A 108,405-nucleotide genomic window follows, 5' to 3' on the forward strand; every position below is an offset into this window, starting at 1 on the left:
CCGAGGCCGGGGCCGGCACCACGGCCCAGGCGCCGATCGCCGCCAGCGTGAAGGAGAGCACGAGCCGTCGCATGGGGCCTCCTATCGACAAGCATCACTGAATGGCGAGGCTATCGAAGGGCATGAAAGTTGTCTACGAGTTCCGCATGCTCCGGTGAAGGATCTGTGCGTCGGGTTGATTCGCGGCTGGCCGGGTAGCTGAGCGGTATGCGAGTACCGACCCTGGTCAAGACCGCGGCAGCAGTCACCGCGACCGCCGCCGCGGGCGCCGCCGCCACCTCCACCGGCACCTCGTCGCGCTGGTACCGCCGTCTGCGAAAGCCCGCCTGGCAGCCGCCGTCGGCCGCGTTCCCCCTCGTCTGGACCCCGCTGTACGGGCTGATCGCGGTCGCCGGTGCGCGGGCGCTGGACCGCTCCGAGGGGCCCGAGCGCGCCGCGTTCGCCCGCGGCTACGCGCTCAACCTGGCGCTCAACGCCGGCTGGACCGCCCTGTTCTTCGGCGCCCGCAGGCCCGGCGCCGCGCTGGCCGAGATCGCCGCGCTCAACGCGTCCAACCTGGTGCTGCTGCGCCGCGCGGCGCGCACCGACCGTCCCGCCGGGGCGGCGCTCGCCCCGTACGTCGCGTGGACCCTCTTCGCCACCGCGCTCAACGGCGCGATCGTCGGCCTCAACCGGGGACGGTGACCGGCGTTCCGCTGATCAAGGTCGGCCGTCGGCGGCCGCCGGGCGGGTCGCGCGCCACGACGCCAGGAGCCGCAGCCGATCCGCGTCCGGGCTGCCCGGCTCGGCGGTGAAGACGAGCATGACCGGGCCGGGACTGCCCGGCAGCGGATAGGTGTCCCAGTCCAGGACGATGTCGCCCAGTCCTGGGACCCGGAACGTCTTCGTGCCGCTCACCGAGGCGCGGACGTCGTGCCGTGCCCACAGCCGCCGGAACTCCGCGCTGCGGATGCTCAGCTCGCCGACGATCGCGGTGGCGCGGGGATGGGTCGGGTCGTCGGCGACGGCGGCGCGGAGCATGCCGATGTAGTCGAGCGCCTGCCGCTCCCAGTCCGGGCAGCTCCGTCCCCCGGTCAGCGCGTCGTCGAACAGCAGCAGGAGCATGTTGAGCCGGCCGGGCGGGTGGTTCGCCGGGTCGCCGAGCAGCGCCTGCGCCATCGGGTTCCAGTCGAGCAGGTCCAGATGCCGGCCGAGGACGACAGCCGGCGTGTCCATCACCCGCAGCAGCCGCCGGGTGCCGTCCGGCACCCGCTCCGGCTCCCGGTCGACGCGGGCGGGCACCGGCCGCCGGGCGGCCCGGGCCAGCGTGAACAGGTGCCGGCGTTCGGTGTCGTCCAAGCCGAGGGCGCCTGCGAGCGCGTCCAGGACGTCGTCCGAGGGGCGTACCTCCCGGCCCTGCTCCATCCGCTGGTAGTAGTCGGTGCTCAGCCCGGCCAGCAGGGCCAGTTCCTCCCGCCGCAGGCCGGTCACCTTGCGCCGGCCGCCCGGCTCCAGGCCGACGTCGCGCGGGCGCAGCCGGCCGCGCCGGGCGCGCAGGAAGGCGCCCAGCTCGCGTGCGTACGGATGCGGGCTGCTCATGCCGCCAGTCTGCCGCGACGCCGCCCGCCCAGGGTAGGTCCCGCGGACCTAGGCAACCGCGAACGACCGAGCCGGGCCCGATCGCTCCTAGCGTCATCGCTCGACACGAACCGCCGTACCCGAGGAGCAGCAGATGACCGGATGGACCGCCGACCGCATCCCCGACCAGCGCGGCCGGGTCGCCGTCGTGACCGGAGCGAACTCGGGTCTCGGCCTGGTCACCGCCACCGAACTGGCCCGCCGCGGCGCCCACGTCGTGCTGGCCGTGCGGAACACCGCCGCCGGCCGGCAGGCCGCCGGCCGCATCGGCGGCGACACCGAGGTACGCGAGCTGGACCTGGCCCGCCTCGAATCGGTACGCGCGTTCGCCGCGAAGCTGACCGCCGACCACCCGACGATCGACCTGCTGGTGAACAACGCCGGTGTGGTGCTGCTCGGCCCGCGCCGTACCTCCGCCGACGGCTTCGAGCTCCAGTTCGCCACCAACATGCTGGGCCCGTATGCGCTGACCGGCCTGCTGCTGGACGCCCTCGCCGGGGCACGGGCGGCGCGGGTGGTGAGCCTCAGCTCGCTCACCCACCGCAACGCGCGGCTCGACTTCGGCGACCTGATGTCCGAGCGCGACTACCGGGCTTCCGCCGCGTACGGCCGCTCGAAGCTCGCCACCACCGTTTTCGGCGTCGAGCTGGACCGTCGCGTGCGCGCGGCCGGATTGCCGATCGTCAGCGCGCTGGCGCATCCCGGTCTCACCCGCAGCAACCTCACGCCGCGGGCCTGGGAACACCGGGGCCGGCTGGGACGAATGATCGGGCGGCTGGGCCTGCTCGCCACCCAGCCGGTCGAGCAGGGCGCCCTGCCGCAGTTGCGGGCGGCGACCGACCCGGAGGTACGCGGCGGCCAGTTCTTCGGCCCGTCCCGGCTCTTCGAGACCTGGGGCCCGGTGGCCGAGGCGCGGCTGAACCGGCAGGCCGCCGACCCGGCCGTCGGTCAGCGCCTCTGGGCTGCGGCGGCGGAGCTGACGGGTGTTCGTTACCTCTGAACCGGCCGCGCGCAACGATGCGGTCGAGTGGGATTTTGCACTCCCAGTGCACTTGTCTCCGGTTTTCCGGCTGCCTAGCGTCAGGCCATGGCTGACTCGTGGACGTTCGCTGTGGCCCGTGACGACCTCGCTCGCACCACACTCGTCGACGGCGCTGTGCCCGACCTCGCCGGCGGGGAGGCGCTGCTGCGCGTGGACCGCGTCGGCCTGACCGCCAACAACGTGACGTATGCGGTGCTCGGTGAGGCGATGCGCTACTGGGAGTTCTTCCCGCCGCAGCCCCGAGGACTCGACGACCGGTGGGGCCTCCCGCCGCTGTGGGGCTTCGCCGAGGTGGTCGCGTCCACAGTGTCCGGCGTCGAGCCGGGACACCGGGTCTACGGCTACCTGCCGCCCGCCGGCCACCTGGTGGTACGCCCGGACCGGGTGGACGCGTCCGGGTTCCGCGACGCGAGCGCGCACCGGGCCGGCCTGCCCTCGCCGTACAACTCCTACCGGTCGACCACCGGCGACCCCGCCTACCGGGCGGAGCAGGAGGACCTGCTGATCCTGTTCCGGCCGCTGTTCTTCACCTCGTTCATGCTCGCCGACCAGGTGATCGACGAGGACGCCTACGGCGCGCGGTCGCTGGTGCTGTCGTCCGCGTCGAGCAAGACGGCGTACGCCACCGCGTTCGAACTGCACGGCCGCGGCCCGCGCCTGATCGGGCTCACCTCGCGGGGCAACCTCGCCTTCACCAGGTCGCTGGGGTGCTACGACGAGGTCCTCTCCTACGACGAGATCGGCGTGCTCGACGCCGTACCGACCGTCTATCTCGACCTGTCCGGTTCACCCGCCACCCGCGCCGCCCTGCGCGCGCACCTCGGCGACCTGCTGGTCCGGGACATCGCCGTCGGACTCACCCAGCAGACGCCGAACGCGGGTGCCGCCGGGGAGGTCTTCTTCGCGCCGGTGCGCATCCGCAAGCGGAGCCAGGACTGGGGTCGCGACGGGCTCGACGGGCGGTTCGCCGACGCCTGGCAGCGGTTCTCCCGGGTGGTGAGCGGATGGCTCGACGTGCGGGTCGGCGCCGGTCCGGAGGCGCTGCGGGACGCGTGGCTCGACGTCCTCGCGGGCCGCACACCGCCCCGGGTGGGGCACGTCGTCCAGCTCTGAGTCGGTCGCCGATTCCGGCCGTGGCGCGCCCGCCCGGCCGATGCGCGCTAGGCTGACGACGCGGGGTACCGATGACTGATCGCCACCCCCTGCTTCTCCCACGGTTTCCCAGCCGCGATGACTGAGTCGAGCGCTGCCGTGCAGATTCCCTTGGAGCACTTCGTGCCCGACAACACGTTCGCCCTGAACCCCTTCCGTGTGGAGGGGGTCGGAGCCACCGACGACGAGCGCAGTCCGATCGCGGACGTCAGCGCCGAATCCATGACCCGCCTGCGGAGCCCGTTCGCCGCGGCGCAACCCGCTCGCGAGCCGGCCGGCGCGCCCGACGGGCGCTAGGCCGTCAGCCGGGCGTGACGGCCCCGGCCGCGCGCACCGGTCCCCTTGATGGTGTCGCCGGGCGCGGTCGAGTGGTCAGCGGTTCAGGTAGGCGGCCAGGCCGCCCAGTTCCTCGTTGGCGATGAAGACCGAACGCACGTTGATGATTGCCTCCTCGACGTGGAGCGGGCAGCCCCACGCCGAGTCACCCCACGAGTCAGCGATCTTGATCTCGGCGGGTGCCGTGCAGCCGTCGCCGCCGCCGAGCTGACACCGTTCGGGGCGCGGAGTGGCGGCCTGCGCGGCTGCGGCGGCGCGCAGCCGGGCGGTGAGTTCCGCCGCCGCGGCGGCACGCTGTTCCGCCTCGGCCCGTAGTTCCCGTTCCGCCCGCACCACCCGGGCCAGCTCGTCGTGGGCGGCCCGGGCGCGGGCGTCCGCTTCGGCCTTCGCCTGTTCGATGTGGTGGCGTTCGATGGCCAGGGCGGCGGTGCCGGTGAAGACCCGGGCGAGCGCCAGGTCGGCGTCGCGCGGGACGCGCGGGGTGCGGTGGTACATGGCGAAGGTGCCGAGCAGGCTGCCGTCGCGGGCGAGGATCGGCGTGGACCAGCAGGCGGCGAGCCCGGCCCGCTCGGCCAGGTCGCGGAAGTCGGCCCAGAACGGGTCGGTGGCGATGTCGGTGACGATGACCGGCTCGCGCCGGTGCGCGGCGGTGCCGCACGAGCCGACACCCTCGCCGGTGGCGATCCCGTCGATGGCCTGGTTGTAGAAGTCGGGCAGGCTGGGCGCGGCGCCGTGGCGCAGGTGCCGGCCGTCGGCGTCGGCGAGCAGGACGGAGACGAGCACCTCCTGCGGCGCGAGGTTCTCGATGCAGCGGGCCATCCCGTCGAGCACCTCGGCCAGCGGCGCCTGCCGGGCGATCTGCTCCAGCATCGCGCGGTGTTCGGCCATCAGCCGTTGCGCGTGCTTGACCTGCGTGGTCTCCACCCCGATCACGCGGATCCCGGTCACCGTGCCGTCGGCGTCGCGGCGTGCCTCGTAGGTGAAGTCGAAGAACGCTTCCCGCGCCTGCGATCCGGTGCCGAGCATGATCCGGGCGTCGTGGCCGGTGTAGGACTCGCCCGTGCGGTAGACCTCGTCCAGCAGGGCGATGAAGCCCTGGCCGTCCAGTTCCGGCATCAGCTCGGCGAGCGCGACCCCGGTGCGGGCGCGTTCCTCGCCGATGGCGGTGAAGAACGCCGGGTTCGCCGCCTCCACCACGTGTGTCGGCCCGGCGAGCGCCGCGAAGACGGCGATGGACTTGCCGAACAGCGTCCGCAGATCCTCGTCCGCGGGCCGCCCGGTGACCGACGGATCCGCCGTGGGCAGATGCTGGCCTGGTAGTGCCGTCATGCCTGGTCTTCCTCCCACGCCGGCTTCGTCGACCGTCGCCAGATTACGGGGCAGTGGCCGACGTTCACATCTTGGCATCGACGCCCGCCTCCGTTACCGTCGTGGGAACGCTCCCATGAACTTGGATACGTCTATGTGATCAGGAGGAAACACGACGTGGCTATCCTCTCGTCCCGCCGCAGATCAGCGGCCATCAGCGTGGCCGCCGTCGCGGGCCTCGCCGCGGCCGGCGTCGGTTTCGCCGTCGGTGGCGCATCCGCCGGCACGGTGTCCGGATCGCTCTACCGCGACCCGTCCTCGGCGGTCGTCCGCTGGGTCGCCGCCAACCCCGGCGACTCGCGCGCCGCCGTCATCCGCGACAAGATCGCCAGCCAGCCGCAGGCGCGCTGGTACGCCAACTTCAACCCGTCGACCATCCAGTCCGAGGTTTCCAGCTTCATCGGCGCCGCCAACGCGGCGCAGCAGATCCCGGTGCTGTCGGTGTACGAGATCACCAACCGGGACTGCGGCGGCGCCAGCGCCGGCGGGGCGCCGGACCTCAACCAGTACCAGACCTGGGTGTCCAACTTCGCCCGCGGACTCGGCAACCAGACCGTCCTGATCATCCTGGAGACCGACTCGCTCGCGCTCCAGACCTGCCTGAGCACCGGCGAGCTGAACGCCCGCAACCAGGCGCTCACCACGGCCACCCAGACCATCAAGTCGGCCAACCCCAACGCCAAGGTGTACCTCGACGGCGGCCACTCGACCTGGAACAGCGCCAACGACACTGCCAACCGGCTCCGCGCGGCCGGCGTGCAGTACGCCGACGGCTTCTTCACCAACGTGTCGAACTTCAACCCCACCTCCAGTGAGGCGAACTTCGGCCGGGCCGTCATCTCCGCGCTCAACGGCATGGGCATCTCCGGCAAGCGGCAGGTCATCGACACCAGCCGCAACGGGGGAGCCGCCGGGGACTGGTGCGCCGACGACAACACCGACCGGCGCATCGGGCAGTACCCGACGACGAACACCGGCGACGCCAACATCGACGCGTACCTCTGGGTGAAGCCGCCGGGTGAGGCGGACGGCTGCCGCTACACGGCCGGTTCGTTCCAGCCGGACCTGGCCTTCAGCCTCGCGAATGGCGCGCCGAACCCGCCGACCACCGCGCCGCCGACGACCAACCCGCCGACGACCGCGCCGCCGACCACGGCTCCGCCGACGACCGCGCCGCCCACCACGGCGCCGCCGACCACCCCGCCGCCGGCCGGTAACGGCTGCTCCGCGGCGGTCGCGATCAACCAGTGGAACGGCGGCTTCACCGCGAGCGTGAACGTCACTGCGGGCTCCGCGGCCATCAACGGCTGGACCGTGACCGTCGCGCTGCCCGGCGGCGCCGCGATCACCGGCACCTGGAACGCCCAGGCCAGCGGCACCAGCGGCACCGTCCGGTTCACGAACGTGGGCTACAACGGGCAGGTCGGCGCCGGCCAGACGACCAACTTCGGCTTCCAGGGCACCGGCACCGGCCAGGGCGCCACCGCCACCTGCGCCGCCTGACCGGAACCGACCCGGGGCCCGGCGCGGAGGATCGTTCTCCGCGCCGGGCCTCTCACTTCGCCGCTGCTGTCCGCAACGGATTCACGAACCGCCGTGCCCGCCTCAGGTTGCGGGCCAGCTCCTCGCAGTTCTGGTACGCGTGTCGGATCCACGCCGGCGCGAGCCGCGAGGACCTTCAGGCCTCCGTCGACGTCGCCATGCGAGCCGTGGCGGCACTCCACCCCGGTGCCGGAGGGTAACCGACTGGATTCACTCAGCTACTTCTCAGGTGGCGTTGGTAGCTTCCCCGCTCAACGGCTTCCATTATGGACGCCGTTGATCTCGTTGTGGCACAAGGGTTTCACGTGAAAGTTTCACGGTCCTCGTGTCGCGCGTACGGCGGTCGTCGAGGGAGAGGTTCGTGGTGTTCAAGAAGATGCTGGGCGCGTTCGGGGTGGGCGGCCCCAGCGTCGATACGGTCCTGTCCAATCCGAGCACCCGCCCGGGACTGATGCTGGGCGGGCAGGTGAACCTGACCGGCGGCAGTCACGACGTGGAGATCGACCACATCACCGTCGGGCTGGTCACCCGGGTGGAGATCGACGGCGCGGAGGAGGAGTACGACGCCCTCGTCGAGTTCCACCGCGTACAGGTCGCGGGTGGTCTGCACCTGCGCGAGGGTCAGCAGTTGTCGCTGCCGTTCCAGGTGGCGATGCCGTGGGAGACCCCGGTGACCGACCTGTACGGGCAGAATCTGCACGATATGACGATGGGCCTGCGCACCGAGGTGGCGATCCGCGGCGCGATCGACAAGGGCGACCTGGACCCGGTGTACGTGCACCCGCTGCCGGTGCAGGAGCGCATCCTCGAGGCGTTCGGCCGGCTCGGCTTCGGGTTCAAGGGCGCCGACCTGGAACGCGGGCACATCTCCGGGCTGCACCAGAGCCTGCCGTTTTACCAGGAGATCGAGTACTACGCCGCCCCGCAGTACGCCCACGGCGTCAACGAGGTCGAGCTGACCTTCGTCGCGAACGAGCACGGCGTCGACGTGGTGCTGGAGTTCGACAAGCGCGGTGACCTGTTCACCGGCGGCCACGACTCGTACGGCCGCTACCACGCCGCGCACGCCGACGCCGACCGCGTCGACTGGGCCGCGCAGGTCGACACCTGGGTCCGCCAGGCCCTCGACGGCTACCAGAGCCTGCACACCGGCCACGGCTACGCCCCGCCCGCCCAGGGCTACGGGCACGCCGCGTACGGCCACCCCGGCGGGCACTACAAGGAGGAGCACCACCAGGAGCGTCACGGTGGTCCCGGCATGGGCGCGGTCGCCGCGAGCGTGGTCGGCGGCGCCGCTCTCGGCTTCGCCGGCGGCATGGTCGCCGACGAGGTCTTCGACTCCTTCGGCGACGACGAGGGCGGCGACGAGGAGGCGTGAACCACTCCTCCTCACGGATGCCTTCCACCATCACCGCCGTCGGCGACCTGGGCCGTAACCCGTACTTCCGGACCGCCAACGCCCTGGCCGCCCTGACCGGCACCAAGTAGCCCACCGTCCGGCGGCCCGGAGACCTCTCCGGGCCGCCGGACGTCGGCTCCGGCCGGTGTGGTGTCACCGCGATCCACACCGAGCTGGTCTCCACCGGCGAGCGCCTGGGTGCCGACGGCAGTGAGCAGGGCCAGGCGGTCGGCATCCTCGGTGCCCGGCTCGGCCGTGTAGATCATGATGCGCAGGTCGCTGCCCGCCACGGTGAGCACGTCGCAGTCCAGGGTCAGCGGACTCACGTACGGATGATCGATTGTCTTGCGGGCGGCCTCGTGCCGGCCGACGGCGCCGGACTCCTACAGCTCGGCGAAGCGGTCACTGGTCGCCCGCGGCTCCGCGACCAGCCGCGGAGCCGTTCGTCGGCCGCCTGCCGCGCGCAGGTCCGCGACGAGCGCGGACCCGCCGGCAAGGGCCTCCGGAGGGCTGCGTCGTGAGCGGTGAACGCGACCAACGCGGCCGGCCCTGGTACGTCGTCGACCGCGCGGCGGTCTTCATCGGCCGGTAGGTGGCATCGGCGGTCGGGTCGTTGTCGCCATGGCGCGCGCCCTACTTGCTCGGCGGGCCAGTCATCCTGATGACCGTCGACCAGGAAATCTAGGTTGGAAAGGCTAGACATCTTCTGCGGTACGGCATACTCTTCTTCAAGTCGAGAGGAAAGATCCGTCAAGACGCAGACGGGCCGTCCGGCCGTGAGGACACGACGGGCGGATAGGAGAGGAACATGCTTCACCGTTCCTCTTGAGAGGCAGTAAGAGCACGTCAGTTCCGGCGTGACACACGCCGGGGTGCAGGTGGGGCCAAGGTTCGTTCAGGGCTCCGGCTGATGTTCGCTGCACGTGTCGGGGCTGTGAAGTCGCGTGGGCTCCGGCGCCGGCGGACCGTACGACAGCAAGGGAAACGTGTACGCAGAGGAAAGGGAGGGCCTTACACCGTTGGATCGCCCGCCGTTGGCCGTCATGTCAGGCCGGGCGGACACCGCAGTTTCCATCGAACGAGAGGTGGTCTCCGGTCACGCATATGCGATCCTCGCACCCGAAGCCGTCAATGACGGCTGGTGCGGATACGACAAGCCGACGTTCCGGTCGGTAGATGGTGTTCTGACCCGTAACCCTGGGCCCCGGCGCTTGTGCGCCGGGGCCCTCGACGTGGAGGTGACATGGGGCAAAACCCCGAAGACATGTTCGGCGATGAGAACTACCCGGCCTACACCATCGGGCAGGCCGCGGAGATGCTCGGCACCACGCAGGACTTCCTGCGTCGCCTGGACGAGACAAAATTGATCAATCCGCAGCGCTCCAGCGGCGGGCACCGCCGCTACTCCCGCTACCAACTGCGCCTGGCCGCCCGGGCCCGCGAAATGGTCGACGACGGCACCGCCCTGGAGGCCGCCTGCCGGATCATCATTTTGGAAGACCAACTCGAGGAAGCCCTCCGGCAGAACGAGAAGCAGTAGCGGGGGCCGCGGCGACAGGACTGACCAGCCCACCCTTCGTGCGAGGTCGTCGGCGGGCGATGAGCCGGCCGGCCCACCAGGCGAACGCCTGGGTTCCCGCCTCGGACCGGGCAGCCCCGCTCGTCGCACCTCTTCACATCCGGCCGGCGACCGCAATGCTGTGCGTGACCGGCGGTCCGAGGGGTCGCCGTCCTACGCCTGGCCGGCGTGCCCGGGCGCGGCGGATCAGCTGCGTGTAGCGTCCGATCATGGGCAGCGGCGGAACGGACGACGTGGGTGCCGGGTGGAGCACCGCTCGCGGCGCCGGCGACGTGGCGTTGTTGTCGGAAGAGATCACCGCTGCGCGGGTTACGGCGCTGCGTCACGCGGTCGCCGCGGCAGCCCGTTCGGCGGGTCTGGTCGGCGACGGGCTGGAGGACTTCGTATTGGCGGTGCACGAGTTGGTCACCAACGTGGTGCGCCACGGCGGGGGCAGCGGCGAGGTGCGTCTGTGGCAGCACCACGACCTGCTGACCTGCCAGGTCAGCGACAACGGGCCCGGGCTGGGTGAGATTGCCGTCGCCCTGCCGTCGCCCGGGGAGGTCGGCCACCGGGGACTGTGGCTGGCACAGCAGCTCACCGAAGGGCTGATGATCGACAACTCCGGACAGGGAACGACCGCCTCGGTGACAGCGCAGCTGCGCCCCCGATCGACCGTGTACGAGGAAGGGTGACAGTGGCCACGGAGCAGACCTGGCACTGGCATGTCGACGTCGGTGCTGATCGTCGTGTCCTGGCGCTGTCCGGTGAGATCGACATGTCGGGCGCCGATCGGCTCGATGACCTGCTGCACGAGACGGTCGCCCAGGCCGGGACGGTGGAGATCGACCTGGCAGGGTTGACCTTCATCGATTCGACCGTACTCAGCATCCTGGTCGGAGCGCACCACCACGCGGTCGACCGGGGAGTGGATCTCACCCTGCTCAACGCCACCGGGCAGGTCCGCCGGATCCTCGACCTGACCGGCATCATGCAGCTGTTCGGCCGGGTGGCAGATCCGCCACCCACCGCGGTCTGAGTGCGCGAGGCGGGGAATCTCGTCGCGGCGGGCGGCGGAACAGCCGTTGCGACGCTGGGACTGCGGGGCGGTCAGGCCCTGCCTGCCGTGGGCTCACGGAAGCGGACCATGAGTACGGTGGCGTCGTCCTGCAGCCGGTCATCCTGGTAGGCGAGGATCGCGTGAACGAGACGCCGCGCGGTCTCTGGTAGCGGCAGCCCGTCGGCCAGTGCCCGGACGGTGAAGTCGACCAGCCGCTCGGTGCCGAACCGTTCCCCGTCGGCCGAGCGGGCCTCGATGATGCCGTCGGTGTAGAAGAGCACGTCGTCGCCGGGTTCGAGGGCTTCCTCGACCACCATCGGAGGACGCCGGTCGCCCAGGGCCACCGGCAGGGCGGTGGGCGTGGGCAGGACGGCGGCGACCCTGCCGCGACGAAGCACCAGCCCGCCCGGGTGTCCGGCGGAGATGACCCGCAGCCGGCCGGTGCGCTGGTCGAGTTCGGCCAGCACCCCCGTGATCAGTCCGCGCCGGTCGTGGTCACGCGCCGCAGTGTCGATGTGATGGTAGGTCTCGACCAGGTCGAACCCGCCCCGACGGGCATTGCGGTACGCGGCCAGGGCCAGGCTGGCGAGCATCACGGCGCGCATCCCGCCACCGGAGCCGTGCCCGACGGCGTCGAACAGGGCGAGGTGGGCGATGTCGCCGTTGACCGCATAGTCGAAGGCGTCGCCACCCACGTCGTAGCAGGGCTCCAGGATCCCACTGATGATCACGCCGCCGGTGGAGAAGGTGAGCGGCGGAAGTTGGGCGCGCAGCATCTCGGCGGGCAGGCGCATCGGCTCGCGGCGGCGGACCGACTCGATCGTGTCGCTGTGGTGCGATCGGGTGATCACCAGCTCGGCGAGCAGGGAGGCCACCGCCTCGAACGCGGCCACCGCGGAGTCAGGCACGGCAGCTGCGGCGACCACCTCCGCGACGCCCACGCGCTCCAGACCGTTGAGCAGCGGCAACCACAACCGCGCACCGTCGTCCACCGGGCCGCCGAACGGGCGCAACATGCTGAACGCCCGGCCGGCCAGGGTTCCCTCGATGGCCAGCGAGACTCGACGCGGTGCGTCCGGACCGGGCAGCGCAAGCAGCTGACGCTGCTCGTGGTCGACCACATAAAGGATCATGTCGTCGGCGCCGAGCTGCCGGGCGGCCCGCCGTGCCATCCCCGGCAGGTCCTCGGGCCGGGCGTGGTGCGACTGCCGCAGCAGACCTCGCAGTGCGTCCCGCTCGCTCATGCCCACCGACCTTCGCCCCCGCCCACACGGGGCTGCCCGAGCGATCAGAGTACGCGGACGCTCCACCCATCACGCTCTGGTGCGCGACGGTGGCCTCGCCCGATAGGGCAGTGGCGGCGTGTGTGGAACGTGGCAAGCCTGTCAGCAGGTCGGCGCGGTCGGCGCCGGTTGCGGTGGACTGGATCCGGGCGCGCCTCCGCAGGGGAGCAAGCCCAGTGGCCAGGTCCACTCACCGCCATCGGATCATGTGCTACGGTAGCTAAGTTGCAGTTTTGATTTCCGTAGACGTTTTCCGGCGCCTGATGGGGCATCTGAAACCCATCCAGGCGCTTTTCGTTTTTCGTGTCGTTTCGACGCGGGTGATCAACGCGGCGGCGTAAGGGTCCGCACAGTGCGGTCTCTAACAGCCTGCGAAGGAGCAGACATGACTACAGGTACCGTGAAGTGGTTCAACGCCGACAAGGGCTTCGGCTTCATCAGCCCGGACGACGGCGGCGCCGACGTCTTCGCCCACTTCTCCGCGATCTCGGCGAGCGGCTTCCGCAGCCTCGACGAGAATCAGAAGGTGGAGTTCGACATCACCCAGGGCCAGAAGGGCCCGCAGGCGGAGAACATCCGCCCGCTCTGATCCACATTCTCTGAACGGCGGCCCGACTGGTTCAGCGGGCCGCCGTTCGGCGTTTCATGCGCTCATCACGCCATCGCGAAAATCATCTGATCGGCAGAAGGCCGGCCATCTCGGTCCGGAGCCGGCATTGCCTGCGTTCTTCCGCAGCAAGGACGACGCTTGACTGTCAGCCCAAGACACACCGTCCCGGTTGATGGGCAATCGACAGCGGCGGCGCCTCAGGCGGTTGGGCCGCCGTGGTGGTCGAGTTCGTCGCGGAGCGCGCGAGCGAAGCCTTCGGCCATGGCGAGTTGGTCGCGCAGTGCGATGACCCGCGTCGTAGCGGCGGTGTGGAACATGTCGAGCCGGTCGAGCAGAGCGGCGCGGTCGACGCCGGTGGCGGTGTCGAGGGCGTCGAGGACGGCGAGGAGGTCGCGCATCTCGTCGAGTGTGAACCCGAGCGGTTTCATGCGTTTGACGACGGCGAGGCGGTCGAGGTCGGGTTCTGTGTAGAGGCGGAAGCCGCCGTCACTGCGGGCGGAGGGGACGATCAGGCCGGCTTCCTCGTAGTGGCGGATGGTGCGGATGCTGAGCCCGACCCGTTCGGCGGCTTCGCCGATCTGCATGAGGCGACCGGTGGCCGGGCCGGAGGCGCGCTGCTCCGGCCCGGTGTCGCGGCTGGTGGGGGCCATCAGTGGCCGACACCGAGTCGGCCGGCGAGGGTGTCGTGGATGCGGGCGCTGGGCTGGTTCAGCTCGATGATCTCGACGGTCTTGCCGCGTGCGGCGTACTTGGTGGTGATGGCGTCGAGGGCGGCGACGGAGGAGGCGTCCCAGACGTGGGCGTGGGTCATGTCGATGACCACGGCGTCGGGGTCGTTCGTGTAGTCGAACTGGCCGACGAGGTCGTTGCTGGAGGCGAAGAACAGCTCACCGTGCACCGAGTAGATGCGGGTGCCGCCTTCGGGGTCGAGGACGCTGGTGACCTCGACCAGGTGGGCGACCCGGCGCGCGAAGATCACCATGGCGGTGAGCACGCCGACCACCACACCGATGGCCAGGTTGTGGGTGGCCAGGGTGGTGACCACGGTGGCGAGCATGACGATCGTCTCCCCGTACGGCATCCGCTTGAGGGTGGCCGGGGCGACGGAGTGCCAGTCGAACGTCGACACCGCCACGATGATCATCACGGCGACCAGGGCGGCCATCGGAATGACCGCGACCACGTCGCCGAGCGCGACGACCAGGATCAGCAGGAAGACGCCGGCCAGGAACGTCGACAGCCGGGTGCGGGCACCGGACGCCTTCACGTTGATCATCGTCTGGCCGATCATCGCGCAGCCGCCCATGCCGCCGAAGAACCCGGTGACGATGTTGGCGACCCCCTGGCCCCAGGACTCGCGAGTCTTGCTGGACGGGGTGTCGGTGATGTCATCGACGAGCTTGGCGGTCATCAGCGACTCCATCAGCCCGACCAACGCGATCCCCAGGGCGTAGGGGGCGATCAGGGTGAGGGTGTCCATGGTCCAGGGGATCTGCGGCAGGCCGAGGGTGGGCAGGCTGTCCGGCAGGGCACCTTCGTCACCGACGGTCGGCACCGCCACGCTGGCGACGACGGTGACCAGGGTCAGCACCACGATCGCGACCAGTGGCGCCGGAACCGCGCGGGTGAGGCGGGGCAGTCCAACCATGATCGCGAGGGCGACGGCGACCAGCGGGTAGACCAGCCACGGCACCCCGAGCAGGTGCGGAACCTGCGCGGCGAAGATCAGAATCGCCAGGGCGTTGACGAAGCCGACCATGACGCTGCGTGGGATGAACCGCATCAGCTTCGCCACCCCGAGCACCGCGAGCAGGACCTGGATCGCGCCGCCGAGAATCACCGCCGCGATCAGATAGTCCAGTCCGTGCTCCTTGGCCAGCGGCGCCACCACCAGCGCGATCGCGCCGGTCGCGGCGGAGATCATCGCCGGCCGGCCGCCGCAGATCGCGATCGTGACGGCCATCGTGAACGAGGCGAACAGCCCCACCCGCGGGTCGACCCCCGCCAGGATCGAGAAGGAGATCGCCTCTGGGATCAACGCCAGGGCGACGACCAGACCGGCGAGGACCTCGGTGCGGAACACCTTCGGCGACAGCCAGGACGGACGGGACAGACGCGGCCGGGAGCCCGCGGACAGCACAGAAGACATAAAGCCATTTCCACTCGGGCGCCTGACGGACGCGCACAGCTCCCGCCCCGAACCACGGGACGCAGCTACTCACAGATCAGCAACAGTCGGTCTGGACGGTCTGCGGGCCTCATCGCCCGGACTCGTCAGGACCGCCACAGGAGTCACCCGGCCACACCCGGGTTCACCGGTACCGAACCTACCCTTACGTAAGAGAAGAGTCGGCCGGACGTGTTGATCATCACGACGTCGCAGCCGCCAGGCCCTTGATCCAGTTTCTCGCACATCCTGTCCGGGGTGCCGGCCGGCGACGGCGGCGGGCTCGGGCTTGCCATGCCCGCGGGGCCGGGAGCGGGGATGGCTGACGTGTGTTCACCGGGATCGTGGCTGAGCTTCGAGGCGGACCTCGTCGGGCAGCGCGTCGCGACCCTGTTCCGGCTGCAGGAACTACTCACCGGCATCGGTCCGGCGTTGGATCGGGCTGTGGAACTCAACCGGATGGGACCGATGATGGTCCTGGCGTGCTGACAGGCGCCGGTGGCGATCCGGCACGCCGGCGTCGACCGGATCGCCGCCTTGCTCCGACGCGGCCACGTCAAGAACGCCGTCCACGTCGCCGAGGCGATGGTGGCAGCCGCGCGGCAGCAGACCGTAAACCTGCCCGGGCAACGCGCCGCCGCCGCCGTGGTCGTCGGGCAGATGGCTACCGAGATCCTCGCCCTGGAACAGCGCATCGCCGCTGTCGACGACCTCATCGCCGAGCAACTCGACCAGCACCCGCTGGCGCCGATCATCGAGAGACTCCACCCTCCCCGCCAAGATCAACCGGAGTCGTATGGAGACTCCTAAGACGACGCTCTATCTGTACCCGGAGGCTGACTACCTGCGGGTTCCTATTTTGTTTTCGTGTTAGTGGGTCGCACGCGCGCTTACTGTGCTCGCTTGCCGAAGATCAGCAGAGCGGGCGTAAGTCCTGCTCAGGCCGTGCTTCGGTCGGTTCGACGCGTCCTTATCAGATCCGGCGAAGTTGCCGCCCCGCATCAGTCTCCGGTGCTGCGACAGCGTCGGCCAGCAGCGTGGCGAGTTCGGCTGCGCGTGCCGGGTGGTGATGACCGACCCAGGGAACTCCGCCGACGAGGTATTGAGCGAAGTCGGGGTGGTCGGTCCGGTTCTGCGCGGCGAGGCCGGTGCGGGTGGCGTTGTGGAGGATGACGCGGAGCAGGTCGTACTCGTCGCGGGGTGCGGCGGGGTGGTGGTTGACGACGAGTCGGGCGAGGAGTTGCCGGTCGGCTCGGCCGCGGCCCTTGGCCACAGTGGACTTGGCACCGGCCACCGAGGGTTCGAGCTGCCCGCCGAGCCGCAGCGGCGTCGGGGAGCGCAACACGGCCGTTGCCTCGCCGAGGTCACGATCGGGTGTGACGTGATGTTTGATGACGGCCCGTGGTAAGTGCTGGGCCTGTCTTTCGGGTGCGCCACCAGATGATTGCGGTGATGACGACGACCGCAAAGGCGGGGACGAGCTGGTACGGCGTGCCGACTCCGGCTGAGCGGTCCTGCAGTGCACTACCGAGGTCCACCCGCAGGGACGTGGCCAGGATGAAGGAGAACGTGTTGAGGACGGCGTGCAGCATAACCGCGATCTCCAGCCCGCCGGTGCGCCAGGTGATGATGGCCAGTCCGGTCCAGAGCACGAAGTACCAGACGATGATGTACGGATCCGTCGCTCCGTGTGCGGCCGTGAACAGCACGCTCGAAACCAGCACCCCGGCGACCAGTCCCGCCCGTCGGCTGCGGGTCCAGCTTCCGATCACGCGGAAGATCAACCCACGTACGCCGTATTCCTCGCCCGCCGACTGGAGCGGGGTGAGGAGCATCGTGGCGATGAAGATGGCGACGAGGTCGGTCTGCGACCAGGGGGCCTCGTCGACGGGCGCGAGAGATCCGAGGGCGACGACCACCAGCCAGGCGGGACCGAAGACGAGCAGCGATCTGCCGAGCAGGTCGAAGCGGAACCGTGACGTCACGGAGTGCAGGGACGCACCGGGTGCGCCGTAGAGCCACCGCTGGATGAGCATGCTCCACGGAATGAGCAGGCCGAGGGAGAGCATCGTGCTGGCGTGGTAAAGCGGCGTGTAGTCGGTGCCGCCCAGGATCGGCGGGGTGTTGCCCTGCTGCACGTCGATGGCCGCAGCCGCCCTGCCGAGGACCGTCGGGAAGATGACGAACCCGGCCAGCAGGAGGATGATCGCAAGAATGCCGCGGCCGATCCGGCGTTCGTCGCCAGCGAGTACCCGGTGGTATTCGACCCCGGCGGGAGCTGACGGCCCGTTGCGGGGCTCGCCCGGAGTGAGTAGTGAGTTCGGCTTGGTTGCCGCGGTCATGCTGTCCTCCTGTGGATGGGGTTACTTCCCTGCGTGATCGAGCACGCTGTAACGCAGGCGGAGTGCCCGCTCGGCGCTCCCCAGTGCGGCCCCGACGGCGAGGGCGAAGTTGAGCCAGATCGGTAGGCGGACGGGCGATTCGAACGTTCCGACGTTCTCCGCGATCGGGGGGATCTGCGAAACCGGTCCGGCGAGTTGCAGCAGGTTCAGGCCCACGCCGATGACGAGCATCAGCACCGAGAGGAGGCTGATCGAGCGGCTCAGCGTCGGGTGCTCGCGTTCGACGCGGGCACGGCGTCCTTCGGCGGACCTCGGATCGGGAAAGAGGGGGTACTCGGCGCCCGCAGTGATGACGTAGTGGCAGCGTTTGAGCCCGAATGCGCTGTTCGCCACCTCGATGGTGCCGCCCTCCACGGGGAAGGCCGCCGGGAGCTTGGACTCGGCGTGGTGTCTGCCGTCGAGATACAGGTGCGCTCTCGCCTTGCCGCCCTCCGGGTTGGTCCGGCGTGGGATGTCGACGGCGTACACCGTCTGCCGGCCGTTCCCGTTGGGCAGCGCGAGGTAGAACAGTGTGCGGAAGGGTAGCTGCCACCAGCGGAGGCGTTTCAACGCCCGGCCTTCTCCGCTCTTGATGCGCTTGGCCGCCCGCTGTTGCCGCCAGTCCTCGATCACGTTTCCTCACTCACCGTCGATCGCCCGGGTCCCACTAACACGCCGTACTAGTGGCAACGCTAGCACGGCGTGCTAGTACGATGTGCCAGGAGGTGGCAGGTGACACGGGACGACGGGAGCACCAGCTCACGGGAACGGATCCTCGCGGCTGCGGCGGCGATGCTCGCCGAGGACCTGGCTGCGCGGTTGAGCGTGCGTGCGGTCGCGGCACGGGCCGGGGTGAGCACAGGCTCGCTCAGGTTCCACTTTCCGACCCAGCGGGCGCTGCAGGACGCGGTGCTCGCCAGGATCTATGACCACGTCTTCCCTGATGACCCGATCCACGACCGATCACTGTCCGCCCGGGATCGACTGGTCAACTGTCTCCGGCAGGTGCTCTCCCCCACCGGTGTCGGGGAGCAGGCACGTGAGGCGTGGAGCAGGGCGTACCAGATGTTCATCGCACCCGAACCGACCGAGGAGGTGCGCGCGGCCTATCTCGCCCTGGAGCGGGAAGGGTGGCGCCGTGTCGAGTACTGGCTGACGGTTCTCGCTGATGAAGGCGCGCTCCCCAGGGAGGACCACGCACGCCGAGTGAGATTCCTGCTCACCGTGCTCCAAGGGCTCTCCATCGAACGAGCCCTGCCCGCCGAGGACTCGATCCTGAAGTCCGAAACCGAAACCCTCTACACGGCCGTGGACTGCGTCCTCAACGCCCCGAACACATGAGGCATCCCGTGCCGATCCTCCGCATCCCGACAGCGACCCCGGCAACGCCCCCGAACTGGTCAGCTACGACGGCCACGGGACAGAGATCGACAGGCGCCCGCTGTTCCAGGCCGAAGACCAACTCGAGCACTGCTACACGGGCCCCGACGGGAAGCGGATCTACGGCAAACCGACCAGCGACTGCCGTCCTGCCGAGAGAAGTGGGGGCGATAGCCACGATCGGAGGCTGACCGCCGACCCGGGACGCGGGTCGTCACTCGCGGACCAGCCCCGGTGGCAGCGCGTCCTCGCCGAGTTGGACCTGGCGGGCGTTGGCCACGGGGTCGCGCTCCAGGGTGTGGATCAGTGGTGCGGGGCCGCCGACGCAGGTCCAGGTGTCGTCCCAGCGCGCGGAGACCAGCCATGACCGGTCGGCGGAGAAGACCAGGTCGGGTAGCGCGCCGTGCGGGTGGCGAATGTGACCGCCGGTGCGCCAGGCGAGGGCCTGTTCGGGGCCGGCCTGGACCAGCACATAGGGCCAGTTCCAGTAGAGCGACACCCTCGGGGCGTCCCGACGACGCGTCGACGTCCTCTGGGCACTCATCCGCGACCGCAAGACCTTCACCCGACCGGCACCGGCAATCCGCGCCGCGGCCTGAACCAGCACGCTCCTCGCCGACGCGACCCCGGTCCTGCCGGCCGCCCCGCCCTGCCCGTCAAGATCAACCGGCGTCACATGGAGATTCCGGGTGTGCTCCTGGGCTGCGACAACAGCGGTCCGGGGATCATGGGTGAACGCGGGCCACTCCCTGCCAGCCCAGGTGAACCCCAGGTCGCTAGACTAGGCGCTCGCGCCCTCGTAGCTCAGGGGATAGAGCATCGGTTTCCTAAACCGTGTGTCGCAGGTTCGAATCCTGCCGGGGGCACCAGGTCAGGCCCTTGATCACCGATCACTGTTCCGTCTTTCGGGGCGTGCGTGCCCGATCGCCTCGCCATCTTCGCCCTGCTCGCGTGCAGGTGCTGAGCGACTTCCGCGTCGCGGCCGTCAACGGCACGGGCGTAGTGGCGGGTCGTCACGCTGGCGTTGGCGTGCCCGAGCCGACGAGCGGCCACCAGGACGCCATGCGAGTCCGCGACCCAGCTCCCGTGCGTGGCCCGTAGGTCGTGAGGCGTCACGTCGACCAGCCCAGCCGACCGTACCGCGAGGTTGAAGCGGCGCCGCTTTTACGCCCTTCCATGTGACCTTCGAGGACCAACCCGAGCTGTACCGCCTAGCGGACTCGTACCGGTCCGCAGTGGCCGCAGCTCCTACCGCAACGCTGATCCCGGACCAGTGGCTACACCTCACCGTGCAGGGCATCGGCTTCACCGACGAAACAAGCGACGCGACACTGGGCGCAGTCATCGAGGAGGAGGGCAAGCAACTCGCGCAACTGCCCGCGGTCGCTGTCGAGTTCGGCGCGATCGTTGTGGCTGACGAGGTCATCGTCATGCCCGCCCTGCCCGTCCAACGGCTACGAGCCGCTACCCGGACCGCCATCCGGCGCGTCGTCGGTGAGGACCAGGTCTCCGAGGACCCCAGCCGATACCGACCTCACGTCAGCGTTGCCTACCTGACCGCCGACGGCCCATCCGAGCCTTACGTTCAGGCGGTGCAGTCCGTAGCTCCTGACCCCGCCACCGTGTCGATCAGCCCCGTCGATCTGATCGAGATCGAGACCGGCGCATGTATGAATGGCAAGTCGTCGCTCGGATGCCGCTCGGCTAGCCCTTGGCGGTCTTTGTCTAGTCCCACCACATGCTTGACGAATCCGTCCCACCAGATGCTTGACAGTCGACCTTGGTCTGCGACGAGACTTCGCAAGGCACGAAGACTGGGAGGGTGCCTTGATCTCGACGGAGCTGGAACTCTTCGCGGACTACTACCAGGTTCACCTGCTCGATGACGGGTCCGTAACCGATCTTGGCGACGCCTGGACCGAAGAGGCGGTGCTCGACAACCTTGCCGTCGACACGGACGCCATGGCGGTCGGCACCACCGTCAACGTCAACGTGGCCGTGACCGTGGAGGTGTTGAAGGCAGCGCCGGAGGACGACAGCGCGGAGTTCGACCACGTCGTGGAGGCAAGCCTGCAAGTTTCCTCGGGCCGACTCGTCGTCATGGGCTGCACCGACTACGAGCCGGAGGCCGCACGGTTCCGCGTAGCGGCGGGACCGGTTCGCGTACGAGCCGCGAGAAGCAACTTGGCCCAGGCAGAACTTCTCGGCATTGATTCCGACGACGATCCGGCGACCATGGAGCGGCTTCGACTGCAGGTATGGCCTGCCCCGCATGCTGACCCGGTTGTCATCAAGCGCTGGAAGCCGCTGGCTGCTTAGCTCACCCGCCGCCAACGCTGCCCACGGCGATCATGTCAAGCATCTGGTGGGACGCGCGGAGAGCGGGGAGCCCGGAGGGCCGCCGCAGAACGACAGACCGGTTGACGGGTGAGGGGTTGGGCCGGCAGCCGGCCGGGCCGCGCGGCCACGAGCCCGCGCGGCGTAGGGGAGCGGACGCCGGCCACATCGGCGAGCTGGCGGCGGTCGCGGGTTGCGGTTAGGGCGCCTCCGGCGGAGGGCTTCGGCTCGCGTCCGCCCGTCTAAGTTCCGCTTCAACGTCTGAGTCCGGCGGCTGCTCTTTGTCCGCAGGGTGGACACGCACTTGACGGCGCACCGCGCGCGGGTGTCTCACTTCTTCGGTGGCCACGGTGACGGGTTTTGGGAGATCCACCAGTAGCCGGCGTATCGCGGGTTGTGGTGCCAACGCGAGCGCCGCACCTCGTCTGTGCGGGGCGCCCAGTCCCGGTATGGCAGCAGCGCCATTCGAGATGCGATCACGCCCGCCATATACGGCCACGCGATCACAGCGATCAGTGCATCCCGACGTCGGTAGGAAACCCGAGGGGCGAGCCATAGGGTCACCGCCACCGGCATGGCGGAGCCCGCCAGATACCCGAGCCAGTAGCCGCCAGTCACATCCCAGACGAGGTAGCTGACCCCAATCGCTGGCAGCCCGAGGACGGTCCAGATGAGCACCGCACGCAGGCCCAGGGCTAGCCCGTCGCGCGGCCTGCCTGCATCAAGTGGATCATCTAGCACCCGCGGGACGGTAACCGCGTCGGTTGCCGACTTCAAGGGCGAGCGACAGCGGCGGGCGAGGTAGGAAGTCGTCCGGAACATACGCGGAACGATCAAGCACACCACGGCAGAGCCTTCACGCGAATCCTCTGGTGGGGCGGCAGGTGGCCCGGTAGCCGCTAAATCGTTCCTAAACCGTGTGTTGCAGGTTCGAATCCTGCCGGGGGCACCCGCCTACGGGCTGACCGTTCCCGACAGGTTGCTGACCCGACCCATCGCGTCGAACTCGACACGCAGGACCGACCCGCCCCGATCCTGCGCCGTCACCGACATCGGCGCCCGATCCAGCCGCCACCCCTGCTGGTGCAGGAACGACTCGACGGCGACGCGGTGCTCCACCGGGAAGGACTGAAGGACCTGCGTCAGGACGGTCAGCGCCCGCTCGGGCCGGACCGGCGCGGTGATCTGCGGTGGGGCGTCGTCGAGGTGGAAGAAGACGGCGCCGCCGTCGTACGGCCCGCGGTAGTAGCAGCGGCCGGTCAGGCCGGACGCCAGCAGGGCGAGGCGGTGTCCGTCGGCGCGCTGGAGCGGGAACGTGGGTTCGGTGAGTTCGGCGACCCCTTGGCGGTGCCCGTACTCGCGAAGCCAGCCGGCCAGATGCAGTAGCGCCGGCGGGAGGTTGCTGGCCTCGTTGGCCCAAGCCCACAGCCAGGTGCCGTCGTCGTGGCTCTCGGTGCCGAGGAGCTGGACGCGGTACCGCAGGTCGGTCCCGAACGTCGCGATGCCGTCGGGCACGTCGAGCTGCCAGTCGCGCTCGCCGAGCAGGTCGGCCAGCGCCATCTGGCGGGCCAGGCCGGTGCCGACATGTTCGGCGAAGAGTCGATCAAACGTCGGCATCGCCGCAGTGTGCCAGACCATTCAGCGCGGGACGGCCCCGCGTCCGGCCGGAGCCGGAGCGCGGGGCCGGCGGGTCAGCGGACCAGCGCTGCCACCAGCGTCCCGATGCAGGCGACGACGGCGGCGATGATCGGACTGAGCGTCTTGATGTACGCCAGGATGAGCCGGTGCCGGTCGGTCGGCTCGGCAACGGTTTCGTCCTCGTCCTCTGGTGTCTCGAAGTCTGACCCGTGAGGGATTACAGTCAACGTGACTCCTTCCGTTGCAGCGGTGGAGTCGAATGCGGCGTCCGGTGGCAGCCGGGCGCCGCCCTCTGTGTGAGGCGACGCAGTGCCGTTCGACCGTTCGAGCATCCTCCCGGCGGACAGCTAGCACAAGAGTGGGCAATTCACTGTCGGGTACCTGACAAGCAGATGCATCGCATCGAGAAAATTTCGGTGCCATCTCTTGCCAAATGCAATTTTCCGTGAAGCAGTTCAACCCAGCGTGACCACGCAAAAGCGCATGGTGAGCAGCGGTGTCGTCAGGCGCGCCAGGCCGCGGGCCCGACCCGCGGCGCGCCGGCTACGAGACGAGGAAGCTGGTGGAGGGGCGGGTCAGGACGCCGGTCATCGAGAAGCGGGTGGAGCCGTTCCACCAGTGCCACGCCACGGCCCAGGCGCCCGGGCCGGACGGCAGGGCGTCGTGCGAGGCACAGTCGACCATGCCGACGCTGTTGCCGGAGCCCTGGGTGAGGACCAGTACGTACAGCCTGCCGGTCGCGCCGCAGCGCGCGCCGGTCCCGGCGCCGACTCTGGTGCCGTACGTGATGTAGGAGCCGTCCTTCGCCAGCAGGTGTCCGGGTCGGCCAGCGGGAAGGTGGACGAACCCGCCGGCGTGGACATGTCGTCGGCGGGCGCGGCGGCGACCGGCACTCCTCCATCGATGAAGGTGTTTGTCGGCCGAACGCTATCGACGCCGACGATCCCGTCGACGGGGGGAGCGCTGACGCCGGGAGCGGGAAGCGGGGCTGCCCGGAGACCTGCCGGGTTACGCTCCGTCGAGGGGACGTGTCACCCGCCGGGCCCTCAGGCCGGTGCCAGGACCCGTCGGTACCCTGGCAGGTCCTGGCCTGTCCGCGACGACATGAGGTATTCGTGAACGATCTTCGAGTGGTGGCGTTCGATCTCGACGACACCCTGGCGATTTCCAAGTCCCAGATCGATCGTCGGATGGCGGAGTTGCTCGGCCACCTGCTCACCGAGGTGGACGTGCTGGTCATCTCCGGTGGCCGGTTCGAGCAGTTCCAGTCGCAGGTGCTCGCCCACCTCGACCTCACCGAGGAGCAGCGCGACCGGCTGCACCTGATGCCGACCTGCGGCACCCGCTACTACCGCTGGTCCGACGGGGACTGGCGGCAGGTCTACGCGGAGGACCTGACCGAGGCCGACAAGGCCCGTGTCGTCGCCGCGCTGACCGAGTCGGCGCAGGCGCTGGGCCTGTGGGAGGCGAAGACCTGGGGCGACATCATCGAGGACCGGGGCAGCCAGATCACGTTCTCCGCGCTGGGGCAGTCCGCCCCGCCGGCCGAGAAGTACGGCTGGGATCCGGACGGCGACAAGAAGCGGCGGCTGCGGGACGCGGTCGCGGCGAAGCTGCCCGACCTGGAGGTGCGTGGCGGCGGCTCGACCTCGATCGACGTCACCCGCAAGGGCGTCGACAAGGCGTACGGCATGCGGAAGCTGCTGGAACACCTGGACCTGAAGATCGACAACGTGCTCTTCGTGGGTGACCGCCTGGACGTGGGTGGCAACGACTACCCGGTCAAGGCGATGGGCATCCGCTGCGTCGCGGTCACCCGCTGGGAGGAGACCGCCGACTACGTCGAGAAGCTCGTCGACGACCTGGTGAAGCAGCGCGCCGAGCGCGCCTGAGCGCAGCCCGCAGCAGAGCCCGCCGGTTCCGGAACCGGCGGGCTCTGGCGGTATCGACGGTGATGAGGTAGGAACAGCCGAGAGAGCGCTCTCCCGTCCCATCACCGAACAGGCAGGCAGATGCGATCACCCGACCCCTCCCGCCGCCGTTTCCTCACGCTCACCGCCTCCGCGGCCTCGCTCACCGCCCTCGGCCTCCCGGCCGGCGCCGCGGCTGCGTCCCCGGCCGCATCGCCGGCCGCGCGCCCCGGTCGCGAGCCCGACTTCGGCCCGAACGTCTTCGTGTACGACCCCAGCACGCCGGTCGAGGAGATCCAGTCCACGCTGGACCGGCTGTTCACCGCCCAGGAACGCAACGAGATGGGCTTCGACAGGTACGCCGTGCTGTTCAAGCCCGGCCGCTACGAGGTGGACGCCCGGCTCGGCTACTACACGACTGTGGCCGGTCTCGGCGCCCACCCGGACGACGTGGAGATCCACGGCGCGGTCCGGGTGGTCGGGCAGCCGGACCCGAACTCGCCCGCCGGCATCTCCGCGCTCACCAACTTCTGGCGCTCGGCGGAGAACCTCGCTGTCACCCCGACCGACTGGTCGAACCAATGGGCCGTCTCGCAGGCGTCACCGATGCGGCGGGTGCACGTCAAGGGCGTGCTGTGGCTGGAACCCGGCAACGGCGGTTACTCCAGCGGCGGCTACATCGCCGACTCCAAGGTGGACGGCATCACCATCAACGGTTCCCAGCAGCAGTGGCTCACCCGGGACAGCGAACTCGGCGGCGAGTGGACGAACGGCGTGTGGAACCAGGTCTTCTCCGGCGTCATCGGCGCGCCCGCGCAGGGCTTCCCCGACCCGCCGTACACCACGCTGCCGACCAGCCCGGTCACCCGGGAGAAGCCGTACCTGTTCGTCGACGCCCGCGGGGCCTGGCGGGTCGCCGTACCGCGCCTGCGCCGCGACACCGCCGGCACCACCTGGGCCACCGGCGGCGCGCCGGTGCCGTCGCTGCCGCTGTCCGCGTTCTACCTGGCCCGGCCCACCGACTCGGCCAAGCGGATCAACGCCGAACTGGCCCGGGGCCGGCACCTGCTGCTCACCCCCGGCGTCTACCACCTGGACCGGGCCCTGCGGGTACGCCGTCCGGACACCGTCGTGCTCGGCCTCGGCATGCCCAGCCTGGTGCCGGACCGCGGGGACGCGGCGCTGCGGATCGAGGACGTGGACGGGGTCCGCATCGCCGGGGTGCTCGTGGACGCCGGGCCGGTCGAGTCGCCGGTGCTGGTCGAGGTCGGTACGCGGCACTGCCACCGGTCGCACGCCACGAACCCGATCTCGCTGCAGGACGTCTTCTTCCGCATCGGCGGCCCGTACGCCGGGCGGGCGGTGACGAGTCTGGTGGTGCACAGCCGGCACACGCTCATCGACAACATCTGGGCCTGGCGCGGCGACCACGGCCGGGCCGGCACGATCGGCTGGACCGTGAACACCGCTGCCACCGGCGTGATCGTCAACGGCGACGACGTGACCGCGTACGGGCTGTTCGTCGAGCACTACCAGCGCTGGCAGACGATCTGGAACGGCGAGCGCGGCCGGACCGTGTTCTACCAGAGCGAACTGCCCTACGATCCGCCGAGCCAGGCGGCCTGGCGCAGCCCGACCGGCAACGGCTGGGCGTCGTACAAGGTGGCCGACCACGTCCGCACGCACGAGGCGTGGGGACTGGGCGTGTACTCGTACTTCAACCAGGGCGTGGACATCCGCTGCGACCGGGGGATCGAGGCGCCGCGCCGGGCCGGGGTGCGGTTCCACGACGCGATCACCGTGTTCCTGGACGGCAGCGGCGGCATCGAGCGCACGATCAACGAGATCGGCACGCCTGTCGTCGGGTCGTACGGCACCAGCACGGTGGTCACCTACCCCTGACCGCGAGGGCGGCCCGGCCGGTGCGGGACCGGCCGGGCCGCGCCCGCTCACGCCGCGAGCTGGTCGACGCGGGTGAGCACCTGGTCGACGAGGCCGTACTCGCGGGCCTGCTCGGCGGTGAACCAGCGGTCGCGGTCCCAGTCGCGCTGGATCTCCTCCAGCGTCCGCCCGCTGTGCTGGGCGATCAGCTCCTGCATGGTGCGCTTCACGTGCAGCATGTTCTCGGCCTGGATGGTGATGTCCGCGGCGGTGCCGCCCATCCCGCCGGACGGCTGGTGCATCATGATCCGCGAGTGCGGCAGCGCGAACCGCTTGCCCGCCGCCCCGGCGCAGAGCAGGAACTGGCCCATCGAGCCGGCCATCCCGAGCGCCAGCGTCGCCACGTCGTTCTTGACGTACCGCATGGTGTCGTAGACGGCCATGCCGGCGCTGACCGAACCACCCGGCGAGTTGATGTAGAGGAAGATGTCGCGCTCCGCGTCCTCGGCCGCGAGGAGCAGGATCTGCGCGCAGATCTGGTTGGCCGACGCGTCGGTGACCTCGGTGCCGAGGAAGATGATCCGCTCCTTCAGCAGCCGCTCGAAGACCCGGTCGCCGAACGCCGGCTGTCCCTCGTCGAGCATCCAGATGCCACCCATCGCCGCCCACCTCCGTACGCCGGTGGGCGGGGGACCGCCCGGGAACCCGGCGGTCTCCAGCGTCCGCCGGGCGCACCCGTGCGGCCCAGGCTTTCTGCCGGCGGCAGATTCGCCCTGGGCAGAAGCTACGCGGCGACCGGCCGCCGCCGGCCCGCGCGGGCTCGCCGCCGGGCGACAGTGACGGAGGTACGCGGACGGGGGCGGACGGCCGGGGCGGAGGGAGTCGGCCAGATCCGGATGCTGCCGGCGAACCCGATCGGCGTGGCGGCGTCGAGAGGCGCACCGAGCGGCGCCGGCACCAGGCCGAAGGGCCGCAGCGCGCCGCCCAGCAGCGGCGTGGCGGTGACCGGGCGGCGGCCGACGTGCGGCCGGAGCGAGACGGCGGGCCGGCGGGTCACTGGTGGGCGGGGCGACACGGCCGGGCGGCGCGTGACGGACAGCCGCGGCGGGCCGACCCGCAGCTGTGGCCCGGTGCGGGCGGTCGGCACCCGGTCGAAGCGGGCCGCCGAGACCCCGGGGCCGACCGGGGCCGGACGCTCCCGGCGCAGCTCGTCGCGGGCCTCTTCGAGCAGGTCGGCGAGGTGGATGCCGAGCGCGCGGCAGATCGCGGCCAGCACCTCGGAGGAGGCCTCCTTGCGGCCGCGTTCGACCTCGGAGAGGTAGGGCAGGGAGACGCCGGCGGCCAGGGCCACCTCGCGCAGCGTGCGGCCCTGGCGTAGGCGGGTGCGCCGGAGCACCCCGCCGATCACGCGTCGCAGCAACGACATGCCGGCCTCCTCGCGGTCGCCGTCCCGGACGTCCCCATCATGCCCCGTCCACGCCCCCGGAAGCGCCCCGGCCGTTCCGTTCGGCACCCGGCGGGCCGAATCCCCACGTACCCGTTATCTTGTGGGCGTGCAGGCGACGGTGGCGGAGCAGGGCCGACGGTGATCCATTTTCCCGCGCAACGGCGGGGGCCGCTGAGCGCGCTGAGTCTGCGCCTGCTCGCCGCCCTCGGCCTGGTCTTCGCCACGGTGGCGGTGGTCTGGCTCGACCGCGACGGCTACCGCGACGTGGACGAGAGCGGCCTGAGCCTGCTCGACTGCTTCTACTACGTGGTGGTCTCGCTCTCCACCACCGGGTACGGCGACATCACCCCGGTCAGTTCGTCGGCGCGGCTGGCGAACGTCCTGTTCATCACCCCCGCCCGGGTGCTGTTCCTGATCATCCTGGTCGGCACCACCCTGGAAGTCCTGACCGAGCAGTACCGCACCGGCCGTCGCCTGTCGCGGTGGAGGAGAACCGTGAAGGACCACGTCATCATCTGCGGCTACGGCACCAAGGGCCGCAGCGCGGTCTCCGCCCTGCTGGAGAACGGCACGGACAAGTCCAAGATCGTGGTGGTCGAGCGGAGCGGGCCGGCGCTGCGGCAGGCCACCTCCAACGGGCTGGTGACGATCGAGGGTTCGGCGACCCGCTCGTCGGTGCTGGAGCAGGCGCACATCCGTACCGCGAAGTCGGTCATCATCGCGACGGACAGCGACGACGCGTCGGTGCTGGTGGCGCTCACGGTCCGGCAGCTCACCGCCGGTCAGGTACGCATCATCGCGGCGGTCCGGGAGGCGGAGAACGCGCCGCTGCTCAAGCAGAGCGGCGCGCACCACGTGATCGTCTCGTCGGCCACGGCCGGGCGGCTGCTCGGCCTGTCCACCTCGGCCCCGCCCCTGATCGACGTGGTGGAGGACCTGCTCACCCCGGGTCAGGGCATGGCGCTGGCCATGCGGTCGGCCGAGCGCGACGAGGTGGGGCGCTCCCCGCGTGAGCTGGAGTCGCTGGTCATCGCGCTGGTCCGCCGGGGCAAGGTGGTCACGCTCAACGACCGCGCCGGCGCGGTGATCGAGACCGGTGACATGCTCGTCCACGTCCGGGACGACCGGCCGCAGGCCACCACCGCGATCTGACCCTCGCCCCGCTGAGCGCCAGCGGTCAGCAGGCGCCCGGGCCGCCCTCCGCGATCACTTCGCCGCAGGTCGACGACCGGCCCTGGGTGGCCCGTCGCAGCAGGTCGTAGAGCAGGTCCCGCTCGCCCGGAGCCAGCGCGCCGAGGACCTCCTCCTCCGCCCCGGCGAGCGCGCACTCCGCCTCGCGCAGTCGCTTCGTGCCCGCCTCGGTGAGGCGTACCTCGTGCCGGCGGCGGTCCTCCGGGGAGCGGCGGCGCTCGGCCAGGCCGTCCGCCTCCAGGTCGTTGAGCAGGCCGACCACGTTCGTGCTGTCGATCTGGAGCGTGCCGGCGAGCGCCTGCTGGCTGATTCCGCCGGCGTCGCGCAGCACGGTGAGCGCCACCAGGTGGCGGGGGCGCAGGCCCAGCGGGGCGAGCACCGACTCCGAGCGCAGCCGCATCCGCCGGGCCAGGTGGTCGAGCAAAGGCCCGGAGCGGCGCTCGGACTCCTCGACCGGTGCGGCGGACATGTGACCCAGTTTACGCGGCCCGGGGAACATCGACCTGCTATAAATAGTTGGTCCTACACGAACGATCGATGGAGGAGGAAGAAATGGCTCACCTGTTGCACATCGACTCGAGCATCACCGGGGAGCGGTCGGTCAGCCGGCGGCTCACCGCCCGCGCCGCCGACGCGTGGCGCGCCGCCCATCCGGACGGCACCGTCACCTACCGCGACCTGGGTCAGAACCCGCTTCCGCACCTCGACACGGCGAGCGGCCTCGCGCGCATGGTGCCGCCGGATCAGCACACGCCCGAGCAGCAGGCGTCCTGGCGGCTGACCGAGGAGGTCGTGGCCGAGGTGAAGCGGGCCGACACGGTCCTGCTCGGGCTCCCGCTCTACAACTACGGCCCGCCCAGCAGCGTGAAGTCCTGGGTCGACCACCTGATCGCCCCCGGCATCGCGTACGACCCGGTCACGAACGCCGGGCTGCTCGGCGACCGCCAGTTCGTCGTCCTGGTCAGCCGCGGCGGCGGGTACGGCGCGGGCACCCCGCGGGAGGGCTGGGACCACGCCGAGCCGTGGCTGCCGCACGGCCTCTCCCTGACCGGGCTGGAGCCGCGGTTCATCTGCGCCGAGCTGACCCTGGCCCCGGTCAACCCGGCCATGGCCGAGCTGATCCCGCTGTTCGAGCAGAGCCTCGCCGCGGCCGAGCGGGCCGTCGACGAGCTGTGGGTGCCCGCCTCGGCGGCCGCCTGACCGGGCCGGCACACACGCGAAGGGCGGGCCGTTCCGCGGGGGAACGGCCCGCCCTTCGGCGTGACGGGTCAGCGGCGGATCAGAGGATCGTCCAGGTGTCGCCGCTGCCGAGCAGCGCGGAGAGCTGCTGCTCCGGGGTCTGGTCGACGGTGGCCTTGGCGGCCGCGACCTGCTCCTGCACCACGCTGTCGTAGGAGGGACGGTCCACCGACCGGAACACCCCGATCGGGGTGTTGCTCAGGTCCAGGCCGGGCAGGCGGGACAGCGCGAACGCGTACGCGGGGTCGGCCACGCCCGCGTCGTGCACGACGATCTCGTCGGCCGGGGTGTTCGTGGTCTCTCGGACCTCCAGCCCGAAGCCACCGGGCGGGTGGACGACGCAGAACTGCCCGTCCTTGCCGAACGTGATCGGCTGCCCGTGCTCCAGCCGGATCAGGAAGTCGTCCCGGGTGGCCGGCTCCTTCAGCGGGTCGAACGCGCCGTCGTTGAAGATGTTGCAGTTCTGGTAGATCTCCACGAACGCCGAACCCTCGTGCTGGGCGGCGGCCCGCAGCACCGACTGGAGGTGCTTGCGATCCGAGTCGATCGTCCGGGCCACGAACGTCGCCTCGGCGCCGAGCGCCAGCGACAGCGGGTTGAACGGGGCGTCCGCCGACCCGACCGGCGTCGACTTGGTGATCTTGCCGACCTCGGAGGTGGGCGAGTACTGGCCCTTGGTCAGCCCGTAGATCCGGTTGTTGAACAGCAGGATCTTCAGGTTCACGTTGCGGCGCAGCGCGTGGATCAGGTGGTTGCCGCCGATGGAGAGCGCGTCGCCGTCACCGGTGACCACCCAGACCGACAGGTCCGGCCGGGACACCGACAGGCCGGTGGCGATCGCCGGGGCGCGGCCGTGGATCGAGTGCATCCCGTACGTGTTCATGTAGTACGGGAAGCGCGACGAGCAGCCGATGCCCGAGACGAAGACGATGTTCTCCCGGGGGATGTTCAGCTCCGGCATGAAGCCCTGTACGGCCGCCAGGATGGCGTAGTCACCGCAACCGGGGCACCAGCGCACCTCCTGGTCGGACTTGAAGTCCTTGGCGGTGAGCTTGAGGGCGACGGGCTCAGGCATTCTTCAGGACCTCTTCCAGCATCGTCTCCAGCTCGGCGGCCGTGAACGGCAGGCCGCGGACCTGGTTGTAGCCGATCGCGTCGACCAGGTACTTCGCCCGGATCACGTGGGCGAGCTGGCCGAGGTTCATCTCCGGTACGACCACCTTGTCGTAGCGGCCCAGCACCTCGCCGAGGTTCGCCGGCATCGGGGCCAGGTGCCGCAGGTGGGCCTGGGCCACCGAGAGCCCGCGCTGGCGCAGGCCACGGCAGGCGGCGCCGATCGGCCCGTACGTCGAGCCCCAGCCCAGCACCAGCACCCGGGCGTCGCCGTCCGGGTCCTCCACCTCGACGTCCGGCACCGGGATGGTCTCGATGCGGGCCGCCCGGGTCCGCACCATGAAGTCGTGGTTCGCCGGGTCGTACGAGATGTCGCCGGTCTTGTCGGCCTTCTCCAGGCCGCCGATCCGGTGCTCCAGACCGGCTGTGCCGGGCACCGCCCACGGGCGGGCCAGCGTCTGCGGATCCCGCAGGTACGGCAGGAACGTGGTGCCGTCCTCGCCGTTGGGCTCGGTGGCGAACTCGACCCGCAGGTCGGGCAGCGACTCCACATCGGGCAGCAGCCACGGCTCGGAGCCGTTGGCGACGTAGTTGTCCGACAGCAGGATCACCGGGGTGCGGTAGGTCAGCGCGATCCGGGCCGCCTCCAGCGCCGCGTGGAAGCAGTCCGACGGCGACTTCGGCGCGATCACCGCGACCGGCGCCTCGCCGTGCCGGCCGTACAGGGCCATGTTCAGGTCGGCCTGCTCGGTCTTGGTGGGCATGCCGGTGGACGGCCCGGCCCGCTGCACGTCGACGATGACCAGCGGCAGTTCCAGCGCCACCGCCAGGGAGATCGTCTCGCTCTTGAGCGCCACACCCGGACCGCTCGTGGTGGTCACGCCGAGTGAGCCGCCGTACGACGCGCCGAGCGCCGCACCGACCGCGGCGATCTCGTCCTCGGCCTGCATGGTGACCACGCCGAACTTCTTGTGCTTGCTCAGCTCGTGCAGGATGTCCGAGGCCGGCGTGATCGGGTACGCGCCGAGGAACACCGGCAGCCCGGAGCGCACCCCGGCGGCCACCAGGCCCAGCGACAGCGCCGCGTTGCCGGTGATGTTCCGGTACGTGCCCGGCAGCATCTTGGCGGGCTTGACCTCGTACCGGACGGAGAAGTCCTCGGTGGTCTCGCCGAAGTTCCAGCCGGCCCGGAACGCTGCCACGTTCGCCGCCACCAGCTCGGGGCGGGCCGCGAACTTGCGCTCCAGGAAGCGCAGCGTGGACTCGTACGGACGGGAGTACATCCAGCTCAGCAACCCGAGCGCGAACATGTTCTTGGCCCGCTCGGCGTCCTTCTTGGACACGTCGTGCTCGGCCAGCGCGCCGATCGTCATCGAGGTGAGCGCCACCGGGTGCACCGCGTACCCGGCGAGCGAGTCGTCGTCGAGCGGGCTGGCCGCGTAGCCGACCTTCGCCAGGTTGCGCCGGGTGAACTCGTCGGTGTTGACGATGATGTCGGCCCCGCGCGGCAGGTCGGCCAGGTTGGCCTTCAGCGCGGCCGGGTTCATCGCCACCAGCACGTTCGGCGCGTCACCCGGGGTCAGGATGTCGTAGTCGGCGAAGTGCACCTGGAAGCTCGACACGCCGGGCAGAGTCCCGGCGGGAGCGCGGATCTCGGCGGGGAAGTTGGGCAACGTGGAGATGTCGTTGCCCAGTTGCGCCGTCTCCGAGGTGAACCGGTCGCCGGTGAGCTGCATGCCGTCGCCGGAGTCACCGGCGAACCGGATGACCACCCGGTCCAGCTGACGGATCTGCTTGGTCACACCCGCACCTCGCTTAACTGAGCGCCGTCGCCCTCGCCGGCCCGGCCCGCTCCGATTCTCACGTCAGAGCCTACGTCGCCACGTTAGGGCCACCTTGGTCGAGGTCCGACGTATGGGACTGGATCGGGCCGCTGTATGCCCTGCTTTGCAGCGTTTAGTACCTGGGCCCGTAACCCAGATCACCACATATCCATGATCACCGGTCGGTGATCGGACGCTCCGGCACGGTGATGTCGCTGCGGCGGCGCAGCGAACGGGTCGCCAGAGTCAGTGCGAGCACGACCAGGAGACCGGACACGGCGATCAACGCGACGGCGGTCCCCCGGACCGAGGTGTCGTCGCCGTCCCGTTCGCCGGCGGCGACGAGCACGCCCTGCGAGCCGGTCGGGGCCGGCGCCCCGCCGGGCGGGACGGCGTCCGCCGCCGCCGCGCTGATCCGGAAGCTCATCTGCACCTGCCGGTCGCGCCCGCTACGCGGGTCGAGCCGGCCGATCACCGCGCCGGACAGGGGCGCCCGTCGCTGCGCCTCCGCCGAGGCCGCCAGCGTCAGCCGTACGGTCGCGGTCCGCCCGGCCGCCAGCGTGCCCAGTTCGCAGCGGGTCCGGTCGGCCGACACCGGGGCGCAGCCGCTCTCGGTGCCGGCCACCGTCACCCCTTCGGGCAGGAGCACCTCGATCCGGCCCGCCGCGTCGACCTTGCCGGTGTTGCCCAGCCGGACGGTGAGCGTGCTGGGCGCGCCGCTGATGTCGAACAGCACCTCGTCGGCGCGCAGCGAGATGCCGGGCACCGGCGGCCCGGGCGGGAACAGCACCGCGAAGCCCTCGTCGTCGTACGCCGCGCCGCTCACACCGGGCGCGACGGCGGTGACCTGGACCGATCCGGCCAGCGGCATGGTCCGCCAGGCGTCGCCGTCGACCCGGACCCGGATGGTCGCGCTGAACCGGGCGCCCGGCTCCGCGTCCCACCCGACGCAGCGGTGGTTGCCGCCGCCGGCCGGCTCGCAGCCCGGGGTGCCCGCGTCGGTCAGGCCGGGCGGCAGCGTGTAGCCCAGGCTGATCCGCTCCGCCCGCCCGCCGGTGTTGGTCACCGTCACCCGCAGCGTGGCCACCGTGGCGTCGGCGTTCCAGTAGGCCGGCGGGAGGACCACGTCCTCGGTGCTCACGCGTACCCCCAGGGGCCCGCCGGCCGGCTGCGCCGGCGGTGGCGGCGGGGTCTTGACCGGCGGCACGACCGGCGGGGGTGCCGGTGCCGTGGTGGCCGGCGCGGCGGTGGTCGGCGCCGGTTCGGCGGGCGCGCTCGTCGGCGGGGCCGGCGAGGTGGTGACCGGCGCCGGGGGCGTGGTGGCCGGCGGCGGCGGCTCGGTGGGCGGCGGGGCCGTCGCCGTGGTCGTCGGCTCGCCGGTGGGCGCGGGCTCGGTCGGCTCGCCGCCGGGCTCACCGCCGGGCTCGCCGCCCGGCTCCACCGGCTCGATCAGCCGGAGCGCGGCGGCCGGCCCCGGGTGGGCGTCGGCCCCGGCCGGCGCCACCGCCACCAGCGCCGCGACGAGCGCGGGCGCCAGGAGCGCGAGGGTACGGCGGAGCGCTACCCGCCGAACGGGCGCAACGCGGGGGCGGGCCATCTGTCCTCCGGGACGATCAATGAGATCCCATTATTCGGTGATACTTGCCATCAAGCACTAGTCCTGCGAGGAAACGAATTCGTAACGTGTCCGGGACATCTGGACGGGACCGGTACGCTCCGGTCGTGACCGGATATCTCGGCTCGTACGCCACGCTCGGTCTGCTGCTGCTCGCCGCCGTGCTCTTCTTCGTGACGGCGTTCTCCGCGAACCGGGTGTTACGTCCGAGCCGTCCGGCCGAGCCGTGGGGCAAGCGGGCCTCGTACGAGTGCGGTCTCGACCCGGTCGGCGGCGACTGGGCCCAGATGCAGATCCGGTACTACGTCTACGCGTATCTCTACGTGCTCTTCGCGGTCGAGGCGGTGTTCCTGTTCCCGTGGGCCCTGGTCTTCGACCGGCCCGGCTTCGGCGCCGCCACCGTCGTGGAGATGGGCGTCTTCGTGGCGATCGTCGCGCTCGGCATCCTCTACGCCTGGCGGCGCGGCGTCCTGCGCTGGACCTGACGCGCCGGACCGGCCCGTCAGGCCAGCCCGCGGCGGGTCACCGCCGGCGGCCGGTCGCCCCGGATGGACGCCACCATGTCCAGCACCCGGCGGGTCTCGCGGACCTGGTGGGCGCGGAACACCCGGGCGCCGAGCCAGGCCGAGACCGCCGTGGCGGCGAGCGTCCCCTCCAGCCGCTCGGGCACCGGCAGGTCGAGCGTCTCGCCGATGAAGTCCTTGTTCGACAGGGCCACCAGCAGCGGCCAGCCGGTGTCGGTCAGCTCCGCCAGCCGCCTGGTGATCTCCAGCGAGTGCCGGGTGTTCTTGCCGAAGTCGTGCGCCGGGTCGATCAGGATGCCGTCCCGGCGCACACCCAGCCCGACCGCACGCTCGGCCAGCCCGGTCACGGTGCCGACCACGTCGGCCACCACGTCGTCGAAGGCGGCCCGGTGCGGCCGGGTACGCGGGGCGAGTCCTCCCGCGTGCGAGCAGACCAGGCCGGCGCCGGTCGCCGCGGCGACCCGGGCCAGCGCGGGGTCCGCCCCCGACCAGGTGTCGTTGAGCAGGTCCGCGCCGGCCGCGACCGCCTCCACGGCCACCTCGGCACGCCAGGTGTCGATGGAGACGACCACGTCGGGGAAGGCGGACCGGACCGCCGCGATGGTGTCCACCGTCCGGCGGATCTCCTCGGCCACGTCCACCTCGTCGCCCGGCCCGGCCTTCACCCCGCCGATGTCGATGATCTCGGCGCCCTCGTCCACCGCGCGTTCCACCGCGCGCAGCGCGCTGTCCTGGGCGAATGTGGCGCCGCGGTCGAAGAACGAGTCCGGGGTGCGGTTGACGATCGCCATCACCACCAGCTCACCGGGGCCGAACGCCCGTCCGCCCAGCCGCAACGCCCCGGTCATGCCCGCCTCCTCGCCGCCGGACCGCACCGGCCGGTCCGACGCTATCCGGTCCCGCCCGCGCCGCCCGTGCCGGTCCCGTGCGCCGGACGCATTTACCGACCGGACGTCCCGGAGGGCTCGCCCGATCCCGGCCCGCATGCCACGATCTGTGCATGGGTGAGGTTCTGCTCCTCTTGGTCGTCGCGCTGACCGTCGCGGCTGTGGTGTTCGGGGTGACGGTGCTCGTCTCCGGCAAGGATCCGGGCCTCACGCCGGCCGAGCCGGACGGGCGGGCCGTGCCCCTGCCCGGCAGCCGTCCGCTCGACGAGTCGGACGTGTCCGACGTCCGCTTCGACACGGCGCTGCGCGGCTACCGGATGAGCCAGGTCGACGCGGCGCTGCGCCGGGCGGCGTACGACATCGGCTACAAGACCGAGCTGATCGGCGTCCTGGAGGCGGAGAACGCGGCCCTGCGGGACGGGCGTACCGAGGACGCCGACGCGCTGCGCCGGGCGCGCGAGGAGGCCGCCGCGACCCGTCCCGAGACCGAGCAGGCACCCGACCCGTCCACCCCCGAGCCGGTGGTGATCGACCTGTCCGCGCCCGAGCCGCCGGCCCGGACCGACACCGACGGGCAGCCGGGCCGCACCGACGCCGACGGCCGGGCCGGACGCGCCCCGGCCGAGGCGGGCGTGGCGGAGGCCCCCGCCGCGGCGGCGACCGAGGACACCGTCTCCCCGGCGAACGGGATCGCGGCCGGTCCGGCCGACGACGACCGGGAGCGCGGTTCGGTGGTCCGCTCGGAGTCGGCGTGACCGGCGTCGGCCGGCCGGCCGACGACTTCACCGAGGCGTCCCGCCGGGGCGCCGCCGAGGTCACCGCCACGGTGATCGTCGAGGCCCCGGCCGACCGGGTGTTCGCCGCGCTCACCGCATGGGAGCGGCAGTCGGACTGGATCCCGCTGACCCGGGTGCGGGTGGTCGAGGGCGACGGCGGCGAGGGGAGCCTGGTCGAGGCGGTCACCGCGCTCGGCCCGGCCGTGCTCCGCGACGAGATGCGTGTGGTCCGGGTCGACGCGCCCTACGAGGTCGGCGTGGTGCACTGCGGCAAACTGCTGCGCGGCCCCGGCGTGCTGCGCTGCACCCCGATGGACCGCGACCGCACGCAGGTGGTCTGGCACGAGTGGTTCCACCTGCCGGGCGGGGCGGCCGGCCGGGTGGCGTGGCCGGTGCTCTGGCCCGGCTCGAAGTTCAGCCTCACCCAGGCGCTGAAGAAGTTCGCCCGGCTGGTCGAGCAGGGCCGCCTGCCCTGACGGGCGGTCGTTGGCGCGGCGGGGCTGTCGGTGGCCCGGCCTATCGTGGACGCCGTGACTGACCTGGTGACCGACGCCGACGGGCTGCCGCGCTGCGCGTGGGGGGCGAGCACCCCCGACTACGCCGTCTACCACGACGACGAGTGGGGCCGGCCGCTGCGCGGCGACGACGCGCTCTACGAGCGGCTGACGCTGGAGGCGTTCCAGTCCGGCCTGTCCTGGCTGACCATCCTGCGCAAACGGCAGGCGTTCCGGGACGCCTTCGCCGGCTTCCGGATCGAGTCGGTGGCCCGCTACGGCGAGGCCGACGTGACCCGGCTGATGGCCGACGCGGGGATCGTCCGCAACCGGGCCAAGATCGAGGCGGCGATCGCGAACGCCCGGGCCGCGTCCGGGCTGCCCGAGGGCCTCTCCGCGCTGCTCTGGTCCTTCGCGCCCCCGCCCCGGGCCGCGCGTCCCCGGTCCTTCGCCGAGGTGCCGGCCACCAGCCCGGAGTCCGTGGCGATGGCCAAGGCGCTCAAGAAGCGGGGCTTCCGGTTCGTCGGCCCCACGACCGCCTACGCGCTGATGCAGGCCACGGGCATGGTCGACGACCACCTGGCCGACTGCCACGTGAGCGGTGACCGGGCCGGGGTGTGACGGAGCGCGCCACCTCCGGCGTGATGGGATTGGGGCATGACCGACACCGAGCCGCGTACGAGCGGGACGACAGACGGTGCGACCACGACCGGAGCCTGGGCGGTGCTGCTGCCCGCCGAGCGCTTCGAGGCCGAGCGGCTGGTGCACCACGACGCGCTGGAGCTGACCGGGCTGTCCGAGGCGGCCCGCCCCCGGCCCGGTGACCGGGTGGCAGTGCTCGTCGACGAGCCGCTGCGCCTGGTCGCGCTCGGCCGGGTCGCGCTCGCATCGTCCGAGACCCGGGAGGACCCGGACGATCCGCAGTCCGACGCGGTGGCCGGGTCGCTCGTGGTCACGTACACCCGGCGGGTGCTCGACGAGCCGGTGCCGGTCGACGGCCCGGCGCCGGACGGACCGGTCGTGGCGCTCGACCCGGCCCGCTGGCGGTCGTTGGCCGACCGGCTCGGCCCGCCGCCCGCCCGCAGCACCTGGCTGGTCAGCCTGGACCTGCCGATCGAGGCCGCGTCGCGCGCCGAGGCGGTGCGGATCTTCTGGTCCTACGTGCAGGAGCTGGGCCCGCGGGAGCTGCCGGCGTTCGTCTCGCCGTACGGCGACGAGCTGGCCATGCAGGCGTTCGTGCTCGGCGTCGAGGCCAACCAGGATCCGGAAGAGGACGACTGACCTCCGGGGCCGACCGGGGCGGTCAGCGTCCCTCGAAGACCGGCTTCTGCTTGGCGACGAACGCCGTCGTGGCGGCCCGGTGGTCGGCGGTGGCGCCGCAGATCGCCTGGGCCTGCGCCTCGGCGGCCAGCGCGTCGGCGAGCGTGCCCGCGTCGGCGATGGAGAGCTGACGCTTGATCGCCCCGTACGCGACGGTCGGGCCGGCGGCGAGCCGGGCGGCCAGTTCCTGCGCGGTCGGGAGCACCTGCTCGTCGTCGTCCACCAGCTTGGTCAGCAGGCCCAGCCGGCAGGCCTCCTCGGCGCCGACCGGCTCGGCGAGCATCAGCAGCTCGACGGCCTTGGCGTGACCGACCAGGCGGGGCAGCGTCCAGGAGGCGCCGGTGTCGGCGGCGAGGCCCACCCCGGCGAACGCCATCAGGAACCGGGTCTTCGGGCCGCCGATGCGGAAGTCGGCCAGGAACGCCAGCGAGGCGCCGGCCCCGGCGGCCATCCCGCGCACCGCGGCGACCACCGGCTTGGGCAGGTTGGCCAGCCGGGCGGCGATCGGGTTGTAGTGCGCCCGGACCGTGGCCAGCGGGTCGGCGTCCGAGGTCTCCAGCGTCCGCACGTGCTCGCGCAGGTCCTGCCCGGCGCTGAACGAGCCGCCCGCGCCGGCGAGCACGACCGCCCGGCAGGACCGGTCGGTCTCCAGCTCGGCCAGCGTGTCCCGGAGCGCCTCCTTGAGCGCCACGTCGAGCGAGTTCATCGCCGTCGGGCGGTTCAGCGTCAGGGTGACGACGGCGTCGGTGCGGTCGACGAGCAGCGGCTCGGTCACGTTCTAACGACCCTTCTGTCGGGCGAGGCGGTTGCCGGTGTCGAGGCACTGCTCGACGTACCGGTCGGCGGCCGGCCGGAGCCGGGCCGCGTGCCGGTCGAAGAAGCTGGCCGCGCTGGTGCCCGGCCAGCGCTCGGGCAGCAGTGCCGGGGGCAGTTGCGGATCCCGGAACAGGAACGTACGCCATGCGTGCACGAGCCGGAATCGGGCCGCGTACGCGTCCTCGTCGCTGCTGCGCACGGTGACGCCGGAGAGCAGCGGCTTCTGCTCGGCGACGAACCGCTCGTACGCCCGCCCGATCTCGGCCAGGTCCCAGGCGCGGCGGACCACGCCCATCGCGCCGGGGGTGCCGGCCGCGTGCGCTGCGGTGAACCGCTCGTAGCGCACGCCCGCCTCGTCGAGCAGCAGGTCGACGTCCTCACCCGGGCGGGTGGCCACCCAGGTGCAGTCGTCGAGCGTGCCGTAGCCGAGGAAGGCGAGGTTCGCGGCGAGCCGCTGCCGGTCTCGGCGGGACGAGGGCGCGGTGAGCACCAGGAGATCGAACCGTCCGTCCCAGCTGTGCCGTCCGGTCCGGTAGATCCGGGACGCCGCCTCGTCGAGTCGACGTGCCGCCTTCGGGGTGATCGAATATCCCGGTCCGGACGCCAGACGGAGCGGTTCCAGCCAGCCCTGACGGACCATCCGGGAGACCGCGGTGCGTACCGCCGGTGGGGCGATCCCGAGCGGGGCGAGCAGCTTGACCAGGGCGGCAACCGGTGCGCGGCCACCCCGGGCCCGGAGGTGGTCGCCGTACAGGTCGAAGAGTGCCGACCGTGCCTGCATGACCGCACATTGTGACAGGCCTATCCAAGATAAGCTAGATGCTGTTACATCAATGCTGCTTCGGTTTGGGTCCGGCGGTGTTCATCAGGGAAAATCGTTGGTCGAGCCTTCCGCGATGGTTGCGGATGGCGATGGCGAAGTGGCTGTGGGGCAACTCACCGACCCTGGTGTAGGTCTGAGGGGAGACAACATGGCGGCGATGAAGCCGCGGACGGGCGACGGTCCGCTGGAAGTCACCAAGGAGGGCCGGGGCATCGTCATGCGAGTCCCGCTGGAGGGTGGTGGCCGGCTCGTCGTCGAGATGACTCCCGACGAGGCCACCGCGCTCGGTGACGCGCTGAAGGCGGCCGCGGGCTGATTCGAGGAGTGTCCCGCACGGCGTCCGCCGTGCGGGCGGTTCGTCCTACCCTGAGCCACCGGCATGCCCGGTGGCTCAGGGTCTTTCCTCGACGGCTGCGTGGGGGAATGTGCCCGTTCAACCCATTTCGGAGGTACGGTCCAGCGTGCTGGTCATTCGTCTGGTGAGTGGGCCCGCAGGGCCCGGCGCTCTCGTCCTGCCCGTCCGTCCCGGAGGGCCGGACTCCCCGGACTCCCTGGCCTCGCCGGACCCCACGGTCTCGCCGGCCTCCACGGCCCGCCTGGTCCCGACCGCCGTGCCGCTCGGCGACGACGTCCCTGCCGAGGCCGCAGCCGTCCTGCCCGCCACCCGGCTCACCGGCACGGCCGGCGAGGTACGCGAGCACCTGCGTCCCGGTGGCTCCCCGGCGCGGCTGTGGCTTCTGGGCGTCGGCGAGGGCGACGAGCGCGACTGGCGCACCGCCGGAGCGGCGCTGGCCCGCGCGGCGAAGGATGAGACGCAGATCACCATCGCACTTCCCGGCGAGGCGACGGCGGCGCTGCGTGGCCTCGCCGAAGGGCTGCTGCTCGGCTCGTACCGATTCCGTCTCACCGAGGCCGGCAAGCGTCCCGCCCTGGCCGAGGTGTCGGTGCTCGTCGACGACCCGGACGCTCTTGCCGGCACGCTCGACGCCGCCCGGGCCACCGCCGAGACGACCCGGCTCGCCCGGGACCTGACCAACATGCCCTCGTCCACCAAGAACCCGGAGTGGTTCGCCGCGCAGGTGGCCGAGGCCGCGTCCGGGCGCCCCGGCCTGCACCTGCGGGTACGCGGCCCGGAGGAACTGGCGGCCGAGGGCTTCGGCGGTCTCCTCGCCGTCGGCGGCGGCTCCGCGAGCGGCCCGCGCCTGGTGGAGCTGGACTGGCGGCCCGACGGCGCGCGTACCCACGTGGTGCTCGTCGGCAAGGGCATCACGTTCGACACCGGCGGCATCTCGATCAAGCCGGTGCCGGCCATGAAGCTCATGCGCAAGGACATGGCCGGTGCCGCCGCCGTGATCGCCGCGACGCTCGGCGCCGCCGAACTGCGCCTGCCGGTCCGGGTCACCACGCTCGCCCCGCTCGCCGAGAACATGGTCAGCGGCTCGGCGTTCCGCCCCGGCGACGTGATCCGGCACTACGGCGGGCTGACGAGCGAGAGCACCAACTCCGACGCCGAGGGCCGGCTGGTGCTCGCCGACGCGCTGGCGTACGCGGTCCGCGAGCTGAAGCCCGACCTGCTGATCGACCTGGCGACGCTGACCGGCGCGAACGCCGTCGCCCTGGGCAAGCGGCACGCCGCGCTCTACAGCGAGAACGACGCGCTCGCGGCCGGCCTGCTCGACGCGATCACCGCGGCCGGCGAGCGGGCCTGGCGGATGCCGCTGGCCGACGACTACGTGGAGTATCTGGCCAGCGAGATCGCCGACCTGCACAGCTCCCCGGCGCAGGGCGCCGGTTCGGTGGTCGCCGCGCTGTTCCTGCGGGAGTTCACCGGCGACCTGCGGGACCGGTGGGCGCACCTGGACATGTCCGCGCCGTCGTGGTCCGACGACACGCACGGCGAACTGGTCAAGGGCGCCACCGGCTGGGGAGTGCGCGGGCTGCTGCGCTGGCTGGCGACGCTGGGCTGACCAGGCGTGCAGGGCACGCCTGATCAGCCTGGTCAGGCCTTGACGGCGGCGAGCAGACCGTGGCCGACCGGCAGCAGCGCGGGCACCCAGTGCTCCGACTCGCGGATCGCCTTGATCGTCTCCCGTACGGTGACCGTCTCGGCGTCCCGCGCGGCCGGGTCGCCGATCCGGCCGGCCGCCAGCGCGCCGTTGAGCGCGAGCACGCCGCCGGGGCGCAGCAGCCGCAGCGCCGCGTCCACGTACGCGGCGAAGCCGGTCGCCACCGCGTCCACGAAGACCAGGTCGTAGGCACCGTCCGCGAGCCGCGGCAGCACGTCGAGCGCCCGGCCGGTGATGATCCGGGTACGCCCCGACGGAAAGCCCGCCTCCTGGAACAGCCGCCGGGCGATGCGCTGGTATTCGACCTCGACGTCGATCGTGGTGAGCACGCCGTCGGGGCGCATGCCGCGCAGCAGCCACACGCCGCTCACCCCGGTGCCGGTGCCGATCTCCACCACGGCCCGGGCGTTGCCGGCGGCGGCGAGCAGCCGCAGGGCGGCACCCGACCCGGGCGTGACCGCCTCCACCCCCACCTCGTGGGCGAGGGCGCGGGCCGTGCGCAGCACGAGATCCTCGGTGACGAAAGACTCGGCGAAGTGGAGCGCCTGGGCCGTCGAACTGCCGTGACCGGCGACCGTGGCGATGGGACACCTCCGAGGGGCGGACTGGTGCGAGGGGCGGTATGCACTGTGAGCGTAGAGGCGGGCCGGTACCGGCGCAGCCGCGAGTCCGCCGCGGAGTGCTCACGGACGGCAACCCCTGACTCCGTTCGCGTCATCCGTGTAATCCTGGATGCGTCCCGCGCGTCACTGTCGTCCGGCTCCGCCGGCCGTCGGCGCGGGGCCAGCGGGACGGAGTGGGAGGCACCGACGTGACCGACGGCTGGGACTGGCGGCGGCCCGGCGGATCGCCGGCACCGGGTGGGCCGGCGTCCGGACGACCGCCGCAGGACGCCCCGGGTCAGGTGACGTCGCCGTGGTGGTCCGACGCGCTGGCCGACCCGTGGCGGGATCCGTACGCGCCCGCCGCCGTGGTGATCCCGGCGGCCCCGGCGTCCGGTGCGGGGGAGCCGGAACCGGTCACCGACCCGGACCTGCCGACCCGGCCGGGGCTGCGCCAGGTGGTGCTGATCTCCCTGGTCACGGCGCTGCTGGCCGGTTCTCTCGGCAGCGCCCTGACGTACGCCTTCCTGCGCGGCGGTGACGTGCCGACGATCGGTGCGCAGACCGGGCAGGCCCCGGCGCTGGCCCAGCGCAAGCCCGAGTCGCTGGCCGGGGTGGCCGAGCGGGTCCTGCCCAGCGTGGTCACCATCCGGGTGGTCAGCCTCGGCGGCACCAGCGAGGGCTCCGGCTTCGTGGTGACCAGCGAGGGTCACATCGTCACCAACGACCATGTGGTCGCCGACGGCCCCGGCAAGGCCACTGTCGTGTTCAACGACGGCAGCACCGCCGCCGGCACCGTGGTCGGGCAGGATCCGGAGTCGGACCTCGCCGTGATCAAGGTCTCGCGCAGCGGGCTGACCCCGGTGCAGTTCGGCGACTCCGACGCGCTCGCCGTCGGTGACCCGGTGCTCGCCATCGGGTCACCGTTGTCGCTCGCCAACACCGTCACCGCCGGCATCGTGAGCGCGCTGGACCGGACGATGCAGGCCGGCGAGCCGGGCGGGCCGACCCGCTACTACGCGGCGATCCAGACCGACGCCGCCGTCAACCACGGCAACTCGGGCGGCCCGCTGGTGGACGGCGCCGGGCGGGTGGTCGGGGTGAACTCGACGATCAAGTCGCTGGTGGCCGACGGGCAGGAGGCCGGCAACATCGGCCTCGCCTTCGCCATCCCGATCAACCAGGCGAAGCGGATCACCGAGGACATCATCGGCACCGGCAAGGCCCGGCGTACGGTGATCGGCGCCCAGGTCGGCGGCACCGGCGCCACCGGCGGCGGCGTACGCCTCAACGCGGTCGAGCCGGCCGGCCCGGCGGCGGCGGCCGGACTGCGTACCGGGGACGTGGTGCTCCGGCTGGACGGCCATCCGATGACCGATCCGACCGACCTGGTGGCCCTCGTGCGCAAGTACGCGCCCGGTTCCGTGGTGACAGTCGAGTACCGGCGCGGGTCGGCGCGGCAGAACGCGTCGGTGACGCTCGCCGCGGATGCGAAGTGAGGACCCGTCACCCCCTCCCCGATGGTCACCTGACGTGCGTAGTCTTGCCCTCACACGGACGAGGAGGCCGCGGTGTTCGAGAACCTGAACTGGTGGGAGATCGGCGTCCTGCTGCTCCTGGCGCTGTTGATCTTCGGCGATCGGCTGCCCAACGTGATCAACGACGGCCTCCGGATGGTCCGCAACCTGCGCAACATGGCGCGCAACGCGACCGGTGACCTGAGCCGCGAGCTGGGTACGGACATCCAGCTGGAGGATCTGCACCCCAAGGCGTTCATCCGCAAGCACCTGCTCAGCGAGGACGACGAGCAGGCGATCCGCAAGCCGCTCCAGAGCATGTACGACAACCTGCGCTCGGACGTCACAGGCGTGCACGACGAGCTGAAGGACGTGGCAAAGGCCGCCGACCTGCGTACCCCGAGGGTCGCGACCAGCACCCCGACCCCCGCGCCCCCGGCCCCCCGCCCGTCCTACGACGACGCCACCTGACCGCGCCCCCTCCCGCGTGCGGCGGGAAGGGGCGGTGGGAAGGGAGCGGTGGGTGAGGGTCAGCGGCCTGCCGGCTTGAGGCCCAAGGGCTTGCCGAGCAGGGACTCGCGGCGGACGGCCAGGCGGTCGGCGACCTCGAACAGCGCCTTCGCGGCAGGGGCGTCCGGCTGCGCCAGCACGATCGGCTGACCGGCGTCGCCGCCCTCGCGTACCCGGGTGTCCAGCGGGATCTGCCCCAGCACCGGCACCTGCGCGCCGATCGTGCGGGTCAGCGACTCGGCCACCGCCGCGCCGCCACCGGCCCCGAAGACCTCCATCCGGGAGCCGTCCGGCATCTCCAGCCAGGACATGTTCTCGATCACGCCGACCACCCGCTGGTGGGTCTGCAGCGAGATCGCACCGGCCCGCTCGGCCACCTCGGCGGCCGCAGCCTGCGGGGTGGTGACCACAAGGATCTCCGCGTTCGGCAGCAGCTGGGCCACCGAGATCGCGATGTCGCCGGTGCCCGGCGGCAGGTCGAGCAGGAGGACGTCCAGGTCACCCCAGTAGACGTCGGCGAGGAACTGCTGAAGCGCCCGGTGCAGCATCGGCCCGCGCCAGACCACAGCGGCGTTGCCGGGGGTGAACATGCCGATCGAGATGACCTTCACGCCGTGCGACTGCGGCGGCATGATCATGTCCTCGACGCGGGTCGGCGCGCCGTCGGCGCCGAGCATCCGGGGCACCGAGTGGCCGTAGATGTCCGCGTCCACCACGCCCACCGACAGGCCCCGCGAGGCCAGCGCGGCGGCCAGGTTGACTGTGACGCTGGACTTGCCGACACCGCCCTTGCCGCTGGCGACCGCGTAGACGCGGGTCCGCGAGCCCGGCTGGGCGAACGGGATCACCGGCTCGGCGGTGGCACCACCACCGCGCAGCTTCGACTGGAGCTCCTGACGCTGCTCCGGGCTCATCACACCGAAGATGATCTCGACATCGCTCACGCCCGGTACCGCGCCGACGGCGGCGGTGATGTCACTGCGCAGCTTGTCCTTCAGCGGGCAGCCGGCCACGGTGAGCAGCAGCTCCACCCGGACCACGCCGTCCTCACCACGCTCGGCGGACTGGACCATGCCGAGTTCGGTGATCGGCCGGCGGATCTCCGGGTCGTTGACGGTGGCCAGGGCGGCCTGGATCGCGTCGGAGACGGTGCTGACGGGTGCTGACATGCCCGCAATGCTACGTCGCGGGTCATCGGCCACCGCCGCTGGCGGGGGCGGTGTGAGCGATTCGATGACCGCTCAGCCGTCGCGCCGGCCGTCCCGCGCGTAGTCGCTGTCCAGCTCGTCCCGGGGCTCGTCCAGCGGCTCGCCGCCGCCCGTCCGCCGGCCCTCCCGCTCCTGCTGCCGCCGCTCCCGCCTGCGCCGCCGCTCGGCCGCCTCGTCCAGCTCCTCACCCAGCCGGGTCAGCTCCGAGCGCAGGAAGTCCCGGGTCGCCACGTCACCCATCGCGATCCGCAGCGCGGCGATCTCCCGGGCCAGGTACTCCGTGTCGGCCTTCTGGAGCGTGGCCCGCCGCCGGTCCTCGTCCATCGCGATCCGGTCCCGGTCCGCCTGCCGGTTCTGCGCGAGCAGGATCAACGGCGCCGCGTACGACGCCTGCAGGGAGAGGATCAAGGTCAAGAACGTGAAGGTGTACGGGTCGAAGCGCAGACTCGCCGGCGCCAGCGTGTTCCACAGGAACCAGGCCACCAGGATCAGCGTCATGTAGACGAGGAAGTTCGCCGTACCCATGCCCCGGGCGATGCCCTCGGCCCAGCGGCCGAACGTCTCCGCGTCGATCCGCGGCAGGTGCAGGCTCCGCGGGGCGCGCGGCTGGTCGAGCCGGTCGCCGCGTCGCTGGTCACTCATCGTCGCCGTCCAGGGTGCCGTCGTCGGTGGCGGACGAGGTGGGGGCCGCGTCCCGGTCCCGCCAGTCCCGCGGCAGGGAGTGGTCCAGCACGTCGTCCACTGTCACCGCGCCGACCAGCCGGTTGTTCCGGTCCACCACCGGCATGCCGACCATGTCGTACGTGGCCATCCGCCGGGTGATCTCGGGCAGCGGGGTCGACGTGCGCAGCGGGTCGATGTCGTTCACCACGATGCCGCCGAGCAGGTCGGCCGGCGGTTCGCGGAGCAACCGCTGGAAGTGCACCATACCCAGGTAGCGGCCGGTCGGCGTGGTCAGCGGGGCACGGGCCACGAAGACCTGGGCCGCCACCGCGGGGGACAGCTGCGCCTCCCTGATCCGGGCCAGCGCCTCGGCCACCGTGGCGTCCGGCGGCAGGATCACCGGCTCCGAGGTCATCACGCTGCCGGCAGTGCCGGAGGCGTAGCGCAGCAGCTGGCGTACCGGGTCGGCCTCGTCCGGCTCCATGAGGTCCAGCAGCACGTCCTGCTCCGGCGGGGGCAGCTCGTTGAGCAGGTCGGCCGCGTCGTCCGGCTCCATCTCCTCCAGCACGTCGGCGGCGCGCTGGCGGTCCAGCGCGGCCAGGATCTCCACCTGGTCGCGCTCGGGCAGCTCGCTCAGCACGTCGGCCAGGCGTTCGTCGTCGAGCGCGGCGGCCACCTCGTTGCGCCGGGCGTCGGGCAGATCCTGGAGGGCGTTCGCCAGGTCGGCCGGGCGCATGTCCTCCAGGACGGCGAGCAGGTTCGCCGTACCCCGGTTGTCGCCGACCGCGCCCAGCCCGCGGACCCGGTCCCAGTCGACCTGGTGGAGGTGGCCGCGGCGGGTGAGCCGGCCGGTGTGCTCGCGCACGGCGACGCGGCTCAGCGCCCACTCGCCGCCGCGGCTGGACTCCATCGCCACGTCCACCACCGAGCCGGCCTGCCCGCTGTCGAGCTGGACCCGGCGGTCCAGCAGCTCCTGGAGCACCAGCAGTTCGTTCGGGCGCTTCTCGAACCGGCGCAGGTTGAGCGTGCCGCTGCCGAGCACCACCGCGTCCGTGTCGATGGAGGTGATCCGGTTGATGGACAGGAAGATGCGCCGCCGCATCGGCATCTCGGCGACCAGACCGACGACCTCCGGCGGTCGCTGGGTCGCCCGCATCCGGGCCACCGCGTCGCGGACGCGGCCGACCTGGTCGCCGTTCGGGTCGAAAACGGCGACTCCGGCGAGTCGAGCGAGGTAGACCCGGTTCGGCGTGCTCACGGGCACCAGCCTAAGGGCCTACTCTCTAACAACATGTCGACCTTGGGCTACGAGATCGTGGACGTCTTCACCGACCGCCCGTTCGCCGGCAACCCGCTGGCCGTGGTGTTCGGCGCGGAAGGGCTGGCCACCGAGCAGATGCAGGCGCTCGCGCTGGAGTTCAACCTGTCCGAGACGGTCTTCGTGCTGCCGCCGACGCAGGTGGGCGCCACCTACCGGGCCCGGATCTTCACCCCGGCCGACGAGCTGCCCTTCGCCGGGCACCCGAGCGTCGGCGCCGCGGTGACCGCGAGCCGGCGTGGCGTCATCGGCGCGGGCCGGGTCACCCAGGAGTGCGGCGCCGGCGTCCTGCCGATCGAGGTGACCGCCACCGGCGCGACGCTCACCGGCGGCACGCCCACGCTCGGCCCGGAACTCGACCCGGAGCCGCTGCTGGAGATGGTCGGCCTCACCGGCCCCGACCATGTCGGCCCGCCACCGCGGGTCGCCGGGTGCGGCCTCGAATTCCCCTATCTTCCGGTACGCCCGGACGCGGTGGCCCGGGCACGGTTGAACACGACGGCGGCGCAGCGGTACGGAGTGGAGCACGTCAGCCTCTTCTCCTGGGAGCCCGGTTCGCAAACCGCACACGCCCGGGTCTTCGTGCCGGGGCTCGGCGTACCGGAGGACCCGGCGACCGGCTCGGCCGCCCTGGGACTGGGCGTGTGGCTGGTCGCCAGCGGCCTGCTGCCCGGCGAGGGCCGCGCGGAGTACACCGTCCGGCAGGGCATCGAGATCAACCGTCCGTCGACGCTCGCCTGCACGGTGACCGCGTCCGGCGGGCTGGCGGTGGGCGCCACCGTCTCCGGCCAGGTCATGCCGGTGGCCCGAGGCGAGATCACCGTCCCCCCGTTCATCGGCTGATCGCCCGCCCGTGGCCCTCTCCGGGGTGGGGTGGGCGGGGGATGGGGCAGGATGGCGGGGTGAGTGACGAGGTGGACGAGCGGATGACGCCGCCGCTCGTGGACGAGGCGGTGAAGAAGGCCGCGGTCTGCTGGGTGAGCACCGCCGGCGGCCCGGCGTACGCGCTGTGGTGCCTGCCGCTGGAGGGCACCCTGCTGGTGGTCACCGGTCCCGGCGAGCAGGCCGCACCCGGGCTGGCCGACAGCGACACGGCCGACGTGACGCTGCGCGGCGACCACGGCGGGCGGATCGTCAGCTGGCCGGCGCGGGTGACCCGGCTGCAACCGGGCACCGAGGAGTGGGACACCGTCGCGCCGCTGGTCGCGGCGAAGCGGCTCAACGCCTCCGGCTCCGCCGCCGAGCTGGTGGAGCGGTGGGCGGCACAGGGGTGCGCGCTGAACCGGCTCGCGCCCGCCGGCACCGCGGTGTCCGGCGCCGACCTGCCGGACGGCTCGCTGAGCGAGCAGCCCCGACCGACCCCTGTGGTACGGGCCGTCCGCAAGCCGTTCCGCCTGCACCGCGTCCGCCGCCGCTGACCGTGCGAACCGTCGGCGGGCCGGGTCAGGCGACGGGGACCGGGTCGAGCAGGTCGAGCACGCCCCTCAGTGAGGTCAGCGACGGCCCGTCGAAACCGTGGTCGGCGTTGAGGACCACGTGGTCGGCGAGATCCGGTGCCGCCAACCGGGCGGCGCTCAGCCCTGCCCGCTCCGCGCCGGTCAGTTCCTGGCTGTCGCCGTCCCCGACGTAGAGGCAGTCGGCCGGAGCCTGGCCGAGCCGGTAACACGCGGCCAGGTAGAGCGCCGGGTCCGGCTTGCAGCGTCCGAGGCGTACCGAGAAGACCTGGGCGTCGAGCAGCGGCGCGACGGCGAGCTGCGGCAGGAACGCCGGTAGTTCGTGCGTGCAGTCGCTGACCAGCCCGGTACGGACGCCTTGGTGGCGCAACGCGGCCAGCACCGGCACCGCCTCGGCGCGTAGCCGGGTGTCCGCGCGTACTGCCCGGTGCCGGGTGGCGACGGCGGCGCGCACGGTCGCGTCGGACGGGCGGACGCCGAGCCGGGCGCACACCCAGCGCATCGTCGACTCGGCGTTCCCGAAGGAGCCGCTGGCCCGTTCGTAGAAGCTGCTGTCCAGCACCTCCACCAGGGCCTCGGTGGAGCAGCCGAGCATGTCGGCGGTGGCGCGGTGGGCGGCTCCGCGCCGCACACCATGGGTCAGGGTGCCGAAGAAGTCGAACAGCACCGCCTGGAATCCGGGCATGAGGGAACGCCTCCGGACGTCGAGGGGGGATCGCCGGGACGCGCATGATCGTAACGGAGTGCTGACTTTCCGTGTCGGTCGGGTGTCCGTGTGAGGATTACCGTTCGTGCCGACCGTTCCGCATCGCCCGCCGCTCGACGCGCTGACGGTGGGCGCGCTCGCCCTGGCCGTCGCCTCGGTCTCGTCCTCGGCGCCGCTCGTGGCGTTCGCCACCGCGTCGGCGCTGGCAGTGGCGTTCTGGCGTACCGCGTTGTCGGTGGCGGTCCTGGGCCCTGTCGCGTTGACCAGGAGGCGCGCCGAACTCCGGGCGCTGACAGTCGGGCCGGGCCGGCGCGAGGGGCTCTACTGCGTACTCTCCGGGGTCGCCCTGGCCGCCCACTTCGCCACCTGGATGCCGAGCGCGCAGCTCACCTCGGTGGCGGCCGCGACCGCGCTCGGGGCGACGCAGCCGGTGTGGCAGGGGCTGATCGCCCGCGGGCAGGGGCGGCGGCTGCCGACGGCGGTGTGGGCCGGAATCGCGGTGGCGGTGCTCGGCGCGGTGCTCGCCACCGGCGCCGACTTCGGCGCCTCCGGCCGGGCGTTCGCCGGCGACCTGCTCGCGGTGGTCGGCGGACTGTTTGCGGCCGTCTACACCGCGTTCGGCGAGCGGGCCCGGGCCAGCATCAGCACCACCACCTACACCACCGTCTGCTACGGCGTCTGCGCGGCGATCCTGCTCGTGGTGTGCCTGGTCGGCGGCGTACGCCTGCACGGCTTCGACGGCCCGACCTGGCTGGCGATCCTCGGCCTGGTGGCGGGCGCCCAGCTGCTCGGCCACTCGATGTTCAACTACGCCCTGCACCGGGTCTCCGCGACCACAGTCAGCGTGCTGATCCTGCTGGAGGCGCCCGGCGCGGCGCTGATCGGCTGGGTGTGGCTGGGGCAGTTGCCCCGGCCGCTGGCGCTGCCGGGCCTGGCGCTGCTGCTGGCCGGCGTGGCGGTGGTGGTGCTCGGCGGCGCGCGCGCCGGCCGTCGCGCCGCGCCGGTCGCGGCCCCCGCCGACCCGACGCCGCTCGGCGACTGAGCCGGTCGGGGCGAAGTCGCGCCGTTCCGGCCACCGGGCCATCCGGTTTGCACGAAAGTGCTCAGGGTGGGGGCGGACCGGGACGACGCGGCGGAGGCGGGCACCGTCGTCACGCCCTCGGCCGAGTTCCCGCCGCTCGGCGACGAGGAACGGGCGGCGCTCGGCCGGATCGGCGAGCGCTGGCGCGGCCCGCGCCGCGCCGACGACCTGCCGGTCGACCCGACGCTCGGGCGGCACGACCGGCACCCGGCGCCCACCCGGTTCGGCCGGCTGGCGCCGATCGACATGTTCACGGTGGCGCAGCCGGACGAACTGGTCGCCACCGGTGCGGCCGACCTGCCTGGCGACCGGGCCGGCCGGACCGCCGCCCGGGTGCGCCGGGCCCTGCTCGGGCCGCCGCTGTCCAGCGCGTCGGTGCTGTACGAGCGGATGCGCAAACTCGTCGCGCTGCCGGTGCTCTCCTCCGACCTGCTCAGTTCCGTGGCGTACGGGCCGGAGGCGATGCTCGCCGTGCTGGTGCTGGCCGGGAGCGCCGCGCTCGGACTGGCCCTGCCGCTCGCCGCCGTGCTCGTGGTGCTGATGGTCGCCGTCGGCCTCTCCTACCGCCAGACCATCCCGGCCTATCCGCACGGCGCCGGCTCCTACATCGTCGCGGGGGACAACCTCGGGCGTACGCCGGGACTCGCGGCCGCGGCCGGGCTGATGCTCGACTACGTGCTGACCGTGTCCGTCTCGGTGGCGGCCGGGGTGCACGCGGTCACCTCGGCGCTACCCGGGCTCAGCTCGTGGGCGGTGCCGCTCGGGGTGCTGGTGATCGCGGTGCTGCTCGCCGGCAACCTGCGCGGCGTACGCACCGCGGGGAACATCTTCGTGCTGCCCACGTACGCGTTCGTGGTGGTGCTGCTCGCGGTGCTGGCTGTGGGTTACGCGAAGGCCGCGGCGCGGGGTTTCGCACCGGTGCCGCCGCCGTCGGTGCCCGCCGCCGAGGGCCTGGGCCTACTGCTGGTGCTGCGGGCGTTCTCATCCGGCGCGGTGTCGATGACCGGCATCGAGGCGGTCTCCAACGCGGTGCCCGCGTTCCGCCCGACCGAGTGGCGCAACGCCCGCACCACGCTCGGCTGGATGGTCGCCATGCTCGTCACGCTGTTCGCCGGCCTGGTCGGGCTGATCCACCTCGACGGCCTGGTGCCCCGGGCGGACGAGACGCTGCTGTCCCAACTCGGCCGGGTGACGTTCCCGAGCGGGCCCGGGTACGCGATCCTCCAGGCCACCACCGCGCTGATCCTGCTGCTCGCCGCGAACACGGCGTTCAACGACTTCCCCCGGCTGCTGTTCTTCATGGCCCGCGACGGGCACGCGCCGCGCCGCTTCCTGCACATGGGTGACCGGCTGGCGTTCAGCAACGGGCTGGTGGCGCTGGCGCTGACCGCAGCGGCGGTGTTCGTCGCGTTCGGCGGGCACACCGAGCGGCTGATCCCGCTGTACGCGGTGGGCGTGTTCCTCGCCTTCACGCTGTCCCAGACCGGGATGGTGGTGCACTGGCGGCGCCACCGGGGGCCGGGATGGCGCCGCCGGCTCGCCGTCAACGCGGCCGGGGCGGCGCTGTCCGGGCTGGTGCTGCTGACCGCGGCGGTCGCCAAGTTCACCGAGGGCGCCTGGGTGGTGGTGCTCGCCGTGCCGCTGCTCGTGCTGCTGTTCCGCCGGATCCACAGGCACTACGACCGGCTGCACCACGCGCTGGCTCTGCATCCGCCGCCGTCCGCGCCGCCCGCCGAGGGCGACGAACTGCCCCAGCAGGTACGCCACCTGGTGGTCGTGCCGGTGGCCCGGCTGAACCGGGCGTCGCTGCGCGCGCTGGCGTACGCGACGTCACTCGGGCGGCCGACGCTCGCCGTGCACCTCGCTCCCGAGGAGGCCGAGGCGGACCGGTTCCGGGAACAGTGGCGGGCCTGGGGCGACCACCTGCGGCTGGAGACGATCGTGTCGCCGTACCGGTCGGTGATCGGGCCGCTGGCGCACTACCTGGAGGCGCTGCACGCGGCGAGCCCGGACCTGACGCTCACCGTGATCGTGCCGGAGGTGGTGCTGCGCCGGCGGCGGTACCGGCTGCTGCACAGCCGCGCCGATCAGCGGCTACGGGTCGCGTTGCGCGCGCTGCCCGGCGTGGTGGTCACGAGCGTCCCGGTGCACGTGTCGTGACCTCAGACGTCGTGGACCTCCAGCACCCGGGTGGCGGGGGCCGCGTCGCCCAGCTCGGCGCGCAGCGCGACGCGCTCCGGGTCGACCAGGAACGCGTCGAGCCCGGCGCGGGCGGCGAACCGGATCACGTGCACCTCGGTCTCCCCGTCCCCGGTGCGCAGCCGACGTTCCAACTCGCCGCCGTGCCGGCCGAGCAGCGCCAGCACCGCGTCCTCGTACCGCCGCCCGGCGTCCACGTCGGCGCTCAGGTCGACGAGCGCGACCAGCAGGACCGCTTGCTCCGTGGTCATGTGTTCCTCTCGGTTCCGTCAGGCGTCCAGCCCGAGCGCCTTCGCGCTGGCCGTCCAGAGCCGGGCGGCCAGCGCCGGGTCGGCGGCCTTGGGCCGGGGCCGGTGCGGCTTGCGGTCGGCGTAGTAGCCGCCGTCGATCAGCCGGGCCGGATCCTGGCAGGCGAGCCAGACGAGCGTCTCCGCGCCCTTCTCCGGGCTGCGGAACGGCAGCAGCCGCATGCCGAGCGCCACGATCCGGCTCTCGTTGCCGAAGCGGGTACGCACCACGCCGGGGTGGAACACGTGCGCCGGCACCTCCGGCCAGCGTCGCGCCGCCTCGGCGGTGAACAGGATGTTCGCCTGCTTGCTGGTGCCGTACGCGCGGAACGGGCGGTAGGAGCGCAACGCGGAGTTGAGGTCGTCCGGGTCCAGCACACCGCTGCGGTGCGCGTCCGATCCGGTGACCACCATCCGCCCGATCCGGTCCCGCAGCAGGTTGCTGAGCAGGAACGGGGCGAGGTGGTTGGCCTGCATGCTCAGCTCGAACCCGTCGACCGTGGTGATCGGTTCCAGCACGATCGCGCCGGCGTTGTTGGCGAGCACGTCGATCCGGTCGTACCGCTCGCGTAACCGCTCGGCGAGCCCGCGTACGTCGTCGAGCACCGCGAAGTCGGCGCGGAACAGCTCCGGCTGCTCGCCGCAGCACTCGCGGACCCGTTCGCCCGCGGCGCGCAGCCGGGCCGGGTCGCGGCCGACCAGCACCACCTGGTCACCGCGGCGCGCCAGTTCCTCCGCGGCGGCCAGCCCGATGCCGGAGCTGGCCCCGGTCAGCACCACGATCCGACGCTCAGTGAGATCTTCCACAGGTCCATTCACCCCGGTCACGGCACGAGGTTACCGTGGCGTCACCACGCCCTTTGGGATCGTTAAGTTCTCGAAATCCACCGCTGCGCCGGCACTCGCGCCGGACGCTGGAAGGAGCGCATCCATGACCGCTGTCGGTCGTCCCCGCCGATCCTGCCTGGCGGTACCCGGCTCCAGCGTCAAAATGCTCGGCAAGGCCCAGGGCCTCCCCGCCGACCAGGTCTTCCTGGACCTGGAGGACGCGGTCGCCCCGCTGGCCAAGCCGGACGCGCGCAAGAACATCGTGGCCGCGCTGAACGAGGGCGACTGGGCGGGCAAGACCCGCGTGGTCCGGGTCAACGACCTGACCACGCCGTGGACCTACCGGGACGTCATCGAGGTGGTCGAGGGCGCCGGGGCGAACCTGGACTGCATCATGCTGCCGAAGGTGCAGAACGCCGAGCAGGTGCACTGGCTGGACCTGCTGCTCACCCAGATCGAGAAGACGCTCGGCCTGGAGGTGGGCCGGATCGGCATCGAGGCGCAGATCGAGAACGCGGCCGGGCTGGTGAACGTGGACGCCATCGCCGGCGCCTCGCCCCGGGTCGAGACGATCATCTTCGGCCCGGCCGACTTCATGGCCTCGATCAACATGAAGTCGCTGGTGGTCGGCGCGCTGATCCCGGACTACCCGGGCGACCCGTACCACTACATCCTCATGCGCATCCTGATGGCCGCGCGGATGCACGACAAGCAGGCCATCGACGGTCCGTTCCTGCAGATCCGGGACGTGGACGCGTTCCGCGAGGTGGCGAAGCGCTCGGCGGCGCTGGGCTTCGACGGCAAGTGGGTGCTGCACCCCGGCCAGATCGACGCCGCGAACGAGGTCTACTCCCCGGCGCAGGCCGACTACGACCACGCCGAGCTGATCCTCGACGCGTACGACTACTACACCTCGGAGGCGGGCGGGAAGCTCGGCGCGGTGATGCTCGGCGACGAGATGATCGACGAGGCGTCCCGCAAGATGGCGCTGGTGATCGCCGCCAAGGGACGCGCCGCCGGCATGTCCCGTACCTCCTCGTTCACCCCGCCCTCGGAGTGACCGGCCCGGGCCGCCCCGAGTTCGCGGGGCGGCCCGCCGAGTTCAGTAGGTCGTGCTGTCGTAGCCGGACGAGTCCTGGTTGGCCGCCCAGACAATGAAGATCACGATGGCGGCGGTGGCCAGCACGGCCAGCACGGTGGCGATCCAGCCGACGATGATGCCTGCGGTGGCGAAGCCCTCGCCGCCCTCGCCGCGCTCCCTGATCTGCTTACGGGACACGTGGCCGAGGATCGCGCCCACCACGCCGATGTAGCCGCCGAGGCCGTAACCGCAGAGGCCGAGCGCGCCGACGATCGAAATGACCATCGCGGCGATGGCCAGGCCGTTCTGCTTCGGTCCGGAGGGGTACCCGTATCCGGGATAACCACCCGGGGGCGGGTACGCGCCCGGCTGCGGATAGGCGCCCGGCGGGTAACCGGCCGCCGCGTACGGGTCGGCGGACTTCATGCCGGCGTACGGGTCGGCGGACGCGTACGGGTCCGCCGAGGTGGGCTGGGCCGGGATGGGATTGCCGGCCATCGGATCGGCCGGTGGGCTCGACTGCGGCCCGGCCGCCGAGGGGTCCTGCCAGCCACCGGACGGTGGGGGATAGGTCATCTGATCATCTCCAGGTACGTGGTCGCGCTCAGGGTAGCCACCTTGCGCGCGACACGGACGTCCCCTTTCCGGCCACCGCGTTGCCCGTGGGGTCGGCACGGGGCAGGATCCTCGGCATGGCACTTGACGCGCGTGGGGGTCGGTCGCGACGGGACATGAGCCGGCCGGGGTCGGTGCGGCGCCCGCGCGCCGGCGAGCCGGCCGGCGCCGCCGACTCCGAACGGCCGGCGCCGCTGCCGGAACCGGCCACCATGCGCCTGGACGGCCGGGTCGCGCTGGTGACCGGCGCGGGCAGTCCGGACGGCATCGGGTACGCGACCGCGCGCCGGCTGTCCGACCTGGGCGCCCGGGTGGCGATCGTGTCCACCACGAGGCGCATCCACGAACGCGCGGGCGAGCTGGGCGTCACCGGTTTCGTCGCCGACCTCACCGACGAGTCGGAGGTGGGTGCGCTCGCCGACGCGGTGGCCGAGCAGCTCGGCGACGTCGAGGTGCTGGTGAACAACGCGGGCCTGGCGAGCCGGGCCAGCCCGGAGGTGCTGCGGCCGGTGGCCCAGCTGACGTACGACGAGTGGCGCGGCGAGATCGACCGCAACCTGACCACCGCATTCCTGTGCAGCCGCGCCTTCATCGGCGGCATGGCCGAGCGGGGCTGGGGCCGGATCGTCAACCTGGCCGCCACCGCCGGGCCGGTCAACGCGCTGCCCACCGAGGCGGCCTACGCGGCGGCCAAGGCCGGTGTGGTCGGGCTGACCCGGGCGCTGGCGATGGAGATGATCGCCGACGGGGTGACGGTGAACGCGGTGGCGCCCGGAATCATCCACACCGCGGCGTCCACCATGGCCGAGATCAAGCAGGGCCTGGGTACGCCGGTCGGGCGTCCCGGCACGCCGGACGAGGTGGCCGCGGCCATCGCGTTCCTCTGCTCGCCGGCCGCGTCGTACATCACCGGGCAGATGCTCGTGGTCGACGGCGGCAACAGCGTCCGGGAGGCGCAGTTCCGCTGACTGTCAGTAGGTGCCGTTGTCGGAGTTGGCCCAGATCGCCAGCCCGATCCAGCCGCAGCAGACCAGCAGGCCGATCGCGGTGAAGATGTAGCTGAGGATCAGCCCCCAGTTGGCGAGCTGGTCGCCGTCCTCGCCGGTCTGCCGGATCTGCCGCTTGGCCAGGTGGCCGCAGACGATGCCGGCGGGCGCGAAGACGAACGCGAAGACGAGCGACAGGATGGCGAGCACGTTCGTGCCACGGGGGCCTGGTCCCGGCCCCTGGCCGGGCGGGCCGTACTGGCCGTAGGGCGGCTGCGGTGCGTACGGGGGTTGCTGGCCCCACTGCGGGTGCTGCTGGCCGTACTGCGGCTGCCCGTACGGCTGGCCGTGCGACGGCGGCTCGTACGGCGACGGTGGCTGCTCGTCGGTCACGGGCGCCCCTTTCCCCAGGTCGACGGCCCTTTCTCTTGCGGACGCTACCCGCAGCGGTGAACCTTTTCACAGCGGTTGTGTGGACTGGTCACCTTGGCGCGGCCGGTCGCGGGACCGATACTGACCGAGCGTTCAGTTACCCATGAGTAAGGCGCCGACCCCGGAGGCTGAGATGGCCCGACTCGCCCAGACACCCGGACTGACCGACGTGCAGCGGTCGATCCTGGAAACCGTCCGGGAGTTCGCCGACAAGGAGATCATCCCGCACGCGCAGCGGCTGGAGCACGCCGACGAGTACCCGAGCGACATCCTCGACGGGATGCGCGAGATGGGGCTGTTCGGCCTCACCATCGACGAGGAGTACGGCGGCCTGGGAGAGTCCCTGCTGACCTACGCGCTCGTGGTCGAGGAGCTGTCCCGGGGCTGGATGTCGATCTCCGGCATCGTCAACACCCACTTCATCGTGGCGTACCTGATCTCGCAGCACGGCTCGGCCGACCAGAAGGCCCGGCTGCTGCCCCGGATGGCCACCGGCGAGGTGCGGGGCGCGTTCTCGATGTCGGAGCCCGAGTGCGGCTCGGACGTCTCGGCGATCAAGTCGAAGGCCGTCCGCGACGGCGACAACTACGTCCTCAACGGCCAGAAGATGTGGCTGACCAACGGGGCGTACTCGTCGGTGGTGGCCACCCTGGTCAAGACCGACACCGGGGCCGACTCGGTCTACGGCAACATGAGCACCTTCCTGCTGGAGAAGGAGCCCGGCTTCGGCGAGACCGCGCCCGGCCTCACCATCCCCGGCAAGATCGACAAGATGGGCTACAAGGGCGTCGAGACCACCGAGATGGTGCTCGACGGCGTCACGGTGCCCGCCTCCGCCGTGCTCGGCGGCGAGGAGAAGGTCGGCCGCGGCTTCTACCAGATGATGGACGGCATCGAGGTCGGCCGCGTCAACGTCGCGGCCCGCGCCTGCGGCATCTCGATCCGGGCGTTCGAGCTGGCGGTCGCGTACGCCCAGCAGCGCCACACCTTCGGCCAGCCGCTCGCCAGGCACCAGGCCGTCGCGTTCAAGCTCGCCGAGATGGGTACGAAGATCGAGGCCGCGCACGCGCTCATGGTCAACGCGGCCCGGCTCAAGGACGCCGGCCAGCGCAACGACGTCGAGGCGGGCATGGCGAAGCTGCTCGCGTCCGAGTACTGCGCCGAGGTGGTCCAGGAGGCGTTCCGGATCCACGGCGGCTACGGCTACTCCAAGGAGTACGAGATCGAGCGCCTGATGCGCGAGGCGCCGTTCCTGCTGATCGGCGAGGGCACCTCGGAGATCCAGAAGACGATCATCTCGCGCGGTCTGCTCAAGCAGTACAAGCAGTAAGGGCCCGGCTCACCGCTCGGGCCGGCGCGCTGCCTGCTCGGCGGCGGGCAGGTGCCGCCGCGCGTGCTCGGCCAGCGCCGTCGGGTCGTCGGCGTACAGCCGGATCTCCCGTACCGGCTCGCTCGGCCCCTTCGGTAGCCGTACCGACAGCGGCTCGCGCAGCACCACGTCGACCGCCGTCTGGCTGCCGACGCCGAGGTTGAGCACCGCCGGGTCGTCCGCGTCGTACTGGACGGCCCGGCTGGACGGCAGCGACCGGCGGCGGACCGCCACCCGGGCGACCGCGCTCCACGGGATCGTGACGTCGACCGAGGTGCCGTTGCGCACCCGCAGGCCGGCGTCGTCGACGACGTGCGGATGGATCCGGAGGGCGGCCAGCAGCCCGATCATCCACAGCACACCCCAGACGCCGAGCGCGATCGCCGCGTGCCGCACTGTCGGCTGGTCGACGGTGTGCCGCAGGATCACGTCGAGGATCGGGATCTCGATCGTGGACAGGGCGATGAAGGCCAGCAGGATCGGCTGCACGCCGCCGACGTAGGCGTACGTCCCCGCGCCCGGGGCGACCGGATACGGGCGGCGCAGGATCCACCGGGTGAGGCTGCGCCACATGCCCCACTCGTACGCCACCGCACGCCGCGCCAGCCGGATCGCCCGTCCCATGACCGCACCCCCTCTTTTTCAATACAACTGCAATGTAAAACGCGTGTCGGCGGGGTGTCAATGCAGTCGTATTGTGAAACCATGGGGACATGCCGAAGCGGGTCGACCACCGGGAGCGTCGCGCGCTGATCGCCGATGCGCTGATGCGGGTCGCGGCCGAACAGGGCCTGGAGGCGGTCAGCCTGCGCCACGTGGCCGCGGCCGCCGAGGTCAGCCCCGGGATGGTGCAGCACTACTTCCGCACCCGGGACGAGATGATGGTCTTCGCGCTCGCCGTGGTGCGCGAGCGCAACGAGGCCCGGGTCCGGAGGGCGGTCGAGCCGCTCGGCGCGACGCCGGCGCCCCGGGCGCTGCTGCGGGCCATGCTGGCCGAGCTGCTGCCGCTGGACGAGGACCGGCAGGCGGACGGACGGGTGGCCCTGGCGTTCCTCGCGTACACCGCCGTCCGGCCGGCCGTGGCCGCCGCGCTGCACGACGAGACGGCCGCGCTGCTGGCCTTCGTGGCCGGGCAGATCGCCACCGGCTCACCGTTCGTCGCGGACGGCCGGGTGGACCCGGAACGGGCCGCGGTCGGGCTGCTCGCGGTGATGGAGGGTCTCGGCATCTACGTGCTCGGCGGTCACTACCCCCCGGAGACCGCGTTGGCCGCGCTCGACGCCCAGCTCGACCTGATCTTCGGGCCCGAACCCCCGCCCGGCGCCGTCAGCCGCGACGGGTCAGGCCGGCGGCGGCCCGCTCGACGATGAGGCACTTGTCCTCGACGTAGTCGAGGCCGGCCTCCTCGGCGATCCGGCGCGCCTCGTCCGAGAAGATCCCGAGCTGCAACCACACCGCCGGGGCGCCGATCGCCACCGCCTGCCGCACCACGTCGACCGCGTCGCGTGCCGGGCGGAACACGTCGACCAGGTCGACCGGGTGCGGGATGTCGGCGAGCGCCGGGTACGCCTTCTCGCCGAACAGCTCGTCCACAGTCGGGTTGACCGGGATGATCCGCCACCCGTGCCGCTGCATCTCCAGCGGTACGCGGTGCGCGGCCTTGCCCGGATCACGGGAGGCGCCCACGACGGCGATCACGGCGGAGTCGGCGAGGATCTGCATGGGGGAACGCATCACACGAGACTATCCGCCCGGCGCGGCGATGACAGGTATTTCTGTCCGGTAGGCGATTGACAATCAGCTTTCCCCGCAGTGCAGATGCGGCCGATAACGATTTTTCTGACAATGGCGAACGGCATGGTAAGGGCTTTCTGTAGTCACCATGCCCCCGACTGATGTGATGTGGATCACAAATAGATGGGAGTGGCTTAGGGTATTGTCGATTTCAGCTTTCATTGATCACCTGGCCGGGATATCCAATCGTTCGATCATTGGATATGTCGATGATTGCTGTCTGGTTCTATGCAGGTGTTCTCAACACGGGGAGAGTGCAGATGAGTAGTAACCTCGCAACCAGTAAGCGTCGCGGCCTGCTCGGTGGGCTGTCGGCCGTCGCCCTGGCGACGGCGGCGGGTGCCCTGATGGTCCCTTCGGCCGCTCAGGCGCACACGTCCACTGTCGACCTCAGCCGCTCGGGATGCAGCTACGCCGGGCAGAGCAGCCATGGCTACGCGAAGACCTGGAAGGGCAGCGGGAGCTGCAGCGGACACGCCTGGCTTCGTGTCAACTGGGCCGGCAACGTCAGCAGCTGGTCGCACGATGCGTCCAAGGTCGAGTTCTACGCCCCCGGCAACAACGGCATCGTGTGGAGTGAGCACAAGAGCTGCGAGACCTGCGGCTCGAAGAAGATCAACCACTAGCTCATGCGGATGTCCCATGCCGGACAGCTGCGCGTCTCAATCGCTGCGTTGCTGATCGGTGGGCTGTTCGGCTGCAGTGCTTCTCCGCCCGCTGACCGAGGCGGAGGCACTGCAGCCGGCAGTTCCGATCAACACCTCACCGAGAAGGAGCGGGCGGACGGTGCCGCTGCCCAGGAAGCTCTGCTTGGCGATGGAGTGATAAGCCGAGCGGACTACGAAAAAGCAACCGAGTTCTTGGGCAAATGTCTTCAAGCGCATGATGTGCAGCTCGTCAACAAGGGCTGGAACCCGGTGAATCAACAAGTGATGACCATGTGGTACCGGAACCCAGAACTGTCTGACGATGAGGTTGGGGCCATTGGTGACGAATGTCATGGGGCCTGGCTCGGGCGAGTTGAGGACCAGTTCGCCAAGAGTAATCCTCCCCGCATGAAGCCCGAACTCATGCTTGTCGTCAAGGAGTGCCTGAGGAACAAGAATCTGGCAGTCAGTGATCGAGCGGTGGGCATCCCGGACCTCGACGCTGAACTCGGCGAAGATCGGCGCCAGGACATTCGCGCTTGCGTCAGGCAGGCGGTTTCTCAGCTTTACCCCGACTCGCCGGTGGCCATCTACTAGCGACGGCGTCACATCGCGCTTGTGGTGGCACGTCGACCGGCCTGCCGTCCCCCGAGGCGCACCCGCACCGGGGGGCGGCAAGGCATGGCCCGATCCGGAGGGCGATCAAGGCGTTCCACCCGTACCGGGTCGGCCGATCGAACCGAATGGGCAGCGCGCCCAGGAGCTAGAGCAGGGAGAGCTGTTCGGCGGCCGGTGCGGGCGGCGGGGTCTCGGGCAGCCGGCGATTGTCGCCGGTCTCGCCGCGGTTCAGCCCGTGTCGGCGTGCCGCCATCCGCACCCGCGCTGTCACCTCCCGCTGGTACGCCTGCGGCGCGTACGAGCCGGCCTGGTAGAGCTGCCGATAACGGGGCACCAGGTGGGGGAACTCCCGGGCGAGCCAGCGGGCGTACCACTCCCGGGCACCGGGCCGCAGGTGCAGCGGCAGCGGCGTCACGCTCGCCGCCCCGGAGGCGGCGATCGCCGCGACAGTGGCGTCGATGGACTCCTCGTCGTCGCTGAGGCCGGGCAGGATCGGCGCCATCAGCACGCCGACGGAGAAGCCGGCGTCGGTGAGGGTGCGGACCGCGTCGAGGCGGCGGCGCGGGCTCGGCGTACCAGGCTCGGCCGCCCGCCAGAGCGCCTCGTCGACGAACCCCACCGAGTACGACAGCCCGACCCGTGTCACCTCGGCCGCCTGGCGCAACAGGGGCAGGTCGCGCAGCAGCAGCGTGCCCTTCGTCAGGATGGAGAACGGGTTCGCGAAGTCCCGCAGCGCCTCGATGATCGGCGGCATCAGGCCGTAGCGGCCCTCGGCCCGCTGGTAACAGTCCACGTTGGTGCCCATGGCGACGTGCGCGCCGCGCCAGCGAGGCGCGGCCAGTTCGCGGCGGACCAGCTCACCGGCGTTGACCTTGACGATCACCTTGCGGTCGAAGTCGGCGCCCGGGTCCAGGTCGAGGTAGGTGTGGGTGTTGCGGGCGAAGCAGTTGTGGCTGACCACGCCGTTGGCGATGAAGTCGCCGGTGCCGGTGGTGATGTCCCACAGCGGAAGCTCCAGGCCGAGGTCCTCGACGGCTGTCACCTGGAGCTGCGCCGCGCACTTGAGCGCCATGCCCTCGATCGAGCGCCGGGCGGTGACGGCCGGGTCGGTGAGGTGGAAGAAGCGCAGCCGCTCCGGCAGCCCGCCGGTCAGCCGGAGCTGCCGCGCCGCTCCCGGTGCGCCGGGCACGTCGAGCGCCCACCGGAAGCCGAACCGGTCCAGCGCGCCGGCCGCGCGGGCCTGGCTCTCGTCGTCGGCGACGCTGATCCGGAACACGCCCCGGTGGCAGGTGCCCACGGCGTCGAACATGCCGGCCAGGTAGCCCAGCGCCCAGTCGTCCGTCGTCTCGTCGATCGGCTCGAACAGCCCGGTGACGACGTCGGCCGGGCCGGCAGTGCGTACCACAGTGGTCGTCGCCCGGCGGCCCACCCGGGCGGTCGTGGCCCGCTCGACGGTGACGCCCGCGTCGGTCAGGTAGCGCTCGGCCCGGTCGAGCGCCTCCGCCTCGGCGGTGGCCAGCCGGAACCGGGTGTCGCGCCGGTGGCCGGCGGGGTGGTCGTCGCGGACCAGGGCGTGCAGGTAGCCCCGGCGGTAGTCGGCCGAGCGCTTCGGCGCCACCACGAACCCGCCGGTGCCGAGCAGGCGGTTACGGGTGGTCAGGTGCGGACGGCGTCCGCCGCCGCGCATGGTCCCGGTGACGTGCTTCCAGCCGCGTTCGGTGAGGAACCGGTGGTCGCCGCTGGCGACGAGCGTGGTGCCGTCGGCCAGTGTGATCCGGTGGGCCCGCTTCACCGTTGACCACTTGTCGAGCACCGTGGTGACGACGTAGTGGCGGTAGGCGCCGCGCCGCCGGGTGCCGTAGATGCGGTCGCCGGGCTCCAGCTCGCTGATCGCCCTGGTGCGGCCGTCGGCCATCAGGATCGGTGTGTCGCCGCCCAGGCAGTAGACGCAGGCGTGCGAGCAGCCCCGGTAGGGGTTGATGGTCCACTCGAACGGCACGCGTGACTGGCCGGGCACCCGGTTGATGATCGACTTGGCGTGGACCTCGTAGAAGGTCATGCCGGCGAAGCCCGGGGTGTCGAACGTGCGGGCGACGGCGCCGGGCAGCGCCAGCGGCAGGGGTGGAGCCGCCGGCGCCGCCCGATCGGGAGTCCCCTCGTCCGGGGGAGCGGAGAGGTTGTCCCAGCGCATGGAGGTATTCGAACACGTGTACGACGTGGTGGCAAGTGGGGCCCCAGGCTCGGGTGTCCACCGGGCATGGGGCGCGTGGTTTCGCTCGCACTCCCGGGGTCAGCGCCCAATCCATCGTTAAACTCTTGCCCTTCTATGTGATGTGCGCGAGGATTGGGGCCGTCGGAAGTTTCGACCACCATTGGCGTATTGCAGGCGGCTATATGCCTTGACAAGACGGGGGTAAATATGGCAAAGGCAAAGCTGATTATTCGGAGTGGCATTCTTGCCTTGGCGCTCGCGGGCCTGGCCGGCACCTTCGCCGCGGCACCCGCGCAAGCCCACGATGCCAAGTGGTCGAAGACCCGAAATGGCTGCAAGTATTCCGGAGGAGTCGTCAGCAACCACACCTACGCGTGGACGCAGAGGGACTCCGGAGGGTGCAGCGGCCACCCCTGGCTTTGGGTCATCTCGTGTGATGACGGGGGCCAGATCGTCCATTCCTCGAATGGCTACACTTCGTTGAGCGGGACGAAGATGTACCAGGTGTATCACAAGACGCAGGAGAATGAGTCCTGGGAGCTGAGTCACCTCACGTACTGTTGATCTTCTTCCTGGGACGCCAAGTCGAGTTGCTGGTTTCGCTGCGTGGTGGCCTGGGCTAGGGCTCTTCCATCGATCGATCCAGGCCCAGGCTTCCTCTCGGGCCTGGATCGATCGGCGCGACAGGCATGGGGCTCTGGACTGACCTGGGCCGTTGCTTCTTCGGGAAGGTGGAGCCTGAATCTTGGGAAAGTTGGCCAGAGTCGCCGTCTGCGTGCTGTTGTTCGTGCTGACGGGCTGCTCCACGACAGGGGCCGAGGAGCAGCGCAGAGCGCCGACCGCATCCAGGGCGTCATCGGCCCCGCCAAGCGCGGGAACGACTCCTGCGCCGGTTACAAGGCAGGATTACGAGGCGGCGGTCCGTAGAACGGAAGCCTGCGTCGCGAAGTCCAACGTCAAACAAAAGAACTACGGTTGGGACCCGGTCGGAAACGACGAGATGATCCTCTTGTACAAGTCGCCAGTAATGCCGACTGTGAAGGCCCTTGAGTTTGCGCAGAAATGCCAGGCGGATCATCTTGACGCAGTGCGCATCGGCTACCAGAAAAGTAATCCCCAATATATGGCGCCAGAGCTGATGAAGGCGGTGCGGACGTGCCTCAAAGAAAGGGACGTCCCTGTTACCGGGTTGGAGAAGGGCCCGAACGACCTGATTGAGTCTGTGCCGCAGAAGAGGTTCACAGTGCTTGTGGAGTGCGTGCACAGTCAGGCCTCAAAGCTCTTCCCGTCCGTACCCATCCAGTTCCCGTAAAGGGCGCGACTGGAAGACGGTGCCGCTCGGGGCACGAGAAAGGCCGGGCCCAATCGGGTCCGGCCTTTCTCGTGCTGTCGTGGAACGTCAGTGGTTGTGCTCGGCCAGCTTCTTGCGGACGTCGTCCATGTCCAGCGCCTGGACCTGCTCGATGAGGTTCTCCAGCGCCGACTCCGGCAGCGCGCCCGGCTGGGCGAAGACGATCACGCCGTCACGGATCGCCATGATCGTCGGGATGGAGCTGATGTTGAACTTCGCCGCCAGCTCCTGCTGCGCCTCGGTGTCGACCTTGCCGAAGGCGATGTCCGGGTGCTTCTCCGAGGAGCGCTCGTAGACCGGGGCGAAGCGCTTGCACGGGCCGCACCAGTCCGCCCAGAAGTCGAGCAGGACGATCCCGTCGCGCCCGGTCACCTCGTCAAAGTTGGCCGTGGTCAGCTCAACCGTTGCCATTTGCTCTCTCCGATCACCGCGGATTGTCGTACGTCCGGTGGAACCAGGGTCAGTCCGTCCGAATTCCCGCCGCGGGGGTGACGAAACGCTGAGCGCCGGGACGGTGACCCTGAGCACATCGAACACCATCTGTTGGCTCCGTTCGTGCGGAACGCAAATGCACGCCGCACTTGCGTGACGGGACGTGATGGGAGCGTTTCCAAGGAGATCACTCTCAGTTTCCGCTACGTCTCGGTAACTTCGGGCTTGACGAGCATCTATCCGGCCTGCGGAGATCGCTTATCGACCTCGTGTCGGTTACTTTGAGTAGTGTTACGAAAAGGTAAATGTGACCTCCGTCTCTGTCGGCGACGGGTGGTCGTACGGCAGAATTCTTCGCATCAGAGCGTGGGCGGCGGGTGCCGGGGAGGGCCCCGCCGCTCATTGCGTCCGGACCTCGGTGGCCCCCGGTGTGACATTTCCGCCGGGCGAGCGCCCCGCCCCTCGCCTTAACAAGCGATAAGGCATGCTGTGCCGAACTCCATCGCCGCCCGTGAAGGGGACAAGGATGCAGTTCGGCCGCTACTACGAGGAGTTCGAGGTCGGCGCGGTCTACCGGCACTGGCCGGGCAAGACGGTCACCGAGTACGACGACCACCTCTTCTGCCTGCTCACCATGAACCACCACCCGCTGCACATGGACGCGCACTACGCCGAGTCCGCCTCGCAGTTCAAGCGCAACGTGGTGGTCGGCAACTACATCTACTCGCTGCTGCTGGGCATGTCCGTGCCGGACGTCAGCGGCAAGGCGATCGCCAACCTGGAGATCGAGTCGCTGCGGCACGTCGCACCGACGTTCCACGGCGACACCATCTACGGCGAGACGACGGTGCTGGACAAGCGGGAGTCGGCCTCGAAGCCCGACCGCGGCGTGGTCGCGGTCGAGACCCGCGGCTACAACCAGGACGGCACGCTCGTCTGTGTGTTCCGCCGCAAGGTCATGGTCCCCAAGAAGGAGTACGCGGCCGCCGCCGTCCCGGACGGCGTCGACCCGGAGCGTCCCAGCTTCCCCGAGCCGCGCTGACCTCGCGTCCGTCCGGCCACCGGGCCTCGTTCTCCGTTCGGCGGGGACGGGGCCCGGACCTCGTCCGGGGGCATATGCTCGGGCTGGAGGTTCCCATGAGCCACTCCGTAGCCGGAGAGCCGCCTTCCGCCGGTCGCCGTGCCGCACCGCTCACCACCGCCGCCTACTCGGCGGCGGAGTGGGACCTGCTGACCGACCTGCCGGGCCGCGTCCTCGTCGCCGCCGCCTCACCCGGACCCGGGCGCCCGCCGCGTGGCGTCGCCGCCGGTCTGGCCGGCCTGGACGCGGTGGCCGCCGGCCGGGCCTTCGACAGCGATCTCGTCCGCGCCGTGGTGGCCGCCATCTACGCCCGCCACGACGGGACCACCGAGCGGGACGAGCGCCTCACCGACCTGGTCGACCTGCTGGCCGCCGCCCGGGCCGCGGTACGGGTGCTGCGCCGCCGTGCCGACCCGGCCGACTCGGCGGCGTACCGGCAGTGGGTGGAGTCGGTCGCCGCCCGGGTGTGCCGGGCCGGGCAGACCGCGCCGAGCCCCGCCGACAATCGCTTCCTCGACCGGCTGGGCGGCGCGCTCGACCTGCGCTGACCGGGGACGCCGCCGGGCCGTACCCTCGGCAACCGTGACCGACGACCAGCTCGACGTGGGTGTGGGGCCGTGGCCCGGTGACCCGCCGGACGACCCGCGCTACGACCCGGAGCTGCTCACCGCCGGGGACCGGCGCAACGTGGTGGACCGCTATCGCTACTGGCGGCGCGAGGCGGTGGTGGCCGACCTGGACCGGCGCCGGCACGACTTCCACGTGGCGATCGAGAACTGGCAGCACGACTTCAACATCGGCACCGTGGTCCGCAACGCCAACGCCTTCCTCGCCGCCGAGGTGCACATCGTCGGGCGGCGGCGGTGGAACCGGCGGGGTGCCATGGTGACCGACCGCTACCAGCACGTCCGGCACCACCCGACGATCGAGGAGTTCGTCGCGTGGGCGCGCGACGAGCGGTTGCCGGTGGTCGGGATCGACAACCTGCCCGGCTCCCGGCCGATGGAGACCGCGGTGCTGCCGCGCCGCTGCGTGCTCCTGTTCGGCCAGGAGGGGCCCGGTCTGTCGGCGGTGGCCCGGTCGGCGTGCGAGGCGCTGTTCTCGATCGCCCAGTACGGCTCGACCCGGTCCATCAACGCGGGCGTGGCCAGCGGCATCGCCATGCACGCCTGGATCCGGTCGTACGCCGGGCCGCCGCCGGACTGAACGCCGCGTGGGTCCACCGCCGGACGGAAATCCCACGTTCGTCGGCCCGCCCCGCTTGACGCCTCGCGGGTCCGGAGTGACGGTGAGGGTGTGACTGTCGCGGTGAGTTGTCCGAAGTGCGCGGGCCCGGTGCGCGAGCCGGATCTGATGCACGCCGAGCACCGGTGCGTGCGCTGCGGCCCGGTCGCGCCGCTGCACGTGCCGGAGCACATCAGTGCCGAGATCATGGCCAGCGTGGTGGAGCGGATGGCCGCCGACCCCGACCCGGCAGGCCGGCTCCGGATGCCGCTGTGGTGCCCGTGGCCGCTCCCGCCGGGCTGGACGCTCACCGGCGTGGCGTGGGCGGGCGACGACCGCGCGGGCGTACGGGCCACGCTCGTCGCCTGCGCCGGTCCGGCCCCCCTGGACGGTGGCCCGGCCGACCTGATCTTCGTCGCCGAGGAACCCGGCGTCGGTCTCGGTTCCCGCTTCGCGGGACTGCCCGGACCCGACCCCGGCCCACAGGTGGAGGAGGCGCTCACCGATCCCGGCCCTGGTCATCCCGAGCGCCTGCCGCACGCGAAGATCCGGGTGGGCGGCAATCCGACTCCACTGTGGCTCGTTCGCTCCGAAACGGATCGAAGCGCGTACGCCGGCGAGGCTCGGGGAATGTGGCTCCATGCGATAGCCTGGCCGGCGAGTGCGGGTCACCTCCTCGCGGAAGAAGTCGTGCTGCACGACCTCACCGAGTGGACACCGCCCGAACTCGTGTACGGCGCACCATCTCCGTACCTGCACGGGCGGGCCTGACCGGCTCGCCACGGCTAGTCGGAGAGCGGACGCAGATATTCACGGTAAGACACCATGCTGATACTCTGGGTGCCGCTGCGGTAAACGGACCCGGCGCCGCGCGAGAGGATGGCCCGCTATGGTCAAGAAGGTCCTCACCTGGGCCGGCATCGCATTCTTGATCTTCTTTGTTGCGTACCGGCCCAACTCCGCCGCCGACGTCTTCAAGTCTCTCGGCGGCGGCATCATGGACATCGCGCAGGGCTTCGGCGACTTCTTCACCAACCTCGTCGCCTAGCCGCCCATGGGAAGCCCCTCCGGTCCACCCTTCGACCCGGACGACCCCGACCGGGCACGCCGGGAGCGCGACACCGAGCCGATCCCCCGGATCGACCCGGACGACCCGGCCGGTTACGGTCCCGGCCCGTACACGGACGCGGACGACGCCGGTTACGGCAGCGCCTACACCGGTGAGGGGCGGTCCGGCCGGGCCTGGGCGCGTGACCCGGACGGCTTCCCGGACCAGCCGATCTCCGAGGACGAGTTGGCCGGGCTGCGGTCCGACGCCTCCGGCATGGCACCCCGCCGGGTGCTGCCGCTGGAGGACGAGCCCAGCTCGCTCGTGGCGCGTTACCTCTTCCCCACCGAGCGCTACCGGGGCGAGTGGAAGCGGCACTGGATCCACCTCACCACCCCGATCATCGTCGGCGTGGCGGCCACGTTCGTGCTCGGCTACCTCTCCGGCTTCCTCGCCGGGCGGGACGTCGGCGCGTTGACCACCGTCGCCGTGCTGCTCTGGTTCGCCGTGATGGGCTGGGTGGCCTGGAAGGTCGCCGACTGGTGGTACGACCGGTTCATCCTGACCAACAAGCGGGTGATGGTGGTCAACGGGATCATCACCCGGCAGGTCGCGATGATGCCGCTCACCCGGGTCACCGACATGAAGTACGAGCAGAGCCCGACCGGCCGCGCCCTCAACTACGGCACGTTCGTGCTGGAGTCCGCCGGTCAGGAACAGGCACTCCGAGTGATCAAGAACCTGCCCAACCCGAACGAGCTCTACCTGCGCGTGGTCGAGGAGATGTACGAGCCGCAGGCGGTCGAGGCGCGGCTGGGCAAGGAAGCCGACGAGGCCAAGGCCGACGACGGAGCCTGAAACTTTTCGTCCGAACATCGGATGAACTGCACACCTTCCGCCATCGACCCGACCGGGCAGGCCGTGGCATTCTGCCAGGCAGGACGGGGGGAGATGAGTGTGGTGGTGAGCAGAGATCCGCTGGAGGAGGAGTTCCGCGAGTTCGTCGCGGCCCGGTCCGGCGCACTGCTGCGCACCGCGTACCTGCTCGCCGGTGACTGGGCCACCGCCGAGGATCTGCTCCAGACCGCGCTGACCAAGACCTACCTCGCCTGGAAGCGGCTCGGCGGGATCGACGCCATCGAGCCGTACGCCCGCCGGGTCATGGTCAACACGTCCACCAGCTGGTGGCGGCGCCGCTGGCACGGCGAGCGCCCCACCGAGGTGCTGCCGGAGCGCGCCGGCGTCGACGAGATCGAGCAGCAACTCGACCGGGACGCGCTCTGGCGGCACCTCCAGGCGCTGCCGGCCCGGCAGCGCGCCGTACTGGTGCTGCGCTTCTACGAGGACATGTCCGAGGCGCAGACAGCCGCGCTGCTGGAGATCTCCCCGGGCACGGTCAAGAGCCAGACCTCCCGTGCGCTGAACACGTTGCGCCGCCGGCTCGGCTCCGAGGCGGCCCTGAGCCTGCCCACGCCGGCCGACGCGCCCGCCGCGACCCCGCCTGCCTCGCCCGCCGCAGCCGGCCGGTCCGTCCCGCCGGCCCGGGGCGCCGAGCCGACCCGTGCCCCGGCGCGACGGCCCGCCGCCCGGGTGCCCCGACCGCTCCCACCCGCGACTCCGGTCCGCCCCGCCGTCCCGATCGCGGCGAAGAGCCGATGAGCGGCACCCGGCAGCACTGTGACAACCGGACGGGCAGCCCGGAGCGTCCATTCCCCGTGAGCGACGACGAGCTGGAGCGGGCGCTGCGGGAGACCCTGTCCCGCCGCGTCGAGACGTCCCGCCCGCTGCCCGCCGACCCGGCCGGGGAGATCCTGCGCCGGGCGCGGCGCACGGGCCGGCGGCGCACGCTCACCGGCCTGGCCCTGGCCGGGGTCGCCACCGTTGTCGTCACCACCGGGGTGGCCCAGTTCAGCGCACCGGGCGGCGACGGCGGCACGCCCACAGTGGTGCTCGGCGACCCGCCCGTCCTCTTCCCGTCCCCGTCGCCCTCCGGGCCGTCCTCGGTCACCCGCTTCGGGCCGGTCCGCGCCGAACTCGACCTGCTCGTCGGTGACCGGCTGGACACCAGCGGCGGTGAACGGCGGCAGCTGACCGGTGTGAGCGGCGTCGAACGGGCGCAGCGGATCCACGAGCAGGAGGGCTGGCTGCTCACCTCGGCGGCCACCGTCGCCGGCCGTACCCTCTGGTGGGTGCCGGTCGGTGGCGCCGCGCCGCAGGTCATGCTCGCAGCCGCGGACGCGGTGGCGATCTCCCCGGACGGCCGCCAGGTCGCCTGGCGGGACGGCACGGACGTGATCGCCGCCGGTGTGGTCGCCGGCCAGCTCATCGCGCCGGTCCGGATCGCCGCGCCGGAGGGCGCCGTGCCGGTCGGCTTCGCCGGCGACACCGTGCTGATCCGGCAGCCCGGCGACGGCGGGATGAGCGTCTGGAACCGCGCGCTGGGCGGACAGCCGGGCCCGGTGAACCCGGCCGTCCGCACCGTCTACGGCACCCGGCCCGACGGCCGGGTGGTCGGCCTGGTCGCCGCCGGCCGGGATCAGCAGCTCTGCCTGGCCCTGCTCGACCCGGCCCGGGACCTCGCCCCGGTGCGTACCGGATGCGGCCTGAAGCTGGCTACCGACGGACTCGGCGCCGTCTCCTTCGACGGCCGGTGGCTGCTCGCGAACGGCACGTCGCGCACCGCCCTCCTGGTGGACCTGGCCGACCCGGCCAGCCCGGTCACCCACCCGGCCGGCCCGGTGCTGGCCGGCGGCGTGGCCTGGACCCGGGGCGGCGTGGCGCTGCACGTGGACGCGAGCGGCGGGCTGGTCCGGGTCAAGCCCGAGCGGGTGCTGGCCGGTGACCGGCCCACGGCCTCGAAGGTCGAAGGGCTGGCGCCGGAGGACCGCCCGGTGGTGGTGGCCGACGTCCCCACGGTGCCGGACGGGGCGTAGCGTCGGGCGGGTGAGCGTCCCCGCCCGCATCGACCTGCATACCCACTCCACCGCCAGCGACGGCACCCTGACGCCCGCCGAACTGGTCCGGGCCGCCGCCGAGGCCGGGCTCGACGTGGTGGCACTCACCGACCACGACACCACCGCCGGCTGGGCGCCCGCCGTCGCCGCCCTGCCGCCCGGCCTCACCCTGATCCGCGGCGCGGAGATCTCCTGCCGGTGGTTCGGCGCCGAACCGGCGATCCCGCTGCACCTCCTCGCGTACCTGTTCGACCCGGCCGAGCCGCACCTGGCCGCGGAACTGGCCCGGGTCCGCCGGGCCCGCGAGGAACGCGGCGAGCGCATCGTCCGGCTGCTCCAGGCCGACGGCATCCCGGTGAGCTGGACGGAGATCCTGGCCGGCGCGGGCGGCGGCACCGTCGGCCGCCCGCACATCGCGCAGGCGCTGATCCGGGCCGGTCTGGTCACCACCACCACCGAGGCGTTCGGGCCGGACTGGCTCGGCGAGCGGTACCGGCTGCCGAAGGACGACATCGAGGTGTTCCAGGCGGTGGCGCTGGTGCGGGCGGCCGGTGGCGTGCCCGTCTTCGCCCACCCGAGGGCCAGCAGGCGCGGCCGGATCGTGCCGGACGAGCTGATCGCGGACCTGGCGGCGGCCGGCCTGGCCGGGCTGGAGGCTGACCACGAGGACCACGACCCGGCCGAGCGCGCGCACGTCCGCGGGCTCGCCGCCGAACTGGGACTGCTGGTCACCGGCTCGTCCGACTTCCACGGCACGCACAAGACGGTCCGGCTCGGCGCGCACACCACCGACCCCGAGGCGTACGAGCGGATCGTCGCGCAGGCCCGCGGGGTGACCCCTGTCGCTTCGAGCTGAAGCGATCCGACGGCACGGCTACCGTGTCCGCGTGGATCTCAAGCTCTTCGGCGAGGTCTTCGTGACCCTGCTGGTGATCGTCGACCCGCCCGGAATGATGCCCATCTTCCTCGCGCTGACCGGGCCGCTGCCCGCGCGCGACCGGAACCGGGCCGCCTGGCAGGCCGTGGCGCTGGCGCTCGGGGTCATCGTGATCTTCGCGGTGGCGGGGCAGACGATCCTGGCGTACCTGCACGTCGACCTGCCCGCCCTCCAGGCGGCGGGCGGCCTGCTGCTGATCCTGGTCGCGCTGGAGTTGCTGACCGGCAAGGCGGACGACCCGAGCAACCAGGTCACCTCCAACATCGCGCTGGTGCCGCTCGGCACCCCGCTGCTGGCCGGGCCGGGCGCCATCGTGGCGACCATGCTGTTCGTGCAGCAGGCCGGCGGCGCCGTCGACTACCTCGCCATCGGGCTCGCCATCGTCGCGGTGATGGTCACCGTCTGGGTGGTGCTGCGTTTCTCCGGCGGGATCGTCAAGGTGCTGCGCCCCGGCGGCATCGAGGTGCTGACCCGGATCGCCGGTCTGCTGCTGGCCGCCATCGCGGTGCAGCTCATCGCCGACGCGATCGCCGCGTTCGTGACCCAGTACCTCAACAACGCCTGAGCGGGTCCGTCCGCTGTCGTACCCGGATGGCAGGATTCTCCGGGTGCGACGACAGTCAGCAGCCAGCGGCTCCAAGGCTCCCCGACCCCGCGCCGAGCAGTCCGAGCAGCTCGGCTTCGAGGGCATGCCGGAACGCCTGTTCGTCTGCACACCGAGCAAGCTCGGCGCGTACGCGGACTGTCCCCGCCGCTACCGCTACGCCTACGTGGACCGGCCCGCGCCGCCCAAGGGCCCGCCGTGGGCGCACAACTCGCTCGGCGCGAGCGTCCACACCGCGCTGAAGAACTGGTACGCGCTGGCCCCCGACCGCCGCCGCCCCGAGGTGCTCGGCACGCTGCTCAAGGGCACCTGGGTCCGCGAGGGCTACCGCGACGACGAGCAGGAGCGCGACGCCTTCCGGCGGGCGCTGACCTGGCTGGAGAGCTACGTGGCGGGCCTCGACCCGGCCGACGAGCCGGTCGGCGTGGAACGGGTGGTCGCAGTCAAGACCGCGGTGCTCGCGTTCAACGGCCGCACCGACCGGATCGACTCGCGTCCCGGCCCGGACGGGCGGCCCGAGCTGGTCATCGTCGACTACAAGACCGGCCGCACCGGGCTCGACGCCGACGACGCGCGCGGCTCGCAGGCGCTCGCGCTCTACGCGTACGCGGCCGAGCGGGTGTTCCGCAAGCCGTGCCGCCGGGTCGAGCTGCACCACCTGCCGACCGGCACCGTCGCCGCGCACGAGCACACGCCGGAGTCCCTGAACCGGCAGCTCACCCGCGCCGAGGACACCGCCCGCGACATCATGGCCGCCGAGCGCGCGGTGGCCGACGGCGCCGACCCCGACGCGGCGTTCCCCACTGAGCCGGGCCCGCGGTGCGGCTGGTGCGACTACCGGCGTACGTGCCCGACCGGCGCGCAGACCCCGGGCAAGGAGCCCTGGTCCGCAGTCGAGCGTTTCGCCGACCCGGAGTGAGTGCGCGACGCCGTCAGGCCGCGGTCAGGCGGGCGGCGCGTTCCTTGGCGGCCTGCTGCAACGGGCCCTCCCGGTAGCGCCGGGGCACCGCGGCCAGCGCCAGCCGCAGCGCCCGCGCGCTCAGGTCCGCCGACAAAGCGGTGGTGGGCAGGCCCAGCCCGCCGTAGAGCCGCAACGCCCACGGCGGCAGCATCCCCAGCGCGGTGGCGGCGATCCCGAAGTACGCCCAGCGCGGCGGACCCAGGTTCAGGCCGACCCGCGCCGGCAGGCTGAGCTTCCACGGGATCGGCGGCGCGGTCAGGAACACCGCGGTCTCGGCCGCCTCCCGGGTCATCCGCAACTGCGGGCGTACGTCCCGGTAGTAGTCGGCCACCTCGGCGGCGGTACCCGGTACGTCGTCCGGGTCCAGCCCGACCAGGGCCGCCGACCGGCGCTGCTCGGTGTAGTAGCCGTCCACCTCGTCGTCGGTGAGCGCCAGCCCGGACCGCCGGGCGGTGCTCACGAACGACTCGACCTCGGTGACGTGCACCCAGCGCAGCAGCTCCGGATCGTCGACGCGGAACTCCTCACCGGTGAACGGGTCGGTGGCGCGCATCCGGGCGTGCCGCGTACGCAGCCGTCGCCCGGCCGCCTCCGCCTCGGTCGTGGTGCCGTAGATCGTCGTTCCCACGTACGTCGCCGTGCGGACGAGCCGCCCCCAGGCGTCGGTGCGGTAGTTGCTGTTCTGGGCGACGCCGGCCATTGCGCGAGGGTGCAGCGCCTGGAGGTAGAGCGAGCGCAGGCCGGCGACGATCAGGATCGGTTCCTCGTGCACCTTCCACGTGACCGATCCCGGACCGAAGAGGCCGAGGTCTTCGGTGTCCACCGATCAAGAGTGCCACGAGCCGTCGTCGGCCGTCCTCGGTGCGGCGGCCAGTCGACGTGCGGCGATCGTCGGTGCGGCGGTCAGTCGTCGTCGGCGGAGCGGCGGGACTGGCAGGTAGGGCAGAGGCCCCAGAAGGTCACTTCCGCCTCGTCCAGCTCGAAGCCGTGCGCCACGTTCGGGTCCAGACAGGGGGCGCTGCCGACCGCGCAGTCCACGTCGGCGATCTCCCCGCAGCCCCGGCACACCACGTGGTGGTGGTTGTCGCCGACCCGGGCCTCGTACCGCGCGGGACTGCCGGCCGGCTCGATCCGGCGGGACAGCCCGGCCCGGGACAGGGCGCCGAGGACGTCGTAGACGGCCTGGGTGGAGACCGAGTCGATCCGCCGGCGGACCCGCCGGGTGATCTCGTCGACCTCCAGGTGACCGCCGGCGGAGAGCACGTCCAGCACGGCGAGACGCGGCCGGGTGACCCGTAGGCCCCTCGACCGGAGCAGCTCCTCACCTGTGGACATGGATCCATGACAGCACGGCTCAGGCGGGCCGACAAGCGAGCGTTGTTCACCCGTGGCCGGGGCCACAGGTGAACCGGCACCGCCGCGCCCGCGTGTATCGAAGAAGACGGCGTCACGCCGTACGCTGAGCGCGCCAAACCACCCACTCGCCGGAGGTGTCGGTGTTCAGGGAAATCAACGGTCTGCCCGTCCACGTGCTCGTCATCCACGCGGCGGTGGTGCTGGTGCCGCTGCTGGCACTGCTCGCCGTCGCGTACGGGGTGCTGCCCCGCTGGCGGCCCCGCCTCGGCTGGGCGGTCGCGGCGCTCGCCGTGGTCACCCCGATCGTCGCCTGGGTGGCTACCGAGTCCGGCGAGGAGCTGGAGGAGGCCCTGCGCGCGAAGGGCTACCCGCCGGACCGGCTCCAGCAGATCCACGAGCACGCCGAGTACGGCGACACGCTGTTCTGGTTCGCGCTCGGGCTCGGCGTCGTGGCGCTGCTGCTCGTGCTGTCGACGAGCCGCCTCGTCGCGGGCCGGAACCTGCCCCGCTGGCTCCCGATCCTGCTCACCGTCGTGGTGGCGGTGCTCGCGGTCTTCGCGATCGTGTACGTCTACCTGACCGGGGACAGCGGCGCCAAGATGGTCTGGGACGGCGTCGTCTGACCGGTACGGCTCAGAACAGCACCCGCGAGCAGAGCAGGCAGGTGAGCAGCACCAGCACCACTGCGACGGCTGCCCCGATGCCGTAGGTGAGCCGCTGCGCGCGCTGCTCCGCCTGGTCCATCGCGGCCATGTCCTGCGGCGGGAGCCGTCGGGGCGGTGACGGCTGTACGTGTACCGGTGGCCGCCAGCCGGGCGGCGGAGGCGTGCTCGGCGGCGGTCCCGCGTACCCCGAGGGCGGGGGGCCACCACCGGGCGACCCCGGCCACGCGCCGCCGGCCACCGTCCAGCCGCCCGCCGCCTCCGGCCGGGCCCACGGGCTGTCGGTGGCCGCCTCGCGTGACCACGGGCTGGCGGTCCCGGCCGGTTCGACGGTGCGGTCCGGTTCATGGGCGCCGTCGGCGTTATTGGCGTCACCCGGCCGAGATCCGGGACCGGCCGGGTGGGCGTCCGCGTTGTCCGCGCCGTCCCGGGGGACCGCCCCGGGGGCGTTCTCCGCGGCGGGTGCCGGTTGGTCCGGGCGTCGCCAGGTCTCGTCGTCGGGGCTGCCACCGCTCGGCGTCGTCACGCCGTCCGACGCTACCAACGCCCCGGGCCGGTCGGCCGCCCGACGCGTCGATCACCGCCACCCCGGCCCGTCGCGCCCTGTGTGTGGCGTTCCGACGGCTCCCGGCCCGGTACGGCCGGGCTCGGGACGATCCGGCCGGTCCCGGGGATCGAGCCGGCGCCCCGTTCGGCGGTATCGTTGCTGCTCGTGACCGACCCCGCCATCCGGACACCGCGCGACGACGACGACCGCGTGGTCGACCTCAGCGACGACTTCGTGGTGCTGCCCGAGCAGACCAGCGACGACACCGACCGCGGCTGGGGCGAGCGCCCCGGCGGCAACGACGACTGGCTGCTCGCCGAACGCCCCCCGCACTGGGGCTGATCGCGTCAGCCGCGTACCACCACGGCGAATCGACTGCCCTCCGGCAACCCGACCGCCCGCCTGGCCTGCTCCGGCGGCAGCGCCAGGTAGAGCGCAGAGGAGCCGTCGACCGCGCCGGTGGCGCCGACCACGTCGAGCACCAGCGCGCGCGGAGCTAGCAGCGTCGGGTCGGGCGAACCGCCGGCCGGCACGACGAGCAGGTCGACGCGGGCACCCGGGCGCAGCACCGCGAGCGCGGCCGGCTCGGCCAGCCGGATCGGCACGCCGACCGCACCGGCCGGCAGGGCGGGGGTGCCGCCGGACGGCGACGCCGTCGCCGAGGCGGCCGGCAGGACGCGGGGTGGTGGGCAGGACGGCGGCGTCCGGAGCACCGCAGCGGCCAGGCCGAGCAGCACCGCGACGAGCGTCACCCGCAGCAGCGTCCGGCGCCGGGGCAGCCCGCGCCAGCGGACCGGACGCAACGTTGCCTCGCCATCCGCCACCGCTGCCTCCCGCCGCCGGTCAACCGTCCGACCCGCAGGCTAGGCCCGGCCTCCCGGCTCCCGCCGCCCCACCGCCCGCCCCTGTGGATAACCCGCCGCCCTGTGGAAAACCGTTCCCCCGGGGAGGCCCGCCGTCACCAGCGGACGTCCGGTACGGCTGGGACCGCCAGCTCGGGGAGGTTGCTGCTTCCGGACCGGCGGATGCAGCAACCTCGCCGTGCTGGCGAGCTTCCGCCACCGGCCGAGCAGCAGCCTCGCCGAGGTGGCGAGCTTCCGCCACCGGCCGAGCAGCAGCCTCGCCGAGGTGGCGAGCACCCGCCGCGAACGGAACGTGGCCGCCCCCGAGCGGGAACGGCCACGTGTCGCGTGCGAGCAGCGGGTCAGGACGAGCTGGACGCCGCCGGTGCCTTGCTCGCCGTCGACCCGGAACCGGACGAGGAGGACGACCCGGACGAGGAGGACGACCCGGACGAGGAGGACGACCCGGACGACGAGGACGAGGAGTCCGACGACGAGGACGAGGACGACTCGGACTTGGCCGGCTTGCTCGTCGAGGCGCCGTTGTCGGAGCCGGACGGACGGGAGTCCGTACGGTAGAAGCCGGAGCCCTTGAACACGATGCCTACCGAGTTGAAGAGCTTTCGCAGCCGCCCCTCACACGCCGGGCACTCGGTCAGCGGCTCGTCCGAGAAGGACTGCACCGCCTCGAGCTGGTGGCCGCACGCGGTGCAGGCGTACTGGTACGTGGGCACGTTCTCCTCCGGATCTTCGGCACGGCCTTCTGGCACTCGTGGACTTCGAGTGCCAATGGTGCGTCATGACCCCCGGGTTCGTCCAGCGGAAGCGCCCGGGCCCACACCCGGGACCGCCACCAGCCCGTCCGCCGGAGTGATCACACAGTGCACCGGGCGGTCGTGCGGCAGGGCGGGCACCGCCGCGACCAGCTCGCCGTCGTGCAGCAGCGCCACTGTCGGCACTGTGGCGGGCACCCGGGCCAGCGCGCGGTCGTACGAGCCGCCGCCCCGGCCCAGCCGGATGCCGCGGCGGTCCACCGCGACCGCCGGCACCACGACCAGGGCGGCTCCGGCCACCGCGGCACGCCCCCGGGGCGGTGCGGTCGGCTCGCGCAGGCCCCGGCCGGCGGCGCGCAACGACTCCGGGCCGGTGTACGGGGCCCAGTCCAGGTCCAGGTCCCCGCGCAGCACCGGCAGCAGCAGTTCGGCGTCGGGCGGCAGCGCGGCCCGCAGCACGTCCGGCAGGTCGTCCCCGCCGGGCTCCGAGGCGACCGGCACGTACGCGCTCATCCTGGCCGGCCGCAGCCGTCGTACCAACGTCACCAGCTCGGCCTGGACGGCGGCCGCCGCCACCGCGCGGTCGGCCGCGGACAGCGACCGGCGCGCGGCGAGTAGCGCGATGCGCATCTCCCGCTTCGCATCGTGCGCTTCATCCGAAAATTCCGGCACGCAACACTCCTGACGCAACGCTTGCCTAATGGTCGCTCTGTGTCAGCATCGCACCAAGGGAGCGGAACTTCCGGGGGGAAGATTGACGCTACGCGGGCGGTTGACGGCGGCTTTCCTCGCGGTGGTCCTCGGCCCCGTCCTGCTCGGCGCGTTCTTCGTCGGGGCGACGCTCAGCGCGGTCGACCACAGCCGCGCCACCGAGCGGCTGGGCCTGGCCGCGGCCGGTGTCCGTACCTCGATCGACGCACTCTGCCAGCAACTCCGCGCGGCGGCCGACGCGGTCGCGCTGGTCGGCGACCCGGTCGTCCGGTCGCGCGCGGCCGACCAGGTGGTCGCCCGGGGCCTGGCCGCCGCCGTGCTGATCGCCGACGCCGCCGGCCGCACCACCTACACCACGCCCGGCGGGCCGGCCGGCCGCTGGCAGGACTGCGCCGGCGCGCCCGCCACCGGTGTCGCCGCGCTGGCCGCCCAGGTCCGGCTCCGCGACCCGGCCGGCACCGACCTGGGCGCGGTCGCCGCCGCCCAGCCCGTCGACCGGGCCTTCGTGGCGCGGCTCGCCGCCGTGACCGGCGTCGGGATCACCCTCCTCGACGACCCCGGCGGCATCACCCACACGACCGAGGACCAGGGGGTACGCGCAGCGGTGCTGGCCGCCGCCGGCAAGGCGGACGGGAACCGGGTGACCGGGACCGGCGACGGCCGGTACGTGCGCCGGGTCGGCCCGTCTCCCGGTCAGCCGCTGCCGCTGGTGCTGTCGGTGCCGGGGGAACGTGCGCCCGGCCTGTACGGGGCGCTGATCGCCGCGGTCGCGCTCGCCGCCCTGCTCGCAGTGCTCGCGGCCTGGCGACTGGCCCGGGTGACCACCCGGCCGCTCGGTGAGCTGGCCGGCGCGGTGGACCGGGTGGCGCGCGGCGACCTGAGCGCCCGGGTGCCGGTGCGCAGCCGCGACGAGATCGGGCGGCTGGCCAGCGCGTTCAACCGGATGACCCGGGAGACCGGCACCTACGTGACGGCGCTGACCAGCAGCCGCGACCAGCTCCGCAATCACCTCGCAGTGCTCGGCGACACGCTCGCCAGCACGCACGACCTGCAACGCATCCTGCGGGTGATCCTGGACAGCGCGATCGCCGCCACCGGCGCCCGGGCCGGCGCGGTGCTGCTGGTCGACGGCGACGGCGTACTCGTCGGCCGGTGCGTGGAAGGTCTGACCGGACGCCGGCCGACGGGCGACCCGGCCGACCCGGCGACGCTGCGGGTGCCGGTCGGCGCCGGGGTGCTCGGCGCGGTAGCCGCCACCGGCGAACCGCTGCGCGGACGGTGGGCGCCGCCGGACACGCCGACCGGGGAGCCGTCCTGCGAGACGTACGTTGCGGTGCCGTTCGCCACCCCCGGCGGCGCCGAACCGCGCGGCCCGGACCGGCCCGGCCATCCGCCCGCCGACGGCGACCCGCCCGGCTCGGCCTGCGCGGCGCTCGGCGTGCTCGTGCTCTACGACCGGCTCGGCGGGCACGAGTTCCACGACGACGACGTGGTGACGCTGCGGACGTTCGCCGGGCACGCCGCGGTCGCCGTGGAGAACGTCCGGGTGCACGAGGAGGCGCAACGGCTCTCCCTCACCGACCCGCTGACCGGGCTGTGGAACTACCGCTACCTGCGCGAGTCGATCCGCCGCGAGGTGGAGCGGGCGAACCGGTTCGGCCGGATGCTCAGCGTCCTCGCGCTCGACCTGGACCGCTTCAAGAACGTCAACGACACCTGGGGGCACGCCGCCGGGGACGCCGTGCTGGTCGAGTTCGCCCGCCGGGTACGCGGCGTGATCCGCGAGGTGGACCTGGCGTTCCGGCAGGGCGGCGAGGAGTTCGTGGTGCTGCTGCCGGAGACCGACGCCCGGGGCGCCACGATCGTCGCCGAGCGGCTCGGCGCTGTGGTACGCGACCAGCCGGTGGCGGTCGACGGGAACGGCGACGAGCCGGTGCGGGTGCCGGTGACCGTCTCCATCGGCATCGCCGTCTACCCGGACCACGCGGCCGGCGGCCAGCAGGTGCTCGACGCCGCCGACGACGCGTTGTACGCGGCGAAGGCCGCCGGACGCGACGGCTACCGGCTCGCCCCGGCGCCCGATCCGGTCCCCACCCAGGAGATCCCGGTGGTGGCCGCCGGCGTCAGCCCGCCGGACGGGCTGCCCCGGGCCGGCGCGGCGGACCCGGCGGGCACCGTCCAGGGCGGCGCGTCTTCCGGTCCTCACCCGCCGCGGCAGAGCCGTGGCCGATAGTCTCGCGACATGTCGGAGCACTCAGCGAACCCCTCAGCGGCCCCCGGTCGCTCCCGCGCGGTCAAGGCCGTGATCCCGGCCGCCGGCCTGGCCACCCGGTTCCTGCCGGCCACCAAGGCGGTTCCCAAGGAACTGCTGCCGGTCGTCGACCGGCCGGTGCTGCAGTACATCGTCGAGGAGGCCGCCCAGGCCGGCATCGACGACATCCTGCTGATCACCGGTCGCGGCAAGACCTCGATGGTGGACCACTTCGACCGCCGGCCGGACCTGGAGGAACGGCTCGCCAAGAAGCCCGAGCTGCTGGCCGAGGTCAAGCGCACCGAGGAACTCGCAGCGATCTACACGGTCCGCCAGCCGGAACAGCTCGGCCTCGGTCACGCCGTCGGGTACGCCGAGTCGCACGTCGGCGACGCGCCCTTCGCGGTGCTGCTCGGCGACGAGTTCGTCAAGCCCTCCGAGCCGCTGCTGCCGGCCATGCTGGAACTCCAGGCCCGCACCGGCGGCGTGGTGCTCGCGTTCTTCGAGGTCGACCCGGCCGAGACCAGCCGCTACGGCATCGCGTCGGTCGAGCCGGCCGAGTCGGAATACTCCGACATCGCCGAGGTCGTCAAGGTCACCGGCATGGTGGAGAAGCCCAGCCCGGAGGACGCCCCCAGCAACCTCGCCGTCCTCGGCCGGTACGTGCTCCCCGGGAAGATCTTCGACGCGATCCGGCGTACCCGGCCGGGCAGCGGCGGCGAGATCCAGCTGACCGACGCGATGGAGCTGCTGCGTACCGAGGGGGTGCCGGTGCACGCCATCGTCTACCGGGGCACCCGCTACGACACCGGCATGCCGCTCGGCTACCTCCAGACCGTGGTGCAGATCGCCGCCGAGCGGGAGGACCTGGGCGCCGAGTTCCGCAAGTGGCTGACCGAGTTCGTCAACAACGGTGACGAGACGGTCACCGCCGCGGTCCTCAACGGCATCCGCGACGCGTCCGGCGGTGCCGATACATGACAGCGACGGCCGACGCCGAGGCGGCCGCGAACGAGTTGACGCCGCTCGCCGACTACCTGGGCAGTGTGCTGCGCAGGTTACGCGCGCTGCCTCCACTCGACCTCGACCTGACCCAGGCGTACGGCAACGTGCTCGCCGAGGACGTGGTCGCCCCGCACTCGTACCCCGCCTTCGACCAGGCGGCGGTGGACGGGTACGCCGCGCGCTGGGAGGACATCTCCGGTGGGAGTCGGGGGCCGGGCTACGTCCCGGCCCCCTCCGGTATGCCCGGCGGCCGCAGCATCCGCCTCAACGTGGTGGGTGACCTGGGCGCGGCGAGCTGGCGACCGGTGCGGCTCACCCCCGGCGCCTGCTTCTCGGTCGCGGCGGGCGCGCCGCTGCCGATCGGCGCGGACGTGGTCGTCCCGGTGGAGTGGACCGACCAGGGCATGGCCGCCGTCGAGATCTTCCGCGCCCCCAAACGGGGGTACGGCCTGCGCCGCGCCGGGGAGGAACTGGTCGCCGGCACGCTGCTCGCCCGCGCCGGGGCGTACGTCTCACCGGCCCTGGTCGCGGTGTTCGCCGCCACCGGCATCGGGCACGTGGTGGTGCGGCCCAGCCCGCGCGTGGTCATCGTGGCCACCGGCGACGAGCTGGTGGACGTGGGCCGGGGCAGCCAGCCCGGCCAGGTGGTGGACACCAACTCGCACGCGCTGACCGCGGCGGCGGCGGAGGCGGGCGCGCTCGCGTACCGGGTGGGGATCTGCGACGACGACCCGGAGGCGCTGCGCGGCCTGCTGGAGGACCAGACGCTGCGCGCCGACCTGATCATCACCACCGGCGGCACCGGCACCGGTCCCGGCGACATGGTCCGCCGCATCCTGTCCCGCCGCGACGGCGGGCGCGCCGGGCCGGTCGCCTTCACAGAGGTGGCCCTCTATCCCGGAACGGCTCTCGGGTTCGGTACGGTCGGCGCCGAGGAGGTGCCGGTGGTGTGTCTTCCCGGTGAGCCCGGCGCGGCGCTGATCGGCTTCGAGGTGCTGGCCCGCCCGGCCATCCAGCTGCTGGCCGGGGCCGAGCCGGTGTTCCGGCCGAGCGTCCGCGCGCACCTGCTGGAGACGGTCTCGTCCCCGGTGGGGCTGCGCGAGTTCCGGCCCGCGCACGTGGCCGAGCGGCGCGGCGGCGGGTACACCGTGCAGCCGCTCGCCGGTGGCCCGTACACGCTCTCCGGCCTGGCCGAGGCCAACGGCCTGCTGGTTCTCGGCGAGCGGGTCACCACTGCGGCTGCCGGGTCTACGGTGGACGTGCTCCTGCTGGACCGGCGCCGGTGAGCGCGAGGAGTGAGCTTGCGAGCCCCGCAGTCGCGAGCGGAAGGCAAGCTCGGTGAGCGCGAGGAGTGAGCTTGCGAGCCCCGCAGTCGCGAGCGAAGGGCCGGCTCGGTGAGGTTCCGGCGGGCGCCGGGGTGGCCGGCGGTGCTGGTGGACGGTCCGGTGGTACTGCGGCCGTACCGGCGTTCGGACGCCGCCGCCTGGTCGGAGATCCGGCGCGCGAACCGCGAGTGGCTGGCGCCGTGGGAGTCCCATGTGCCCGGCGGCTGGTACGAGACGAACTCGCCCGCCGCGTTCCGCCTGGTGCACGCCGACCAGCGCAAGTCCGCGCGTACCGGTGAGGGCATGCCGTTCGCCGTCTGCCTCCGCGAGAACGGGCAGGAGCGGCTGGTCGGCCACGTGAACGTGGGCAGCATCGTGCGGCGGGCGTTCTGCTCCGGGTACGTGGGCTACTGGGTGGACTCCAGGGTGGCCGGTCGCGGCGTGATCCCGACCGCTGTGGCGCTCGCCGTGGACCACGCGTTCGGACCGGGCGGTCTGCACCGGATCGAGGTGAACATCCGGCCGGAGAACATGCCCTCCCGGCGGGTGGTGGAGAAACTCGGCTTCCGCGAGGAGGCCTATCACGTGCGCTACATGCACATCGACGGCGCGTGGCGGGACCACATCGGATACGCGATGACGGGCGAGGAAGTAGTAGCCGAGGGCGGCTTGCTGGCGCGGTGGCACCGCGTACGTGACAACCGCCGCTGAGGCGAACGCCCGGCGCGGCGCACTGTGAACCGGGTCGGCGGCCCGTAACCTCAAGTAACTGCAAGCTGTGGCAAGCGCTGCCCGCCCGCACGAAGTGCGCCGTAAACGACGGTAGACGGAAGAAGTTGCGGCGGCGGCGCTCGCCGGAGAACTTTGGTGACGGGAGGGGTGAGGGTGCCCACGTCGGTGCTCCTCGCCGTCCTCGCCGCCGCCGGTCTGCTCGCCCTCGCTCCGGCGCTGGTCCGCCGGTACGACGCCACCGAGCGGCTGGTGGCGGAGCGGGCGCAGTCGACGGCGCGGGTGCTCCAGCGCCGGCGTCGACGGCGCACCGTGCCCGGGCGGCGACCGCTGCACCCGCCGCGCTCCCTCGTCGTGACCCTCAGTGAAGACTCCGACACGGGCAGTCTTGCCCGTCCGGTCTCCGCACCGCCACTGCGCCGACGCTCCGGGCGACTCCGGCCCGTCTCCGCGGTGCCGGCCCAGTCCCGCCGACGGCACCCGCCCCGGCGACGGCACACCCCGGCGATCTATCGCCGGCGCCGGGTGCTGGCCGCGCTGCTGCTGCTCAACCTGGTCGAATTGGGCGGCGTGGTGCTCGTCGGACCCGGGTTCTGGATCAGTGTCTCGGTCACCGGCGCGCTGCTCGTCGCGTACGTCGTACACCTGCGGCAGCGTGCCCTGGCCGAGCGCCGACGGCGGCGCGCGGACGCCCGCGAGGCGGCCTGGCTGGCCGCCCGCCAGGCCGAGGTGCGCCGCGAGCAGGCCCGGCGCGCGGCGGCCCGACGGGAGGCGCAGCGCCGGCTGGCCGCCCAGCGCGAGGCGGTCCGGCGTGCGGCGATGGGGCTGGACCGTCCCGCGGACCTGCCACCGGCGGCGAGCGGCGGCTCGGTGTCCTACCGGCGGGCGGGCGGCCTGCGCGGACGCCCCTACCAGTCCGGCCGAGGCGCCTGACCGCCGTGCCGGCGCCTTGCTGGTGGCGATCTTGGAAGGTTTCGGCCCCTCCGGGGGCCTTTTCCTTCCAAGATCTACGGGGCGGCGGGGCGGTTCGCGTCGTGGGGGCGCGACCTGTTAGCCTTGTCGTCGGCCCGCCCGGTGAAAGCCGGGTGGGACCGACGCTGGTTCGCCGGCGGAGGGGCTGTGGCGCAGACCGGTAGCGCACCTCGTTCGCATCGAGGGGGTCAGGGGTTCAAATCCCCTCAGCTCCACCCAGTTCAAAGGCCGTCTCCCGTGGTGGGGGACGGCCTTTTCTGATCTTCTGCAGCAAGTGGCTTGGGCGCATCGTGAGGTGGGCGCTCACACGCGGTGGTGCGACACGCCATGGCCGAGACGGTCTTCGCCACCCTCACGACCGAACTGGTCCACACCCGCGCCTGGCCGTGACGGCACGAACTGGAAACGGTCGTCTTCTCTTCCATCGAAGGCTTCTGCGGCCCACGGCGCCGGCACGGCCGTCTGGGTAACGTCAGCCCCGACGCCTACGAGAAGACCCGTCACGAGTCCCTGACACACTCATGAAGCTGTTGAGATAGACGTCCGAGTGGTCAACGCCGAGACGACAGGAACAGCCGCTGCGACAGTAGTCGGGCGGGTCAAGGGCGACCGCGAGGGTGAAGGACCCGAAACCTGCTGTGTCCCGCCACCGACCAGCAGGCGAACAGCGCGCCGGATGTCGGGTGACCGGCGCCGTCTCGAGCCGTCTTCCAGGTCGGTTGGGCCACCTGCTCGGCGGCGTCGCCGCTCGCCCTTTGCGGTGTTTATGAGAGCGTTTGTTGCCGAGCATTAGCGTCCGAGACGGCGACAACCGGAAGTCTTCGCTATTCAAGAAAATGTTTTGACTTGTTGCCGATGCTTGGGATATCCAGTTTGTCGGCAATGGCCCCCGGGATTCGATCGGCACTCCTGACTTCCTTATTGTTAATCGCGTTTAGAGTTCCGGCCGACCGGGGGATCCGGGCGTCGTCGGCCAGCGCCCCACAATGAGCCGGCAAACCAGTCGGGCCGCCCCGAACAGGCGCGATTTTGCCACCCGCTCGACCTGTTGTGGCTGCCAGGAGCGCCCGTACCGTTGCGGCACCAGCGTTCCGTGTGATTGGCCAGATGAATTGCGGCAATTGCAGGCGTGCTGATTGTATCGAAAATCGTCTTTGATGGGAACGACAGTGAGCCATTTTCATCCTGCGTAGCGGTCGGCTTCGACGCGGTGCAGGACGAGGATGGCCTGCACGATCGCGGTCGCTCGGCGTGGGCAGCAGCGCAGCTTGACCAGGATTTTCCAGGTCTTGAGGGTGGCGATCGCGCGTTCGCCGCGGGCGCGGATCTTCGCGTGCGCTCGGTTGACGGCCTTCTGCCGGCGTGACAGCTTCGGCCGGAAGCGGCGCCGCTTGAACGGGGTGCGCACGCTGCCGGGGGCGCCTTGATAGCCCTTGTCCGCGAAGGTCATCACGTCGGTGCTGGCCAGGGCGTCGATGATGCCGTGGGTGCGGGCGGCGGTCAGGTCGTGCGTCGAGGCGGGCAGCGCGGCCGAGGCCCAGACGAGACGCCCGGCCGCGTCGGCGATGACCTGCACGTTCACGCCGTGACGCTTGTGTTTTCCGGAGTAGTACGGCTTCTGGTTGGCGACCCGGTCGATCGGGATCAGGGTGCCGTCGAGGATTGCGTAGGCGAGCAGACGGATCCTGGTCATGGCCGTGGCCAGGTCGTCGGCGGTCGCGGCGAGCAGGTCGATGGCCTCGCGGACATAACGCCAGGCGGTCGTGACGCCGATGTCGAATCCGGCGGCCAGGCGGGTGTAGGTGTCGCCGTTGCGCAGGTGGGCCAGGGCGAGCAGGGCTTGCCGGCCGGGGTCGAGGCGTCGCCACCGAGACCGTTGCTGCTGGCGGCGGGTTCGGATGAGGGCGGCGAGGTGGTTCAGGCTGCGGGTGGACAACGGAATCGCGGCAGGGTAAGACAGCACAGCGAGGCTCCCGGTTGGGGCATCTGATCTTGGTCGATTGCTGTCTTACCGGGAGCCTCGTCCTACCTGGACACCGGCCTCCCACACCGCCCGTGACCTGCGCCGTCACGATGAAAATGGCTCAGTGAAAAACATGCGAAAGTCTGTGGTGGTCTTGGCGGTTCTGGCCATGGCCGCGGCGGGATGCGAGCAGGCCAGTGAGTCAAGCCCGTCTGCGTCCGAGTCGGCCACGCCGACGAGCGTGGCATCCGCCTCTGCATCCGCCGCCGCGTCCGCGCCCGCGGTGGCGGTCGACACGTCCATCAACGAGAAGCCGGTGGACGGTTCAGACGCCGCTGCCGTGAAGACGGTGGATGTCGCGGCGCAGCCGGCGGCCCAGGCCCCAGCCTCGGCGGGGGGATACTACAAGCTCAAGACCGTGTTCCGCGGTGAGAACGAGTGCCTGGAAGGCAACCGCGTCGACGGCAACTCAACCCTCGCCGGCGCCGCGTTCCAGAACACCTGCAAGGACGTTGACGGGCAGGCCTGGAGTCTCACCAAGCGCCCCGACGGCTACTACACGCTGCGGACGAAGTTCCTCGGCGAGCAGAAGTGCCTCGAAGGCAACCAGATAGCCGGGAAGGTCCTCGGCGGCGCCGCGTTCCTGGACACGTGCCGCGAGGTCACCGGACAGCAGTGGAAGCTGGTCAAGGCCGGAGACAACCTCTTCCGGCTGCAGACGAAGTTCCGGGAGAAGGAAGGCGAATGCCTGGAAGGTAACCGATTCGCGCCGACGTCCGTCCTGAAGGGTGCGGCGTTCACCGACAAGTGCCAGAACGTGACCGGGCAGCTCTGGTACCTCACCGCGATCCCTGCCTGACGACACCGCATTGACCGGAGGAGCCCGGACTGTTGTCCGGGCTCCTCCGCGCGGATGACGGTTTGCTCGCACGCCCCGGCGTCAGTCGAACAGGCCGTCGAGCGCCTTCTGTTCGAGATCGCGCCAGCGCTCGGCGTCCTTCAGTGCCTTGGCGATCTCCTTCTCGTCGAGGTGGTGGGCGCCCTCCTCGCGGATGCACGCGACGCTGAACGGCCCGCCGACCGACGGCGAGGTCCGCTCCAGCGCCTCCAGCACCCGTACCACGCCCACCACGCCGTACTCGACGGTGCGCGTGGTCATCCGGAAGTGGGACAGCAGCGCGCCGGCCTGCTGGGCCATGGGCGCGCCGGAGCCGATGGCGTGGAAGCCCACGTCCTCGTAGCGGCCGATGAGTCCGTTGGGGTTGATCTCCACGATCCACGGGCCGCCCTGGCTGAAGCCGGCCGCGAGCAGGTACGCCGACACCCCGCCGCCGGCGCCCTCGCCTGGTACGTCCGGGATGTAGTTCTCGTAGTGCTTCTTGAAGACGGGCAGGACGCGCTCCTGCAGCTCGTCGCCGATGTCGGGTGCTTCGAGGATGGCGGTGGCCGAGTCCTGGAGGAGGGGGCGCAGGTCGTTGAGTACCCCCCGCGCACCGCTGCCGCCCCAGGCGGCGCAGTCGCCCAGCGGGTGCAGCTTCTGGGCGGGGAAGCTCAGACCGCGGTCGCTCTCGGTGATCTGGGAGTCGGCGCCGATCACCACCCCGTCTTTGCAGACAACGGCGAGTACGACGGTCATAGCGTCCTCCTGAGCAGGGGTAAGGGGTAGGGCGCGACGTACCCGCCATCCCGCCTGCCTACACCCCGACGAGTGTTGGCCCACTCGTGGCCGGACTACGGGAAGGCTGCCGCCCGTCGGCGGCGACGCGGTCGAGCGGCCGGCCGGATGCGTTACGGCGACGGCTCGTGGAAGTAGACGGTGGCCGACCACCAGTCACCGTCGGCAGTGATCTCGCTTTGAATGACGACGTCCTGGACCTCGATACCGGGCCGTTGCTCGATGCTGTCGGCGATGCGGCGTAGCAGGGCCGGGACGCTGTCCTGACCCGGTCCCGCCGGGTTGGCCTGCGAGAAGTGCTTGATTGTCCACGACGGCGGTTCGGACGGCATGACGGCAGTCTGCCAGTGCCTCTCTCCGAGCCTTTCGAGGCTCGTGAATCCAAGGCGCGTGCTATCCGGCCTCGGTGAACAGTCCGGCGTAGCGGTCCAGGTACAGCGGCCAGCCCTGGTCGTGGCCGACGCCGTCACGAACCGACTCCCAATCCGGACCGTGCCGGTCCAGGTTGCGGTGCTCCAACTCGACCCGGGTGCGCTGCGGTGTCTCGGCGACGAACCGGACCTCGACCTCGCTGGCGTTGTCCAGATCCTGTTCGAGCTGCCATGCCGGGCTGATGTCCCAGCTGAAGACGAGCCGGTCCGGCGGCTCGAAGACGAGGATTCGCGCCCAGGCGCACTCACTGCCGTCCTCGGCGCGGTCGAAGATGTGCCCACCGACCTTCGGCTCGAACACCGTCTCGGTGATCGGCGACGACAGCAGGTTGTGCTCCTTCGGCTTGAAGTCGCCGAACCGCTCCGTGAACACCGCGAAAGCCCGCTCCACCGGCGCGTCGACCACGATCTGCCGTCGCACCACCGCATCCGTGCCACTCATGATTCCTCCTCGTCAGGGCGCTCGGCGACGTCCTTGAAGCCGTCCAGCGCGCGGCTCCAGTAGGTGTCGAGCTGATCTCGTAAGGCGGCCACGCCGGCGGGATTGAGCCGGTAGACACGCTTCGTTCCCGCCGTGCGGTCCGTCACCAGGCCGGCGTCCTTCAGCACCCGCAGATGCTGCGACACCGCCGGCCGGCTGACCGGCAGCACCGCGGCCAGCTCGCCGACCGCCCGCGGCTGCTCCGCGAGACACGCGATGATCGCCCGCCGAGTCGGGTCGCCCAGGGCGTCCCACCCGTCCTCGGTTCGGTAAGTTCCCACGAACAGTAAGCTACGGCTTACCATTGGCGTTCGTCAAGCCTGAAAAGCAGGTCACTGTTGCCACAGGAACGCGGCCGTCGAGCATGGCCGGCAGCGGAATCCGTACCCGCAGCCACCGCCACCGAAGTTGAAGCCGGTGTGGTGATCGTGGCCTTCCTCGAGCTGGACGACGAACGACATGGGCAGGGCGCAGGCGGGACAGGTGGGCGTCTGGTCGAACTGGAGCCACGCCGGCAGTCCGCCGAGTTGCCCGAGGACGTCTCGCAGCGGTCGGCCGGACTCACCGCGCCAGCGCTCGCGCGCCTCGTCGTAGCCGTCGGAGTCGTGCATCGGCACGTACGTGACGGCGGACGTCTCGGCCGCCAGGACGGTGTCGCCCGGGGGCACGGCAGACGGAGCCAGCGCCCCGGAAGGGAAGACGAACGCGCGGTTGCCGCCGGCTGTCGCATCCCACTCGTCGCACAGGCCCGGATCGTTCTGGCACATGAAGATCGACAAGAGCGCGGCGTCGTCCGCGTCGATGTCGTCGAGTCGGACCTGGGCCAGGAACTGCATCGGTCCGTCGCACTCGTCGCACACCGGCCAGTCGAAGCCCGCAGGCACGAGCGGAACACCGCCGGTACGCGTGCCGGGCGCATCTGGCGCCGTGTCACCGTTGTAGATCATCAGAATCGTCACGCGGCGCAGCGTAGGGGAGTTGACGATCTCTCGCAGCGCTCAGATGTGCCCGGGTCCGTCCGGCACCCGGCCCGCAGCCGGGCGGCCGATCGGAGTCACGTCCGTTGGTAGCCTGACGCGTCCGTACGACAGATGGAGTCTGCCCGGTGCTCAGGATGGTGCTGCGGAGGCTGGGCGCGGCGGGCGCGGTCTGCCTGGTGGCTGCGTGCGGACCCTCGACTGCTGATCCAGCGGATCGTTCGGCGGGCGAAGCTGCCCCCTCCACGGCCCAGGCGACCGGCACGCCCACCACCGGGAAAGCGTCCGCGATTCCGGCGACCGGCGGCGCCGGCTACTCCGCGGCACTGTCGGCGCGGCTGGTGACCACGGACGCGCTACCACGAGGTTTCACTGTGGACATCGCGACGGTCATGGCTCCGGATGCGGGCCGGCAGCGCCCCGGCCCCGAGGTGCCCTGTGCGGACATGATTCCGCTGTTGTCGGCCAACCGGCTGACCGGTGCTCCGTCGGCGATGGCCGCCGCCACCGTCAGCTCTGGCGAGGGCTCCGATTACCCGTGGGTGGCAAGCGAAGTGCTCAGGACGTACGCCGACGACGGCGCCCGAGAGGCGATGGCGGACCTGCGGACGTTCATCGGCCGGTGCCCTGCCGTCGCGTCACCGGGCCAGGACGGAGGCAGCTACCGTTTCGCGGTGGTACCGGGGCCGCGACTGGGCGACGAGAGCATGCGCGTCGACGCCAGCACGACTTCCGGATCGATCACCCTGGAATGGGACAGCATCCTCGTCCGGATCGGCACCACCCTGGTGGTCGTTCATGAGCAGGGCAACGAGCCCGGCGGCGACGATCACCTCACCCGACTCGCCGAAGCCGCGCTCCGCAGCTACCAGACAACCGGACCCTGAACGCCCTCGGGCGGTCGGCGGCAGCTCACCTCGTCGCGCCACCCAACCACCTGGTCAGCGCATCCTCCAGCGTCTGCTGATCGTCACCCACCCAGGCCACGTGCCCGTCCGGCCGCAGCAACACCGCCGGCACGTCCAGCTCGTCGCCGGTGCCGGCGACGTGCCCGACCCGGTCGGCCCAGCCGTCCACCGACAGCTTCCCGGTCCCGTCCAGCAACAACCCGCCGCCGGTACGCATCAGCTCGTACAGGCGTCCCTCCCGCAGCGGTACGTCGCGCAGCCGCCGCCCGAGCAGCGCATGCCCCTCGCCGACGTCGTACCGGACGCTGATCGCTGTGACCTTCTCGATCAGGAAGCGGTTGACCTCGTCGAAGTCCATGAGCTGCGCCAGCATCTGACGCACGGCCTGCGGTCCGGGCTCGTTCGTGGTCAGCAGCATCTGCGCGCGGGTGTTCGTCAGCACGTCGGCGGCGACCGGGCGTCGCTCGGTCTCGTAGGTGTCCAGCAGGCCGTCCGGCGCCCAGCCGTTCACCGTCGCCGCCAGCTTCCAGCCCAGGTTGAACGCGTCCTGGATGCCCAGGTTGAGCCCCTGCCCGCCCAGCGGCGGGTGGACGTGCGCGGCGTCGCCGGCCAGGAACACCCGCCCGACCCGGTAGTGCTCGGCCAGGCGGGTCGCGTCGCCGAACCTCGACAGCCAGCGGGGGGAGTGCACGCCGAAGTCGGTGCCCGCGTACGCGTGAAGTTGCCGCTTGACGTCATCGAGCGTCGGCGGCGCCGAGGCCACGTCGGCCGCCGGTACGACCACCCGGAACACGCCGGGCCTGCCGGACGGCCCGAGCCCGAACCGTTTCTCGGTGCGGCGTACCTCGGTCATGATCGCGGTGATCTCGTCCGCGGACGCGGTCACCTCCATCTCGCCGAGCAGCGTGTCGATCGTCGACGGCTCGCCGGGAAAGCCGACGCCGAGCAGCTTGCGGACGGTGCTGCGCCCGCCGTCGCAGCCGACGGCGAACCGCGCCCGCAGCGGTGACGCGCTCTCGTCGTCGAGGTGGACTGTCACGCCGTCGTCGTCCTGCTCCAGCCCGGTCACCGCACTGCCGCGCCGGATCTCAGCGCCGACCTCGGCGGCGTGGTCGGCGAGCAGCCGGTCGGTGAGCGTCTGCGGGATGCCGAGGACGTACGGGTGTGCGGTGTCCAGGTCGGCGGGCGCGGGTTTGTCGATGCTGGCGAAGAACCCCCGGATCGGATGGGTGCCGCCGTGTTCGAGGAACCGCTCCAGCAGCCCGCGCTGGTCCATCACCTCGATGCTGCGGACGTGCAGGCCGAGCGAGCGCACGTACGGCGGCGGCTCGGCGTCGCGTTCCAGGACGAGCACGCCGACGCCCTGAAGGCGCAACTCGCTCGCCAGCATCATGCCGGTCGGCCCACCGCCGACCACGATCACGTCGAACACATCTTCCCCCGTGCCGAGTGTCAGGCGACCGTCCCCTTCGGCGGCACGAAGCCGCCGGAGAGGGCGCGGATGCGTGCCACGAGCGCAGCGACGATCGGCTGGTGGTCGAATCGACCATAGCCGCCGTGCCGGAACGCGCGGGCCTCGAAGAACTCGCCGCCGCCGGCGCCGTCGTCGGGCACCCGTACCTGCTCAGCCATGGTCTGCTCCCGGTGGTCGGGTGGCCGACGCTACAACCGCCGGGCAACCCCGGTCAGCCGCGGCGGAACGTCCGGCGGTAGGTGTCCGGGGGTACGCCGACGGTGCGCTGGAAGTGGCGGCGCAGCGTCGTCGCCGTACCCATGCCGGATGCCTCGGCGACGGCGTCGATGCCGTCGTCGGTGTTCTCCAGCAACTCCTGCGCCCGCCGGATGCGCTGCGTGGCCAGCCACTGCGACGGCGTGGCGCCGCTCGCGGCGGTGAAGTGCCGGACCAGGTTGCGGGTGCTCATGGTGGCCTGGCGGGCGAGGTCGGCGACCGTCAGCGGGCGGTCCAGCCGTGCCATCGCCCAGGGGAGCAGCGCGGCGAGCGGGTGGTCCTCGCGGGCCGGGACCGGTGTGGTGACGTACTGGGCCTGGCCGCCCGCGCGGTGCGGCGGCACCACCAGGCGGCGGGCGACGGCGTTGGCGACTGTGGAGCCGTGGTCGCGGCGGATCAGGTGCAGGCACAGGTCGATCGCGGCGGCCTTGCCGGCGGAGGCGAGCACGTCACCGTTGTCCACGTAGAGCACGTCCGGGTCGACCTGGACGCGTGGGTAGCGGGCGGCGAGCGCGTCGGTGTGCGCCCAGTGGGTGGTGGCGCGCAGCCCGTCGAGGATGCCGGCGGCGGCGAGGACGAACGCGCCGGTGCAGAACGAGACCATCCGGGCGCCCGCCTCGTGCGCGGCGCGGACCGCGTCGACCAGGTCGGACGGCGGCTCGGCGTCGGTGTCCTCGATCGCCGGGACGATCACCGTGTGGGCGCGGGCCAGGTGGTCCAGCCCGTGGTCGGGCGTGACCGCGAACCGGCCGACGCCGACCGGGCCGGGACCGCAGACCACCAGGTCGTACCAGGGGTCGGCCAGGCCGGTCGGGTCGCGGACGAAGATCTCGCAGGCCGCCGCCAGCTCGAAGTGCAGCATCCCGTCGGTGGCGGCGAGCGCGATCAGGGTCATGTCCGAAACTGTACGGGCATTGGCGTTTGCGCCACTGTCCCGGCTCTCGAATTCCGGCGAGGATCATTCCAGTCGATCTTCGAGGGGGAATGTCATGCAGGTGGCGGTGTTCGGGGCGTACGGGCACACCGGACGGTTCGTGGTGGCGGAGCTGCGGGAGCGGGGATACGAGCCGCTGCCGGTGGGACGTGACGGCGGGAGGCTGTCAGCCGCGTTCCCGGGGGTGGAGCAGCGGGTGGCGTCGGTAGACGATCCGGCCTCGCTGGACCGGGCGCTGGCCGGGGCGGCGGCGGTGGTCAACTGCGCCGGGCCGTTCGCCTCGACCGCCGGCCCGCTGATCGAGGCCGCGTTGCGGGCCGGGATCCCCTACGTCGACGTGGCGGCCGAGATCGAGGCGAACCGGGACACGTTCGCGCACTACGCCGAGCGTGCCGAGGCCGCGGGAGTCGCGGTGGTGCCCGCCATGGCGTTCTTCGGCGGGCTCGGCGACCTGCTGGTCACCGTCGCGATGGGGGACTGGGCGGCGGCCGACGAGGCGCACGTCGCGTACGGGCTGAGCAGCTGGCACCCGACGGCCGGGACGGTCGCCTCCGGCGTCGTCTCGCGCGAGCGCCGCGACGGCCGGCGGGTCCGCTTCACCGACGGGCGCCTGGTGTACGCCGACGGCGACCTGCCCCGGCGGGACTGGGAGTTCCCGGCGCCGCTCGGTGTCCGGCCGGTGCTCGGCGAGTTCACCATGGCCGACGTGGTGACGGTGCCGAGCCACCTGGACATTCCGGAGGTGTGCACGTACATGACCGCGAACGCGGCAGGGGATCTGGCCGCCGGGGAGGCGCCGGCCGCTGTGGACGAGCGTGGCCGGTCCGCGCAGACGTTCACCGTCGACGTGGTGGTGCGTTCGGGCGACGTCCGCCGGCGGGTGGTGGCCCACGGGCAGGACATCTACGCGATCAGCGCGCCGCTGGCGGTCGAGGCGGTCCACCGGATCCTGACCGGGCAGACGCGGGCGACCGGTGTCGCGTCGGCCGGCCGGATCTTCGACGCGCCGGACTTCCTGGGCGCGCTGTCGGCGCACCTCACCGTCGAGACGCCGCCGGCCGCCTGATGCCCCGTCGGCCTCCCGCATCCACGGCTACCGATTGACAATGTTTGGAATCCAAACTTACTCTCGCGCTGGGCGGGTGCGCGCCCCGCCTTCCCCGTCCACGCGCCCCACCCCACCACGAAGGAACCACCATGTTCCGCTCTCCCCGTACCGCCCGGTTGCGGGTCGGCCTGGTCGCCGCGACCGCCGCGGCACTCGTGACAGGCACCGCCGTGATGGCGACGAACGCCCAGGCGGCGGCCGGCTGCCGCGTCACCTACACGACCGCCAGCCAGTGGCCCGGCGGCTTCACCGCGAACGTCGACGTGACCAACCTCGGTGACCCGATCAACGGCTGGAACCTGCGCTGGACGTTCCCGTCCGGCCAGCGGGTCACCCAGGCCTGGAGCGCCACAGTCACCTCCTCCGGCGCCGACGTCACCGCGACGAACGTCGGCTACAACGGCTCCATCGCCACCAACGGCAGCGTCTCGTTCGGCTTCAACGGCTCCTGGTCCGGCGCGAACACCGCGCCCACCGCGTTCTCGCTCAACGGTGTGGCCTGCACCGGCGGCGTCGGCGGGACCACCCCGCCGCCGACCACCACGCCGCCGCCGACCACTCCGCCCCCGACCACCCCGCCGCCCACCACGCCACCGCCCACGACCCCGCCGCCCGCCGGCAACGCCATGGCCGCCGTCGCCGCCATGCAGCCCGGCTGGAACCTCGGCAACTCCTTCGACGCGGTCGGCGCGGACGAGACCGCGTGGGGCAACCCGCGGGTCACCGAGGCGCTGCTCGACAACGTCCGGGCGCAGGGCTTCAACAGCATCCGCATCCCGGTGACCTGGAGCAACCACCACGGCGCCGCGCCGAACTACACGATCGACGCGGCCTGGCTGAACCGGGTACGCGAGGTGGTCGGCTGGGCGCTCGCCGACGGCTTCTACGTGGTGCTCAACATCCACCACGACTCGTGGCAGTGGATCAACACGATGCCCACCGACCGCACTAACGTGCTGAACCGCTACAACGCGCTCTGGACCCAGATCGCCGCCGCGTTCAAGGACTCCTCGCCGAAGCTGACCTTCGAGAGCGTCAACGAGCCGCAGTTCACCGGAAGCTCCGGCGACGCGCAGAACGCCACGCTCCTCAACGAGCTGAACACCTCGTTCCACCGCATCGTCCGTCAGTCCGGCGGGGGCAACGCCACCCGGCTGCTGGTCCTGCCGACCCTGCACACCTCCGCCGAGCAGGCCCGGGTGAACGAGCTGGTCAGCACGTTCAACACGCTCAACGACCCGAACCTGATCGCCACCGTGCACTTCTACGGGTACTGGCCGTTCAGCGTGAACGTCGCCGGGGGCACCCGGTTCGACGCGACGGTCCAGCAGGACCTGACCGACCAGTTCGACCGGGTCTACAACGCCTTCGTCACCCGCAACATCCCGGTGATCATCGGCGAGTACGGGTTGCTCGGCTTCGACCGCCACACCGGCACCATCGAGCAGGGCGAGAAGCTCAAGTTCTTCGAGTTCCTCGGCCACTACGCGCGTAGCCGCAAGCTGACCACCCAGCTCTGGGACAACGGCCAGCACTTCGACCGCACGTCGTTCGTGTGGAAGGACCCCGAGCTGTTCGCGCAGATCAAGTCGAGCTGGACGACCCGCTCCGGCACCGCGTCCAGCGACCAGGTGTACGTGCCGCGTACCGGCACGATCACCGCCAAGAGCCTGACGCTCAACCTGAACGGCACCACGTTCCAGGGGCTGCGCCAGGGCACCACCGACCTGGTGAACGGCACCGACTACACGGTCTCCGGCAGCACCCTGACGCTCACCGCGTCGGCGCTGACCCGGCTGGTCGGCTCCCGCGCGTACGGGGTGAACGCCAACCTCCAGGCCCGCTTCTCCGCGGGCGTGCCGTGGCGGATCAGCATCATCACGTACGACCCGCCGGTGCTGTCGAACGCCACGGGCACCACGGCGGCGTTCACGCTCCCGGCGCAGTTCCGCGGTGACCAGCTGGCCACGATGGAGGCGAAGTACGCCGACGGCAGCAACGCCGGGCCGCACAACTGGACCTCGTACAAGGAGTTCGACGTGACGTTCGCGCCGAACTACACCGGCAACACGATCGCGTTGAAGCCGGAGTTCTTCGCCGAGGTCAACGACGGCCAGCGGGTCACGCTGACGTTCCACTTCTGGAGCGGCACGAAGCTGACCTACTACGTGACCAAGTCCGGCAGCACCGTCACCGGCACGGTGAGCTGACCGCTACGGCACGGCTCGCGGCGGTGGGCGTCGACACCGCCGCGAGCCGTGCCCGGCACGAGTTTCCGCCGGACCGATGATTTCCGAGGTCGGCGCCGGTCGACAGAGGCATGAAGACGCTCACTCTCCAGACGCCCGAGGTCGACCTGGTCTACGACGTCCACGCCCCCGAGGCGGCCGAGGCCGGGCACCGCCCCTTGTTCATGATCGGCCAGCCGATGTGCGCCGACGGCTTCACCACGCTCGCGTCGTACTTCCCGGACCGCACAGTCATCACGTACGACCCGCGCGGGCTCGGCCGGAGCGTCCGCAAGGACGGCCGGAACGACTCGCTGCCCGAGGTGCAGGCCCGGGACGTCCGCGACATCGTCGACGCCCTCGGCATGGGCCCGGTCGACATGTTCGCCAGCAGCGGCGGCGCGGTGACCGCGCTCGCGCTGGTGGCCGCCCACCCGGACGTGGTGACCACGCTCGTGGCGCACGAGCCGCCGCTGGTCACGCTGCTCCCCGACGCCGAGGCGGCCGGACGGGCCATGGCCGCCTGCCAGGAGGCGTACCGGAAGAACGGCTGGGGTGCCGGCATGGCGGCGTTCATCGTCATGACGTCGTGGCGCGGCGAGTTCACCGACGACTACTTCGCGCAGCCCGCGCCCGATCCCGCCGCGTTCGGAATGCCGGCCGAGGACGACGGCAGCCGCGACGACCCGCTGCTCTCCGACCGGTCCGCGGCGGTCACCGTCTTCCGGCCGGACGCCGACGCGCTGCGCGCCGCGCCCACCCGGGTCGTGGTGGCGGTGGGCGAGGAGTCGGCGGACACCCTCACCGCGCGGACGTCGGTGGCCACCGCCGAGCTGCTCGGCGGACAGGCCGCGGTCTTCCCGAGCCACCACGGCGGGTTCCTCGGCGAGGGGATGGGCCACGCCGGGCAGCCGGAGGCGTTCGCGCGCCGGCTGCGGGAGATCCTCGACGCCTGACCGCGGCAGCGCCGCGTCGCGGATGCCCGCGACGGTCAGGCCCGGCGCACGTCGGTGACCATCGCCGGGTAGGGCCCGGCCGGTGTGCCGGGCCCGGCCTGGTCCGCGGGGACGACGTTCTCCATCCGCAGCCGCAGCGTGACCGGGTCGGCGGTGTCGAGGACGATCCGCCACCCCCAGCCGCCGCCGTACTCGGCGGTCAGCTCGACCGCCGCCCCGCTCGCCGCGCCGGTGAGCGTCATCGGGGTCGGCTGCTGGTGCCACGAGTCGCCCCACCAGGCGACGAGCGAGCCCGGCCGGTCGCCGGCGCCGATCATCAGCAGGCCGTCCTGCGGGCCGTCGTCGGGATGTTCCCACGAGTACGACACGGTGGTCAGGTGCCCGCCGGCCGCGGTGGCGACTGTGAGCGCGGCCGGCGACTCGGCGAGCGGATCGGCGGGCATCAGCCGGAAGCCGTTGGTGCCTGCCCAGGACCCGGTGACGTCGGTGAGAACCATCGTCCCAGGATAGGAGCCACCCCCGACAGCGCACGCCCGCCGCGCGTGCGGCGCGGCCCGACCTCGGATCTCCGGCAGGACGGGGTCAGGCGGAGAAGTCGTCGTCGGCGTCGCGGGCGTCCGCCTGGATGTGCTCGCCGGGGCGCTTGCCCCGGATCTCATCCTGCTCGCGTACCCGGTCCGCTTCGGCGTGTTCGTCCTGGTTCAGGTCACCGAGCCGCGCCCGGGCCGGACCGGCCAGGTCCTCCAGGTCGTTCTTCGCGCGCTCGACGCTCATTGCCGCCTCCCCGGATCGTCGCGTGGCGGCCCTCGCCGCCTGCCGAGGCGCGTCCCCGCTGACCCGGCGGGCAAACCGCCGCCACCGGCCGGGCGCCCGCCCGCCGTGCGGTCATGCGGGCGGCAGTGCGGTGATCAGGTCCTCGGCGTGCCGCAGCGTGTCGGCCAGCGCGTCGCGCGATCCGTCGTCCAGCGGGATCGAGCGGGCCTGCCGCACCAGCTCCCGCGCGGACTCCGGCTCGTCGAGTTGCAGCGCCAGCTCCGCCCGGTAGACCAGCGCCTCCACCTGGACGGCCGGGTCGTCGGCGGCATCCGGGCGGGCAAGCGCGCCGTCGAGGATCCGCGCGGCCTGCTGGGGATTGCCGCGAGAGTCCGCCTGCACCACCGCGTTCTGCAGCGTACGGGCCAGCCCGCCCCTGTCGTCGATCTCCGCGGTATCGCTCCGGCCGACGAACCGGATCCAGTTGCCGCCGGGGTCGACGATGCTGAACCCGAAGTGGCCCTCCTGGTTGCGGCGGGGCCGGGGCCGGGTCATCCGGGGCACGCCGGAGACGAGCACCTTGCCGTACGTGGCACGCAGGCCGTCGGTGAAGGCCCGGTGGATGTCGACCAGGTCGTCCACCACCACCAGGCAGGAGCCGTACGAGTCGGCGGGATCGAACTGCGGCATCCCGAAGAAGTGCAGATGGAGATCCTCCCGCCGCAGCGTCAGGTACGGGTTCGGGCGCTCCTGCCGGTACGTGATCTCGAAGCCGAGGGCCTGGTAGAAGGGCGCCACATCGTCCAGGGAGCGGCACGGCAGCAGCGGGATCGTCGTCTCGTTAGCCATGCTCCGAGCCTGGCGACCGAGGGCCGGCTCGTGCACATGGAAATGTCCGTTCGGCTTCTGGCGCCGTCCGAACGGACACGGGGGCCGGTCCGTAGTGGACCGGCCCCCGTGCGGGGTTTCGTTCGGGTCAGGGCTTCCAGGACCCGGCGGAACGGAAGCGGTGCTTGTATTCCACGACGCCGTTCTGGTCCTTCACGTCGAAGATGAGCTGGCCGCTGCGCTTGGAACCCTCGGGCAGGTTGTTGCCCGAGGTCATCAGCTTGCCGCAACCCGAGAAGGCGCCGCCGATGCCGCTCTCCTCGGTGCCGTCCGCAGCGACCCAGGTGAAGTAGAACGGGTTGATCGAGCCGGTGCCCTTGGTGATCTCGGCGGTCACGTCGGCGATCAGGAACATGCCGTTCTTCGGGCCGGGCATGACCTCGCTGCAGGCGGCGTTCCTGGTCCGGAAGTTGCCGACCGTGATCTCGATGGTGCCCCGGTCGTCGTTGACGACCAGCTTGTCGCCGGCCGGCATGTTGAACGTCTTGTCGTCGGTGTTGCCCGGCTGCGGCGTGCCGGTGGGAGCGCCCGTCGGGGTGTCACCTGTGGGCTGGCCGTAGGTGACGCCCGGGGTGGGCAGCGAGTCGATCGCCTCCTGGGTCTTCTTCGCGCCGCTGTAGATGGCGAAGATGCCGCCACCGCAGCACAGCAGCAGCAGGATCACCGCGATGATGCCGACAGTGATCCAGACGTTCTTGTTCGACTTCTTCGCCGGCGGTCCGAAGGGCGCTCCGGGCGGCGGCGGGTACGCGCCACCACCCGGCGGCGGGTAACCACCCGGGGGCGGATAGCCACCCGGCTGCTGGTACTCGCCGCCCGGGGGCGGGTACGCCGCACCCGGCGGCTGGTACTCGGACCCCGGGGGCGGGTACGCACCGCCCGGCGGCTGGTACTCGGACCCCGGCGGCTGGTACGCGGCACCCGGCGGCTGGTACTCGCTGCCCGGCGGCGGGAACGGCGCGCCCGAGACGGGCGGCTGCGGCGCGTCCGAGGGCGGCGGGTAGGGCGAGCCCGACGTCGGAGCGGGCGGTGGCGCGTACGGGTTGCCCGGCACCGGCGGCATCGGGGCGGTGGGGAACGCCTGCGTCGGCGGTTCCTGCGGCTGCTGGTTCGGGTCCGGTGACCCGGACGGAGGCTGAGGGTGGCTCACCGTACTCCTTGGGCGCCTTCGGAATTTTCAGTCGGAACGACGGTACAAGCCGGGCACAACCCGCCCGGCAGTGCCTCATCGACGAAGCAGGACGGCCGCGGTGCGGACCAGGTCGTCGTCCACGGCGAACCGTCCGGTCACCGCTGACGGTGGATCGGGCACCGGTGCGGCGGCGAGCCGGGCCGGGGCGATGGCGGCGTGGAAGGTGCCCGCCTCCGGGTCGAGCACGACGCGCGCGTCGGCGAAGCCCAGCCACGTGCCGACGAGCGGGTGCCAGACCTTGTAGACGGTCTCCTTCGCGCTGAACAACACGGTCGGCCAGGGCGTGCCGGGCGGCAGCCGGGCCAGGTCCGCCTCCTCGTCGGGGCGGCACACCTTCCGGCGTACCCCCGGGGATAGCGGCCGGTAGCGCTCGGCGTCGATACCGACGGCGCGTACGTCGGCGGCGCGGGCGGCGGCCGCGGCGCAGTAGTCGCGGGTGTGGGTGATGGCGCCGACCACGCCGGGCGGCCAGATCGGGGCCCGGTCGGCGCCGGCCGGTACCGGCGTGGCGGGCAGGCCGAGCGCGCCGAGTGCCCGGCGGGCGCAGACCCGCCCGGCGGTGAAGTCTCGGCGCCGGCCGGGTACCGCGCGCTCACCCAGGGCGGCCAGCTCGGCCGGGAGCAGCTCACCGGCCCAGTCGGCCGCGTCGGCCACCGCCACGGCGACCTCGGCCGGGAGCAGATCACGCACGAGAGGTGGATGACGGGGACACGCGGTGAACGTACCGTAACGCTTGGGCGTGCCGCTGCGCTGAAGGAATGTTGCGGGGAGGCAACCGGTCCATCACCACCATTCCTGACTCGGAAGGAGCGGCCGATGACGCCTGGCGCGGAGGTTTCGGGAAGTACCGGCGGCGAGCACGTGCCGGTGACCCCCGACTGGACCTGCGGCTCGTGCGGTGACGACTGGCCCTGCGCCACGAAACGTCACCACCTGCTGCGCGAGTACCAGGTGGACCGGGCGTCGTTGAGCGTCTATCTCGGGTCCTGCCTCGCCGCGGCGACGCAGGATCTGCGCTCCGTGCCGGTCACCGCGCTCCAGGACCGGTTCATCGGCTGGGTGCCGCGCGGCCCGCGTATCGCCGAGGCGTGAGCGCGTCCGGTGGCCGCCGCGTCGGGTTCGCGGCGGCCACCGGCTGCGGTCCTCAGGGGCGGCGCGGCCGCCGGGTGAGCCCGAAGCCGACCACGCCGGCCACGGCGGCGAGCACGCCGCCCACTGTGGTCCAGACCCAGCGCGATCCGGCCTCGGGGAGCCACCCGGTCAGGTCGGTCTCCTCGTCGGCCACCGGCTCGGGCGTCGGCTCGGCGCTGAGCACGGTGCCGGCCCTGGTGTTCGGCACCAGCGGCGCGGCCAGTTCGCCGTCGTCGCCGGACGCGCCGCCCTCGTCGGTCGCGCCGACGAGCATCTCCACGTCGATCGGCAGGCCGAGGTCGGGTTCCGGCAGATCGGTGACGGAGAGCCGGATGTAGTAGGTGCCGGGCAGCGGGTCGCCCGACCAGGGCTCGGCCCACGGCCGTACCCGGCGCAGCGTGCAGCCCAGCGCGACGCTCGTCGCCGACGCGCCGGCGGTCGGGGTCTGCGCGCCAGCGGTGCACGCCTGCCGGCGGCGCAGCCCGTCGAAGACGTCGACGGTCCAGGTGGACGCGCCGCTGCGTGGCTTCGGGAACGTGACGGTGGCGGTGACCTCGTGCACCTGCCCGGCGTCGGCGCGGAACGACCAGTACAGGTGGTCGCCGGTCGACGCGCCCACCTGCACCGGCTGGCCGGCGGTGACTGTGGTGGCGGTGAGGAACGAGGTGCCCGCCTTGGTCACCGTGGTCGCACCCGGTGACGGGCTGGGCGCGGCCAGGGCCGCCGCCGGGGTGAGGGCGAGTCCGGCGGCGGTGATCGCCGCCGCGGAGCGGATCAGCGTACGCATGCTCAGTTCACCCTCCACGTGTGCACCCACCAGCGGGTGAGCAGTCCGGCGACCAGCCCGGTGAGCAGTCCGGCGAGCGCGAGCAGGAGCAGCAGCACCCAGCCGCGGCCCAGATCCGGCCCGTCCGGCGCGGGGGAGGCGGCCACCACGTCGACTGTCAGCTCCACCGGCATGCCGGGCCGGGCCTGGGTGCCGGGCTTGGCCGCGAACGAGTTGCTGACCACCAGGCAGACGGTCCGTACGGGCTGCTCCGCGCCGGCGCTCGGCTCCGGGCTCGGCCCGTCCTCCTCCTCGGCGGCCGACCAGCGCAGCCCGGCGGAGACCACGTCGGTACGCCCGCTGCCGGCGTCGACGCCCCGGACCAGTTCCCGCCCGTCCGGCGCGGTGGCGCGCAGCAGCACGCCGTAGTCCGGGTTGACCGGCCGGTCCAGCGCGACGCTCACCGAAGCGCGCAGTTCCTGCCCGGGACGCACCGGCACCCGGTACCAGCGGTGCTCGGAGAACGCCTCCCGGTCGCTGTAGACGCCGGGGGCGAGCAGCGGCGCGCCCTCGCACGCCGTGCCGCCGCCGACCACAGCCGGAGCGGCGGTGTACGTGTCCCGGGCGCGGTCGACGAGCTGCTTGATCCGGCCGGTCAGCTCGTCGGCGCTCTGCGCGGCGGTGTAGGTGCCCCCGGTCGCGCCGGCGATGCAGAGCAGCTGCTTGCGTACCTTCTCGTCCGGCGCCAGGCCGAGCGTGTCGACCACCAGGCGGGTGCCCTGGGCGGCCAGCTCGCGGGCCACCTCGCACGGGTCGGGCGGCGCGCAGGTGTCCTCACCGTCGGTGATCAGCACGATCCGGCGGGCGGTGCTGCCGGTTCCCAGGTCCTGCGCGGCGGAGCGCAGGGCCAGCCCGACCGGTGTGAAACCGGTCGGCCGCAGCCCGGCCACGGCGGCCTTGGCCTGGGTACGGTCCACCGGGCCGACGGGCACGATCTGCTGGGTGTCCAGGCAGCCCTGCTTCTTGTCCTTGCCCCGGTAGGTGGCGCCGAGCACCCGGATGCCGAGCTGTGTCTCGTCCGGCAGGGCGTCGACCACCTCGTTGAACGCCTGCTGGGCGACGGAGATCCGGCTGCGCCCGTCGATGTCGCGGGCCCGCATCGATCCGCTGACGTCGAGGACCAGCTCGACCTTGGGTGGTTCGGCGACGGGCTCGGTGGTCTCGTCGTCGGCCCCGGCGGGGCTCGGCCCGATCAGCGCGGCCGCCGCCAGCAGTCCGATGAGGACGGCCGTCGATCGTCTCTTGTTGATCACCGGGCGAAGTGTAGTGAGATCCACTTTGGAAGATCATCCGGGTCGGAGGTGCCCGCCGGAGGCCCGCTTCCGGCGTCCGCCGGGGCCGTCACGGTCGCGCTCGGCCACCCACCGTTAGCTGCACCATGTAAACCTTTCGGCCGGTGGTGCACTCGTCGGAAATCTGACCGGCCCGCACCCGTTGTGCCGTTGCCGGAGTGTGGTTAAGCTCTTTCTTGCGCGCCCCAATCGCCCGCTTCCCCCGTGGCAGGCGATCGGGGCGCGCTTTTTTGGTGCCCCGGCGCCGCGCAGTGCCCGGCGTCCCGCGTCAGATCCAGCGGCCGTCCAGCCACATCCGCGCCGACCAGTCCGCGTACGGCAGCACCCGGCCCACGAAGATCGGGTAGAAGTACGCGAAACAGAGCGCCACGAGCAACACGTACGCGCCCGCGATGATCCCGCCCACCAGCCGGCGGTCGTGGACCTGTTGCGGGTCCGGTGGCGCGGCCGTGTTCGACACCGGCGCGGGAGTGGCGATCGCGCCGAGCACGTAGACCACCGCGAGCACCAGGAACGGCACCGCCGGCGCGGCGTAGAAGGAGAACATCGTCCGGCCGTCGAGGGCGAACCAGAACCAGGGCAGCAGGCCGGCGGCGGCGCTGAGCAGGATCGCGCCCGCCCGCCAGTCACGCCGGGCCAGCCCGAGCCAGGCGGTCGCGGCCAGCGCCGGCAGGAACGACCACCACAGCAGCGGCGTACCCAGCAGCAGCACCTCCGAGGCGCAGCTCGGTGCGCCGCAACTGCCGTCGCCGGACCAGTGGAACGCCACCGGGCGGCCGAGCAGCAGCCACTGCCAGGGCCAGGACTGGTACTTGTGCGGGTCGTCGAGCTGGGTGTGGAAGCCGTACGCCGCCTTGTGGTACTCCCACAGGTTGATCAGCGCGCCGATGATCGGGGTGTCGCTCAGCTCCGGGTTGTTCGGGTAGCGCTCCGCCAGGCGGTAGTAGCCGTCCTGGCCGAGCAGCCAGCCCGACCAGGTCGCCACGTAGGTCACGAGCATCAGCACACCCGCGGCGAGCAGCCACGGCAGTTCGTCGAGCACGGCGTCGCGCCACGGCCGGCGTACCCCGGACGAGCGGCGGACGCCCACCTCCCAGAGCAGCACCAGCAACGCGAACGCCGGTACGAAGTAGAGCGCGCTCCACTTCACCGAGCAGGCGCAGCCGAGCAGCACACCTGCTGCCAGCCGCCACCACGGCCAGTCCCGCCAGCCCGACGACGGACGGCCGGCCCGGCCCGGCTGTGTCGGGTCGAGCCCGCCCTCCAGCGCCCGCGCCCAGCGCCGCCTCCGGGCGTCCCGGTCGAGCACCAGCGCGCCGAACGCGGCGAGTACGAACAGCAGCAGGAAGATGTCGAGGATCGCCGTGCGGGACAGCACCAGGTGGTAGCCGTCGAGCGCGAGCAGCAGGCCGGCCGCGCAGCCGAGCACCGTGGAGCGGAACATCCGCCGCCCGATACGGACCAGCAGCAGCACCGACAGCGTGCCCGCCACCGCCGCTCCGAACCGCCAGCCGAACTCCGGCGAGGTGGTGATCAGGTGGCCCGGCACCGAGACGCCGCTGTCCGCGTCCTGGTAGCCGAAGGCCCACTCGCCGATGCCGATCATCCACTTGCCCAGCGGTGGATGCACCACGTACGAGGGGCCGTTGTCCTTGTAGTTCCACTCGAAGCCGCGGTCGATCAGCCCGTACGCGTCCTTGGCGTAGTAGGTCTCGTCGAAGATCTTCCCGGGCGGGAAGCTGAGCCCCACGAAGCGCAGGATCGCCGCGACGGCCACCACCACCGCTGTCGCCAGCCACGCCTGACCTCGACCGATGCGATCATCGACGGTGGCGAGCCGGCGCCGCACGGCGGCGGGAAGCCCGCGCCCGGCGCCGTCGCCCCGGTCGGTGGTGGAAGGGTCCGGGTTCGCGCTCTGTGCTGTCGACGCACTCGTCACCCGGCGATCGTAGGCTGCGAGGGTGCCCGGTGGCGTCTCTCGTCTCCGAAATTGGTACGACCGTCGATGAGGGAGCGCACGCCGTGGGGGAAATGTCCGAGGTAGGGCGGCTCGTGTTGCTCGGCGCGCCGCTCGGCAACCCGGCCGACGCGTCCGCCCGGTTCCGCGAGGTGCTGGCCGCCGCCGACGTGGTCGCCGCCGAGGACACCCGGCGGCTCAGCCGGCTGGCCCGCGACCTGGACGTGACTGTGCCCGGCCGGATCGTCTCGTACTTCGAGGGCAACGAGGAGCGGCGTACCCCCGAGCT

Annotated in this window: 122 protein-coding genes, 2 tRNA genes and 2 pseudogenes (2 of these 126 cut by a window edge); 65 read left to right on the plus strand and 61 right to left on the minus strand. The window is 71.9% G+C overall.

The features are described 5' to 3' along the window. Window positions 1-73, minus strand: partial view of a peptidoglycan DD-metalloendopeptidase family protein gene (locus tag MICAU_RS03075; RefSeq protein ID WP_013283819.1) — the start only. The gene continues 1,085 nt to the left of window position 1, outside the view; the window shows 73 of its 1,158 coding nt (coding positions 1-73); the start codon lies at window positions 71-73; its stop codon lies off the left edge, out of view. A 134-nt stretch (window positions 74-207) separates the two neighbouring features. Here MICAU_RS03075 and MICAU_RS03080 point away from each other — a divergent pair, with 134 nt between their 5' ends. Further along, window positions 208-684 (plus strand): TspO/MBR family protein, encoded by a 477-nt coding sequence (locus MICAU_RS03080; RefSeq protein WP_013283820.1) that lies wholly within the window; start codon window positions 208-210, stop codon window positions 682-684. A 15-nt stretch (window positions 685-699) separates the two neighbouring features. Here the strand turns inward: MICAU_RS03080 and MICAU_RS03085 are convergent, their stop codons facing one another. Beyond that, window positions 700-1,578, minus strand: coding sequence for a helix-turn-helix transcriptional regulator (locus MICAU_RS03085; RefSeq protein WP_013283821.1), 879 nt, complete (start codon window positions 1,576-1,578; stop codon window positions 700-702). Between the two features lie 133 nt (window positions 1,579-1,711). Here MICAU_RS03085 and MICAU_RS03090 point away from each other — a divergent pair, with 133 nt between their 5' ends. The 3 genes from MICAU_RS03090 to MICAU_RS03100 all read left to right on the plus strand — a co-directional run bounded on the left by MICAU_RS03090 (window position 1,712) and on the right by MICAU_RS03100 (window position 4,108). Continuing rightward, a complete protein-coding gene (locus tag MICAU_RS03090; protein WP_013283822.1) occupies window positions 1,712-2,617 on the plus strand; it encodes an oxidoreductase in 906 nt (301 codons plus the stop codon). An 87-nt stretch (window positions 2,618-2,704) separates the two neighbouring features. Further along, window positions 2,705-3,772, plus strand: a complete 1,068-nt coding sequence (locus tag MICAU_RS03095) for a DUF2855 family protein (protein ID WP_013283823.1) — start codon at window positions 2,705-2,707, stop codon at window positions 3,770-3,772. A 117-nt stretch (window positions 3,773-3,889) separates the two neighbouring features. Continuing rightward, entirely contained in the window at window positions 3,890-4,108 is a 219-nt protein-coding gene (locus tag MICAU_RS03100) for a hypothetical protein (protein ID WP_244879715.1), read from the plus strand. Between the two features lie 75 nt (window positions 4,109-4,183). Here MICAU_RS03100 and MICAU_RS03105 read toward each other — a convergent pair whose 3' ends face one another. Continuing rightward, entirely contained in the window at window positions 4,184-5,476 is a 1,293-nt protein-coding gene (locus MICAU_RS03105; protein WP_013283825.1) for a GAF domain-containing protein, read from the minus strand. Window positions 5,477-5,632: 156 nt separating this feature from the next. On the opposite strand from MICAU_RS03105, the gene MICAU_RS03110 reads away from it, so the two are divergent. Both MICAU_RS03110 and MICAU_RS03115 read left to right on the plus strand, forming a co-directional pair. Beyond that, window positions 5,633-7,018 (plus strand): glycoside hydrolase family 6 protein, encoded by a 1,386-nt coding sequence (locus MICAU_RS03110; RefSeq protein ID WP_013283826.1) that lies wholly within the window; start codon window positions 5,633-5,635, stop codon window positions 7,016-7,018. 400 nt (window positions 7,019-7,418) lie between these two features. Next, complete coding sequence (locus MICAU_RS03115) at window positions 7,419-8,435, plus strand: sporulation protein (RefSeq protein ID WP_013283827.1); 1,017 nt, start codon at window positions 7,419-7,421, stop codon at window positions 8,433-8,435. Window positions 8,436-8,680: 245 nt separating this feature from the next. Here MICAU_RS03115 and MICAU_RS33350 read toward each other — a convergent pair. Continuing rightward, window positions 8,681-8,821 (minus strand): annotated as a pseudogene (locus tag MICAU_RS33350) (MmyB family transcriptional regulator); the annotation flags it as partial. Window positions 8,822-9,699: 878 nt separating this feature from the next. On the opposite strand from MICAU_RS33350, the gene MICAU_RS03120 reads away from it, so the two are divergent. The 3 genes from MICAU_RS03120 (at window position 9,700) to MICAU_RS03130 (ending at window position 11,053) form a co-directional block, all read left to right on the plus strand. Beyond that, window positions 9,700-9,996 carry a helix-turn-helix domain-containing protein gene (locus tag MICAU_RS03120; protein WP_013283829.1) on the plus strand — a complete coding sequence of 99 codons (297 nt, stop codon included), beginning with the start codon at window positions 9,700-9,702 and terminating at the stop codon, window positions 9,994-9,996. Between the two features lie 248 nt (window positions 9,997-10,244). After that, window positions 10,245-10,709, plus strand: coding sequence for an ATP-binding protein (locus MICAU_RS03125; RefSeq protein WP_013283830.1), 465 nt, complete (start codon window positions 10,245-10,247; stop codon window positions 10,707-10,709). Continuing rightward, window positions 10,706-11,053 carry an STAS domain-containing protein gene (locus tag MICAU_RS03130; protein ID WP_235437409.1) on the plus strand — a complete coding sequence of 116 codons (348 nt, stop codon included), beginning with the start codon at window positions 10,706-10,708 and terminating at the stop codon, window positions 11,051-11,053. The genes MICAU_RS03125 and MICAU_RS03130 overlap by 4 nt, the downstream gene beginning before the upstream one ends. A 71-nt stretch (window positions 11,054-11,124) precedes the next feature. Here the strand turns inward: MICAU_RS03130 and MICAU_RS03135 are convergent, their stop codons facing one another. After that, the gene (locus MICAU_RS03135) at window positions 11,125-12,318 is read right to left on the minus strand and encodes a PP2C family protein-serine/threonine phosphatase (protein ID WP_013283832.1); all 1,194 of its coding nucleotides are present in this window, start codon (window positions 12,316-12,318) and stop codon (window positions 11,125-11,127) included. Window positions 12,319-12,742: 424 nt separating this feature from the next. On the opposite strand from MICAU_RS03135, the gene cspE reads away from it, so the two are divergent. Beyond that, window positions 12,743-12,946 (plus strand): transcription antiterminator/RNA stability regulator CspE, encoded by a 204-nt coding sequence (gene cspE / locus MICAU_RS03140; protein ID WP_013283833.1) that lies wholly within the window; start codon window positions 12,743-12,745, stop codon window positions 12,944-12,946. Between the two features lie 218 nt (window positions 12,947-13,164). Here cspE and MICAU_RS03145 read toward each other — a convergent pair whose 3' ends face one another. From MICAU_RS03145 to MICAU_RS03175, 6 genes are all read right to left on the minus strand, one after another. Next, window positions 13,165-13,617: a MerR family transcriptional regulator gene (locus tag MICAU_RS03145; RefSeq protein WP_013283834.1), complete on the minus strand. Its 453-nt coding sequence runs from the start codon at window positions 13,615-13,617 to the stop codon at window positions 13,165-13,167. Continuing rightward, complete coding sequence (locus MICAU_RS03150) at window positions 13,617-15,116, minus strand: SulP family inorganic anion transporter (RefSeq protein WP_013283835.1); 1,500 nt, start codon at window positions 15,114-15,116, stop codon at window positions 13,617-13,619. Before MICAU_RS03150 ends, MICAU_RS03145 begins: the two co-directional genes overlap by 1 nt. A 426-nt stretch (window positions 15,117-15,542) precedes the next feature. Further along, window positions 15,543-15,872, minus strand: a complete 330-nt coding sequence (locus MICAU_RS32330) for a hypothetical protein (protein ID WP_157547395.1) — start codon at window positions 15,870-15,872, stop codon at window positions 15,543-15,545. A 235-nt stretch (window positions 15,873-16,107) separates the two neighbouring features. Then, window positions 16,108-16,479, minus strand: a complete 372-nt coding sequence (locus tag MICAU_RS03165; protein WP_013283838.1) for a hypothetical protein — start codon at window positions 16,477-16,479, stop codon at window positions 16,108-16,110. Between the two features lie 19 nt (window positions 16,480-16,498). Further along, a complete protein-coding gene (locus MICAU_RS03170; protein ID WP_013283839.1) occupies window positions 16,499-17,476 on the minus strand; it encodes a CPBP family intramembrane glutamic endopeptidase in 978 nt (325 codons plus the stop codon). Between the two features lie 21 nt (window positions 17,477-17,497). Beyond that, window positions 17,498-18,148 (minus strand): hypothetical protein, encoded by a 651-nt coding sequence (locus tag MICAU_RS03175; RefSeq protein WP_013283840.1) that lies wholly within the window; start codon window positions 18,146-18,148, stop codon window positions 17,498-17,500. Window positions 18,149-18,247: 99 nt separating this feature from the next. Between MICAU_RS03175 and MICAU_RS03180 the strand changes: the two genes are divergently transcribed. Next, window positions 18,248-18,856 carry a TetR/AcrR family transcriptional regulator gene (locus tag MICAU_RS03180; protein ID WP_013283841.1) on the plus strand — a complete coding sequence of 203 codons (609 nt, stop codon included), beginning with the start codon at window positions 18,248-18,250 and terminating at the stop codon, window positions 18,854-18,856. A 253-nt stretch (window positions 18,857-19,109) separates the two neighbouring features. Here the strand turns inward: MICAU_RS03180 and MICAU_RS03185 are convergent, their stop codons facing one another. After that, complete coding sequence (locus MICAU_RS03185; protein WP_013283842.1) at window positions 19,110-19,394, minus strand: hypothetical protein; 285 nt, start codon at window positions 19,392-19,394, stop codon at window positions 19,110-19,112. A gap of 294 nt (window positions 19,395-19,688) precedes the next feature. Here MICAU_RS03185 and MICAU_RS03190 point away from each other — a divergent pair. From MICAU_RS03190 to MICAU_RS03195, 3 genes are all read left to right on the plus strand, one after another. Continuing rightward, a tRNA-Arg gene (locus MICAU_RS03190) sits at window positions 19,689-19,764 on the plus strand. A 309-nt stretch (window positions 19,765-20,073) separates the two neighbouring features. Then, a complete protein-coding gene (locus MICAU_RS33620; RefSeq protein WP_083791301.1) occupies window positions 20,074-20,781 on the plus strand; it encodes a 2'-5' RNA ligase family protein in 708 nt (235 codons plus the stop codon). Continuing rightward, entirely contained in the window at window positions 20,723-21,214 is a 492-nt protein-coding gene (locus MICAU_RS03195) for a hypothetical protein (RefSeq protein ID WP_013283843.1), read from the plus strand. Before MICAU_RS33620 ends, MICAU_RS03195 begins: the two co-directional genes overlap by 59 nt. Window positions 21,215-21,562: 348 nt before the next feature. Here the strand turns inward: MICAU_RS03195 and MICAU_RS31680 are convergent, their stop codons facing one another. From MICAU_RS31680 to MICAU_RS32920, 4 genes are all read right to left on the minus strand, one after another. After that, a complete protein-coding gene (locus MICAU_RS31680; RefSeq protein WP_236619359.1) occupies window positions 21,563-21,973 on the minus strand; it encodes a hypothetical protein in 411 nt (136 codons plus the stop codon). Window positions 21,974-22,186: 213 nt separating this feature from the next. Beyond that, complete coding sequence (locus tag MICAU_RS03200) at window positions 22,187-22,849, minus strand: DUF6882 domain-containing protein (protein WP_244879716.1); 663 nt, start codon at window positions 22,847-22,849, stop codon at window positions 22,187-22,189. 74 nt (window positions 22,850-22,923) lie between these two features. After that, entirely contained in the window at window positions 22,924-23,097 is a 174-nt protein-coding gene (locus MICAU_RS32620; protein WP_013283846.1) for a hypothetical protein, read from the minus strand. Window positions 23,098-23,413: 316 nt separating this feature from the next. Continuing rightward, entirely contained in the window at window positions 23,414-23,554 is a 141-nt protein-coding gene (locus MICAU_RS32920; protein ID WP_218917877.1) for a hypothetical protein, read from the minus strand. 431 nt (window positions 23,555-23,985) lie between these two features. Here MICAU_RS32920 and MICAU_RS03210 point away from each other — a divergent pair, with 431 nt between their 5' ends. Both MICAU_RS03210 and MICAU_RS03215 read left to right on the plus strand, forming a co-directional pair. Beyond that, window positions 23,986-24,762, plus strand: a complete 777-nt coding sequence (locus tag MICAU_RS03210; RefSeq protein WP_013283848.1) for an HAD-IIB family hydrolase — start codon at window positions 23,986-23,988, stop codon at window positions 24,760-24,762. Between the two features lie 120 nt (window positions 24,763-24,882). Beyond that, complete coding sequence (locus tag MICAU_RS03215; RefSeq protein ID WP_013283849.1) at window positions 24,883-26,682, plus strand: pectate lyase-like domain-containing protein; 1,800 nt, start codon at window positions 24,883-24,885, stop codon at window positions 26,680-26,682. A gap of 47 nt (window positions 26,683-26,729) precedes the next feature. Here the strand turns inward: MICAU_RS03215 and MICAU_RS03220 are convergent, their stop codons facing one another. Together MICAU_RS03220 and MICAU_RS03225 are read right to left on the minus strand one after the other, a co-directional pair. Next, entirely contained in the window at window positions 26,730-27,320 is a 591-nt protein-coding gene (locus MICAU_RS03220; RefSeq protein WP_013283850.1) for an ATP-dependent Clp protease proteolytic subunit, read from the minus strand. Between the two features lie 125 nt (window positions 27,321-27,445). After that, the gene (locus MICAU_RS03225; protein ID WP_013283851.1) at window positions 27,446-28,087 is read right to left on the minus strand and encodes a helix-turn-helix domain-containing protein; all 642 of its coding nucleotides are present in this window, start codon (window positions 28,085-28,087) and stop codon (window positions 27,446-27,448) included. A gap of 159 nt (window positions 28,088-28,246) precedes the next feature. Between MICAU_RS03225 and MICAU_RS03230 the strand changes: the two genes are divergently transcribed. Further along, window positions 28,247-29,260, plus strand: coding sequence for a potassium channel family protein (locus MICAU_RS03230; RefSeq protein ID WP_013283852.1), 1,014 nt, complete (start codon window positions 28,247-28,249; stop codon window positions 29,258-29,260). Window positions 29,261-29,285: 25 nt separating this feature from the next. Here MICAU_RS03230 and MICAU_RS03235 read toward each other — a convergent pair whose 3' ends face one another. Next, window positions 29,286-29,768 (minus strand): MarR family winged helix-turn-helix transcriptional regulator, encoded by a 483-nt coding sequence (locus tag MICAU_RS03235; RefSeq protein WP_174361689.1) that lies wholly within the window; start codon window positions 29,766-29,768, stop codon window positions 29,286-29,288. Between the two features lie 83 nt (window positions 29,769-29,851). On the opposite strand from MICAU_RS03235, the gene MICAU_RS03240 reads away from it, so the two are divergent. Next, window positions 29,852-30,499: an FMN-dependent NADH-azoreductase gene (locus tag MICAU_RS03240; RefSeq protein ID WP_013283854.1), complete on the plus strand. Its 648-nt coding sequence runs from the start codon at window positions 29,852-29,854 to the stop codon at window positions 30,497-30,499. A 79-nt stretch (window positions 30,500-30,578) separates the two neighbouring features. Here MICAU_RS03240 and MICAU_RS03245 read toward each other — a convergent pair whose 3' ends face one another. From MICAU_RS03245 to MICAU_RS03255, 3 genes are all read right to left on the minus strand, one after another. Further along, window positions 30,579-31,613, minus strand: coding sequence for a 2-oxoacid:ferredoxin oxidoreductase subunit beta (locus tag MICAU_RS03245; RefSeq protein ID WP_013283855.1), 1,035 nt, complete (start codon window positions 31,611-31,613; stop codon window positions 30,579-30,581). Beyond that, window positions 31,606-33,453 (minus strand): 2-oxoacid:acceptor oxidoreductase subunit alpha, encoded by a 1,848-nt coding sequence (locus MICAU_RS03250; protein ID WP_013283856.1) that lies wholly within the window; start codon window positions 33,451-33,453, stop codon window positions 31,606-31,608. Before MICAU_RS03250 ends, MICAU_RS03245 begins: the two co-directional genes overlap by 8 nt. A gap of 196 nt (window positions 33,454-33,649) precedes the next feature. Further along, window positions 33,650-35,071 (minus strand): hypothetical protein, encoded by a 1,422-nt coding sequence (locus MICAU_RS03255; protein WP_013283857.1) that lies wholly within the window; start codon window positions 35,069-35,071, stop codon window positions 33,650-33,652. A 125-nt stretch (window positions 35,072-35,196) separates the two neighbouring features. On the opposite strand from MICAU_RS03255, the gene MICAU_RS03260 reads away from it, so the two are divergent. Then, a complete protein-coding gene (locus tag MICAU_RS03260) occupies window positions 35,197-35,574 on the plus strand; it encodes an NADH-quinone oxidoreductase subunit A (protein WP_013283858.1) in 378 nt (125 codons plus the stop codon). A gap of 17 nt (window positions 35,575-35,591) precedes the next feature. On the opposite strand, the gene folP is transcribed toward MICAU_RS03260, so the two are convergent. Then, window positions 35,592-36,461, minus strand: coding sequence for a dihydropteroate synthase (folP, locus tag MICAU_RS03265; protein WP_013283859.1), 870 nt, complete (start codon window positions 36,459-36,461; stop codon window positions 35,592-35,594). 152 nt (window positions 36,462-36,613) lie between these two features. On the opposite strand from folP, the gene MICAU_RS03270 reads away from it, so the two are divergent. Genes MICAU_RS03270 through MICAU_RS03285 form a run of 4 tightly spaced genes read left to right on the plus strand, consistent with a single transcriptional unit; the run spans window position 36,614 to window position 39,051 of the window. Next, window positions 36,614-37,255 (plus strand): DivIVA domain-containing protein, encoded by a 642-nt coding sequence (locus MICAU_RS03270; RefSeq protein WP_013283860.1) that lies wholly within the window; start codon window positions 36,614-36,616, stop codon window positions 37,253-37,255. Further along, window positions 37,252-37,752 (plus strand): SRPBCC family protein, encoded by a 501-nt coding sequence (locus MICAU_RS03275; RefSeq protein WP_013283861.1) that lies wholly within the window; start codon window positions 37,252-37,254, stop codon window positions 37,750-37,752. Before MICAU_RS03270 ends, MICAU_RS03275 begins: the two co-directional genes overlap by 4 nt. 54 nt (window positions 37,753-37,806) lie before the next feature. Next, window positions 37,807-38,391, plus strand: a complete 585-nt coding sequence (locus tag MICAU_RS03280) for a DNA-3-methyladenine glycosylase I (RefSeq protein ID WP_041799170.1) — start codon at window positions 37,807-37,809, stop codon at window positions 38,389-38,391. Between the two features lie 36 nt (window positions 38,392-38,427). After that, entirely contained in the window at window positions 38,428-39,051 is a 624-nt protein-coding gene (locus tag MICAU_RS03285) for a hypothetical protein (RefSeq protein ID WP_013283863.1), read from the plus strand. Between the two features lie 22 nt (window positions 39,052-39,073). Here the strand turns inward: MICAU_RS03285 and MICAU_RS03290 are convergent, their stop codons facing one another. Together MICAU_RS03290 and MICAU_RS03295 are read right to left on the minus strand one after the other, a co-directional pair. Continuing rightward, window positions 39,074-39,865: an enoyl-CoA hydratase/isomerase family protein gene (locus tag MICAU_RS03290; protein WP_013283864.1), complete on the minus strand. Its 792-nt coding sequence runs from the start codon at window positions 39,863-39,865 to the stop codon at window positions 39,074-39,076. Between the two features lie 3 nt (window positions 39,866-39,868). Then, on the minus strand, window positions 39,869-40,687 hold the full coding sequence (locus tag MICAU_RS03295) for a PaaX family transcriptional regulator (RefSeq protein ID WP_013283865.1): 819 nt from the start codon (window positions 40,685-40,687) through the stop codon (window positions 39,869-39,871). Between the two features lie 190 nt (window positions 40,688-40,877). Here MICAU_RS03295 and MICAU_RS31690 point away from each other — a divergent pair, with 190 nt between their 5' ends. Next, window positions 40,878-41,045, plus strand: a complete 168-nt coding sequence (locus tag MICAU_RS31690) for a DUF3117 domain-containing protein (protein ID WP_013283866.1) — start codon at window positions 40,878-40,880, stop codon at window positions 41,043-41,045. A 145-nt stretch (window positions 41,046-41,190) separates the two neighbouring features. Further along, complete coding sequence (locus tag MICAU_RS03300) at window positions 41,191-42,696, plus strand: leucyl aminopeptidase family protein (RefSeq protein WP_013283867.1); 1,506 nt, start codon at window positions 41,191-41,193, stop codon at window positions 42,694-42,696. Between the two features lie 32 nt (window positions 42,697-42,728). On the opposite strand, the gene MICAU_RS03305 is transcribed toward MICAU_RS03300, so the two are convergent. Further along, the gene (locus MICAU_RS03305; RefSeq protein ID WP_082171245.1) at window positions 42,729-43,379 is read right to left on the minus strand and encodes an O-methyltransferase; all 651 of its coding nucleotides are present in this window, start codon (window positions 43,377-43,379) and stop codon (window positions 42,729-42,731) included. Between the two features lie 212 nt (window positions 43,380-43,591). On the opposite strand from MICAU_RS03305, the gene MICAU_RS03310 reads away from it, so the two are divergent. Then, complete coding sequence (locus MICAU_RS03310) at window positions 43,592-44,896, plus strand: S1C family serine protease (protein WP_174361690.1); 1,305 nt, start codon at window positions 43,592-43,594, stop codon at window positions 44,894-44,896. A gap of 72 nt (window positions 44,897-44,968) precedes the next feature. After that, window positions 44,969-45,385 carry a twin-arginine translocase TatA/TatE family subunit gene (locus MICAU_RS03315; RefSeq protein WP_013283870.1) on the plus strand — a complete coding sequence of 139 codons (417 nt, stop codon included), beginning with the start codon at window positions 44,969-44,971 and terminating at the stop codon, window positions 45,383-45,385. A gap of 59 nt (window positions 45,386-45,444) precedes the next feature. Here the strand turns inward: MICAU_RS03315 and MICAU_RS03320 are convergent, their stop codons facing one another. The 3 genes from MICAU_RS03320 to MICAU_RS03330 all read right to left on the minus strand — a co-directional run bounded on the left by MICAU_RS03320 (window position 45,445) and on the right by MICAU_RS03330 (window position 48,553). Then, entirely contained in the window at window positions 45,445-46,593 is a 1,149-nt protein-coding gene (locus MICAU_RS03320) for an Mrp/NBP35 family ATP-binding protein (RefSeq protein WP_013283871.1), read from the minus strand. 72 nt (window positions 46,594-46,665) lie between these two features. Next, window positions 46,666-47,274 carry a DUF1003 domain-containing protein gene (locus tag MICAU_RS03325; RefSeq protein ID WP_013283872.1) on the minus strand — a complete coding sequence of 203 codons (609 nt, stop codon included), beginning with the start codon at window positions 47,272-47,274 and terminating at the stop codon, window positions 46,666-46,668. Continuing rightward, window positions 47,267-48,553 (minus strand): magnesium transporter MgtE N-terminal domain-containing protein, encoded by a 1,287-nt coding sequence (locus tag MICAU_RS03330; RefSeq protein ID WP_013283873.1) that lies wholly within the window; start codon window positions 48,551-48,553, stop codon window positions 47,267-47,269. Before MICAU_RS03330 ends, MICAU_RS03325 begins: the two co-directional genes overlap by 8 nt. Before the next feature lie 33 nt (window positions 48,554-48,586). Between MICAU_RS03330 and MICAU_RS03335 the strand changes: the two genes are divergently transcribed. Then, window positions 48,587-49,456, plus strand: a complete 870-nt coding sequence (locus MICAU_RS03335; protein WP_013283874.1) for a PhzF family phenazine biosynthesis protein — start codon at window positions 48,587-48,589, stop codon at window positions 49,454-49,456. A gap of 41 nt (window positions 49,457-49,497) precedes the next feature. Next, window positions 49,498-50,031, plus strand: coding sequence for a hypothetical protein (locus MICAU_RS03340; RefSeq protein ID WP_174361691.1), 534 nt, complete (start codon window positions 49,498-49,500; stop codon window positions 50,029-50,031). A 25-nt stretch (window positions 50,032-50,056) separates the two neighbouring features. On the opposite strand, the gene MICAU_RS03345 is transcribed toward MICAU_RS03340, so the two are convergent. Continuing rightward, window positions 50,057-50,752, minus strand: coding sequence for an HAD family hydrolase (locus MICAU_RS03345; RefSeq protein WP_013283876.1), 696 nt, complete (start codon window positions 50,750-50,752; stop codon window positions 50,057-50,059). A 106-nt stretch (window positions 50,753-50,858) separates the two neighbouring features. Here MICAU_RS03345 and MICAU_RS03350 point away from each other — a divergent pair, with 106 nt between their 5' ends. Further along, a complete protein-coding gene (locus MICAU_RS03350) occupies window positions 50,859-51,815 on the plus strand; it encodes a DMT family transporter (RefSeq protein WP_013283877.1) in 957 nt (318 codons plus the stop codon). 66 nt (window positions 51,816-51,881) lie between these two features. Beyond that, window positions 51,882-54,014, plus strand: a complete 2,133-nt coding sequence (locus tag MICAU_RS03355) for an APC family permease (protein WP_244879717.1) — start codon at window positions 51,882-51,884, stop codon at window positions 54,012-54,014. A gap of 2 nt (window positions 54,015-54,016) precedes the next feature. Here MICAU_RS03355 and MICAU_RS03360 read toward each other — a convergent pair whose 3' ends face one another. Both MICAU_RS03360 and MICAU_RS03365 read right to left on the minus strand, forming a co-directional pair. After that, a complete protein-coding gene (locus MICAU_RS03360; protein WP_013283879.1) occupies window positions 54,017-54,304 on the minus strand; it encodes a hypothetical protein in 288 nt (95 codons plus the stop codon). An 18-nt stretch (window positions 54,305-54,322) separates the two neighbouring features. Further along, window positions 54,323-55,147 carry an SDR family NAD(P)-dependent oxidoreductase gene (locus MICAU_RS03365; RefSeq protein ID WP_162881502.1) on the minus strand — a complete coding sequence of 275 codons (825 nt, stop codon included), beginning with the start codon at window positions 55,145-55,147 and terminating at the stop codon, window positions 54,323-54,325. 124 nt (window positions 55,148-55,271) lie between these two features. Between MICAU_RS03365 and MICAU_RS03370 the strand changes: the two genes are divergently transcribed. Next, window positions 55,272-56,228: an HpcH/HpaI aldolase/citrate lyase family protein gene (locus tag MICAU_RS03370; RefSeq protein ID WP_013283881.1), complete on the plus strand. Its 957-nt coding sequence runs from the start codon at window positions 55,272-55,274 to the stop codon at window positions 56,226-56,228. Window positions 56,229-56,270: 42 nt separating this feature from the next. On the opposite strand, the gene MICAU_RS03375 is transcribed toward MICAU_RS03370, so the two are convergent. After that, complete coding sequence (locus MICAU_RS03375) at window positions 56,271-56,825, minus strand: DUF4190 domain-containing protein (protein ID WP_013283882.1); 555 nt, start codon at window positions 56,823-56,825, stop codon at window positions 56,271-56,273. A 116-nt stretch (window positions 56,826-56,941) separates the two neighbouring features. Here MICAU_RS03375 and MICAU_RS03380 point away from each other — a divergent pair, with 116 nt between their 5' ends. Next, on the plus strand, window positions 56,942-57,832 hold the full coding sequence (locus MICAU_RS03380; RefSeq protein WP_013283883.1) for an SDR family NAD(P)-dependent oxidoreductase: 891 nt from the start codon (window positions 56,942-56,944) through the stop codon (window positions 57,830-57,832). 3 nt (window positions 57,833-57,835) lie between these two features. On the opposite strand, the gene MICAU_RS03385 is transcribed toward MICAU_RS03380, so the two are convergent. Beyond that, window positions 57,836-58,243 carry a DUF4190 domain-containing protein gene (locus tag MICAU_RS03385; protein WP_013283884.1) on the minus strand — a complete coding sequence of 136 codons (408 nt, stop codon included), beginning with the start codon at window positions 58,241-58,243 and terminating at the stop codon, window positions 57,836-57,838. Between the two features lie 172 nt (window positions 58,244-58,415). Here MICAU_RS03385 and MICAU_RS03390 point away from each other — a divergent pair, with 172 nt between their 5' ends. Beyond that, complete coding sequence (locus MICAU_RS03390) at window positions 58,416-59,612, plus strand: acyl-CoA dehydrogenase family protein (protein ID WP_013283885.1); 1,197 nt, start codon at window positions 58,416-58,418, stop codon at window positions 59,610-59,612. 9 nt (window positions 59,613-59,621) lie between these two features. On the opposite strand, the gene MICAU_RS03395 is transcribed toward MICAU_RS03390, so the two are convergent. Further along, on the minus strand, window positions 59,622-60,275 hold the full coding sequence (locus tag MICAU_RS03395; protein WP_013283886.1) for a PH domain-containing protein: 654 nt from the start codon (window positions 60,273-60,275) through the stop codon (window positions 59,622-59,624). Between the two features lie 89 nt (window positions 60,276-60,364). On the opposite strand from MICAU_RS03395, the gene MICAU_RS03400 reads away from it, so the two are divergent. Beyond that, window positions 60,365-61,021 carry a TetR/AcrR family transcriptional regulator gene (locus MICAU_RS03400; protein ID WP_013283887.1) on the plus strand — a complete coding sequence of 219 codons (657 nt, stop codon included), beginning with the start codon at window positions 60,365-60,367 and terminating at the stop codon, window positions 61,019-61,021. Here MICAU_RS03400 and MICAU_RS03405 read toward each other — a convergent pair. Beyond that, window positions 60,978-61,385 carry a CoA-binding protein gene (locus MICAU_RS03405; protein WP_013283888.1) on the minus strand — a complete coding sequence of 136 codons (408 nt, stop codon included), beginning with the start codon at window positions 61,383-61,385 and terminating at the stop codon, window positions 60,978-60,980. The two genes, MICAU_RS03400 and MICAU_RS03405, sit on opposite strands and share 44 nt — an antisense overlap. A gap of 320 nt (window positions 61,386-61,705) precedes the next feature. Between MICAU_RS03405 and MICAU_RS03410 the strand changes: the two genes are divergently transcribed. Both MICAU_RS03410 and MICAU_RS32335 read left to right on the plus strand, forming a co-directional pair. Then, on the plus strand, window positions 61,706-62,071 hold the full coding sequence (locus MICAU_RS03410; protein ID WP_013283889.1) for a hypothetical protein: 366 nt from the start codon (window positions 61,706-61,708) through the stop codon (window positions 62,069-62,071). A 3-nt stretch (window positions 62,072-62,074) separates the two neighbouring features. Next, window positions 62,075-62,689 carry a hypothetical protein gene (locus MICAU_RS32335; protein ID WP_151012777.1) on the plus strand — a complete coding sequence of 205 codons (615 nt, stop codon included), beginning with the start codon at window positions 62,075-62,077 and terminating at the stop codon, window positions 62,687-62,689. Between the two features lie 166 nt (window positions 62,690-62,855). Here MICAU_RS32335 and MICAU_RS03420 read toward each other — a convergent pair whose 3' ends face one another. Beyond that, window positions 62,856-64,901 (minus strand): intein-containing Rv2578c family radical SAM protein, encoded by a 2,046-nt coding sequence (locus tag MICAU_RS03420; protein ID WP_013283890.1) that lies wholly within the window; start codon window positions 64,899-64,901, stop codon window positions 62,856-62,858. A gap of 796 nt (window positions 64,902-65,697) precedes the next feature. On the opposite strand from MICAU_RS03420, the gene MICAU_RS32340 reads away from it, so the two are divergent. Next, window positions 65,698-66,234 carry a hypothetical protein gene (locus tag MICAU_RS32340; RefSeq protein ID WP_157547396.1) on the plus strand — a complete coding sequence of 179 codons (537 nt, stop codon included), beginning with the start codon at window positions 65,698-65,700 and terminating at the stop codon, window positions 66,232-66,234. Between the two features lie 87 nt (window positions 66,235-66,321). On the opposite strand, the gene trxA is transcribed toward MICAU_RS32340, so the two are convergent. Further along, window positions 66,322-66,684 carry a thioredoxin gene (gene trxA, locus MICAU_RS03435; protein WP_013283893.1) on the minus strand — a complete coding sequence of 121 codons (363 nt, stop codon included), beginning with the start codon at window positions 66,682-66,684 and terminating at the stop codon, window positions 66,322-66,324. Window positions 66,685-67,231: 547 nt separating this feature from the next. On the opposite strand from trxA, the gene MICAU_RS03440 reads away from it, so the two are divergent. From MICAU_RS03440 to MICAU_RS03485, 11 genes are all read left to right on the plus strand, one after another. Beyond that, the gene (locus MICAU_RS03440) at window positions 67,232-67,747 is read left to right on the plus strand and encodes a MaoC family dehydratase (RefSeq protein ID WP_013283894.1); all 516 of its coding nucleotides are present in this window, start codon (window positions 67,232-67,234) and stop codon (window positions 67,745-67,747) included. A gap of 95 nt (window positions 67,748-67,842) precedes the next feature. Next, a complete protein-coding gene (locus MICAU_RS03445) occupies window positions 67,843-68,334 on the plus strand; it encodes a hypothetical protein (RefSeq protein ID WP_013283895.1) in 492 nt (163 codons plus the stop codon). Window positions 68,335-68,368: 34 nt separating this feature from the next. Next, window positions 68,369-68,992 carry a TrmH family RNA methyltransferase gene (locus MICAU_RS03450; protein ID WP_013283896.1) on the plus strand — a complete coding sequence of 208 codons (624 nt, stop codon included), beginning with the start codon at window positions 68,369-68,371 and terminating at the stop codon, window positions 68,990-68,992. Window positions 68,993-69,094: 102 nt separating this feature from the next. Further along, entirely contained in the window at window positions 69,095-69,781 is a 687-nt protein-coding gene (locus MICAU_RS03455) for a DUF6758 family protein (protein ID WP_342341502.1), read from the plus strand. Between the two features lie 118 nt (window positions 69,782-69,899). Then, window positions 69,900-70,058: a hypothetical protein gene (locus tag MICAU_RS32625; RefSeq protein WP_013283898.1), complete on the plus strand. Its 159-nt coding sequence runs from the start codon at window positions 69,900-69,902 to the stop codon at window positions 70,056-70,058. A gap of 6 nt (window positions 70,059-70,064) precedes the next feature. Further along, window positions 70,065-70,916 carry a PH domain-containing protein gene (locus tag MICAU_RS03460; RefSeq protein WP_013283899.1) on the plus strand — a complete coding sequence of 284 codons (852 nt, stop codon included), beginning with the start codon at window positions 70,065-70,067 and terminating at the stop codon, window positions 70,914-70,916. A 93-nt stretch (window positions 70,917-71,009) separates the two neighbouring features. Further along, window positions 71,010-71,717 (plus strand): SigE family RNA polymerase sigma factor, encoded by a 708-nt coding sequence (locus tag MICAU_RS03465; RefSeq protein ID WP_013283900.1) that lies wholly within the window; start codon window positions 71,010-71,012, stop codon window positions 71,715-71,717. 56 nt (window positions 71,718-71,773) lie between these two features. Beyond that, entirely contained in the window at window positions 71,774-72,991 is a 1,218-nt protein-coding gene (locus tag MICAU_RS03470) for a hypothetical protein (protein ID WP_244879718.1), read from the plus strand. A gap of 10 nt (window positions 72,992-73,001) precedes the next feature. Continuing rightward, window positions 73,002-73,868: a PHP domain-containing protein gene (locus MICAU_RS03475; RefSeq protein WP_013283902.1), complete on the plus strand. Its 867-nt coding sequence runs from the start codon at window positions 73,002-73,004 to the stop codon at window positions 73,866-73,868. 31 nt (window positions 73,869-73,899) lie between these two features. After that, entirely contained in the window at window positions 73,900-74,514 is a 615-nt protein-coding gene (locus MICAU_RS03480) for a MarC family protein (RefSeq protein ID WP_013283903.1), read from the plus strand. 124 nt (window positions 74,515-74,638) lie between these two features. After that, entirely contained in the window at window positions 74,639-75,472 is an 834-nt protein-coding gene (locus MICAU_RS03485; protein ID WP_236619426.1) for a RecB family exonuclease, read from the plus strand. A 13-nt stretch (window positions 75,473-75,485) separates the two neighbouring features. Here the strand turns inward: MICAU_RS03485 and MICAU_RS03490 are convergent, their stop codons facing one another. Both MICAU_RS03490 and MICAU_RS03495 read right to left on the minus strand, forming a co-directional pair. Beyond that, window positions 75,486-76,337, minus strand: a complete 852-nt coding sequence (locus MICAU_RS03490; RefSeq protein WP_013283905.1) for an oxygenase MpaB family protein — start codon at window positions 76,335-76,337, stop codon at window positions 75,486-75,488. An 80-nt stretch (window positions 76,338-76,417) separates the two neighbouring features. Further along, window positions 76,418-76,849: a Fur family transcriptional regulator gene (locus MICAU_RS03495; protein WP_013283906.1), complete on the minus strand. Its 432-nt coding sequence runs from the start codon at window positions 76,847-76,849 to the stop codon at window positions 76,418-76,420. Between the two features lie 161 nt (window positions 76,850-77,010). On the opposite strand from MICAU_RS03495, the gene MICAU_RS03500 reads away from it, so the two are divergent. Further along, on the plus strand, window positions 77,011-77,493 hold the full coding sequence (locus tag MICAU_RS03500) for a DUF2231 domain-containing protein (RefSeq protein WP_013283907.1): 483 nt from the start codon (window positions 77,011-77,013) through the stop codon (window positions 77,491-77,493). Between the two features lie 10 nt (window positions 77,494-77,503). On the opposite strand, the gene MICAU_RS31435 is transcribed toward MICAU_RS03500, so the two are convergent. Then, window positions 77,504-78,058: a hypothetical protein gene (locus MICAU_RS31435; RefSeq protein WP_041798779.1), complete on the minus strand. Its 555-nt coding sequence runs from the start codon at window positions 78,056-78,058 to the stop codon at window positions 77,504-77,506. A 186-nt stretch (window positions 78,059-78,244) separates the two neighbouring features. Here MICAU_RS31435 and MICAU_RS32850 point away from each other — a divergent pair, with 186 nt between their 5' ends. Beyond that, complete coding sequence (locus tag MICAU_RS32850; RefSeq protein ID WP_174361685.1) at window positions 78,245-78,421, plus strand: hypothetical protein; 177 nt, start codon at window positions 78,245-78,247, stop codon at window positions 78,419-78,421. 5 nt (window positions 78,422-78,426) lie between these two features. On the opposite strand, the gene MICAU_RS03515 is transcribed toward MICAU_RS32850, so the two are convergent. Continuing rightward, the gene (locus MICAU_RS03515; protein ID WP_013283910.1) at window positions 78,427-78,903 is read right to left on the minus strand and encodes a hypothetical protein; all 477 of its coding nucleotides are present in this window, start codon (window positions 78,901-78,903) and stop codon (window positions 78,427-78,429) included. Window positions 78,904-79,269: 366 nt separating this feature from the next. On the opposite strand from MICAU_RS03515, the gene MICAU_RS32995 reads away from it, so the two are divergent. After that, the gene (locus MICAU_RS32995; protein ID WP_013283911.1) at window positions 79,270-79,500 is read left to right on the plus strand and encodes a hypothetical protein; all 231 of its coding nucleotides are present in this window, start codon (window positions 79,270-79,272) and stop codon (window positions 79,498-79,500) included. A 14-nt stretch (window positions 79,501-79,514) separates the two neighbouring features. Here MICAU_RS32995 and MICAU_RS33355 read toward each other — a convergent pair. Then, window positions 79,515-79,691 (minus strand): annotated as a pseudogene (locus MICAU_RS33355) (FmdB family zinc ribbon protein); the annotation flags it as partial. 27 nt (window positions 79,692-79,718) lie between these two features. Beyond that, on the minus strand, window positions 79,719-80,366 hold the full coding sequence (locus tag MICAU_RS03525; RefSeq protein ID WP_013283912.1) for a 5-formyltetrahydrofolate cyclo-ligase: 648 nt from the start codon (window positions 80,364-80,366) through the stop codon (window positions 79,719-79,721). Between the two features lie 82 nt (window positions 80,367-80,448). On the opposite strand from MICAU_RS03525, the gene MICAU_RS03530 reads away from it, so the two are divergent. The 6 genes from MICAU_RS03530 (at window position 80,449) to MICAU_RS03555 (ending at window position 86,902) form a co-directional block, all read left to right on the plus strand. Then, entirely contained in the window at window positions 80,449-82,638 is a 2,190-nt protein-coding gene (locus MICAU_RS03530) for a GGDEF domain-containing protein (RefSeq protein WP_049794804.1), read from the plus strand. Between the two features lie 9 nt (window positions 82,639-82,647). Beyond that, window positions 82,648-83,637, plus strand: a complete 990-nt coding sequence (locus MICAU_RS03535) for a UTP--glucose-1-phosphate uridylyltransferase (RefSeq protein WP_013283914.1) — start codon at window positions 82,648-82,650, stop codon at window positions 83,635-83,637. Continuing rightward, a complete protein-coding gene (locus MICAU_RS03540; RefSeq protein WP_013283915.1) occupies window positions 83,634-84,947 on the plus strand; it encodes a molybdopterin molybdotransferase MoeA in 1,314 nt (437 codons plus the stop codon). Before MICAU_RS03535 ends, MICAU_RS03540 begins: the two co-directional genes overlap by 4 nt. A 108-nt stretch (window positions 84,948-85,055) precedes the next feature. Then, window positions 85,056-85,697: a GNAT family N-acetyltransferase gene (locus MICAU_RS03545; protein WP_013283916.1), complete on the plus strand. Its 642-nt coding sequence runs from the start codon at window positions 85,056-85,058 to the stop codon at window positions 85,695-85,697. A 168-nt stretch (window positions 85,698-85,865) separates the two neighbouring features. Beyond that, window positions 85,866-86,648, plus strand: a complete 783-nt coding sequence (sepX, locus tag MICAU_RS03550) for a divisome protein SepX/GlpR (protein WP_174361693.1) — start codon at window positions 85,866-85,868, stop codon at window positions 86,646-86,648. Between the two features lie 180 nt (window positions 86,649-86,828). Continuing rightward, window positions 86,829-86,902, plus strand: a tRNA-Ala gene (locus MICAU_RS03555). Window positions 86,903-87,867: 965 nt separating this feature from the next. Here MICAU_RS03555 and MICAU_RS03560 read toward each other — a convergent pair. Beyond that, window positions 87,868-88,650 (minus strand): IS5/IS1182 family transposase, encoded by a 783-nt coding sequence (locus MICAU_RS03560; RefSeq protein ID WP_013283918.1) that lies wholly within the window; start codon window positions 88,648-88,650, stop codon window positions 87,868-87,870. Between the two features lie 133 nt (window positions 88,651-88,783). On the opposite strand from MICAU_RS03560, the gene MICAU_RS03565 reads away from it, so the two are divergent. Further along, the gene (locus MICAU_RS03565; RefSeq protein ID WP_013283919.1) at window positions 88,784-89,509 is read left to right on the plus strand and encodes an RICIN domain-containing protein; all 726 of its coding nucleotides are present in this window, start codon (window positions 88,784-88,786) and stop codon (window positions 89,507-89,509) included. Between the two features lie 81 nt (window positions 89,510-89,590). Here the strand turns inward: MICAU_RS03565 and MICAU_RS03570 are convergent, their stop codons facing one another. The 5 genes from MICAU_RS03570 to MICAU_RS03590 all read right to left on the minus strand — a co-directional run bounded on the left by MICAU_RS03570 (window position 89,591) and on the right by MICAU_RS03590 (window position 92,196). Next, a complete protein-coding gene (locus MICAU_RS03570; RefSeq protein WP_013283920.1) occupies window positions 89,591-90,286 on the minus strand; it encodes a 20S proteasome subunit A/B in 696 nt (231 codons plus the stop codon). 152 nt (window positions 90,287-90,438) lie between these two features. Further along, on the minus strand, window positions 90,439-90,657 hold the full coding sequence (locus MICAU_RS03575; protein WP_013283921.1) for a tautomerase family protein: 219 nt from the start codon (window positions 90,655-90,657) through the stop codon (window positions 90,439-90,441). Between the two features lie 61 nt (window positions 90,658-90,718). Further along, entirely contained in the window at window positions 90,719-91,198 is a 480-nt protein-coding gene (locus tag MICAU_RS03580; protein WP_013283922.1) for an SRPBCC family protein, read from the minus strand. Continuing rightward, entirely contained in the window at window positions 91,195-91,542 is a 348-nt protein-coding gene (locus MICAU_RS03585) for an ArsR/SmtB family transcription factor (RefSeq protein WP_013283923.1), read from the minus strand. Before MICAU_RS03585 ends, MICAU_RS03580 begins: the two co-directional genes overlap by 4 nt. Window positions 91,543-91,569: 27 nt before the next feature. Continuing rightward, window positions 91,570-92,196: a DUF1963 domain-containing protein gene (locus tag MICAU_RS03590; RefSeq protein WP_013283924.1), complete on the minus strand. Its 627-nt coding sequence runs from the start codon at window positions 92,194-92,196 to the stop codon at window positions 91,570-91,572. A gap of 146 nt (window positions 92,197-92,342) precedes the next feature. Between MICAU_RS03590 and MICAU_RS03595 the strand changes: the two genes are divergently transcribed. Next, window positions 92,343-93,101, plus strand: a complete 759-nt coding sequence (locus MICAU_RS03595; protein ID WP_041798784.1) for a hypothetical protein — start codon at window positions 92,343-92,345, stop codon at window positions 93,099-93,101. A 25-nt stretch (window positions 93,102-93,126) separates the two neighbouring features. Here the strand turns inward: MICAU_RS03595 and rox are convergent, their stop codons facing one another. Genes rox through MICAU_RS03610 form a run of 3 tightly spaced genes read right to left on the minus strand, consistent with a single transcriptional unit; the run spans window position 93,127 to window position 95,746 of the window. Next, complete coding sequence (gene rox, locus MICAU_RS03600) at window positions 93,127-94,554, minus strand: rifampin monooxygenase (RefSeq protein ID WP_013283926.1); 1,428 nt, start codon at window positions 94,552-94,554, stop codon at window positions 93,127-93,129. 20 nt (window positions 94,555-94,574) lie between these two features. Beyond that, complete coding sequence (locus tag MICAU_RS03605) at window positions 94,575-94,754, minus strand: hypothetical protein (protein WP_013283927.1); 180 nt, start codon at window positions 94,752-94,754, stop codon at window positions 94,575-94,577. A 53-nt stretch (window positions 94,755-94,807) separates the two neighbouring features. Then, on the minus strand, window positions 94,808-95,746 hold the full coding sequence (locus MICAU_RS03610) for a helix-turn-helix domain-containing protein (protein ID WP_013283928.1): 939 nt from the start codon (window positions 95,744-95,746) through the stop codon (window positions 94,808-94,810). A 94-nt stretch (window positions 95,747-95,840) separates the two neighbouring features. On the opposite strand from MICAU_RS03610, the gene MICAU_RS03615 reads away from it, so the two are divergent. The 3 genes from MICAU_RS03615 to MICAU_RS03625 all read left to right on the plus strand — a co-directional run bounded on the left by MICAU_RS03615 (window position 95,841) and on the right by MICAU_RS03625 (window position 100,077). After that, window positions 95,841-96,851 carry a saccharopine dehydrogenase family protein gene (locus MICAU_RS03615; RefSeq protein ID WP_013283929.1) on the plus strand — a complete coding sequence of 337 codons (1,011 nt, stop codon included), beginning with the start codon at window positions 95,841-95,843 and terminating at the stop codon, window positions 96,849-96,851. 131 nt (window positions 96,852-96,982) lie between these two features. Next, complete coding sequence (locus tag MICAU_RS03620) at window positions 96,983-99,103, plus strand: cellulase family glycosylhydrolase (protein WP_013283930.1); 2,121 nt, start codon at window positions 96,983-96,985, stop codon at window positions 99,101-99,103. A 110-nt stretch (window positions 99,104-99,213) separates the two neighbouring features. Then, window positions 99,214-100,077, plus strand: a complete 864-nt coding sequence (locus tag MICAU_RS03625) for an alpha/beta fold hydrolase (RefSeq protein WP_013283931.1) — start codon at window positions 99,214-99,216, stop codon at window positions 100,075-100,077. A 35-nt stretch (window positions 100,078-100,112) separates the two neighbouring features. On the opposite strand, the gene MICAU_RS03630 is transcribed toward MICAU_RS03625, so the two are convergent. The 5 genes from MICAU_RS03630 to MICAU_RS03650 form a co-directional block, all read right to left on the minus strand. Beyond that, window positions 100,113-100,574, minus strand: a complete 462-nt coding sequence (locus tag MICAU_RS03630) for a hypothetical protein (protein ID WP_013283932.1) — start codon at window positions 100,572-100,574, stop codon at window positions 100,113-100,115. 85 nt (window positions 100,575-100,659) lie between these two features. Further along, complete coding sequence (locus MICAU_RS03635) at window positions 100,660-100,851, minus strand: hypothetical protein (protein WP_013283933.1); 192 nt, start codon at window positions 100,849-100,851, stop codon at window positions 100,660-100,662. Between the two features lie 111 nt (window positions 100,852-100,962). Then, window positions 100,963-101,679, minus strand: a complete 717-nt coding sequence (locus tag MICAU_RS03640; RefSeq protein WP_013283934.1) for a DUF8817 family protein — start codon at window positions 101,677-101,679, stop codon at window positions 100,963-100,965. A gap of 127 nt (window positions 101,680-101,806) precedes the next feature. Beyond that, window positions 101,807-102,868, minus strand: a complete 1,062-nt coding sequence (locus MICAU_RS03645) for a hypothetical protein (protein WP_013283935.1) — start codon at window positions 102,866-102,868, stop codon at window positions 101,807-101,809. A gap of 75 nt (window positions 102,869-102,943) precedes the next feature. Further along, the gene (locus MICAU_RS03650; RefSeq protein WP_041798787.1) at window positions 102,944-103,600 is read right to left on the minus strand and encodes a 4'-phosphopantetheinyl transferase family protein; all 657 of its coding nucleotides are present in this window, start codon (window positions 103,598-103,600) and stop codon (window positions 102,944-102,946) included. Window positions 103,601-103,726: 126 nt separating this feature from the next. Here MICAU_RS03650 and MICAU_RS03655 point away from each other — a divergent pair, with 126 nt between their 5' ends. Continuing rightward, window positions 103,727-104,002, plus strand: coding sequence for a hypothetical protein (locus MICAU_RS03655; protein ID WP_013283937.1), 276 nt, complete (start codon window positions 103,727-103,729; stop codon window positions 104,000-104,002). 52 nt (window positions 104,003-104,054) lie between these two features. Here MICAU_RS03655 and MICAU_RS03660 read toward each other — a convergent pair whose 3' ends face one another. The 3 genes from MICAU_RS03660 to MICAU_RS03670 form a co-directional block, all read right to left on the minus strand. Then, on the minus strand, window positions 104,055-104,828 hold the full coding sequence (locus MICAU_RS03660; protein ID WP_013283938.1) for a hypothetical protein: 774 nt from the start codon (window positions 104,826-104,828) through the stop codon (window positions 104,055-104,057). A 2-nt stretch (window positions 104,829-104,830) separates the two neighbouring features. Next, window positions 104,831-106,120: a VWA domain-containing protein gene (locus MICAU_RS03665; RefSeq protein WP_013283939.1), complete on the minus strand. Its 1,290-nt coding sequence runs from the start codon at window positions 106,118-106,120 to the stop codon at window positions 104,831-104,833. A gap of 307 nt (window positions 106,121-106,427) precedes the next feature. After that, window positions 106,428-108,098, minus strand: a complete 1,671-nt coding sequence (locus tag MICAU_RS03670; protein ID WP_013283940.1) for a dolichyl-phosphate-mannose--protein mannosyltransferase — start codon at window positions 108,096-108,098, stop codon at window positions 106,428-106,430. 92 nt (window positions 108,099-108,190) lie between these two features. Here MICAU_RS03670 and rsmI point away from each other — a divergent pair, with 92 nt between their 5' ends. Continuing rightward, window positions 108,191-108,405: the 5' portion of a 16S rRNA (cytidine(1402)-2'-O)-methyltransferase gene (gene rsmI / locus MICAU_RS03675; protein WP_041798789.1), read on the plus strand. The gene runs 625 nt beyond the window's last position; only the first 215 of its 840 coding nucleotides appear in the window; the start codon lies at window positions 108,191-108,193; its stop codon lies off the right edge, out of view.

The organism is Micromonospora aurantiaca ATCC 27029 (assembly GCF_000145235.1).
Classification (GTDB): domain Bacteria; phylum Actinomycetota; class Actinomycetes; order Mycobacteriales; family Micromonosporaceae; genus Micromonospora; species Micromonospora aurantiaca.

Bases quoted from the DNA above. Each gene is read 5' to 3' on its own strand.
- MICAU_RS03625 (WP_013283931.1), top strand. From the start codon at position 99,214: ATGAAGACGCTCACTCTCCAGACGCCCGAGGTCGACCTGGTCTACGAC.
- MICAU_RS03105 (WP_013283825.1), bottom strand. From the start codon at position 5,476: ATGACGGCACTACCAGGCCAGCATCTGCCCACGGCGGATCCGTCGGTC.
- MICAU_RS03125 (WP_013283830.1), top strand. From the start codon at position 10,245: ATGGGCAGCGGCGGAACGGACGACGTGGGTGCCGGGTGGAGCACCGCT.
- MICAU_RS03215 (WP_013283849.1), top strand. From the start codon at position 24,883: ATGCGATCACCCGACCCCTCCCGCCGCCGTTTCCTCACGCTCACCGCC.
- MICAU_RS03610 (WP_013283928.1), bottom strand. From the start codon at position 95,746: ATGACCCTGATCGCGCTCGCCGCCACCGACGGGATGCTGCACTTCGAG.
- MICAU_RS03635 (WP_013283933.1), bottom strand. From the start codon at position 100,851: ATGAGCGTCGAGCGCGCGAAGAACGACCTGGAGGACCTGGCCGGTCCG.
- MICAU_RS03405 (WP_013283888.1), bottom strand. From the start codon at position 61,385: ATGCGTTCCCCCATGCAGATCCTCGCCGACTCCGCCGTGATCGCCGTC.
- MICAU_RS03080 (WP_013283820.1), top strand. From the start codon at position 208: ATGCGAGTACCGACCCTGGTCAAGACCGCGGCAGCAGTCACCGCGACC.
- MICAU_RS03345 (WP_013283876.1), bottom strand. From the start codon at position 50,752: ATGCCCGGATTCCAGGCGGTGCTGTTCGACTTCTTCGGCACCCTGACC.
- MICAU_RS03395 (WP_013283886.1), bottom strand. From the start codon at position 60,275: ATGGGACGGGCGATCCGGCTGGCGCGGCGTGCGGTGGCGTACGAGTGG.
- MICAU_RS03340 (WP_174361691.1), top strand. From the start codon at position 49,498: ATGGGGCAGGATGGCGGGGTGAGTGACGAGGTGGACGAGCGGATGACG.
- MICAU_RS31690 (WP_013283866.1), top strand. From the start codon at position 40,878: ATGGCGGCGATGAAGCCGCGGACGGGCGACGGTCCGCTGGAAGTCACC.
- MICAU_RS03575 (WP_013283921.1), bottom strand. From the start codon at position 90,657: ATGCCGTCCGAACCGCCGTCGTGGACAATCAAGCACTTCTCGCAGGCC.
- MICAU_RS03090 (WP_013283822.1), top strand. From the start codon at position 1,712: ATGACCGGATGGACCGCCGACCGCATCCCCGACCAGCGCGGCCGGGTC.
- MICAU_RS03100 (WP_244879715.1), top strand. From the start codon at position 3,890: ATGACTGAGTCGAGCGCTGCCGTGCAGATTCCCTTGGAGCACTTCGTG.
- MICAU_RS03460 (WP_013283899.1), top strand. From the start codon at position 70,065: ATGGGAAGCCCCTCCGGTCCACCCTTCGACCCGGACGACCCCGACCGG.
- MICAU_RS03235 (WP_174361689.1), bottom strand. From the start codon at position 29,768: ATGTCCGCCGCACCGGTCGAGGAGTCCGAGCGCCGCTCCGGGCCTTTG.
- MICAU_RS03615 (WP_013283929.1), top strand. From the start codon at position 95,841: ATGCAGGTGGCGGTGTTCGGGGCGTACGGGCACACCGGACGGTTCGTG.
- MICAU_RS03585 (WP_013283923.1), bottom strand. From the start codon at position 91,542: ATGGTAAGCCGTAGCTTACTGTTCGTGGGAACTTACCGAACCGAGGAC.
- MICAU_RS03270 (WP_013283860.1), top strand. From the start codon at position 36,614: ATGGGTGAGGTTCTGCTCCTCTTGGTCGTCGCGCTGACCGTCGCGGCT.
- MICAU_RS03400 (WP_013283887.1), top strand. From the start codon at position 60,365: ATGCCGAAGCGGGTCGACCACCGGGAGCGTCGCGCGCTGATCGCCGAT.
- MICAU_RS03285 (WP_013283863.1), top strand. From the start codon at position 38,428: ATGACCGACACCGAGCCGCGTACGAGCGGGACGACAGACGGTGCGACC.
- MICAU_RS03390 (WP_013283885.1), top strand. From the start codon at position 58,416: ATGGCCCGACTCGCCCAGACACCCGGACTGACCGACGTGCAGCGGTCG.
- MICAU_RS32920 (WP_218917877.1), bottom strand. From the start codon at position 23,554: ATGGTCGACTGTGCCTCGCACGACGCCCTGCCGTCCGGCCCGGGCGCC.
- MICAU_RS03655 (WP_013283937.1), top strand. From the start codon at position 103,727: ATGACGCCTGGCGCGGAGGTTTCGGGAAGTACCGGCGGCGAGCACGTG.
- MICAU_RS03150 (WP_013283835.1), bottom strand. From the start codon at position 15,116: ATGTCTTCTGTGCTGTCCGCGGGCTCCCGGCCGCGTCTGTCCCGTCCG.
- MICAU_RS03360 (WP_013283879.1), bottom strand. From the start codon at position 54,304: ATGACCACGGAGCAAGCGGTCCTGCTGGTCGCGCTCGTCGACCTGAGC.
- MICAU_RS03620 (WP_013283930.1), top strand. From the start codon at position 96,983: ATGTTCCGCTCTCCCCGTACCGCCCGGTTGCGGGTCGGCCTGGTCGCC.
- folP (WP_013283859.1), bottom strand. From the start codon at position 36,461: ATGACCGGGGCGTTGCGGCTGGGCGGACGGGCGTTCGGCCCCGGTGAG.
- MICAU_RS03445 (WP_013283895.1), top strand. From the start codon at position 67,843: ATGAGCCACTCCGTAGCCGGAGAGCCGCCTTCCGCCGGTCGCCGTGCC.
- MICAU_RS03295 (WP_013283865.1), bottom strand. From the start codon at position 40,687: ATGCAGGCACGGTCGGCACTCTTCGACCTGTACGGCGACCACCTCCGG.
- MICAU_RS03170 (WP_013283839.1), bottom strand. From the start codon at position 17,476: ATGACCGCGGCAACCAAGCCGAACTCACTACTCACTCCGGGCGAGCCC.
- MICAU_RS03605 (WP_013283927.1), bottom strand. From the start codon at position 94,754: ATGGCTGAGCAGGTACGGGTGCCCGACGACGGCGCCGGCGGCGGCGAG.
- MICAU_RS03540 (WP_013283915.1), top strand. From the start codon at position 83,634: ATGACAGCGACGGCCGACGCCGAGGCGGCCGCGAACGAGTTGACGCCG.
- MICAU_RS03570 (WP_013283920.1), bottom strand. From the start codon at position 90,286: ATGACCGTCGTACTCGCCGTTGTCTGCAAAGACGGGGTGGTGATCGGC.
- MICAU_RS03535 (WP_013283914.1), top strand. From the start codon at position 82,648: ATGTCGGAGCACTCAGCGAACCCCTCAGCGGCCCCCGGTCGCTCCCGC.
- MICAU_RS03095 (WP_013283823.1), top strand. From the start codon at position 2,705: ATGGCTGACTCGTGGACGTTCGCTGTGGCCCGTGACGACCTCGCTCGC.
- trxA (WP_013283893.1), bottom strand. From the start codon at position 66,684: ATGGCAACGGTTGAGCTGACCACGGCCAACTTTGACGAGGTGACCGGG.
- MICAU_RS03380 (WP_013283883.1), top strand. From the start codon at position 56,942: ATGGCACTTGACGCGCGTGGGGGTCGGTCGCGACGGGACATGAGCCGG.
- MICAU_RS03640 (WP_013283934.1), bottom strand. From the start codon at position 101,679: ATGGCTAACGAGACGACGATCCCGCTGCTGCCGTGCCGCTCCCTGGAC.
- MICAU_RS03120 (WP_013283829.1), top strand. From the start codon at position 9,700: ATGGGGCAAAACCCCGAAGACATGTTCGGCGATGAGAACTACCCGGCC.
- MICAU_RS03135 (WP_013283832.1), bottom strand. From the start codon at position 12,318: ATGAGCGAGCGGGACGCACTGCGAGGTCTGCTGCGGCAGTCGCACCAC.
- MICAU_RS03255 (WP_013283857.1), bottom strand. From the start codon at position 35,071: ATGGCCCGCCCCCGCGTTGCGCCCGTTCGGCGGGTAGCGCTCCGCCGT.
- MICAU_RS03225 (WP_013283851.1), bottom strand. From the start codon at position 28,087: ATGTCGTTGCTGCGACGCGTGATCGGCGGGGTGCTCCGGCGCACCCGC.
- MICAU_RS03465 (WP_013283900.1), top strand. From the start codon at position 71,010: ATGAGTGTGGTGGTGAGCAGAGATCCGCTGGAGGAGGAGTTCCGCGAG.
- MICAU_RS32625 (WP_013283898.1), top strand. From the start codon at position 69,900: ATGGTCAAGAAGGTCCTCACCTGGGCCGGCATCGCATTCTTGATCTTC.
- MICAU_RS03220 (WP_013283850.1), bottom strand. From the start codon at position 27,320: ATGGGTGGCATCTGGATGCTCGACGAGGGACAGCCGGCGTTCGGCGAC.
- MICAU_RS03565 (WP_013283919.1), top strand. From the start codon at position 88,784: ATGCGAAAGTCTGTGGTGGTCTTGGCGGTTCTGGCCATGGCCGCGGCG.
- MICAU_RS03375 (WP_013283882.1), bottom strand. From the start codon at position 56,825: ATGACCTATCCCCCACCGTCCGGTGGCTGGCAGGACCCCTCGGCGGCC.
- MICAU_RS03325 (WP_013283872.1), bottom strand. From the start codon at position 47,274: ATGAGTGACCAGCGACGCGGCGACCGGCTCGACCAGCCGCGCGCCCCG.
- MICAU_RS03240 (WP_013283854.1), top strand. From the start codon at position 29,852: ATGGCTCACCTGTTGCACATCGACTCGAGCATCACCGGGGAGCGGTCG.
- MICAU_RS03200 (WP_244879716.1), bottom strand. From the start codon at position 22,849: ATGCCGACGTTTGATCGACTCTTCGCCGAACATGTCGGCACCGGCCTG.
- MICAU_RS03440 (WP_013283894.1), top strand. From the start codon at position 67,232: ATGCAGTTCGGCCGCTACTACGAGGAGTTCGAGGTCGGCGCGGTCTAC.
- MICAU_RS03335 (WP_013283874.1), top strand. From the start codon at position 48,587: ATGTCGACCTTGGGCTACGAGATCGTGGACGTCTTCACCGACCGCCCG.
- cspE (WP_013283833.1), top strand. From the start codon at position 12,743: ATGACTACAGGTACCGTGAAGTGGTTCAACGCCGACAAGGGCTTCGGC.
- MICAU_RS03320 (WP_013283871.1), bottom strand. From the start codon at position 46,593: ATGTCAGCACCCGTCAGCACCGTCTCCGACGCGATCCAGGCCGCCCTG.
- MICAU_RS03245 (WP_013283855.1), bottom strand. From the start codon at position 31,613: ATGCCTGAGCCCGTCGCCCTCAAGCTCACCGCCAAGGACTTCAAGTCC.
- MICAU_RS03410 (WP_013283889.1), top strand. From the start codon at position 61,706: ATGAGTAGTAACCTCGCAACCAGTAAGCGTCGCGGCCTGCTCGGTGGG.
- MICAU_RS32335 (WP_151012777.1), top strand. From the start codon at position 62,075: ATGCGGATGTCCCATGCCGGACAGCTGCGCGTCTCAATCGCTGCGTTG.
- MICAU_RS03420 (WP_013283890.1), bottom strand. From the start codon at position 64,901: ATGCGCTGGGACAACCTCTCCGCTCCCCCGGACGAGGGGACTCCCGAT.
- MICAU_RS03660 (WP_013283938.1), bottom strand. From the start codon at position 104,828: ATGCGTACGCTGATCCGCTCCGCGGCGGCGATCACCGCCGCCGGACTC.
- MICAU_RS03495 (WP_013283906.1), bottom strand. From the start codon at position 76,849: ATGTCCACAGGTGAGGAGCTGCTCCGGTCGAGGGGCCTACGGGTCACC.
- MICAU_RS03580 (WP_013283922.1), bottom strand. From the start codon at position 91,198: ATGAGTGGCACGGATGCGGTGGTGCGACGGCAGATCGTGGTCGACGCG.
- MICAU_RS03085 (WP_013283821.1), bottom strand. From the start codon at position 1,578: ATGAGCAGCCCGCATCCGTACGCACGCGAGCTGGGCGCCTTCCTGCGC.
- MICAU_RS03370 (WP_013283881.1), top strand. From the start codon at position 55,272: ATGACCGCTGTCGGTCGTCCCCGCCGATCCTGCCTGGCGGTACCCGGC.
- MICAU_RS03145 (WP_013283834.1), bottom strand. From the start codon at position 13,617: ATGGCCCCCACCAGCCGCGACACCGGGCCGGAGCAGCGCGCCTCCGGC.
- MICAU_RS03485 (WP_236619426.1), top strand. From the start codon at position 74,639: ATGCCGGAACGCCTGTTCGTCTGCACACCGAGCAAGCTCGGCGCGTAC.
- MICAU_RS03630 (WP_013283932.1), bottom strand. From the start codon at position 100,574: ATGGTTCTCACCGACGTCACCGGGTCCTGGGCAGGCACCAACGGCTTC.